Origin of the sequence: Chryseobacterium sediminis, from assembly GCF_008386505.1 — a bacterium.
Taxonomy (GTDB): Bacteria; Bacteroidota; Bacteroidia; order Flavobacteriales; family Weeksellaceae; genus Chryseobacterium; species Chryseobacterium sediminis.
Window position 1 is genome coordinate 689,456 of the sequence record NZ_VUNZ01000001.1, and the last position, 115,343, is coordinate 804,798.

General features: G+C 36.7%; 98 protein-coding genes (1 of these 98 cut by a window edge). 72 read left to right on the forward strand and 26 right to left on the reverse strand.

The window, feature by feature from the left end; translation table 11 throughout:
* Positions 1-438, forward strand: the end of a protein-coding gene (locus FW780_RS03250; RefSeq protein WP_149832176.1) for an MFS transporter. It extends 780 nt beyond the left edge of the window; the window shows 438 of its 1,218 coding nt (coding positions 781-1,218); its start codon lies beyond the left edge, outside the window; it ends in the stop codon at positions 436-438.
* Between the two features lie 115 nt (positions 439-553).
* Here the strand turns inward: FW780_RS03250 and pdeM are convergent, their stop codons facing one another.
* The 6 genes from pdeM to FW780_RS03280 form a co-directional block, all read right to left on the reverse strand.
* On the reverse strand, positions 554-1,198 hold the full coding sequence (gene pdeM / locus FW780_RS03255; RefSeq protein WP_149832177.1) for a ligase-associated DNA damage response endonuclease PdeM: 645 nt from the start codon (positions 1,196-1,198) through the stop codon (positions 554-556).
* 49 nt (positions 1,199-1,247) lie between these two features.
* Positions 1,248-1,850: a 2,3-bisphosphoglycerate-dependent phosphoglycerate mutase gene (locus tag FW780_RS03260; protein ID WP_149832178.1), complete on the reverse strand. Its 603-nt coding sequence runs from the start codon at positions 1,848-1,850 to the stop codon at positions 1,248-1,250.
* A gap of 362 nt (positions 1,851-2,212) precedes the next feature.
* Positions 2,213-4,666, reverse strand: coding sequence for a ligase-associated DNA damage response DEXH box helicase (locus FW780_RS03265; RefSeq protein WP_149832179.1), 2,454 nt, complete (start codon positions 4,664-4,666; stop codon positions 2,213-2,215).
* A gap of 339 nt (positions 4,667-5,005) precedes the next feature.
* Positions 5,006-6,586, reverse strand: a complete 1,581-nt coding sequence (locus FW780_RS03270) for an ATP-dependent DNA ligase (RefSeq protein ID WP_149832180.1) — start codon at positions 6,584-6,586, stop codon at positions 5,006-5,008.
* A complete protein-coding gene (locus tag FW780_RS03275; RefSeq protein WP_149832181.1) occupies positions 6,583-7,605 on the reverse strand; it encodes a ligase-associated DNA damage response exonuclease in 1,023 nt (340 codons plus the stop codon). Before FW780_RS03275 ends, FW780_RS03270 begins: the two co-directional genes overlap by 4 nt.
* A gap of 130 nt (positions 7,606-7,735) precedes the next feature.
* Entirely contained in the window at positions 7,736-9,190 is a 1,455-nt protein-coding gene (locus FW780_RS03280; RefSeq protein WP_149832182.1) for a S41 family peptidase, read from the reverse strand.
* Between the two features lie 197 nt (positions 9,191-9,387).
* On the opposite strand from FW780_RS03280, the gene FW780_RS03285 reads away from it, so the two are divergent.
* From FW780_RS03285 to FW780_RS03295, 3 genes are read left to right on the forward strand one after another with little or no spacing between them, the layout of a single operon-like run.
* A complete protein-coding gene (locus tag FW780_RS03285; RefSeq protein ID WP_149832183.1) occupies positions 9,388-10,176 on the forward strand; it encodes an SDR family oxidoreductase in 789 nt (262 codons plus the stop codon).
* Positions 10,177-10,180: 4 nt separating this feature from the next.
* Entirely contained in the window at positions 10,181-10,582 is a 402-nt protein-coding gene (locus tag FW780_RS03290; RefSeq protein WP_149832184.1) for a GlcG/HbpS family heme-binding protein, read from the forward strand.
* Positions 10,583-10,600: 18 nt separating this feature from the next.
* The gene (locus FW780_RS03295; RefSeq protein WP_149832185.1) at positions 10,601-11,404 is read left to right on the forward strand and encodes a helix-turn-helix domain-containing protein; all 804 of its coding nucleotides are present in this window, start codon (positions 10,601-10,603) and stop codon (positions 11,402-11,404) included.
* A 118-nt stretch (positions 11,405-11,522) separates the two neighbouring features.
* Here FW780_RS03295 and FW780_RS03300 read toward each other — a convergent pair whose 3' ends face one another.
* From FW780_RS03300 to FW780_RS03310, 3 genes are all read right to left on the reverse strand, one after another.
* Entirely contained in the window at positions 11,523-12,590 is a 1,068-nt protein-coding gene (locus FW780_RS03300; RefSeq protein WP_149832186.1) for an SDR family oxidoreductase, read from the reverse strand.
* 86 nt (positions 12,591-12,676) lie between these two features.
* The gene (locus FW780_RS03305; protein ID WP_149832187.1) at positions 12,677-13,261 is read right to left on the reverse strand and encodes a Crp/Fnr family transcriptional regulator; all 585 of its coding nucleotides are present in this window, start codon (positions 13,259-13,261) and stop codon (positions 12,677-12,679) included.
* A 48-nt stretch (positions 13,262-13,309) separates the two neighbouring features.
* Positions 13,310-13,765 (reverse strand): PPC domain-containing DNA-binding protein, encoded by a 456-nt coding sequence (locus FW780_RS03310; RefSeq protein WP_149832188.1) that lies wholly within the window; start codon positions 13,763-13,765, stop codon positions 13,310-13,312.
* Positions 13,766-13,908: 143 nt separating this feature from the next.
* On the opposite strand from FW780_RS03310, the gene FW780_RS03315 reads away from it, so the two are divergent.
* Positions 13,909-14,535: a chloramphenicol acetyltransferase gene (locus tag FW780_RS03315; protein ID WP_149832189.1), complete on the forward strand. Its 627-nt coding sequence runs from the start codon at positions 13,909-13,911 to the stop codon at positions 14,533-14,535.
* A gap of 29 nt (positions 14,536-14,564) precedes the next feature.
* On the opposite strand, the gene FW780_RS03320 is transcribed toward FW780_RS03315, so the two are convergent.
* Entirely contained in the window at positions 14,565-15,158 is a 594-nt protein-coding gene (locus tag FW780_RS03320) for a Crp/Fnr family transcriptional regulator (protein WP_149832190.1), read from the reverse strand.
* A 543-nt stretch (positions 15,159-15,701) separates the two neighbouring features.
* On the opposite strand from FW780_RS03320, the gene FW780_RS03325 reads away from it, so the two are divergent.
* A complete protein-coding gene (locus FW780_RS03325) occupies positions 15,702-16,043 on the forward strand; it encodes a helix-turn-helix transcriptional regulator (protein WP_149832191.1) in 342 nt (113 codons plus the stop codon).
* A gap of 16 nt (positions 16,044-16,059) precedes the next feature.
* Here the strand turns inward: FW780_RS03325 and FW780_RS03330 are convergent, their stop codons facing one another.
* Positions 16,060-16,791, reverse strand: coding sequence for an MBL fold metallo-hydrolase (locus tag FW780_RS03330; RefSeq protein WP_149832192.1), 732 nt, complete (start codon positions 16,789-16,791; stop codon positions 16,060-16,062).
* A 255-nt stretch (positions 16,792-17,046) separates the two neighbouring features.
* On the opposite strand from FW780_RS03330, the gene FW780_RS03335 reads away from it, so the two are divergent.
* Positions 17,047-18,243, forward strand: a complete 1,197-nt coding sequence (locus FW780_RS03335) for an MFS transporter (protein WP_149832193.1) — start codon at positions 17,047-17,049, stop codon at positions 18,241-18,243.
* A 103-nt stretch (positions 18,244-18,346) separates the two neighbouring features.
* On the opposite strand, the gene FW780_RS03340 is transcribed toward FW780_RS03335, so the two are convergent.
* A complete protein-coding gene (locus FW780_RS03340) occupies positions 18,347-18,724 on the reverse strand; it encodes a winged helix-turn-helix transcriptional regulator (protein WP_149832194.1) in 378 nt (125 codons plus the stop codon).
* 153 nt (positions 18,725-18,877) lie between these two features.
* Between FW780_RS03340 and FW780_RS03345 the strand changes: the two genes are divergently transcribed.
* The 9 genes from FW780_RS03345 to FW780_RS03385 all read left to right on the forward strand — a co-directional run bounded on the left by FW780_RS03345 (position 18,878) and on the right by FW780_RS03385 (position 26,543).
* The gene (locus FW780_RS03345) at positions 18,878-19,825 is read left to right on the forward strand and encodes an alpha/beta hydrolase (RefSeq protein WP_241676832.1); all 948 of its coding nucleotides are present in this window, start codon (positions 18,878-18,880) and stop codon (positions 19,823-19,825) included.
* Positions 19,822-20,988, forward strand: a complete 1,167-nt coding sequence (locus FW780_RS03350) for an MFS transporter (protein ID WP_149832195.1) — start codon at positions 19,822-19,824, stop codon at positions 20,986-20,988. Before FW780_RS03345 ends, FW780_RS03350 begins: the two co-directional genes overlap by 4 nt.
* A 74-nt stretch (positions 20,989-21,062) precedes the next feature.
* Positions 21,063-21,764 carry a DsbA family oxidoreductase gene (locus tag FW780_RS03355; RefSeq protein ID WP_149832196.1) on the forward strand — a complete coding sequence of 234 codons (702 nt, stop codon included), beginning with the start codon at positions 21,063-21,065 and terminating at the stop codon, positions 21,762-21,764.
* Positions 21,765-21,878: 114 nt separating this feature from the next.
* Positions 21,879-22,460, forward strand: coding sequence for a 5'-methylthioadenosine/S-adenosylhomocysteine nucleosidase family protein (locus tag FW780_RS03360; RefSeq protein WP_105682345.1), 582 nt, complete (start codon positions 21,879-21,881; stop codon positions 22,458-22,460).
* Between the two features lie 72 nt (positions 22,461-22,532).
* A complete protein-coding gene (locus FW780_RS03365; RefSeq protein WP_149832197.1) occupies positions 22,533-23,327 on the forward strand; it encodes a helix-turn-helix domain-containing protein in 795 nt (264 codons plus the stop codon).
* A gap of 69 nt (positions 23,328-23,396) precedes the next feature.
* A complete protein-coding gene (locus FW780_RS03370) occupies positions 23,397-24,407 on the forward strand; it encodes a S41 family peptidase (protein ID WP_149832198.1) in 1,011 nt (336 codons plus the stop codon).
* Between the two features lie 10 nt (positions 24,408-24,417).
* Complete coding sequence (locus FW780_RS03375; RefSeq protein WP_149832199.1) at positions 24,418-24,939, forward strand: GNAT family N-acetyltransferase; 522 nt, start codon at positions 24,418-24,420, stop codon at positions 24,937-24,939.
* Between the two features lie 53 nt (positions 24,940-24,992).
* The gene (locus FW780_RS03380) at positions 24,993-25,568 is read left to right on the forward strand and encodes a Crp/Fnr family transcriptional regulator (RefSeq protein WP_149832200.1); all 576 of its coding nucleotides are present in this window, start codon (positions 24,993-24,995) and stop codon (positions 25,566-25,568) included.
* Positions 25,569-25,730: 162 nt separating this feature from the next.
* A complete protein-coding gene (locus tag FW780_RS03385; RefSeq protein WP_149832201.1) occupies positions 25,731-26,543 on the forward strand; it encodes an alpha/beta hydrolase in 813 nt (270 codons plus the stop codon).
* Positions 26,544-26,885: 342 nt separating this feature from the next.
* On the opposite strand, the gene FW780_RS03390 is transcribed toward FW780_RS03385, so the two are convergent.
* On the reverse strand, positions 26,886-27,983 hold the full coding sequence (locus FW780_RS03390) for a TauD/TfdA family dioxygenase (protein ID WP_149832202.1): 1,098 nt from the start codon (positions 27,981-27,983) through the stop codon (positions 26,886-26,888).
* A 217-nt stretch (positions 27,984-28,200) separates the two neighbouring features.
* Between FW780_RS03390 and FW780_RS03395 the strand changes: the two genes are divergently transcribed.
* From FW780_RS03395 to FW780_RS03435, 9 genes are read left to right on the forward strand one after another with little or no spacing between them, the layout of a single operon-like run.
* Positions 28,201-29,727: a pyridoxal phosphate-dependent decarboxylase family protein gene (locus tag FW780_RS03395; protein ID WP_149832203.1), complete on the forward strand. Its 1,527-nt coding sequence runs from the start codon at positions 28,201-28,203 to the stop codon at positions 29,725-29,727.
* Positions 29,699-32,107: a GNAT family N-acetyltransferase gene (locus tag FW780_RS03400; RefSeq protein ID WP_149832204.1), complete on the forward strand. Its 2,409-nt coding sequence runs from the start codon at positions 29,699-29,701 to the stop codon at positions 32,105-32,107. Before FW780_RS03395 ends, FW780_RS03400 begins: the two co-directional genes overlap by 29 nt.
* Complete coding sequence (locus tag FW780_RS03405; protein WP_149832205.1) at positions 32,100-33,416, forward strand: lysine N(6)-hydroxylase/L-ornithine N(5)-oxygenase family protein; 1,317 nt, start codon at positions 32,100-32,102, stop codon at positions 33,414-33,416. The genes FW780_RS03400 and FW780_RS03405 overlap by 8 nt, the downstream gene beginning before the upstream one ends.
* Before the next feature lie 7 nt (positions 33,417-33,423).
* Positions 33,424-35,235, forward strand: coding sequence for an IucA/IucC family protein (locus FW780_RS03410; RefSeq protein ID WP_149832206.1), 1,812 nt, complete (start codon positions 33,424-33,426; stop codon positions 35,233-35,235).
* The gene (locus FW780_RS03415) at positions 35,232-36,635 is read left to right on the forward strand and encodes an MATE family efflux transporter (protein WP_149832207.1); all 1,404 of its coding nucleotides are present in this window, start codon (positions 35,232-35,234) and stop codon (positions 36,633-36,635) included. Before FW780_RS03410 ends, FW780_RS03415 begins: the two co-directional genes overlap by 4 nt.
* Position 36,636: 1 nt before the next feature.
* The gene (locus FW780_RS03420; protein ID WP_002979498.1) at positions 36,637-36,882 is read left to right on the forward strand and encodes an acyl carrier protein; all 246 of its coding nucleotides are present in this window, start codon (positions 36,637-36,639) and stop codon (positions 36,880-36,882) included.
* A 4-nt stretch (positions 36,883-36,886) separates the two neighbouring features.
* Positions 36,887-38,275: an AMP-binding protein gene (locus FW780_RS03425; RefSeq protein WP_149832208.1), complete on the forward strand. Its 1,389-nt coding sequence runs from the start codon at positions 36,887-36,889 to the stop codon at positions 38,273-38,275.
* Positions 38,262-40,730, forward strand: a complete 2,469-nt coding sequence (locus tag FW780_RS03430) for a TonB-dependent receptor (RefSeq protein WP_149832209.1) — start codon at positions 38,262-38,264, stop codon at positions 40,728-40,730. The genes FW780_RS03425 and FW780_RS03430 overlap by 14 nt, the downstream gene beginning before the upstream one ends.
* Before the next feature lie 2 nt (positions 40,731-40,732).
* Positions 40,733-41,920, forward strand: a complete 1,188-nt coding sequence (locus FW780_RS03435) for a PepSY-associated TM helix domain-containing protein (RefSeq protein WP_149832210.1) — start codon at positions 40,733-40,735, stop codon at positions 41,918-41,920.
* Positions 41,921-42,350: 430 nt separating this feature from the next.
* Here FW780_RS03435 and FW780_RS03440 read toward each other — a convergent pair whose 3' ends face one another.
* Positions 42,351-43,841 (reverse strand): aminotransferase-like domain-containing protein, encoded by a 1,491-nt coding sequence (locus FW780_RS03440; RefSeq protein WP_149832211.1) that lies wholly within the window; start codon positions 43,839-43,841, stop codon positions 42,351-42,353.
* Positions 43,842-43,907: 66 nt separating this feature from the next.
* Here FW780_RS03440 and FW780_RS03445 point away from each other — a divergent pair, with 66 nt between their 5' ends.
* The 5 genes from FW780_RS03445 to bioA all read left to right on the forward strand — a co-directional run bounded on the left by FW780_RS03445 (position 43,908) and on the right by bioA (position 48,874).
* Positions 43,908-44,531: a hypothetical protein gene (locus FW780_RS03445; RefSeq protein ID WP_149832212.1), complete on the forward strand. Its 624-nt coding sequence runs from the start codon at positions 43,908-43,910 to the stop codon at positions 44,529-44,531.
* Positions 44,524-45,633 carry an aminotransferase class I/II-fold pyridoxal phosphate-dependent enzyme gene (locus FW780_RS03450; RefSeq protein ID WP_149832213.1) on the forward strand — a complete coding sequence of 370 codons (1,110 nt, stop codon included), beginning with the start codon at positions 44,524-44,526 and terminating at the stop codon, positions 45,631-45,633. The genes FW780_RS03445 and FW780_RS03450 overlap by 8 nt, the downstream gene beginning before the upstream one ends.
* 45 nt (positions 45,634-45,678) lie before the next feature.
* Complete coding sequence (gene bioD / locus FW780_RS03455; protein ID WP_149832214.1) at positions 45,679-46,293, forward strand: dethiobiotin synthase; 615 nt, start codon at positions 45,679-45,681, stop codon at positions 46,291-46,293.
* Complete coding sequence (bioB, locus tag FW780_RS03460; protein ID WP_149832215.1) at positions 46,293-47,276, forward strand: biotin synthase BioB; 984 nt, start codon at positions 46,293-46,295, stop codon at positions 47,274-47,276. The genes bioD and bioB overlap by 1 nt, the downstream gene beginning before the upstream one ends.
* A gap of 305 nt (positions 47,277-47,581) precedes the next feature.
* Positions 47,582-48,874, forward strand: coding sequence for an adenosylmethionine--8-amino-7-oxononanoate transaminase (gene bioA / locus FW780_RS03465; RefSeq protein ID WP_149832216.1), 1,293 nt, complete (start codon positions 47,582-47,584; stop codon positions 48,872-48,874).
* Positions 48,875-49,007: 133 nt separating this feature from the next.
* Here bioA and FW780_RS03470 read toward each other — a convergent pair whose 3' ends face one another.
* Positions 49,008-49,322: a winged helix-turn-helix transcriptional regulator gene (locus tag FW780_RS03470; RefSeq protein ID WP_149832217.1), complete on the reverse strand. Its 315-nt coding sequence runs from the start codon at positions 49,320-49,322 to the stop codon at positions 49,008-49,010.
* Positions 49,323-49,414: 92 nt separating this feature from the next.
* Between FW780_RS03470 and FW780_RS03475 the strand changes: the two genes are divergently transcribed.
* Positions 49,415-50,182 (forward strand): MBL fold metallo-hydrolase, encoded by a 768-nt coding sequence (locus tag FW780_RS03475; RefSeq protein WP_149832218.1) that lies wholly within the window; start codon positions 49,415-49,417, stop codon positions 50,180-50,182.
* A 68-nt stretch (positions 50,183-50,250) separates the two neighbouring features.
* Here FW780_RS03475 and FW780_RS03480 read toward each other — a convergent pair whose 3' ends face one another.
* Positions 50,251-51,456, reverse strand: a complete 1,206-nt coding sequence (locus tag FW780_RS03480; RefSeq protein ID WP_241676833.1) for a CynX/NimT family MFS transporter — start codon at positions 51,454-51,456, stop codon at positions 50,251-50,253.
* A gap of 71 nt (positions 51,457-51,527) precedes the next feature.
* Here FW780_RS03480 and FW780_RS03485 point away from each other — a divergent pair, with 71 nt between their 5' ends.
* The 8 genes from FW780_RS03485 (at position 51,528) to FW780_RS03520 (ending at position 62,376) form a co-directional block, all read left to right on the forward strand.
* Entirely contained in the window at positions 51,528-52,310 is a 783-nt protein-coding gene (locus FW780_RS03485; protein WP_149832219.1) for a helix-turn-helix domain-containing protein, read from the forward strand.
* A gap of 579 nt (positions 52,311-52,889) precedes the next feature.
* Complete coding sequence (locus tag FW780_RS03490; RefSeq protein ID WP_149832220.1) at positions 52,890-53,498, forward strand: hypothetical protein; 609 nt, start codon at positions 52,890-52,892, stop codon at positions 53,496-53,498.
* Between the two features lie 85 nt (positions 53,499-53,583).
* A complete protein-coding gene (locus FW780_RS03495) occupies positions 53,584-54,759 on the forward strand; it encodes an MFS transporter (RefSeq protein ID WP_149832221.1) in 1,176 nt (391 codons plus the stop codon).
* Positions 54,760-54,761: 2 nt separating this feature from the next.
* Entirely contained in the window at positions 54,762-55,520 is a 759-nt protein-coding gene (locus tag FW780_RS03500) for a siderophore-interacting protein (RefSeq protein ID WP_149832222.1), read from the forward strand.
* Between the two features lie 45 nt (positions 55,521-55,565).
* A complete protein-coding gene (locus tag FW780_RS03505; RefSeq protein WP_149832223.1) occupies positions 55,566-56,135 on the forward strand; it encodes a Crp/Fnr family transcriptional regulator in 570 nt (189 codons plus the stop codon).
* 122 nt (positions 56,136-56,257) lie between these two features.
* Positions 56,258-56,620, forward strand: a complete 363-nt coding sequence (locus FW780_RS03510) for a hypothetical protein (protein WP_149832224.1) — start codon at positions 56,258-56,260, stop codon at positions 56,618-56,620.
* Between the two features lie 259 nt (positions 56,621-56,879).
* Positions 56,880-61,217: a CusA/CzcA family heavy metal efflux RND transporter gene (locus FW780_RS03515; RefSeq protein WP_149832225.1), complete on the forward strand. Its 4,338-nt coding sequence runs from the start codon at positions 56,880-56,882 to the stop codon at positions 61,215-61,217.
* Positions 61,218-61,224: 7 nt separating this feature from the next.
* Positions 61,225-62,376: an efflux RND transporter periplasmic adaptor subunit gene (locus FW780_RS03520; RefSeq protein WP_149832226.1), complete on the forward strand. Its 1,152-nt coding sequence runs from the start codon at positions 61,225-61,227 to the stop codon at positions 62,374-62,376.
* A gap of 185 nt (positions 62,377-62,561) precedes the next feature.
* On the opposite strand, the gene FW780_RS03525 is transcribed toward FW780_RS03520, so the two are convergent.
* Genes FW780_RS03525 through FW780_RS03535 form a run of 3 tightly spaced genes read right to left on the reverse strand, consistent with a single transcriptional unit; the run spans position 62,562 to position 67,243 of the window.
* Positions 62,562-64,448, reverse strand: a complete 1,887-nt coding sequence (locus tag FW780_RS03525; protein ID WP_149832227.1) for an ATP-binding protein — start codon at positions 64,446-64,448, stop codon at positions 62,562-62,564.
* A 2-nt stretch (positions 64,449-64,450) separates the two neighbouring features.
* Entirely contained in the window at positions 64,451-65,674 is a 1,224-nt protein-coding gene (locus FW780_RS03530; protein ID WP_149832228.1) for an SIR2 family protein, read from the reverse strand.
* A 3-nt stretch (positions 65,675-65,677) separates the two neighbouring features.
* On the reverse strand, positions 65,678-67,243 hold the full coding sequence (locus tag FW780_RS03535; protein ID WP_149832229.1) for an HD domain-containing protein: 1,566 nt from the start codon (positions 67,241-67,243) through the stop codon (positions 65,678-65,680).
* 279 nt (positions 67,244-67,522) lie between these two features.
* Between FW780_RS03535 and FW780_RS03540 the strand changes: the two genes are divergently transcribed.
* Positions 67,523-69,331 (forward strand): hypothetical protein, encoded by a 1,809-nt coding sequence (locus FW780_RS03540; RefSeq protein WP_149832230.1) that lies wholly within the window; start codon positions 67,523-67,525, stop codon positions 69,329-69,331.
* A 375-nt stretch (positions 69,332-69,706) separates the two neighbouring features.
* The gene (locus FW780_RS03545) at positions 69,707-70,651 is read left to right on the forward strand and encodes an aldo/keto reductase (protein WP_149832231.1); all 945 of its coding nucleotides are present in this window, start codon (positions 69,707-69,709) and stop codon (positions 70,649-70,651) included.
* 134 nt (positions 70,652-70,785) lie between these two features.
* Here the strand turns inward: FW780_RS03545 and FW780_RS03550 are convergent, their stop codons facing one another.
* Positions 70,786-72,633, reverse strand: a complete 1,848-nt coding sequence (locus FW780_RS03550) for a chloride channel protein (protein WP_149832232.1) — start codon at positions 72,631-72,633, stop codon at positions 70,786-70,788.
* Positions 72,634-72,806: 173 nt separating this feature from the next.
* On the opposite strand from FW780_RS03550, the gene FW780_RS03555 reads away from it, so the two are divergent.
* The 6 genes from FW780_RS03555 (at position 72,807) to FW780_RS03580 (ending at position 79,433) form a co-directional block, all read left to right on the forward strand.
* On the forward strand, positions 72,807-73,481 hold the full coding sequence (locus tag FW780_RS03555; RefSeq protein WP_149832233.1) for a response regulator transcription factor: 675 nt from the start codon (positions 72,807-72,809) through the stop codon (positions 73,479-73,481).
* 21 nt (positions 73,482-73,502) lie between these two features.
* Positions 73,503-73,862 (forward strand): four helix bundle protein, encoded by a 360-nt coding sequence (locus tag FW780_RS03560; RefSeq protein WP_149832234.1) that lies wholly within the window; start codon positions 73,503-73,505, stop codon positions 73,860-73,862.
* Positions 73,863-73,895: 33 nt separating this feature from the next.
* On the forward strand, positions 73,896-75,182 hold the full coding sequence (locus tag FW780_RS03565) for a sensor histidine kinase (RefSeq protein ID WP_149832235.1): 1,287 nt from the start codon (positions 73,896-73,898) through the stop codon (positions 75,180-75,182).
* 180 nt (positions 75,183-75,362) lie between these two features.
* Entirely contained in the window at positions 75,363-76,118 is a 756-nt protein-coding gene (locus FW780_RS03570; RefSeq protein ID WP_149832236.1) for a COG4705 family protein, read from the forward strand.
* A 51-nt stretch (positions 76,119-76,169) separates the two neighbouring features.
* Positions 76,170-78,590, forward strand: a complete 2,421-nt coding sequence (locus tag FW780_RS03575) for a TonB-dependent receptor domain-containing protein (RefSeq protein WP_149832237.1) — start codon at positions 76,170-76,172, stop codon at positions 78,588-78,590.
* Positions 78,591-78,623: 33 nt separating this feature from the next.
* Positions 78,624-79,433, forward strand: a complete 810-nt coding sequence (locus tag FW780_RS03580; protein WP_149832238.1) for a phosphatase PAP2 family protein — start codon at positions 78,624-78,626, stop codon at positions 79,431-79,433.
* Between the two features lie 37 nt (positions 79,434-79,470).
* Here FW780_RS03580 and FW780_RS03585 read toward each other — a convergent pair whose 3' ends face one another.
* Positions 79,471-80,274 carry an SDR family oxidoreductase gene (locus tag FW780_RS03585; protein ID WP_149832239.1) on the reverse strand — a complete coding sequence of 268 codons (804 nt, stop codon included), beginning with the start codon at positions 80,272-80,274 and terminating at the stop codon, positions 79,471-79,473.
* A 14-nt stretch (positions 80,275-80,288) separates the two neighbouring features.
* Complete coding sequence (locus tag FW780_RS03590; protein WP_149832240.1) at positions 80,289-81,953, reverse strand: FAD-binding dehydrogenase; 1,665 nt, start codon at positions 81,951-81,953, stop codon at positions 80,289-80,291.
* Between the two features lie 147 nt (positions 81,954-82,100).
* Between FW780_RS03590 and FW780_RS03595 the strand changes: the two genes are divergently transcribed.
* The 6 genes from FW780_RS03595 (at position 82,101) to FW780_RS03620 (ending at position 85,787) form a co-directional block, all read left to right on the forward strand.
* Positions 82,101-82,367, forward strand: a complete 267-nt coding sequence (locus FW780_RS03595) for a hypothetical protein (RefSeq protein ID WP_149832241.1) — start codon at positions 82,101-82,103, stop codon at positions 82,365-82,367.
* Between the two features lie 89 nt (positions 82,368-82,456).
* Positions 82,457-82,885 (forward strand): rhodanese-like domain-containing protein, encoded by a 429-nt coding sequence (locus FW780_RS03600; protein ID WP_149832242.1) that lies wholly within the window; start codon positions 82,457-82,459, stop codon positions 82,883-82,885.
* Position 82,886: 1 nt separating this feature from the next.
* Positions 82,887-83,390 carry a TlpA family protein disulfide reductase gene (locus FW780_RS03605; RefSeq protein ID WP_241676834.1) on the forward strand — a complete coding sequence of 168 codons (504 nt, stop codon included), beginning with the start codon at positions 82,887-82,889 and terminating at the stop codon, positions 83,388-83,390.
* 125 nt (positions 83,391-83,515) lie between these two features.
* Positions 83,516-83,923 carry a DoxX family protein gene (locus tag FW780_RS03610; protein ID WP_149832244.1) on the forward strand — a complete coding sequence of 136 codons (408 nt, stop codon included), beginning with the start codon at positions 83,516-83,518 and terminating at the stop codon, positions 83,921-83,923.
* A 99-nt stretch (positions 83,924-84,022) separates the two neighbouring features.
* The gene (locus tag FW780_RS03615; RefSeq protein ID WP_149832245.1) at positions 84,023-85,105 is read left to right on the forward strand and encodes a sensor histidine kinase; all 1,083 of its coding nucleotides are present in this window, start codon (positions 84,023-84,025) and stop codon (positions 85,103-85,105) included.
* On the forward strand, positions 85,086-85,787 hold the full coding sequence (locus FW780_RS03620; protein WP_174774441.1) for a LytR/AlgR family response regulator transcription factor: 702 nt from the start codon (positions 85,086-85,088) through the stop codon (positions 85,785-85,787). Before FW780_RS03615 ends, FW780_RS03620 begins: the two co-directional genes overlap by 20 nt.
* A 275-nt stretch (positions 85,788-86,062) precedes the next feature.
* Here the strand turns inward: FW780_RS03620 and FW780_RS03625 are convergent, their stop codons facing one another.
* On the reverse strand, positions 86,063-86,380 hold the full coding sequence (locus FW780_RS03625) for a DMT family transporter (RefSeq protein ID WP_149832246.1): 318 nt from the start codon (positions 86,378-86,380) through the stop codon (positions 86,063-86,065).
* Between the two features lie 259 nt (positions 86,381-86,639).
* Between FW780_RS03625 and mug the strand changes: the two genes are divergently transcribed.
* On the forward strand, positions 86,640-87,143 hold the full coding sequence (gene mug / locus FW780_RS03630) for a G/U mismatch-specific DNA glycosylase (protein WP_149832247.1): 504 nt from the start codon (positions 86,640-86,642) through the stop codon (positions 87,141-87,143).
* A gap of 3 nt (positions 87,144-87,146) precedes the next feature.
* Here the strand turns inward: mug and FW780_RS03635 are convergent, their stop codons facing one another.
* The 3 genes from FW780_RS03635 to FW780_RS03645 form a co-directional block, all read right to left on the reverse strand.
* On the reverse strand, positions 87,147-87,752 hold the full coding sequence (locus FW780_RS03635) for a DNA-3-methyladenine glycosylase (RefSeq protein ID WP_149832248.1): 606 nt from the start codon (positions 87,750-87,752) through the stop codon (positions 87,147-87,149).
* A 280-nt stretch (positions 87,753-88,032) separates the two neighbouring features.
* A complete protein-coding gene (locus tag FW780_RS03640; RefSeq protein ID WP_149832249.1) occupies positions 88,033-90,204 on the reverse strand; it encodes a S9 family peptidase in 2,172 nt (723 codons plus the stop codon).
* Positions 90,205-90,223: 19 nt separating this feature from the next.
* Positions 90,224-91,612, reverse strand: a complete 1,389-nt coding sequence (locus FW780_RS03645; RefSeq protein ID WP_149832250.1) for an aminopeptidase P family protein — start codon at positions 91,610-91,612, stop codon at positions 90,224-90,226.
* Between the two features lie 177 nt (positions 91,613-91,789).
* Here FW780_RS03645 and FW780_RS03650 point away from each other — a divergent pair, with 177 nt between their 5' ends.
* From FW780_RS03650 to FW780_RS03735, 18 genes are all read left to right on the forward strand, one after another.
* On the forward strand, positions 91,790-92,671 hold the full coding sequence (locus tag FW780_RS03650; protein ID WP_149832251.1) for a helix-turn-helix domain-containing protein: 882 nt from the start codon (positions 91,790-91,792) through the stop codon (positions 92,669-92,671).
* 91 nt (positions 92,672-92,762) lie between these two features.
* Positions 92,763-93,668, forward strand: a complete 906-nt coding sequence (locus FW780_RS03655; RefSeq protein WP_149832252.1) for a dihydrodipicolinate synthase family protein — start codon at positions 92,763-92,765, stop codon at positions 93,666-93,668.
* Positions 93,669-93,684: 16 nt separating this feature from the next.
* Positions 93,685-95,175, forward strand: a complete 1,491-nt coding sequence (locus tag FW780_RS03660; protein ID WP_149832253.1) for an aldehyde dehydrogenase (NADP(+)) — start codon at positions 93,685-93,687, stop codon at positions 95,173-95,175.
* Positions 95,172-96,170 carry a 4-hydroxyproline epimerase gene (locus FW780_RS03665; RefSeq protein WP_149832254.1) on the forward strand — a complete coding sequence of 333 codons (999 nt, stop codon included), beginning with the start codon at positions 95,172-95,174 and terminating at the stop codon, positions 96,168-96,170. Before FW780_RS03660 ends, FW780_RS03665 begins: the two co-directional genes overlap by 4 nt.
* 8 nt (positions 96,171-96,178) lie before the next feature.
* Positions 96,179-97,444, forward strand: a complete 1,266-nt coding sequence (locus FW780_RS03670; protein WP_149832255.1) for an NAD(P)/FAD-dependent oxidoreductase — start codon at positions 96,179-96,181, stop codon at positions 97,442-97,444.
* Between the two features lie 83 nt (positions 97,445-97,527).
* On the forward strand, positions 97,528-99,675 hold the full coding sequence (locus FW780_RS03675; protein ID WP_149832256.1) for a zinc-dependent metalloprotease: 2,148 nt from the start codon (positions 97,528-97,530) through the stop codon (positions 99,673-99,675).
* Positions 99,676-99,865: 190 nt separating this feature from the next.
* Complete coding sequence (locus FW780_RS03680) at positions 99,866-100,357, forward strand: GNAT family N-acetyltransferase (protein ID WP_149832257.1); 492 nt, start codon at positions 99,866-99,868, stop codon at positions 100,355-100,357.
* A gap of 314 nt (positions 100,358-100,671) precedes the next feature.
* Positions 100,672-101,088: an RrF2 family transcriptional regulator gene (locus tag FW780_RS03685; RefSeq protein ID WP_149832258.1), complete on the forward strand. Its 417-nt coding sequence runs from the start codon at positions 100,672-100,674 to the stop codon at positions 101,086-101,088.
* 83 nt (positions 101,089-101,171) lie between these two features.
* Positions 101,172-101,885, forward strand: coding sequence for a phosphoadenylyl-sulfate reductase (locus tag FW780_RS03690; protein WP_149832259.1), 714 nt, complete (start codon positions 101,172-101,174; stop codon positions 101,883-101,885).
* A 12-nt stretch (positions 101,886-101,897) separates the two neighbouring features.
* Positions 101,898-102,806: a sulfate adenylyltransferase subunit CysD gene (cysD, locus tag FW780_RS03695; protein ID WP_149832260.1), complete on the forward strand. Its 909-nt coding sequence runs from the start codon at positions 101,898-101,900 to the stop codon at positions 102,804-102,806.
* Positions 102,807-102,906: 100 nt separating this feature from the next.
* Positions 102,907-104,145 carry a sulfate adenylyltransferase subunit 1 gene (locus FW780_RS03700; protein ID WP_149832261.1) on the forward strand — a complete coding sequence of 413 codons (1,239 nt, stop codon included), beginning with the start codon at positions 102,907-102,909 and terminating at the stop codon, positions 104,143-104,145.
* A 5-nt stretch (positions 104,146-104,150) separates the two neighbouring features.
* A complete protein-coding gene (epsC, locus tag FW780_RS03705) occupies positions 104,151-104,981 on the forward strand; it encodes a serine O-acetyltransferase EpsC (RefSeq protein ID WP_149832262.1) in 831 nt (276 codons plus the stop codon).
* 23 nt (positions 104,982-105,004) lie between these two features.
* Positions 105,005-105,916 (forward strand): cysteine synthase A, encoded by a 912-nt coding sequence (cysK, locus tag FW780_RS03710; protein ID WP_149832263.1) that lies wholly within the window; start codon positions 105,005-105,007, stop codon positions 105,914-105,916.
* A gap of 23 nt (positions 105,917-105,939) precedes the next feature.
* Positions 105,940-106,785: a uroporphyrinogen-III C-methyltransferase gene (gene cobA, locus FW780_RS03715; RefSeq protein ID WP_149832264.1), complete on the forward strand. Its 846-nt coding sequence runs from the start codon at positions 105,940-105,942 to the stop codon at positions 106,783-106,785.
* Positions 106,775-108,487 (forward strand): diflavin oxidoreductase, encoded by a 1,713-nt coding sequence (locus tag FW780_RS03720; protein WP_149832265.1) that lies wholly within the window; start codon positions 106,775-106,777, stop codon positions 108,485-108,487. Before cobA ends, FW780_RS03720 begins: the two co-directional genes overlap by 11 nt.
* A gap of 42 nt (positions 108,488-108,529) precedes the next feature.
* A complete protein-coding gene (cysI, locus tag FW780_RS03725) occupies positions 108,530-110,206 on the forward strand; it encodes an assimilatory sulfite reductase (NADPH) hemoprotein subunit (RefSeq protein WP_149832266.1) in 1,677 nt (558 codons plus the stop codon).
* 367 nt (positions 110,207-110,573) lie between these two features.
* The gene (locus FW780_RS03730; RefSeq protein WP_149832267.1) at positions 110,574-113,450 is read left to right on the forward strand and encodes a TonB-dependent receptor; all 2,877 of its coding nucleotides are present in this window, start codon (positions 110,574-110,576) and stop codon (positions 113,448-113,450) included.
* A 5-nt stretch (positions 113,451-113,455) separates the two neighbouring features.
* The gene (locus FW780_RS03735; protein ID WP_149832268.1) at positions 113,456-114,973 is read left to right on the forward strand and encodes a TSUP family transporter; all 1,518 of its coding nucleotides are present in this window, start codon (positions 113,456-113,458) and stop codon (positions 114,971-114,973) included.
* Positions 114,974-115,343 lie beyond the last annotated feature (370 nt).

The window sequence follows — 115,343 nt, forward strand, 5'->3', positions numbered from 1 at the left end:
CTGCTGATTTACGGGATTGCCATTGCCCTGGGAAATTTAATTGGAGGTAAAGTGGCGAATAAAAACCCTTTGAAAGCACTTCTATGGATGTTTGCGGCTCAGGGACTGGTATTGCTTGCCTTTTATTTTACAGTAAGCAGTCCGGTACTAAGTATTATTACACTTTTCTTTTTAGGAGCATTATCATTTGCTTCTGTTCCGGGACTTCAGCTGTTGGTGGTACAGATTGCAGAAAAAGAACTTCCGGGAACTGAGGATGTAGCATCAGGGATTAATATTGCTGCGTTTAATGTGGGGATTGCGATCGGATCTTATGTGGGAGGAATGATTGTGACTTCATCTTTAGGATTGGTGAGTACGCCATGGATTGGGGCTTTATTTTTGGTGGTTACCGTATTGATTACCTTATACAGTATCCGTTTAAGCAAGAAAAATTAAGGGTTTACTATCTGGTTTATCCCATCCTTGTCAAGGTTTAAAACTTTGACAAGGATGGGATTTTTAGAGATATCATGGAAATCTGCTGGAGCTGAGTAATTACTACTTTGATTTATCAAATCTCATAAATCTCCGCGTCCGTAAATACAAAAAATGTACTTTTCTTAGGCAGGTTTTTGGTATCCAATCCTGTAAATTCACTAAATGCAGGAAGCAATAACTGATTGCTGCTGAGCGCAAAGCAGGGAAGTCTTATATTTTTCACAGCAGAACTCAGCACAATTCCGGGGTGAATATGTCCGGTAATCTGGAATCCGGATTTAGTTGTATCAAAATCGTGAATGAAAGTAATTCCATCTATTTCCAGCCATTCGGATTTGTGATGAAAACATAATTTTTTCTCCAACGATTCAGAGATCCGGTCATGATTTCCTTCAATAAGGTAAAACTGTATATCAGGATACTGGTTTTTCCATGTGCAAAATTCGTCCACATCAGAATTATCTCCGGCATGAAGCAGATCTCCAACTACAATAAATTTTTCAGGATGAAAATATTCAATCAATGCTGATAACCTGTCCAGGTCGCTTTTCATAATATGATTTGCCAATGCAATACCATTTTTACGGAAATGTGCCGTTTTCCCGATGTGAAGATCAGAAAGGATAAGAGCTTTTTCTCTTTCCCAAAAGGCTGCACGCTGATTGGTCAGAATGAAAGTTTTATTTTGTAAAGAAATGCTTTTGGTTGCTATAAACACGTTTTATAGTTGAAAATTTAATGTTTAAAGTTACATTATATTAATTGAATCAGCCAACCTTCCGGCTTACATGAAACTTTTCATCAAAAACATAAGTCAGAGGAAAGCCTGTAGCAATTTCCCTTTCTAAAATTTCTTCAGGAGACAGATGTTCAAGGTACATGATTAATGCGCGGAGACTGTTTCCATGAGCGACGATCAATACATTTTCACCCTTTTTTAACAATGGTCTTATCTGACTTTCAAAATAGGGAATCACTCTGTTGTAGGTGTCTTTAAGACTTTCTCCTCCGGGAGGAACCACATCATAAGATCTGCGCCAGGTATGAACCTGTTCATCACCATATTTCAGAGCGGTTTCTGCTTTATTTAAGCCTTCCAGATTTCCGTAAGAACGTTCGTTTAGGGCTTTGTCTTTAACGATAGGTATATTAGGGTTTCCCAGTTCATTCAGAATGATAGACAGCGTATGTTGCGCCCTGATGAGCGCCGAAGTGAAAGCAATATCTATTCTTTCTCCTTTTAAAGCAAGACCTGCTTTTCTGGCTTCTTCAATACCGGCTTCGGTTATATCAATATCTTTCCACCCTGTAAATCTGTTTTCCAGATTCCAGAGTGACTGTCCGTGACGGACTAAGAACAATTTTTCCATTTTAAATTTTATTTAAACTTCTAAGAAGCTATACTCTAAGTTACGATGATTATTTAAACTTATCAAGAAAATTAACTTAGAATATTAGGCTAAGAATAAGATTAAAATGATAGGTTTTTATTTAATGTTATAAATTTTAGAATCTCGCAAAGGCGCAAATTTTATATTATCTATTTTTATTTAAGGCGCAAGAACATTTCGACTTAGCTCAATGTGAGATTTTCAGCAAGATTAACGTGACTAAATTTTATCGGAGATAAAATCTTTGCGCCTTAAAACGTTATTATTATCAATTTTTTACGTCTTTGTGATAAACAAATATTCATCGGCATATCTGTTCTTACAGAAAACACATTAATTGATTATAAAAGATCACTTATATTAGAGAGCTTCAGCATTCTTTTAATTCTTGCATCAAGCCCTTCACTGGAAAGTGTTTGTCTCAGACTGTCTACTTTTATCGGGAAGCTCAGCGGAGTAAAAGAACGGGAATGTTTCAGAATAATTTCAGACTTTTCAATCCTTTTAAAAGCTTTTACAAGTCTCTGCTCCTGAAGCTGCATGTTAAAAACTTCCGTATAGGCCTGTTTTATTAAAAAGTGACTGGAATCGTGATCTTCCAGCACTTTAAAAATAAGTCCGGCAGAGCTTTGTAAAGATTTGTTAGAACGCTGCTGACCTGCATAGTTTTGAATCACCATTCCTGAAATTACGGCAATATCTCTGAATTTTCTCCTCGCCATTTCAGCTGAATTGATACTTGCAATCACATGGTTCATCAGATTGTCTCTGGTTAAAATCTGTTGAAGATTGTCTTCATTCAAAGGAATTTCTTTATCACTGAACAGCTCAAAACCATAATCATTCATCGCCATAGAAAAGGAAATAGGTGCCAGTTTTGAGATTCGATAAGCAACCAGTGCTGCCATTACTTCATGTACCAGACGGCCTTCAAAAGGATACATAAACAAATGATACCCTTCACGGTTTTTAATCATTTCGACAAGAAATTCATCTTCTTTGGGAATATGTGAATTCTTTTCCTGATTGATCAATAAAGGATGGAGAAATTTCAGTTCTTTTTCTGAAGCTTTAGGGTTTAAGGCATGGGACAGCTTTTCCCTTAAAAAATGTCCCAGATTGGTACTTAAAGGTAGCCTTCCGCCAAGATAACTCGGAACAAGCGCTCTTCCTTTAGCTGCTCTTACATAAACGGTCATGTCTTTGATGATGACAACTTCCAGTGTACGTCCGGCCAGAATAAATTTTTCCTCTTTTTTCAGTTTTGAAATAAAATATTCTTCAATCATCCCGATATAACCCCCGGAAATAAATTTCACCTTTAGCATGGCATCACTTACAATTACTCCCATATTCATCCTGTGGAGCATCGCTATTTTTCTTGATGTGACTTTATAAAGACCATCTTCCATAATAACGATCTTGTGAAATTCTTCATAGCTTTTTAAAACGCTTCCGCCAATAGTAAGAAATTCGAGAATAGCTTTCCATTCTTCATCAAGTATTTCCTGAAAAGCGTAGACTTTTTTAATCCTTTCATAGAGTTCATCAGGATAAAAACCATCGCCAACGGCCAGTGTCATGAGAAACTGAACCAAAACATCGAAGCATAAGACCTGTGGCTCTCTGGGTTCAACGACTTTCTGTTTTACAGCTTCTTTTAAAGCAGAAACTTCAATCAGTTCCAAAGAATGAGTGGGAACACAATAAATTCTTGAGGTTTCAAAAGGGGAGTGCCCGCTGCGTCCTGCTCTTTGAAGGAAACGCGCAACACCTTTGGCAGATCCTACCTGAATAACAGTATCCACAGGTTTAAAATCAATACCTAAATCCAGCGATGATGTGGAAACCACTGCTTTTAATTTTCCGGAGCTTAGATTTTCTTCAATCCAGATTCTCAAATGGGCATCAATGGAACTGTGATGAATCGCGATCTGTCCTGCAAAATCAGGGTGGGCATCTAGTAAAAGCTGATACCACATTTCACTCTGGCTTCTGGTATTTGTAAAAACAATGGTAGATTTTGATTCAAGAATAATCGGAACAACTTTATCTGCGAGTTTGTTTCCAAGGTGTCCTGCCCATGGTAAAATTTCAATTTCGTCCGGAAAAACCGGTAGAATATCTATTTTTTTATGTTCTTTGGCTGTAATTTTGGTCTTTTTGCTCTCATAAGGAATAAGAACATCCATGGCTTCATCCAGATTTCCAATGGTAGCCGTGATTCCCCATATTTTCATCTTTGGAACATATTTTCTAAGCTGGGAAATGGCGAGTTCTACCATGACACCACGCTTTGAACCTAATAATTCATGCCATTCATCAACAGCTACACATTTCATATCCCTGAAAAAGGTTTCATTATTCTTCTGGGCGAGAAGCAAATGGAGACTTTCAGGAGTTACAACGAGGATTTCAGGCATTTTTTTTACCTGCTGTTGTCTTACTTTAGGATCTGTATCTCCGTTTCTTACCCCTACAGCCCAATCGAGCCCGATTTCATCAATGGCTTCCTGCATCGCTTTTGCAATATCTTTGGATAAGGACCGAAGTGGGGTAATCCAGATCATTTTTAAGCCTTTCCTGTATTGTTCAGGATGATTCAAAAAGTCTGAAACCAAAGCTAGAAAGACAGAAAAAGTCTTTCCGAAACCGGTAGGAGCTATTACCATACCGCTGTAGCCGTTTCCAAATTTCTTCCAGGTTTCTATCTGAAATTTAAAAGGAGCAATACCTTTATCGGTCATCCATTGTTGGATGATCTTAAATCCGTTGGTATGTTCAAAAGCTGCCAATTTATATTTTGATTTAGTTTTTAACGCAAAAGGCGCTAAGTGTTTATATTCATTTTAATGTTTTTCGATCGCAAGGGTGTTTCACTAAGCAGAGACTGTATTTTAATTCATGTTTTAAAGGCAATTTCTGCTTTACTATCTTTTTAAAGCCATACTTCTTTTTTTATTTAAACTTTAACGCAAAGACGCTAAGTGTTTACACTCGTTTTAATACTTTTGTTCGCAAGGGCATTTTACTTAGCGAAGGCTATACTTGATTATGGCTGAACGTAGTGCCTTTGCGAACGAAAAAATATTCATAAATAACATGAAACCCTTTGCGGTCATCACGCTAAAATATTATTGTATTAATTTTTTTATTTCTTCCAAATTATCAATTTCATCCACAGTTTTATCTTTCCGCCATCGTACAATTCTCGGAAACCGAAGTGCGACACCGCTTTTGTGACGGTTGCTGAGACCTATTCCCTCAAAAGCAATTTCAAAGACCAGTTCTGCTTTTACAGTCCTCACAGGCCCGAATTTCTCGATAGCATTTTTGGTAACAAACCTGCTTACTTCCATGATTTCCTTATCCGTTAAACCTGAGTAGGCTTTAGCTATGGTAACCAGTGTATCTCCGTTTTTTACCGCAAAAGTGTAATCGGTATAGTAAGCACTTCGTCTGCCGCTTCCTTTCTGGGCATAAATAAGCACTGCATCAATGGTAAACGGATTGATTTTCCACTTCCACCAATCTCCTTTTTTCCGGCCGGAATGGTAGGGAGAGTTCTTTTGTTTTAACATTAATCCTTCACTGTTTACTTCCCTTGAATTTTCCCGAAGCAAATCAAGTTCTTCCCATTTTTCAAAGTCAAGGCTTGGGGAGATGTTGATGTTCTGAGGATTTTCATTTAATAATAATTCTTCGAGTAAAGCTCTTCTTGCGGAGATTGGTTTTTCTCTCAGGTCATTATTTTCAAGTTCTAATAAATCGTAGGCAAAGACTTCTATCGGAATTTCCGACAGCATTTTTCTAGTTAAAGTTTTTCTGTTTAATCTTTTTTGTAATTCGTTAAAATTTAAAACCTTATCATCCTTTACCGCAAGTATTTCTCCATCTATTACAAAGTTGCCTTTCATCGCCTTTACGACTTCTATGATCTCCGGAAACTGTTCCGTAACGAGTTCTTCTCCTCTTGACCAGATAAACACTTCGTCATTCCTACGGATGATCTGCCCGCGTATTCCGTCCCACTTATATTCTACCAGCCATTCATCAGAATTTCCCAGTTCTTCAGGTTTTTTTTCCAAAGGATAGGCAAGACAGAAAGGATAAGGTTTTGAGTTGTCAGGATTCACATTTTCAGCATCAATAAGTTCTTTGAAGGAAACTTCATCCGGCAGCCATTTTCCCATTAGACTATGCATCAGGGCGCTTGATTCCTGACCGGAAAATTTTGTCAGTGCATTGATCAAAGTTTTATCAGACACCCCGATTCTGAAACTTCCGCCAATTAATTTGTTGAAAATCAAACGTTCTGTATAATCCAACCCGTTCCATGAATTCAATACAAATTCTTTTTTTTCAGCATCTGTTTTCCCTTTTAAACTGACAATATCATTCATCCATTCTGATAAGGTACGCTCTATATTTTCTTCAGGAGGCGGAAGAATCAATGATAATGTTTCTCCAAGATCACCTACGGAAGAATAAGACTCCTGAAACAGCCAGTAAGGCAGCTTTGTAATCTCCAGAGCCCATTCTTTCATGTAATTGGTATTGACATTTCTCTTGGGTCTTTTTCCGGTAAACAAAGCGATAAACCATACTTTATCTTCATCGGGAGTACGTTCCAGATAATCAATGATGGCATCAATTTTAGCATTGGTCTTATTGGTCGTTTCCAAAGCGTTGATAAGGTCTGCAAAATGTCTCATGATTCCGGATTTTCTTTGATTTCTTTTTCAGATTCTTCTTCATCTTCTCCAAATAAGGTTTCCACAACATCTGCCCGGACTCCGATTTCATTCAGATATTTTGAAAAAACTTCCGTCTGGCCGTGGGTAACATGTACAATCTCAGCTTCTGTTGCTTTTACAGTTTGTAATAATCCCTTCCAGTCTGCATGGTCACTCATTGCAAAACCTGCATCTGCACTCTGCCATCTTCTGGCACCGCGAACCTGCATCCAGCCGGAACATATTGCAGTAGCAGGATCAGGAATTTTTTTAATGATATTGCTGTCGAGTAAAGCAGGAGGAACAATTACAATTTCATGTTCCATCTCTTTTGGGCGTTCTCTGAAATCTGCAATGGTATAGTCAGGAAGATCAATTCCTACTGTTTCAAAGGCTTCATTGAGTTTTCCGATAGAATAATGAACATATATTTTCCCCAGATCTTCTACCGCCTTCATAATGCGTTGGGCCTTTCCTAAAGAATACCCGATGAATACTGATGTTTTATTATTTTCTTTATTCTTCAGTACCCAGTTTTGTAGTTTTTTATTTAAATCCGGAACTTCCAGCCAATTGTAAATGGGCAGTCCAAAAGTACTTTCTGTAACAAATTCATTACATTTTACCAGCTCAAAAGGAGTACTCAATCCGTCATCCTGAACTTTGTAATCTCCTGAAATAACAGTTACATATCCTTTATATTCAAGTCTGATCTGTGCAGAACCAATAATATGTCCGGCAGGATGAAGAGAAAGTTTTACCCCATTAATGGTCACAATTTCCCCATATTCCATGCTCTGGCATTCAATATCCGTTCCGATTCTTTGATGGAGGATAGGTTTTGTGAAATGGTGGCAAAGGTACTTTTTCATTCCCCAGCGGGCATGATCAGCGTGGCCATGGGTAATGACTGCCATATCTACCGGCCTCCAGGGATCTATATAAAATTTTCCCTGTGGACAGTAAATTCCTTTTTTGGTAAATGTGATTAATTTCAATGGTGTGATTGGTTTTATAGAATAAGCTTCAAAAACTTAACCAATTTACAATAAACTGTTTATTTTTTGTTGATTGAATGTCTGAAAACAGATAAAAAAAGCTGTTTCAATCCGAAACAGCTTTTCTATATTATTTTTCGTTAAGTATGTCACTTACATGATCAATCCATTGATAATCAGGAATTGTTTTGTCGATGAAATAATCGGGCTGAATTCCTTTTCCGTCAATAGCCATATCCGGAATACGGAAGCTTTTCGAGAGTGAATATCCTAGTTTAAATTCATTGCAGGGTGAAGCAACGAAGTACATATTGGAGATATCCAGAACACCGGCAGTTGTTGTTCCGAAAAGTTTCACTTTTTTACTTTGTTTGGCTGCAAGCAAAAATTCTTCTGCTGTACTGCCGTTTCCTTCATTGATGATAATTCCTACATTTTTTGGATACGGTGAAATTTTATCCATTTTATTGATTCCCACAATCTTTCCATCATCCTGCAGGCTTACAAACTTGCCTAAATTTTTGCTTAGTTTGTCATAAGATTTTTTCAGATATTCTCTGTCCTCAGGCGATATTCCGTACTTTTGATAGTTTTCATAAAGGTCCAGCATTCGCTGGTTATTCAGTTTTGTGGAATAAAACTGTGTTCTTACGCTTCTTATAGGATTAGTATAGATATACGGAATGATTTTAGCAAAGCTGTTGTCACTTCCACCGCCATTGTTTCTGATATCAACGATCAGATTTTCAGTACTTTCAATTTTAGATTGGTTGGCGGTGATAACACTGTCTATATCTTTTTTCAAAGCTCCATTAAAGGAAGGAATTCTTAAAAGCAGGGTAGTTTTATTAATTTCTTTTAAAAAGGGCTTTTCTGCTCTCGTTGCTTCAAAGTAAGTCTCAATCCCTTCTTCTTTTTCAAATTTTGGAGAAACTCTTTTTAAGGTAAATTCATTGATTTCAAGATAATTTTTTCCAATAAATCTGATATTGTTTATTTCCTGCCCGGATTTATTTCTTAAATAGTAAGTTCCTTTTGTTTTATCAGCATTAAGGGTTAGTTTTAATTCATAAGGTTTCCAGTTTTCTGCTCCGGATTGGATAATAAACCCCTTATAAACATCACCGATTTTTTTTATTCCTATCGTGTAAGGCTGAACTTCCCAGATTCCTTCAATATCTGAATCTTTTTTAGAAACAACTTCCTTTTTAAATTTTTCAATATCTATTTTTACCGTTTCAGTTTTATTATTTTCGGATGCTACCGGCTGAGACTGAGGCTGCTGATTGTCTTTTTCGATCATATTAATTGAAAAATGACCGGATCTGAAGAATTTAAGCCATTCATAAATGGTCTGAGCGCATTCTAAATCTGTTTTTTTATTTTTGATTTTGTTCAGAAAGTCATTGTTATGCGCCTGATAAGCTGAGATTCCTTTTTTATCAATTACATATTGATATCCGGCGTCATTTTCCTCGAATGTTTTTTTTACCCATTGAAAATTGCTTTCACAATTACAGTTTTGAGCAAAGCTAAAAGAAGATGAGGAGATAAAAATTAAAAAGAGTGTCTTAATTTTAAGCATACATGGTTTTTTAGTTTGAAAGCTACAAATCTAACGATAAATATATTTTTTTATGATTTGAAAAGGGTATTTATTTAGTAAAACCCTCATCTTTTACTAGATTACCTGGACTTTTCAGCAATATAAAATTGAACGCTGCACCAATATTAAGCTTCCTGAAATCTTAGAAATTTGTATCAACATTAAAAAAGAATACAATGAGTAAAACAATTTTAATTACAGGTGCAGCAAGTGGATTCGGAAAGATTGCTGCTTTTGAACTTGCTAAAAAAGGGCATAAGGTAATTGCTACTGCACAGGTCTATCCTCAAATGAGTGATTTAATCCGAGAAGCTAGTGAACAGGGAATTGATCTGACGGTGGATAAACTGGATGTAACCAGCCAAAGAGACATTGATTATATCTTAAAAAAGTATGAAATAGATATTTTAATCAGCAATGCGGGAATCATGGAAGGCGGTCCAATTGCTGAGCAGCCGGTAGATATTATCCGTTCTATGTTTGATGTGAATGTGTTTGGTGCATTGAATCTTGCCCAGGGATTTATCAAAAAGTTTGTTGAAAAGAAGAGCGGTAAGATTGTTTTTACCTCTTCAATGGGAGGGTTATGGACGGTTCCATATGTAGCTGCCTATTGTGCATCAAAACACGCTTTGGAGTCTATTGCTGAAGGGTTAAGAACTGAACTTGCTCCGTTTAATATCAAAATTGCTACCTGCAACCCGGGTGTGTTTGGAACAGGATTTAATGACAGGGGAGTAGATTCTATTTTCCATTGGTATGACCCGAAAATTAACTTCACTCCGGAATCTGCTTTTGATGGAGCTGCAGAATCTTTAGCTCATCAGCTGGATCCACAGTCTATGGCAGAGGTGATTGTGAATGTAGCATTAGATGATGAAAGCCATTTTAGAAATGTACATCCAAAGGAAACTGAAGATTTTGTAAAACAGCTTCAGGCAGATGCATGGACCGCAAAAAGCTAATATTATGGAACTGAATTATAAAACCGCAGAAAAAGCGCTACATGCAGCAAAAGAAAAAGCATTATCCATGAATATTCCTGTAAGTATTGCCGTGGTAGATGCCGGAGGACATTTATTTGGATTGGCAAGACTGGACAGTGTCTATGGAGTGGTTGATTTTGCCATTAAAAAAGCAAAAACAGCAGTCATGTTCGGAGTAAACAGTGATCTGATGGGAGGAATCATTTCAGAAACCGGTATTCACGGCTACGGAATGCTGAACTCCAATGAGGGACTTCTGACTATTGCAGGTGGTGTTATCCTCAAGAATGCAGATGGAGATATCATTGGTGCAATAGGCTCATCAGGCGGAACTCCTGAACAGGATAAAGAAATTGCAGAGGCGGGTGCTTTGGCTATTGCTTAAATTTCAGATATTTGTATTATGGAAAATACTTCGGAGATCATATTTGACAAACTTGTTTATTCATGTGCTTTTGAGTCTTACAGAGGTCATGAAGAATTTATTCCGGACCATTTTCTGGGATTTCAGATCTCCGGAGAAACGCATGCTTTTCATGAACAGGGTAAGACTGTGATCAAAGAAAATACAGTAGTTCTGGTCAGAAAAAATCAACTGATCAGGACTATTAAATATCCTTCAACGCATGAAAAGTATCAGTTTATCTCCATTACGCTTGATGATGAAACGCTGAGACAGTATGCCAATGAAAATAGAATAGCTGTAAATAGTAGTTTTCCAGGAAATCAGCGGTTGTTTTTTGAGCCCAATGATTTTTTTAAGAGCTATTTTACTTCTCTTATTCCTTACATTAATAAAACACAGGAGATTCCACCAAAATTAGCTGTTTTAAAGGTGAAAGAAGCCATAGAACTTCTTTTGCTGAGTAATCCTGATCTTAAAAATCTTCTTTTTGATTTTTCTGAACCTCATAAAATTGACCTTGCCGCATTTATGAACAAAAATTTTATGTTCAATGTATCGGTAGATGCTTTTGCAAGACTTACAGGCCGTAGTTTATCAGGATTTAAGCGGGATTTCAATAAGACATTTAAAATGACACCAAAGCAATGGCTGAAAGAAAAAAGATTAAAGGAAGCGTATTATTTAATTAAAAACAAGGATAAAAAACCTTCAGATATTTATCTTGATCTGGGTTTTGAGAATTTGTCCCATTTTTATTCTTCTTTTAAAAAGAAATTTGGCGTAACGACTACAGAAGTTTAATATAAATCAATAAAAAACACAATTTTTAATATAAGAGTTGCTTAATTGTTGGAAAATGCAAAGACACAAAAAGGATTTTAAAATTTTTCTGTGCCTTTGCATTTTCCGACAATTTCTATTAAGGAATTATATTTTCAGCCCTTAATCTTTCAAAGACATCTGTAAAAGAATCTTCTGTACTCGTATAAGCCGTGAAACCTAGTTTTCTGCTTTTTGACATATCACACATCACTTCCAGAGGTCTTCCCAGATCAAGATCGGTATGCCATGCTGAAGAGAGACGGGCAAGATTTCTTTCTTTCAGATTATATTTTTCTGCAATTGAAGTCCAGATTTCGTGGTCGTTTTCCAGCTCTTTTTCAAGAGGTTTTATCGTACCGTCAAAACCTTCAGCTTCTATACCAAACCAATCTGCCAGCCTTTTCCATAGCCATTTCCATCGGAAAACATCTCCATTAGTAATATTGAATGCCTGGTTCCTTGCTGATTCCGTGGTGGATGCCCAAACCAATTGTTGAGCCAAAACTCTTGCATCTGTTACATCCGAAATGCCATTCCATTGTGCTTCAGACCCCGGCCAGATAAATTTTCGTCCTGTTTCTTTACATATACTGGCATATACACCCAATGTGGTCCCAATATTCATTAGATTTCCAACGGCATATCCAACAACTGTATGTGGTCTGTGAATGCTCCATGTGAAGCCATCTCTTTCGGAAGCTCTGTACACTTCATCTTCCTGTGCATAGTAGAAATTGGGAAGCGGAAGCCTTGGATGTTCTTCTCTGACAGGGGTTTCCGGTAAAACTCCTTTTTTAGCATATGCCTCAAAAGGGCCCAGGTAATGTTTAAGCCCTGTAACCAAAGCGACATGCTTCACTGATTTTTTAGATGATAAAACAGTTAACAAATTTCTCACAAGCATACTATTGACAAGAATATTTTCCTCTTCAGTATCATTACGCATCCAGGTGGTAAAGTAAATATGAGTAGGAGAGATTCCTTCCAATGCTTCAGCAAGATCCTGTTCATTCATCAGGTCTGCTTTAACAGGATGAAGACCCTGGATATTGGAGGTTGGATTCCTGGACAATCCATATGTTGTCCAGCCTTGAGCGATCAGTTCCTCAGCGAGGTTACTCCCTGTAATTCCGGTAGCGCCTACTACCAATGCAATATTTTCCATAAGTATTGTAAAATTTCTTGTACAAAATTATGGGTGATAAGAGGCTTTTATCCTTGATTTGGATCATGTATTCAGGTTGATCTGGATCAAGTGTTGTTTAAAGAATTCTTTTTACGGATTCTGCTTACGGTTTCAGGAGCAAGACCAAGATAAGAGGCAATAAGATTGTGAGGCACTCTTTTGATCATTTCAGGGTTCTTTTGTGCCAGTTGAAGATATTTTTCTTCAGCAGTATAACCGTTGGAAACAATAAGCCTGTAATCTTTTGTAACGAGGCTGTTCTGGTATAAAATTCTAAAATAACGGTCCATTACAGGAATTTCCAACAGCATTTTTTCATAATTTTCCAATGTGATCATCAATACTTCCGTTTCTTCAATAGCATCAATATTCAGGACAGATTTTTCCTGATTGATAAAACTGTTGAAGTCTGAGATCCACCAGCCTTCAAACGCAAACATATTGATGTGTTCATTTCCTTTTTCATCCAAGAAAAAAGACTTTAACAGACCTCTGCTTACAAAAGACAGCGATTTGCAGATATCTCCTTCCTGAAGAAGATATTGTTTTCTACGAAGCTTTTTGAGGGTAAAGAAGGACTGAACCTGACTTTTCTGTTCGTCAGTAATATCAACTTTGTTTTCGATATGGGAAAGCAGGACATCAAACATCAAATAAATATTTTATCAAAAATAGCACTTTCAACTGCAACCGAAGTTTTATTTTTCAAAATCATAGAGGTTGATTCCGGTTTCTTCATTTTTAATTTTTATGACTCTTGTATTTAGCGGATATAAAATAAATTCTGCTGCTCCCTGGATTTTAGCTTCTAAAAGGTGTCCGGCCAGGGCGGAGTAATCTTCTTTTCCTAATGTAATATGAAGATGTAGAGTCAATTTTCCTTCTATTTCAGAGATATTTTCGGAGATATTGGTGACTTCCATCTGTTCTTTAAAGGTTTTGTCAACATATTTTTTGGTGGCTGGATTAAAGAAACGAAGCGTTGCTTCACTCACAGCTCCGATTCCCGTAACTTCTCCTGCCTGAATATTTTGGACATTAATAAAATCCGTTAAAGTTTCTACAATATTGGAATGGTTATTAAGGCTAACCAGATAAATTGAACCTGTTCTTCTTGCGGACCAATTATTTCCTTTATAATTTTGAATCTCCATAATATTAAGATTTAAAGGTATACATACAATAATTATGCTTTGTTCAACCTTAAGTTTAAATATGTTTTGTTTCTGCTGAAATTTCTAAATAGTAAGTCCTTAAAACCGGTAAAAAATACCGAAATTTGCAGAAATAAGAAGTAATGAAGATTGTAGATATAGAGAACTGGAACAGAAAAGAACATTTTGAATTTTTTTCTAACATGGCAAGCCCTTATTTTGGATTTACAACGGAGGTAGACTGTACAAAAGCATATGATACTGCTAAAGAAAAAGGATATTCTTTTTTTGCCTATTATTTCCACAAATCTATGGCCGCGATCAATACCATTGATGAATTAAAACTAAGAATCATTGACGATCAGGTGATACAGTTTGATACAGTGCATGCCGGCAGTACGATCGGAAGACCGGATGGTACTTTCGGGTTTTCATTTACTCCTTTTTCAGAAGATTTTGAAACCTTCAATGCGGCGCTGCAGGAGGAAATAAAAGGAGTACATGAGACTTCGGGGTTAAGATTGAGTAATGAAAGACTGGGAAAAGACCACGTAAGACATACAACCATTCCGTGGAATTCCTTCAGTGCTATACTGCATCCTACAGATTTTAATACCACAGAATCTGTTCCTAAAATTGCTTTTGGTAGATTCAATATCCGCGACGGCAGAAAATATCTTCCGGTTTCTATTGAAGCACATCACGGGCTGGCTGATGGTCTTCATCTTGCCAAATACATGGAAGAATTTCAAAGACAGCTTGATCAGTAGAGGATTGTAAGTCTGAAGAATTCACTTTTTTAATAGTAAATTTTCCGTTTTTCTATTTTCACAATTTGGTCTTTCTCCATTTGCTTTATGGTCCGTATAACAGTTTCTACACATAATCCGGTAAGTGAAGCGAGCTGCTGTCGGGTAAGTGGAATCTGGAAAGAATAAGGTGTTTTATCTTCATGATAACTTTTCAGGTAATCCATCAGCAGTTTCAGTTTAGCAACGGGATTTTGGAAAGAAAGATTATACAGCATGATATATTTATAATACATTCTTTCAGCCAGACATTCGTAAATACTGAGTGAAATTTCTGGGTTATTTTTAATCAGATCCAAAAAATTCTGCTTCGGCATTTTATAAATAACAGAATCTTCTATTGCTACAGCATTCATAGGGTAAGGCCGGTCTACAAACAGCAGAGATTCGCCAAAACTGTGACCGTCTGAGAATATATTCTGAATAAACTCTTTCCCATCCATCGTATAATTATTGAGTTTAATTTTCCCTTTTTCAATCTGGTAATAATGGGAGGGAAACTCTTCTTCATGGAAGATCATTTCGCCTGTCTGATACGTTCTGGTTTCCGCTCCAAAAGAAATTAATAAGCTTTCAATGATCATAGTTGTTATTATTTATAAAAATAAAGGAACACCTATTTTATTGATTTCTTTTATGATGTGGTACCATTCAAATACCACATATATTCATTTTTTTATAGGTGTTTAGCCTGAAAAACATTGACTGAGATCATAAAAAGTAAAGGCAATAACCAGTTACATTTACATCCCACCAAAAATTAATGTACAAAGAAGGGGAAACATACTGATAAAAGCAGTTAAGATATTTTTGCTTAAAATATAACGTGGTATCTATGTGGTACACGGTTTTTATAAAATTTTAATCATTTTTTCTTTCTTTGCCAGTATAAAAATGAAATAAAATTCATAGGTGTGATTTTTTTAACATAATCATTCACTAAATACAAAGTATACCCTATGAATTATTGCATTATATTAATTAAAACCGATAAAATTTTGAATACATAAAAATTATTTTGTTCCCGATATTAAATTAGCAAAACACAGATTGAGCAGAGAAAAAAAGACTTTGTACAGATTCACAAAAGATGTGGTATCTGAAATACGTAGAGATGAGAAAGTATTATGAAAAATAGAAAACCTGAACACAATTTAGAGGATTTGAACCAGAAAATTCTTGTACAAGACGAAATTATGGCTTTAGCCAAAGCAAATTCCCCTCGTCTGCTGAATAAATTCAGACTGGTTTATCCTGATTTTTTTAAAAAGTTATCTGCTATACAGCCCGCCCTTAAAAACTCTGAATTGATCTTTTGTATTTACCTTAAGCTCAATATGACCACGAAGGAAATTGCAACATGTATTTTTGTGACACCCAAAGCGATACAAAACAGAAAAAACAGGATCAGAAAAAAACTCAACATTCCTTCTGAATTTGATATTTATAAATGGTTTAATGAAATTTAAACCATTTTTTTTGTATTTAAATTTCTATTACTGCTTTTTCCAGATCGTGATAGAGAAGAATTTTCCAACGGTTTTCTTTTGCCTCTTTTTCCCATTTAAGACGTAATTCCATTGCTTTTCTGCCATCAAAATCACTTTTATAGGCTACATGATATTTTAAATAGGAGGCCTGTGGAAGGTCATCAGCACCATAGAAAACCGTTTCTCCATTTTCCCTGATCCAGAAAACCTGCATAAAAGGGGTATGTCCGCCCACTACTTCATAGGAGATCTCATCTGTAATCTGTCCCTGATCCTCATTCATCCATGTAATATTAGGTAGTTGAATCAGCTGTTCCAAAATAGTAAAATCAAAAGAAGGATTACCTTTCTTTTCCATGGCAAAATCCAGTTCACGCTTCTGGATATAAATCTGAGCATTCGGAAAAGTGGCTTTAAAACCATCATCTGTAGCGGTTACTGCCCCTTCAATATGGTCTTTATGAAGATGGGACAGCAATAGCTTTGTAATTTGATCAGGATGAATATTTTCTCTTTCCAGAATTTCTGAAATAACAGTTGCTCCGGATTCATTTTTCCAGCCAATTCCTGCATCCAAAAGGATATAATCATTTTCAGTGATGATAAGAAAAGGCTGTACAGACATCTTGATTCCACCTACCTTATCAAAATTTTCTTCTGTTAAAAGAGTGAAGTCTTTAGTTTTGCTTGCTGAGAAATTGCCTTCTTTGAGCGGAATGATTTTCATGGTGCAAATTTCCTTAATATTTCTAACATTCAAAAGGTTTTCCATCGATATATATCATCAATAAAAACAATGATACAGACAGCGTGTTGAAATCATTCTACTTATGGCAGAATCCTATATTATTCATAGAAATGTAAAGGCATAGGACAAATAATTTCTTTTTTTAATGATTATCTTTGATCTCTTAAAAATCTGGCGGATGTATGATGATCTGCCTTCAGATATCTTTCAATTCAAATAAAAACTTTATACGTAATGCAGGAGAGTTCTTCCCATGGTATTTCCCGGACTGTTATCTGGCTAATGGCCATTATTTCCGGACTGGTAGTTGCCAATAATTATTACAATCAGCCTTTACTGGCACTTATTTCAGAAGAGCTGCAGGTTTCTGAGAGTGCAGCAAGTAAAATTTCTGTACTTACTCAGATCGGTTATGCATTGGGATTGTTGCTGATTGTTCCGTTGGGGGATAAGTTTTTCAGGAAGAAATTGATTTTAATAGATCTGTTTCTCGTTTTTGGATCACTTTTATGGATGACTTTTGCTACTCAGCTGTGGATGTTGTATGCTGCCAGTTTACTGATTGGGGCAACATCAGTTATTCCGCAATTGTTTGTGCCTATTGCTGCGGAACTTTCATCAGATAAAGAAAAATCGGGTAATATCGGATTGGTAATGTCTGGACTGTTACTGGGAATTCTTCTTTCCCGTTTTATAGGAGGAATAGTAGGTGAAGTCTGGGGCTGGCGGGCTATGTTTGGAATTGCGGCAGGACTCATGATCCTGGTGTGGCTGGCGGTATATAAAATGCTTCCTGAGCTTTCACCTAATTTTAAAGGGACTTACAAAGAGCTGATGCGTTCGGTTGCCCAGCTTGCCAGAACACAACCTGTTCTTCAGTTGGCATCTTTCCGCGGGGCAATGGCATTTGGGTCTATGTGTGCATTGTTTACAACATTGGTTTTTCATATGGAGAAACCGCCTTTTAATGCCGGATCATCCGTCGTGGGAAGTTTTGGATTAGCAGGAGCTGTAGGAGCTTTGGCGGCCGCAAAAGTGGGAAAACTTCAAAAATATCTTGATATTAACCGGATTATATTCTATTCTTTATTGATTGTTATAGGAAGCTGGGGTTTTACTTATTTTGCCGGAGAAACCTATTGGGGACTTATTGTAGGGGTAATTCTTGTTGACCTTGGTGTACAGTCAAGCCATATTATGAACCAGACCAATTATTTTCTGATTAAATCAAACGCGGTAAACAGGCTGAATACAGTGTATATGGTGTCTTATTTCATTGGGGGATCACTGGGAACCTGGCTGGCTTCCGTTGCATGGCAAAAAGCTCAATGGAGTGGGGTATGTTTTGTAGGAACGGTATTTGGAGTATTAGCTTTGATTGCTCATATCCTGTTTTCAAAAAGGGTAAATAGAGCAAATACCGACATGTAATTGTTTATATTTCTGAGACGTTTAAGACTCTGGATTTTATCTTTGATAAAATCCAGAGTCTTTTATTTTCAAACCTGCCTAATTTCAAAATCTGCAGAATCTCTTATTCTTCAATGGTTTCCTGTGCCATCATCATTTCTCTGTGTTTTCCTCCCCATTCGTCAAGCTGTTTCCAAATCGGGATCAGTTCCCGGGCAATATCTGTAAGTTCATAATCTACTCTTGGAGGAACTTCTGCATAAACAGTTCTTTTTACTAAGCTTTCTTTTTCCAACTCTCTCAACTGTAGGGTAAGCATTCTTTCCGTTATTCCTGAAATAGAGTTTCTAAGTTCGCTGAAACGTAATTTTCCGTCTTTTAGTTTGTTTAAAATAATCAGTTTCCATCGGCCTCCGATTTTACATACAGCATAGCTCAGATCGCATCCTTGTATATACTTTCTGTTGATATTATTTGTTGAATTTTCTTTTAGCTTTCCCATTACTTACAAATTTGTTAGTACCATACATTTAGCTGTATACAATGCAAATGTAAGGTTTGAGATTTAATTTTACACACAGAAAGCAGAAATATGCGGCAGTAAGGAACAATAGCGCTCACGTTCCCTGCAAAAATAATAGTAACTTAAATCAAAATGAAAATGCAGTTAACCTCTAATATCACACAGATTTTAAATCATTTAGAAAAAATAGAACCCTTCAATCCACAGAATTCCTTAGATGGAGCCCGTAAATATCTTGAAACAATGTCTCTTCAGCTTAGTGGTAAAAAAGAACCCGTTACAATGATTGAAGAATTGAATATTCAACAGGAAAACCATCAGACTCCCATCCGGATTTATCGTCCTAACGGAAAGAATGTTCAGAATTCATCGGCTATTATTTATATTCATGGAGGCTGGTTTATAGCCGGAGGATATGAAACCCATGATGCTGTAGTCCGCAAACTGGCTAATAAAACCGGATCTGTGGTTATTTTTATAGATTACCGTCTTGCTCCGGAGCATCCTTTTCCTGCAGGTTTAAACGATTCTCTAAATGGAATAAAATGGGTAATAGAAAATGCAGAATCTTTAGGAATTGATCCTGATAAAATAGGAATTATAGGAGATAGCGCTGGCGGAGCATTGGCCACCGCTGTTTCTACCCAAATAGGAAATCAACTGAAATTTCAGGTATTGATTTATCCTGCAGCCGATAATCAGCTCAATTCAAAATCTTGGAAAACTTATGAAAACGGGCCTGTTCTTAATAAGCAGGGTGGTATTGAAGCATGGGATTGGTACTTGCCCAAAGAAGAAAAAGATAATCCTTTGGCGATTCCGGTCTTAATCAAAGATTTTAAAGAAACTCCGCCTACTTTAGTGATTCTTGCAGAGCATGACCCTTTGATTGATGATGGGAAACAGCTTTCTGAAAATATGAAAAATGCAGGAGTTACACTTACAACAAGTCTCTACAAAGATATGGTCCACGGATTTATGCATATGGGAGAACTTTTGGAAGAAGTACAGTCTGCAGTAGGTGAAATGGCTGCTTTTGCCCATCAAAATTTTAATTCTGCCGGAGAAAAAGTATCATGAAAAAATACGCATATATTGGATGTCTTGGTTTTATAGCCGTTATTACAACAGAATTTGGAGTTATCGGAATTCTCCCGCAGGTGGCAGAACATTATAAAATCAGTATTGACAAAGCAGGATATCTTTTGAGTGCTTTTGCATTAATTATCGCTATTACAGGGCCTTTTATGACTTTGCTTACCTCGGGTTTTGATCGTAAAAAAATAATGCTTACAGCCATTTTCCTGTTTCTGGTTACAGGATTGGTGTCTTCTTTTTCACCTCCTTTCTGGCTGCTGATGCTGGTTAGGATTTTGCCGGCATTTCTACAACCTGTTTATATTGCGACAGCATTATCTGTAGCGGTCTCTCAGGCAGATGACCGGAAGAAAAATGAACTGATGGGAATTGTATTTAACGGTGTAGCCATTGCTATGGTAACCACTGTTCCTTTTGCAACATGGATTGCGGGTCTTTGGTCCTGGGAGTATTCATTTATGATACAGACTGCGGTAAGTCTGATTGCTTTAGCTGTCATTTATTTCCTTCTTCCTCCGATGCCTGTGAAAGAGAAAAAATCGTATGGAAACCAGGTCAGAATCCTGAAGCAGCCTCCATTTATTCTAAGTACACTGACTAACTTTTTCATGATTACCGCATGGTTTTCAACCTACAGCTATTTTGCAGATTATCTGAATAAGGCCAAAGGAATGGATACATCAATGGTAAGCTATATGCTGCTCTTGTTTGGGATTATTGGTGTGATAGCCAATGGAGTTGCCGGAAAAATGCTTAATAGAAATGTGGCAGGTACTACCGCTATTTTTCTTTCGGGAACTATTTTAGTGCCTGTTCTTTTATATTTTTCTGATGGAAATTTATGGGCAACTATTTTAGTAATCGGAGTTTGGGGATTTTTGTATTCACCCAGCTTTCTGAATGCTTCCACTTATATGATCTCCTCTGCACCGGACTCATTGGAATTTGCCAACAGCCTGGCAACCTCATTCGGAAATCTGGGAGTAACGGTGGGAACTACCATAGGAGGATGGGTCATCGTTACAAAAGGAGTAGAATTTATTCCCTGGATAGGTTTCGTTTTCGGACTTCTTGCATTTCTGATGATGATATTAAAAAACAGAGTTGAGAAACAGAGTCAGGTTCTATCCGCTTGTCAGAATTAAATTGTAACAATTTTTGTTACATTAAATAAATTTTAGTAACTTTGTACTATTAATTTGATTTAAAATTAAATACAATGAAAATAGAAATCTGGTCGGACGTAATGTGTCCGTTTTGCTATATCGGAAAAAATAATTTTGAACAGGCTCTAAGCAAGCTGCCTTTCAAGGATGAAGTAGAAGTAGAGTGGAAGAGTTTTCAGCTGGATCCAACTTTAGATCCCAAAAAAACTCAGGATACTATTCAATATTTTAGAGAAAAAAAAGGTGTTCCTGAAGCTCAGGCTACGCAAATGCTGAGTCAGGTTACCCAAATGGGAAAAGGAGCAGGAATTGATTTTGATTTTGGAAAAACTCTGATCACCAATACTTTCAGCGCTCATAAATTGCTTCATTTAGCTAAAAAGCATAACAAATCCAATGAAATGGAAGAAGCTTTGTTTATCGCTCATTTTATTGATGGTAAAAATGTAGGGGATACAGAAGTTTTGGCAGCTATTGCTGAAAATTTGGGGATTGACAAAGAGGAAGCAAGACAGGCCGTTACTACAGATCAATTGGATTATGAAGTGAATCAGGATATTCAGGAAGCAAGAAACAATGGTGTTTCCGGAGTTCCTTTCTTTGTTCTGAATGGTAAATATGCTGTTTCCGGAGCCCAGCCTGTTGAGGCATTTGAAAATGCGCTTCAGCAGACTTATAAAGAAACCGTAAGCCCGTTTAAGGATCTTTCCGGTGGCAGCGGAGCATCCTGTGATGCTGACGGATGCAGTATTTAAGATAATAGAACCCCAAAACATTTATTTGTTTTGGGGTTTTTAATTGAAAATATTAGAAGAAACTCTCGTATCTTTGTAATGCAGTGCCAACCGCTGTATAAATCTAATTTCTCAATGATAAAAATTAACAACGAAACTCACTATTCAATTGATGACACCCTTTTTGTTTTTGCATTAGATTCCGAAGCAGGAACTGTATTTGATGATAAGAATAAATTAATTACAGGCATCGGAAAGGTAAATGCAGCGATAGAATTAACCAAAGAAATTCACACAAGAAAACCTAAACTCATTGTGAATCTGGGTTCTGCGGGAAGTAAAGGATTTCATAAAGGAGAAGTGGTATGCTGTACAAAGTTTATTCAGAGAGATATGGACGTCAGAGGACTTGGATTTAAGCTGTATGAAACTCCGTTATCCGGAGTACCGCCTGTATTGGAATATGGCCTTAAAATGGAAACTTTGCAAGAGGGAATTTGTGGCAGCGGTGACAGTTTTGAAATGAACCATTCTGAAACAGATTACAATATTGTAGATATGGAAGCGTATCCGCTGGCATTGATTGCCCAACAGGAAAATATCCCGTTTCTATGTCTGAAATATATTTCTGATGATGCAGGAAGTGATGCAGCAGACGATTGGAGTGTACAGGTACATTTGGCTTCTGAAGCCTTTAAAAAAATACTGTTTTCATAAATAATATAATCCTGAACAAAGTTTCAGGATTTTGTTTTCTATTTGTATTTTTACTTCCAACCTATCACTATTATGAAAGTTACTTTTTATGAGCCAGTAGATTCTGTGTTGAAAGATTACATCCAAGGATATTATTTTATTGAAAAAGATGATGATCAGGAACCTGTCAAATATCTTACATTTCCAGACAATTACTTTATCGTGTCAGCATGTCAGGATGTATCTGTTACTCAGGATGAAGGATGGGTAGAAATTGCCAGATCTTCATCTGAGAATATAGTGGTTGATTTTGTATTCAGATGTTCTGTTCCTACTGAAATTTTTTATCGGCAGTCGGTTAATGAAGTGACCATTTACTTTAAACCATTGGGCATTTATCATTTTTTTAATGCTGATAAATGGGAGGACCTGGAACAGGAAATTCTTCTTTCTGACCTTACAGAGATTATGAATGCTGTTTTAAAAGAGTCTGACAGGAAAATACAAATTGAAATCCTTGAAAATTATTGTCTTTCCAAATTTAGGCAGAGAGACTTGCATCTGGCTTATACAATATTAAATGATTTTGAAACAGAATTGAGTATTGAAGAAATTGCGGCAAAGAATAAAATCACAAGACAATATGTAAACAAGATATCCCAACGATATCTGGCTAAACCAGCTTCAGAATTCAGGAAAATACAGCGGTTTCGTAAGGTTTTGATTTCAAATAAAAAATCAAGAAATCTTACAGAACTTTCCTATGAAAATCTATTTTATGATCAGTCACATCTTATTAAAGATTTTAAAGAACTCACTAAAATAAGTCCAGGAAAATTCTTTGAAAATGTAGATACTGATAAAAATAATGTCTGGTTATTTATCTGAGTTTCCATTTTTACAATTCATACAAAACTCATTGAAATACATTTGTTGAAATATTAAATCCATATTTCAATGAAAAAAATATATGTTGGGCTTTTCTTTTTTACTTCCTTATTTTCTTATGCCCAGAAAAATGATACATCAACAGTTCTTACTGATATTACAGAAAAAGTAAAAGACTATTATGTTGATAATGAAACCTATAAAAAAGTAAACTCATTATTTCAGAGTGAACTGAAAAAAGGAACTTTTAATGAACTTAACAAAAAGGATTTTGCGGCTCTTCTCACTCAAAAGTTAAGAACGACTATTAAAGACGAACATTTCTTTGTTAAATATCTCGAAAACTACACTCCCGAAAAACAGATGAGTGAGAAAGAAAGGGAGAAATTGAATAATGAACATAACAGTCTTGAGAACTTCGGATTTGAAACGGTTCAAAGGCTTCCGGGTAATATCGGTTATATCAATTTTAAAGGTTTTGCCTCTCCCGAAGCCAGTGAAAAAACGTTAGCTGCTGCTATGAATTTTGTTGCGAATACTCATTCTCTGATTATTGATCTCCGGGAAAACGGAGGAGGAGAAAATGGGATGGTTCTTCTCTTCTGCAGTTATTTTTTTGATCAAAAAACAGATCTTTATACTACCTATTTCCGGCATGATAACAAAAAGGTTTTAAACAGTACCCAGCCTGAGGTTTCAGGACAGAAATATCTTCATAAAAAGATCTATATTCTTACCAGCAAAAAGACTTTTTCGGCAGGAGAAGCGGTGGCTTACTTTTTAAAGCAGTATAAACTTGCTGAAATAATAGGTGAAAAAACAGGAGGAGCAGCCAACCCTGTAGATCCTTTTATCATCCAAAATCAATACTTACTGCTTGTTCCTGCAGGAAAAATAACATCTTTAATAAGCAAAAAAAATTGGGAACATACAGGTGTAACCCCCGATCAGGAAGTGAAAAGTGAAGATGCTTTAAAGACAGCTCACATTAAAATTTTAAAAAATATGGTTACAACAGAAACAAAAACAGAATTAACCATACCCGAAATAAAAAATCTTATTTATAAATTAGAACAATAAAATACCTGTTATGTCATCAATAATCATCAATTCATCCGGTGAAAAGGACCTCGAAATACTTCAGAATATTGGTATACAAACCTTCACGGAAACGTTTGCAGAGGATAATACTGAAGAGGCTATGAAAAAGTATCTGGAAGAAAGTTTTAATACGGAAAAGATAAAATCAGAGCTGAATAATCCTGATTCCTTTTTCTATATTGCCTGGGAAGAAGACAATCCGGTAGGATATCTGAAAGTCAATTCCGGAAAAGCACAGACAGAACTTCAGGATGAAACCAGCCTGGAAATTGAAAGAATCTATGTAAAGAAAAGCCATCACGGGAAAAAAGTAGGTCAGCTTCTTTATAATCAGGCTTTGGAAACGGCTCGGCATCTGAATAAATCTTATGTATGGCTTGGAGTGTGGGAAGAAAATCTGAGAGCTTTGAATTTTTACAAGAAAAATGGATTCGTTGAGTTTGATAAACATATTTTCAGACTGGGAGAAGAGGAGCAGACAGATCTGATGATGAAGAAAATATTGGATTAAAAGCTTTCATTCCACAGATTTTAACAGAGGATGTTTAGGACAAAATACTCAAAATGAACAATTCAGAATTTGTAAGACATATCAATCAGTATTACCCGTTATCTGATGAAACGGTGAAGGCTTTACTCGATATCTGTACTGAAAAGCATTATCATAAAAATGATTTATTACTGGAATCCGGATCAATGGCGAGGTATTATTATTTCATCAAATCCGGGATGATAGGATATTATACAGAAGATGAACAGGGAAATAATATTTATAAAATTTTCTTTGAAGAAAACAGTTTCGTTGCTTCTACGGCTGCCATTATTAAGAATGAGCCCAGTGATTTCACTATCATTGCACTTGAGGACTGCACTGTCATACAATATCCTGCAAAAGCATACCGTGAACTGCTTGAAAAGTATCATGATCTTGCACTTTTTCATATGTATTATTTAGAAAAAAACTGGGTAGTAAAAAAAGAACCTTTAGAAGTCTCTTTAAAATATGAAACAGCAAAAAAACGTTATTTGCAATTGCTTGAAAACAAATCCCTTTACAACAGATTAAAACAACATCATATCGCTTCCTATCTGGGAATTACACCTACTCAGCTTAGCCGGATAAAGAAAGAAATTCATTGATATTTTGAATTCTGAATGAAATAAATTAACAAAAGCGTCAACATATGTTGACGCTTTTCTTTTTTTAATACCACAATTTTGTGCTGTTATCCAATCATTGGTACACAATATGTTTTAAAAAATAAGATACCTCTGATTATCATTAATTAAACATTTTTCAGCATGAAGAAGCTCATCAACATTGTGTTTGTACTGACTGCCTTTATACAGATGTCAGCACAAAAAATTATTCATCAGGAAGTATTCAGTCCGAAAATGAATAAAAAAATCAAAACAGTTATCATTACACCGAATCTTCAGCCTAATACAACGTATCCAACGGTTTATATCCTTCATGGTTTCAGTGGTAATCCGGACAGAATTATTAAGCAGGATATTCCTGATCTGGTACAGAAAGCTCAGGAATATAAAACAATTTATGTTCTTCCGGATGGAAATTACAGTTCATGGTATGTAGACAGTCCCATTGTTAAAGATTCACAATATCAGACTTTCATTGGAAAAGAACTGGTGGAATTCATTGACAAAAATTATCCGGTGAAAGCTGAGAAGAAATCCCGAGGTATTTTGGGATGGAGTATGGGTGGTTATGGTGCAACCAATATCGGAGTTACTTATAATAAAACTTTCGGTATCGTAGGAAGTTCATGCGGAGCACTGGATTTCAATTCATTCGGGGAAGGCTATCAGAAATATATGGTGAATAAAGTTCTGGGACCTCTGGAATCTATTAATCCCAATTTTCTTACCGACAGCAAAGTAAAATTGATGGCCGGAGCAGGACAGCAGTATATTTTCGATTGTGGTACAGAAGATATCCAAATGATCAATATGAACAGAAATTTTCATAAAAAACTGACAGAAATGAAAATTCCGCATCTTTATACAGAATCTTTAGGAGGACACGTTCCTGAATACTGGAGCAGATCACTGTCTGAACAATTGTCTTTATTTGATAGGTTCTTTAAACAGTAATTGTCACAAAGAAGCAGTTTAAACTTTTACATTGATTATTTTTAACCATAAAAGACACAAAAGTTTTTAAATACTTAAATTTTTAGAGCCAATTTTTATTCATAATAAGTACCCCTAAGTTTTGCGAAAATCTTTGATTTTCATCTTAATGTGAGCTTTTCTGCAGCGTTATTTTAAACTTACCTAATTAAACTAAAGTGTTTTAATATAGATGCTTTTGTGACTTTTGTGACTTTTGTGGTTTTATAAAGTTTTTAAAATTTATAAAAAATCCTTTTTAAGCAGTGCTTAAAAAGGATTTACGATTGATTGAATGTTCAAAAATGCTAACTAAGCATTATATTAAAAATGTTTAAAGTTTTTACCCAGATGTTCCTCTATAACAAAGAACGGATCTTCTGTAAGTGTATGTGCTCTCATGTCAATAAGGCTTACTTTACTCATCATACGAAGCATGATTCTTCTCTCACACGGCTGTTCTATACCGTCAATATTTCTTACTCCCGCACGGAATGCCGATCTCCCATGAGCGCATAAATGATTATTGACCAAAATAACATCTCCTGCCTGAGGGGTAAATCCGGAATAAATCAAATGTCTGGCCTCCTCCCAAAACTCATGAAGAGAACTCTGCGCTTCATCAGATTGTCTGATACTGGAATTGAACAACTGTTCAGCAGCATCAAACCTCATAAAAGGAAGGCTTAAATTCCCATACAATACAGAGTCTAATGTTTCTTCCTCAGTATCTCCTGTTTCCAGATTGGCATCTTTTGGAATTTTATAAATACGTTCAAATAGAGGTCTGTAATTTTCTCCAATAGACTCATGAGAACGGATTGAATAAAGAGTAGAAGGAACCTGTTCTTCATTTCTTACATACATAAAGCTTAAATAATCAGCCTGATGTTTCAGAAAAGCATCTTCGGTATGTACATATAAATCTGTTGAAGAACCTGACCCTGTCTGTGTTTCTTTCATTCTTTCATCAGGTATTATGGCATGAATCAATCCTCCGCCTTTACGCTGAGAGTAGTATTGTACAGGCTTTGATGGGAGTGCCCCATGAATCAGCGCACATGCAAAACCATATAAATTGAATTTTGAATAATCCGCAGACTGCCAATTGGGTGGAGTAGTACCTATATCCTCCTGATCTATGTCCATTAATCCGGTAAAGATTAATGCGCCATACTGATTTTTTGAAAAGTCATTCGCAAAATCCGCCGCTATATTTAAAATTCTCTCCGGTAAGAAATAAGACGCCAACTGGTGTACATGCTTTATAAAATCACGGTTTTCATAAGTGTCATACTTTTTCTGCAGATGCACTGCTGCATCTTTTATCATTCTTCTCTCCTCTGAGGTGACTTCTATGACCGTAGGAAGCAGTTTTACCGCTGTTAAACAGTCTTTATCTAAAATTTCTGTAGAATTCATTAAAAAAAATTTGGTGTTAACTAATAATTTTTATCTTTGTTTTTAATTATTCTAAATAACAATAACTGGGTCAAATTTAGTAATAAATAAACAACCACCAAACAAAAACTTAAAAAAAATGACAAAATTAAAAACCTGACATTCAGATACATAAACGCGTACATCTGAATATTAACAACAACTCACTGATTTAAAAAATCACCTTACAAATACTTATATGAACAACAAAATAATATCCCTGGAAGCACTTTCAAATGCAACCTTGCCTCACAATTCGGGGAATTTTGGGAATATTTTTCATCCGGACAATTACGATCACTACCGTAATGCAGTCAACAGCACTTTAGACCTTGTACAGGAATTTTTGTACAGAAACAATAAACCTTTCAGCGGCATTGAAGCACGAGAAATGAAAGGAATGGTACAGCAGATTGATCTTAATCAAAAATTATCTAATTATAATGAGCTACTTGCAGAAGTAGATGATATCTATGTAAAACACGCAACGGCTTTTCACCTTCCTCAATATGTAGCACATCTTAACTGTCCGGTTGTGATTCCGGCATTGGCAGGAGAAATTCTTGTAAGTGCTATCAATTCTTCACAGGATACTTATGATCAGAGTGCCGGAGGAACTTTCATGGAAAGAAAACTGATTGACTGGACTGCTGATCAGATCGGATATAATACAAATGAAAGCGATGGCGTTTTCACAGCAGGGGGCTCACAGAGCAATTTAATGGGATTGGTCATGATGCGTGACTGTTTCTCCCAGAAAAGATACAACCACAATATTAAAATGGATGGTCTGCCGGCAGAGGCAAGCCGCTTCAGAATATTTGTTTCAGATAAATCCCACTTTAGCAACCTGAAAAATGCTTCTATTATGGGACTTGGAGAGAAAAGTATCGTGAAAGTTCCTACAGATGAGCGCTTCCGTATGGACATCTCTCTTTTGAAGAAATATATTAAAAGAGAAGAACAGTTAGGAAATATTCCTATTGGTATTGTAGCTACAGCTGGAACTACAGACTTCGGAAATATAGATCCACTGGAAGATATCGCTAATATTTCGGAACATTACAATATCTGGATGCACGTAGATGCGGCTTATGGCTGTGCTTTGCTATTAAGTGATAAATACCGTGATCTGATTAATGGCATTGAAAGAGCAGACTCTGTAACAATTGATTATCACAAATCATTCTTCCAGCCTATCAGCAGTAGTGCCTTTATTGTTAAAAATAAAAAAGAACTGCTGATCCTTAAACATCATGCTGATTATCTGAATCCTAAAGAGATGGATGAAGAAGAAATTCCGGCCCAGATCAATAAATCCATTACCCAGAGTACCCGTAGGTTTGATGCTTTAAAGCTATGGTTCACCCTGAGAATGATGGGTAGAGAACAGCTTGCAGAGTATACGGACACCGTTATAGATCTTACCAAAGATGCGGCAGCAATGATTACTGAAGATGCAGACTTTGAACTGCTTTCAGATTCAGACTTAAGTGTTCTTGTTTTCAGATATGTAAATCCGGAAATCAGTGATCTGAACGCTCTGAATCAATACATTAAGATGAAACTTTTCTACAGCGGAGAAATCCTTGTAGCCAGCACAAAGGTTGATGGAAATTTCTATCTGAAATTTACCTTCCTGAACCCGATTACCACTACTGAAGACATTCATCAAATTCTTACCACAATCAAAGAACATGGAAAAGACTTTAATTCAGAAAAATAAAACAGGAGAGCAAGCCAGAGAAATTACCTTCAGAATCCTTCTGAATGGAATGTTGAGAGAACTTGGAAACGGAAAATTTTATCAGGGAGTTCCGAAATATGATCTTCTTACGGCAAAAGCCCTTCAGAATAGCAATTATCCGCTGTATATGAGATTTGAAATGAAGAAAAGCGGATTGTTCCTGTTCGCTCCCGTTTCTTATCGCTCCGAAAGTGCTTTTCACGAATATGGATCAGCTTTGTGGGCTGTTGACCATCAGAATCAGACTGTTTTTGAAGTCAATAATGAAAAACTAACTGAGCTGGTTTACAAAGAGTTTTCAGAGACGACTAATGAAAGCGGATTCAAACAATTTGTGGAAAGAATTCACAGCAGCTTAAGAAATCTGGAACTGACTACAGAAGCATGTCTGCAGGATGACCAGCTTTTAACCTATTCTTTTCTGGAATCTGAGCAAATGCTTCCGGCAGGACATAATCTGCATCCTTTCACCAAATCAAGAATGGGATTCTCTGAGGAAGAACAGTTCTTATATGGTCCTGAATTCGGGAAGGGATTCCAATTGGATTATTTCCTGATTCATAAAGACTGTATCACAGAAAAATCTCTTCCGGGAATTTCAGCAAAAGAAATCTTTGAAAAATGGGCATCCATACCGGAAAGTTACGATTTTGAAAACATAAATGATTTTTACATTGTTCCCTGCCATCCGTGGGAAGCACAATATCTGTTGTCAACAGAGGTGTATCCGGAAATGCTTGGGTCTGGGAAAATTATTCACATCGGACCATTGGGAGAAGATTTTTACGCAACATCTTCAATAAGGACGGTATATAATCCTGATTTTATCTGGATGCTAAAGTTCTCTCTGCATGTTTTAATGACAGGCTCTGTGAGAACAAACAGCTTAAAGGATCTCAACAGAGGGTATGCTTCAGCAATCTGGTGGCAGCATGAGAAAGCCTTATTTGAAGAGAATTTCCCGAATTTTAAATTATTGCTGGAACCATCCTCATTAAGTGTTCATTACGAAGGGAAGAATCTAGAGAGTCTGAATATCCTGCTCCGCGAAAACCCTTTTTCAGCTGAAGATAAAGTTATTTTATTAGCAAGGCTTTGTCAGGATGAATCTACAGATGGATTCAATTTTACGACTCATTTCTTTAAAAATGTTGCGAATCAGCTAAGTGTAGATGCCGAAAAAGCAGCTATTATCTGGTTTGAAAAGTATGTGAATCTCTTACTTTCACCACTAAACAGATTGTTCAGTAAATTAGGAATGGCTCCGGAAGTTCATCAGCAAAATCTACTTATTCAGCTGGATAATCAGCTTTTGCCACAGTCAATCTATGTGAGAGACGGACAGGGATATCTTATTAAAGATAGTTTCAAAGAAAAATATCAAAGCCTGATTAAAGATTATCCTGAAGTTGAAGATCTTTTCATTAGAGATGAGCGTCTTCTGGATATTATTTCTCACCATCTTTTGGTAAGTAACCTGAGTGCATTGATCTCTTCAATAGGTAAAACAGGTCTGGCGAAAGAAAGAAAACTGATCCATATTCTGTACAGAGAATTTGAAAATCTTCATGAGTCTGAACCTTCATCTTTAACAGAGTATGCTTTAAATCAAAGATATTGGGCGGTAAAATCAAACCTACAGTCGGCAGTGTCTGATGTAGACGGTGGTGTGAATGCTTCTTCAATTTCTTATGCTAAAGTTCCGAACCTTCTTCATAAACATTTCTTCTCAGATCAGTTAATTAATCCGCAGGGAACAGAAGTTTTCTTTAAAAGGTATTTCGAGAAGGAAGATGTGACCATGAGTATGCGTCCCATAGATCTTGAAAATGACCTTGAAATGCTTCATGAATGGTTTAATCGTGAACATGCTGTAAAAATATGGCAGATGAACTGGCCTATTGATGAACTTGAGACTTATTACAGACTCATGCTTCCAAGTGACGAAGCGCACAGTTATATTATCGCAGGTAACAATGAACCTTCTTGTAATATAGAGGTCTATTGGGCATGCAGAGATATTGTAGGAGATTATTACGAAGTGCTGCCTACGGATTACGGAACACACCAGTTCATAGCGCCTACTGATCCTAAAAAGAAATTTGTATCTCCATCCACACAATCTATGGTTGATTATGTTTTCGCACAGCCACAGGTAGGAAAAATGGTAGGAGAAGGGTCTGTAGACTCTCTTGCTTCTATGATGAATAAGGCCCATGTAGGCTTTAAAGTAGACAAAGTAATTGAAATGCCTCATAAAAAAGCCAATCTGAACTTCTGTTACAGAGAATGGTACTGGGAAAAATTCCCACAGAATAAAGAGGTACAAATCACCACAAACATCACAAAAAATGACTAACGAAGCCGTATACAATGTAATAGGCATAGGTATAGGCCCTTTTAATCTGGGACTTGCCGCATTATCCAATCCGATTCCGGAACTGAAGACCCTTTTTCTTGATCAGAGAGATGGTTTCGACTGGCACCCGGGGTTAATGATTGACCATGTAACCCTGCAGACACCATTTTTATGTGACTGTGTATCCATGGCAGATCCTACCAATCCTTTGAGTCTTTTGAATTATCTGAAGGAAACCGGAAGGCTGTACAAATTCTTTATCCGTGAAAGTTTCTTTATTCCAAGAAAAGAGTATAACCGTTACTGCCAATGGGTTATTGAACAGCTTCCGCAGTGCCGTTTTTCAACGCAGGTAGTAGATATTACTTATGAAGAGGGTTTATATCATGTAACCACAGTTCATACAAAGACAAAAGAAACGACTGTTTTTAAAACGGAAAGACTGATTTTAGGAACAGGAACACAGCCTCATATTCCTTCTTTTATTCCGAAAGACGATTCACGAATTATTCATACAAGTTCTTATTTGTATAGAAAAGAGGAACTTTTATCGGAAGGTAAAAAAATTGCCATTATTGGTTCAGGTCAGAGTGCTGCAGAGGTATTTTATGACCTTCTTCAGAGCAGAAATGAAAAAACTCAGCTGGGTTGGTATTCCCGTCCGGACAGATTTTTCCCTATGGAATATTCTAAATTAACATTGGAGCTTACATCTCCGGATTATATTGAATATTTTTATAACAGAAGTGAGCCGGCAAGGAAAACTATTTTAAGCAAACAACAAGCTCAGTTTAAAGGGATCAATTACGATCTGATCAATGATATCTATGATTTTATTTACGATCTGAATATTGACAATGCTGACCCTAATCTTAAAATTATTCCGAACAGCCAGCTGAATACCGTAGACAACAGCAATCCGGACTTCATCAACCTTGAGTTCACACAGCTGGAACAGGAAGTGCCTTATGATCAGGAAGCCGATTATGTGATTCTTGGAACCGGATACCGTTATCATGAACCTGCATTCTTAAAGAATATTCAGTCAAGAATTAAAAGAGATTCCAGTGGATTGTTTGATGTCAACAGGAATTATTCAATAGATCAGAACGGAGGCGAGATCTATGTTCTCCATGCTGAAGTACATACCCACAGCTATATTTCTACCGATCTGGGAATGGCGGCTTACCGTAATTCTTACATCATTAATGATATTCTGGGAAGAGAGCATTATAAAATTGAAAAGAAAATTGCTTTCCAGGACTTTGATGTAGAAAAATATGCTGATTTACCAACTGCCAAAATTTAATTAAAAAATGAACACCAACTTAAAAAATACAGTAAGCCAGGAAAACTGGAATCAGGCTAACAGAAACTTAATGGCCAAAACTATCGCAGAACTGATGCACGAAGAGCTTCTAAAACCTGTGGTAACTTCTGAAGATAAAGACGGATATACTGTTTTCAAACTTGAAACAGGATTTGAAAATATTGCCTACAGCTTCCGTGGGCAAGAGAGAATGATGGATTACTGGCATATTGATAAAGACAGCATTACAAAAACTGAAAACGGAGAAGATCTTTCTTCAGTAGATGTAGCGGCTTTCTTTCTGGAAATGCAGTCTGTATTTGATTTAGATCCTTACACCATTGCAAGATATACGGAAGAATTACTGCATACCTTGTATTGTGATGCTTTAATTTTATCTAATGGAGTAATGTCTTCAAAAGATCTTGCTGATGCAGATTATCAGACGGTAGAGCATAATATGACCGGACATCCGTGGGTTATTGTAAACAAAAGCCGATTAGGTTTTTCTCCACGGGATCTTAAAACATTTGCTCCTGAAGCAGATGAGAATTTAAAAGTAATCTGGCTGGCTTCTCATAAAAGCAGATCGGCATTCCAATCTTTGGAACATATTAACAGAGAAGAGTTTTACCGTTCCGAAATAGGAGACCTTTTGTATAATGATTTTCAGCAGCAGCTATTGAGCCAAGGGAAAATTGTTGAAGATTATCACTTTATCCCTGTACATCCGTGGCAGTGGGAGCATAAGCTTCAGATTCATTTTGCAGGAGATATTGCTTCCGGACTTTTAATTCAGCTGGGAGAGGGAAGTGATACCTACAGTCCACAACAGAGTATCCGTACTTTATTCAATGTAGATCATCCTAAGAAAAGATATTTAAAGACAGCTGTTTCTATTCTGAGTACGGGTAATATCAGAGGATTATCTCCTAAACAGATGAAAATTGCTCCAGCAATTACAGATTGGGTAAAAGGACTAATAAAAGATGATGCTTACCTGGAAAATAAAGAAACTATTTTCTTAGGGGAAGAAGCTGCCATCACTTATTTGCACCCACAGTACGGAGCTATTGCCAGTGTGCCTTATCAATATAATGAATTCCTTGGAGCATTATGGAGAGAAAGTGCTGAAAACTACCTGAAAGAGGACGAACAAATGGTAACCATGGCTTCTTTACTTTATGTAGATGAAAGCGGAGTTCCATTAGTTCAGGCATTTGCAGAAAAAGCAGGTGTGAGTATCAAAGAATGGATTAAAAGCTATCTTGATGCTTATCTTACCCCTTTATTGCATATTTATTACACGCATTCATTATGTGTAACGCCACACGGAGAAAACATTATGGTTGTTTTGAAAAACGGAGTTCCACAGAGAATCGTGATCAAAGATTTTGTGGATGATATCGTTTTAACAACAGAAGCAAGAGAAAAACTTCCTGCACACCTTGCAGACGGCTTGATCCAGTCTTCCAATAAAGAAAATATCCCGTTGTTTATTTTACTTGGAGTTTTTGATGCATTCTTCAGGTATCTTTCAAATGCTCTGCATACCTATTCTGATTTTAAAGAAGAAAAATTCTGGGAATTGGTTCACAACTGTGTAGAAAATTATAAAGCTGAGAATACCCATCTTCAGGAACGATATGAAAAATATGACCTGTATGTTCCTGCATTCAAAAGATTTTATATCAACAGTCTGCGTCTGAAAAATAATGGTTACAGTGAAAATAAAGCCTTCGCGATTCCAAGAAAAGACGGAGCATTGCCTAATCCTCTGTATCAGATTGCCAATAAAAATTCAGTAGCAGCAGTATGAGGAAATTCCTGCAGATATTAAAAGAAGGAGCGGTTTTTGCCTATGGAGCCATTGCCGGGAAAAAAGTTGAACTGACTTCCGGAAGCATCAACCGCTCCATCTTTAGCCTTGCCATTCCCATGGTAATGGAACTTGTGATGGAATCCGTTTTTGTGAGTGTCAATCTGTTGATTATTGCAAAATTAGGAGACAAAGTTCTGGGTCTTGTGGGAATTACAGACAACTACATCAATTTTGCTTATGCCATCGCAGTAGGACTTGGTATTGCAGCAGCTACACTTATTGCAAGAAGAGCCGGTGAAAAGGATAAAGAAGGAATGGGTAGAACCGCTCAGTATATTATCCTGCTTGCCCTGTTTTTTGCTTTGCTTATTGGCGGAATTTCCAGCTTTTTTGCTACAGAAATTGTTGATTTCCTGGGAGTCAATGCCAATATTGTAACTGATGGAGTCTCTTTCTCAAGGCTGGTTTTTTTGAGCATAGGACTTGTCATTCTCCGTCTTTCGGTGAACGGTTTGTTCAGGGGAGCGGGTGATGCTGATATTGCGATGAAATCACTTTGGATCTGTCATATTTCCAATATCATCTTTGCAGTGATCCTTGTTTTCGGATTAGGAGCTATTCCTGCTTTCGGATTAATGGGATTGGCATATGCTACGGTTTTATCGAGAACATTAGGCGTTTTATACCAGGCTTTCATATTGGCTACAGGAAAAACGAGCATCAGCATCAGAGTTCCTTTCCATGTTGATATCCCATTACTGCAGAAGATTCTGAAAATAGCCTTCGGAGGATTGGTTCAGTATATCATTCCAACATCCAGCTGGCTGATTATGGTGAAGATCATCTCTACTTTCGGAACCACAGCTCTTGCAGGATACATTATTGCTCAGCGTATTGCTTCCGTAGCAACAATGCCTGCCTGGGGAATAGGAAATGCAGCAGGCGTTCTTACAGGACAGAATCTGGGTGCCGGAGAGCCGGAACGCGCAGAAAAAACAGTCTGGAGAGCGGGAACAATCAACATGACTTATCTGGTGATTGTAGCCTTATTCTGGCAGATTGCTGCTGAGTATGTGGTGAAATTTTTCACTACAGAACCTGAAGTTGCAAGATATGCAGTACAGTATATCCATGTGGTATCTATGGCTTATCTGTTATTGGGATTCACAATGGTGATCAGCCGTGCTTTGAATGCGGCCGGAAACATTCTGCAGGTTACACTGCTTTATATCGTGATGTTTTATGTCATTCAGCTTCCTATGGCTTATCTGCTAGGGGTAAGACTTCATTGGGAACTGACAGGAATATTTACCGCTATCGTTTCTTCGGAAATTGTATTGGCCGTACTATTCCTAATGATTTTTAGAAATGGAAAATGGAAAACTATAAAAATTTAAAATGAACACTACAGAAGAATTTTATGAAATTATCGCCTCTGCCATCGCAATAAAAAAAGAATTGGTAGATGAAAAACTAACCTATCAGGAAATCCCGGAGTGGGATTCTATGTCTCACCTTCTTATCGTAGAAGCGCTTGAACAGTTTTATCAGATCAAATTTGATTTTAATGATATTCTGGAGATGGGAACCGTCGGAAAGATTCGAGAAAAAATGAAAAAATACGATGTATTCGTAGAAAACTAAGTATATGAAAATTTTAGAAAATGTAATTGCCAATAAGAACTTGGGGTTTACAGATGCTTCCACCGGTACAACAATACCGGTGGGAACGCTGTACCGGTCTTTAGGCTTAAACCCGGTAGAAAAAGGGCTGCTCTTTTTGTACAATGACAATCAGCTGTCCAGTGTTGAGGTACTTCTCAATTTTTACGGAACAGCGCACACTATTGCAGTACTGGGACAGAAACTGCATGAGGAATTCAAAGAACGTATCGAGGCTGAATACCGTCCTAAATACATCTTTGATCCACAAAGAGAGGAAATTGATGGATACAGCCTGAAAGAATTCTCAGACAATATCAAAATCTTCGCAAAGAACGATTATAAGAGTGAAATTACCATTCATCCTGAGATCAAGATTCTTTTGAGTACTTCAGGGACAACGGGCGTTCCGAAGCTTGTAAAACTATCTGATGAAAGCCTTTATCAGAATGCGTTGAGCATCCTTCAATACATGCCTGTTCAGGAATCCGATGTGGTTCCTTTAAACGTTCCTATCAACTTCGTATATGGATTCTCTATTTTCACCACGAACTGTATGCGTGCAGGAAGAATTGTCTGTACAGATAAGGATATTATGCAGAAAGCATTCTGGGACGAAATGGAGGAGTATGGCTACAGTACTTTAGGAGGAGTGCCTTTTCTTTATGAGAACCTGAACAGAATAGGATTTTTCAGAAAAGATTCTCCAAGCCTGAGATATTTTACCCATACCGGAGGGGTGATTAACGCTGAATTGAGAAAAACAATTTTCTCCTATTGTCATGAATTTAAAAAAGAATTCTTTGCGCAATACGGACAAACGGAAGCAGGAGGAAGAATGGCTTACCTTACAACCGAAGGATTGCTGGAAGAAGAAACCTCTATTGGAACTCCCGTACACAACGGAAGTTTCAGAATTGATCCTGAAACGGATGAGCTTTTATTTTCGCACGTGAGTATTTTTGGAGGGTATGCCAATAAACTGGAAGATCTTACGACATATGAGCAGCCTTCTGTACTCCATACCGGAGATACCGCCAGAAAAGGGGAGAACGGAATTTATTATATCACAGGAAGGATAAAGCGTATCATGAAGCTTTTCGGAATACGCCTTAATCTGGATGAGGTAGAATTTATTCTTAAAAATGAAATGCAGGGCAATACCTTCGTATGTCTGAATGCCAATGATAAAAAAATCGTTGTGCTGTATGACAATCCGGATATTGATCCTCAGATCATCACCGAAACCATTAAAAACAAACTGCGTATCAACCCACAATATGTACGCGTAGAACTTATAGAATCATTCCCATTATCACAAAACGGTAAAATAAACTATCCCCTGTTACAAAACTTACAGCATGAAAACATCTAAAACCCTTATATTACTTCTTGGTCTTGCTTTATCTTCAAACTCGCTTTCTGCACAACAGGGCGACAGAATTCATGGCAAGATCATGCTGTCTGAAAAGTCGCCGGTAAAAAATGCAATTTTAAGACTTGTCAACACGTCTTATCAGGCAAAAACAAATAATTTAGGAGAATATTACTTTGAAAATGTGCCACCTGGAGAATATACGCTTCAGGTGGTTTTAAATGACATTGAGCTGATGAGAGAGCAAATCTACATTCAGAAAGATGTCCACGAAATTCCTGCGATCTATGCCCCGTTACACAATAATGTGATTGAGGGAATTACAGTATACGCAGTAAGCAGAAATAAATTTTTGGATAAGGACAGTACTTCAGTAGCGAAAATGCCCCTGAAAGTTCTTGAAAATCCGCAGGCTTATACAAGCATCAACCAACAGATTATGAAAGAACAGCTTACTTACGATATCTCGGAAGTATTGAAAAATGTTCCGGGTATGGTAAAAATGCAGGGAAGTCCGGGAAGAGGTTCCGGTGACGGAAGTTTTTACTACAGCCTCAGAGGTTTTCCGACCAAAGTATCTATGGTAGACGGTGTTCCGGCAAATACCAATGGTGAGATAGATCCTGCTGACATTGAACGTCTGGAAGTAATCAAAGGACCTTCAGGAACTTTATACGGAGGTGCGGTAACTTCCTTTGGAGGTCTTATTAATGCGGTGACCAAAAAACCAAAAGATTATTTCGGTGGTGAGGCTTCTTATCTTATGGGAAGCTACAATCTGAACCGTGTAACCGCTGATGTTTACGGCCCGATTACAGAATCCCGAAATATGTTATTCCGTTTGAATGCCGCTTATCAGTATCAGAATGGTTTCAGAGATTCTGAATTCAGAAAATCATTCTTTGTGGCACCTACGATAAGTTATCAGGTTAATGACAGACTTAAGTTCAATTTAGGAGCGCAGATTTACAATTATGAAGGAACCAATACTCCGATTATTTTCCTTCCGAGAACAAGACCTTATTTCGCTCATAATCCGGATGAACTTGGATTCGACTGGAAAAGATCTTACTCCAATAATGATATGACCTTAAAAGCTCCGTCTATCAATGTAAAAGCTGAAGCAGTTTACAAAATTGCAGATAAATGGACTTCACAAACCTTACTTTCAAGAAACTTCAGAAAAACAGAAGGTCTGTACCAATATCAGTTCATCAGAGGAAATACAAGTGATGCGATACTGGAACGTAATGTACAGTGGCAGAATTCAGAAGCCTCTTCTACAAGTGTTCAGCAGAACTTCAACGGAGAATTTAACATCGGTAAAATTAAAAACAAAGTATTGATTGGGTTAGATTATCTCAATCAGACCATCAACAATAACCATTCCCCGATTGTGGTATATGATTATATTGATGGTACAAATCCTTCAGGGCCAGTGGTAGCACCAGTAACAGGAATATATGGTAACATATCCAAAGATCTGGCGCTGCAAAAAATTCAGGCTTTTACCCAGGCAGCAATGCAGGCAGGTAAATCTCCATTGGTACGAAATACCACAGCATCCAATCTTTATGGAGCTTATATCTCAAATGTAACCCATATTACCGACCGTTTGACTACTTTGATCAGTTTGCGTATGGACCACTATGAAAGTAAAGGTCAGCTTAATTTGAATGACAACAAACGAGCAGGAGAATTCAAACAAACAGCATGGTCCCCAAAAGTAGGTGTTGTCTATCAAATTCTTAAAGATCAGCTATCTGCTTATGGTAACTATATGAATGGCTTCAGTTATACAGCGCCTGTTACACAGCAATTGGCTGATTACAGCGGAGATATGAAACCACAAATGGCAAACCAGTGGGAAGTAGGAATCAAAGGAAACCTTTGGAGAAACAAGGTTAACTTTACCGTTTCATATTATGACATTCTTGTAGACAATATCCAGAGAGGAACCGGAGTGATCCGCGACGGAAAAGAATACAATATTGTAGTTCAGGATGGGACACAGAGAAGTAAAGGAATTGAAATTGAAACCATTATGAATCCTGTTCAGGGATTAAATATTATGGCCGGATACGCCTACAACCACAGCAGATATGAAAAAGCAGATCCAGCTGTAGATGGCCGTCGTCCGGAATCTGCAGGTCCAGCGAATGTATTCAACTCATGGATCAGTTATATTCTTCCTATCAGAGGGCTGCAGGGACTTGGAGTTGGTTTCGGAGTAAACCGTGTAGGAAAACAACTTACGGGAAATAAAACCGTTACCGGACAGTTTGCATTCCCGGCTTATACTTTAGTGAATGCTTCCATTTCCCTTGAAAAAGAAAGATACAGATTAGGATTTAAAATGAACAATCTGGGTAATGTGCAATATTTTGCAGGGCAGGGAGTTGTAGTAGCACAGATGCCTCGTAATTTTGTTGCTGAGGTTAGCTTTAAATTTTAAGAATGAAATTAAAGTTTAGAAAAATTGCATATCAGTTACATCTATGGCTCGGACTAACGTCCGGGCTTATAGTTGTTATCATGGCCGCTACAGGATGTATTCTGGCTTTTGAAGAAGAATTAAAACACATTGTTCACCCCAACAGATATTTCGTTGAAAATATCGGAAGAAAGAAACTTTCATTATCTGAACTTACGGAAAAAGCAGAAAAAGCACTTCCTGAAGGTTTGAAAGTCAAAAGAGTGGTAATGCCTTCCGATCCCTCACGAACCTATGTCTTCCGCACGCTGAAAATGGATGACGAAGCATGGACGTATTGGGGAACTTATCTTTATTATTACCGAATTTATGTAGATCCTTATACCGGGAAAGTACAGGAAGTAGAAGATGCCAAAAAAGATTTCTTTGAAATTGTGCTGGATCTTCACAGAAGACTTTTGCTGGGAGAAAAAATAGGAAAAACAATTACTGGTTATTCCACATTGGTACTTGCGATCATTCTTTTTTCAGGACTTGTGATATGGTATCCCCGTAAAATGAGCAAAAGCATGCTGAAAGGAATGTTTTTCATTAAAATATCGGCCAACTGGAAGAGAATTAATTATGACGTTCATAATGTACTGGGTTTCTATTCTGTGATTCCTTTACTTTTGATCTCGTATTCTGCATTGATATGGAGTTTTGAAGATGTAGACAAATGGGTAAAGAACACGCTGAACGGAAATACTCCCACAGAAAAGAAAGCCAAAAGCACTATTCCTTCCGAAGAATTTTCAAACAGGAATAACATTCTCAATCTGATTGGAAATACTATGAACAAAGAACTGAAAGATAAAAAATCAGCGCTTATCAATTTTCCAAGATCAGAAGAGGGAACGTATTATGCTGAACTTACCTATGATGGTAGACAGTATAGAAATGAACAGTTTAATTTTGATCAGTATTCAGGAGAAATTTTAAAATCTCAATCTTATAAAAACAAAAATATCGGATATGGAACCGCATTAAGAGAAAGAAATTATGATCTTCACACCGGAAGTATTTTAGGAATGACCAGCAGAATTATCTATTTTCTGGCTGCTATCATCGCAACATCACTTCCAATCACTGGTTTTATCATCTATTTAAACAGAAAAAAGAAGAAACCAAAACATAAGAAAAACAAAATAATTTATCCTTCTCATCATTAATAAAGAAAAGAGATTATCTCAAAAGTTAATGATTTGACTTTTGTCATTCTGACGAAGGAAGAATCTCATTCATAATTCAGGTTAAGAGATTCTTCACTACATTCCATTTCGTTCAGAATGACACCTTGAAATAACCTCTTTACTTGTATATGATTCCAAAGTAAAAATATCCAGTATCAATTTTATCAGAGATAAAATCCTCGCGCCTTAAAATAAGGTCTTTTTGATCTCATTTGCGCCTTTGCGATTCCCAACTACAATACTCTTTGGTAAAGTGTTTTCTGGTAATCGCAAAGGCGCAAAGTTTTTTAATCTTCTGTTTTATTAGGCGCAAGAACATTTCAGCTTTGCTCAATATTAGATTTTCAGCAAGCGATACACTGTAATTTTCTCATAAATATCTACCTGGAAATCTGTATAATTTCCCTAATCATCCAATCAAGCCCTTCACATTTTTTGAAAACACCTCAATTCCTTGGTTCATCTCTTCAACATTCAAATCCCCGAATCCCAAACGCATCGCGGTAAGCCCTTTATTCTGATACAAAAGCGTTTTGGGAATAAAAAGGTTATCCTTAGCACAATTTCTGCTCAACTGCATCAGATTTAGGGGAATATTCCATTCTAGCCAAACGGCAAGACCTCCGGAAGGCTTTTGAAAAGTAATGAAATCACCCAGATTTTCTTCCAGGAGCAGGGCAAAATAATCACGTCTTTCCTGATAAACTTTTAAAGATTTTTTCAGATAACGGTTGATTTCTCCTTCTGCAATCATCTCTCCAAGCGCCCTTTCCATCAGAATATCACCTTGCCGATCAATAATTCCCAGATATTTACGCATTTCCGTCATAAGATTTTCCGGCGCAACAATAAACCCGGTTCTGAATCCCGGAGCCAAAGACTTTCCAAAAGAACCAATATAGATAACCATTCCATTGGTATCAGCACTGGCCAGCGGAAGAATAGGACTTTTATCATAATGAAACTCATAATCATAATCATCTTCCAAAATAATAAATCCATACTCATTGGCCAATTCCAGTAATTCAAATCTTCTTTGCGCACTCAAAGCAACCGTAGTAGGATAGTGATGATGCGGAGTAAGGTAAAGCATCCGTATCTTCTGTTTTTTACAGGCTTCTCGTACACTTTCTACCATAATTCCTTCTTCATCAATCGGAATAGAAACAATATCAACACCCGCTTTCATAAAGATCATATTGACGGAAAAATAACTCAAAGCTCCCACCAATACAGTATCACCGGCGGAAAGAAGGATTTCGGAAACAATATAGATACTCATTTCCGTACTTCTGGTAATGAGCAGATTATTTTTGGAAATAGGAAGTCCGCGGGAAAGATTCAGATATTGAGATAAATGTTCTTTAAAAAACTCACTTCCGTCATGATTATAATGTCCCAAAGCTTTCTGATTTGATTTACGCTTCAAAATAGAACTGTAAAACCTTGAATGCTGTCCAATTTGCGTTAAACGGATATCCGGCACGCCATCATTAAAAACATATTCACAGTCAGAATGCTCAAAAGGATTGTCTAAAATATTAGAGGTTTTGAATGGAAAACCAGTCGTTATCGGATAGTTTTGAAGGTTATTTTGCTCAAAATCGTTCACTTTTACAGGTTTTTCCTGATCTTTTCCGATAACAAATGTTCCTTTATTCGGGAAACTCTCCGTCCAGCCTTGAGCCGACAATTCATCATACACAGCCACTGCTGTATTCCTGTGAATTTCCAGCATTTCACTGAAAGTTCTGGTTCCCGGAAGTTTCGTTCCAAAAGGTAAAACCCCTCTCTGAATCGCATTGATCAGCTGATTGGCAATCTGCAAATAGATAGAAGTCTCTGATTTTCTATCAATCTTTATAAAACTTTCATAAGGAATCTTAACCGGACTATCCATAATATCAAAACTGGCACCACGTAACCATCCGGCAATATACTACTTTTGACATCAAAATAAAAATCTATGGAATTTCATCATCTGTTAAAAAAAATTGTACAGGAAGGAAACATCCACGCCAAATGGCTGAATACACTTTCTTTTATGGAAAACGCCGGTGCAAGAAAAATTTCAAAGTGTGAACATCCGACACTGGTTTCTCAGATCCAGCTGAAACATGCTGCTGAAGAACACCGCCACGCTTATTATCTGAAAAAACAGATCGGGAAAATAGACCCTGAATTATGCAAAACTTATGAAAGTTCCGAGCTTTTGGCGCCAATAGCAACAAGCCAGTATCTTCATTCATTAGATATCAAAGCCTGCCGTTATCTTCAGAAAGCATTCAATCTGAATAAAACAGACCTGAAATATGCAGCGTATCTTTTTGTAACCTATGCTATTGAAGTGCGTGCTGATGAACTTTATCCGGTCTATCAACAGGCTCTTACCGAAGCTTCTTCTAAAATTATGGTAAAATCTATTATCCTTGAAGAAGAAGGTCATCTGGAAGAAATGATCAATCAGCTCAACGAATTTTCTCCAGACTGGAAAGAACATGCAGATCATGTTTTAACGATAGAAAAAGAACTGCATGAAGAGTGGATTAACGCTATTACTCAGGAAGTCGCTCAGTTAGATTATGCTTAATAATACCTTTCGTTTTCAGGAATCTCTTGACAAAAGAAAAGAGGAAGGAACTTTAAGACGTTTGCGGCCTCAATCTGATGGAATTGACTTTTATTCCAATGATTATCTGGGCTTTGCAAAAAGTAAAGAACTTCAGCATTTACTATTGCAAAAGATTACCAATAATCCTCAATTGCTTTCAGGAAGTACAGGTTCAAGGCTTATCAGCGGAAACAGTGATATTGCGGTTTCTGTAGAAAATTATATTGCTCAGAAGCATCAGTTTGAATCGGCATTGCTTTTCCCGTCCGGTTATAATGCAAATCTGGCCTTATTTTCAACACTTCCCAGTCGTCATGATGTTGTCATTGTAGATGAACAGATTCATCGGTCGGTACATGATGCCTGCAAATTATCGAATGCAAAAAAACTGAAATTCAAGCACAATGACATTGAAGATCTTGAAAGCATTTTAAAAAGGCAGCAGGGGCATTGTTATATTGCCATAGAAAGTCTCTATTCGATGGAGGGAGATTTTGCTCCTATTCAGGAAATTGCTGAGCTTGCCAATCAGTATAAAGCTTCTCTGATTGTTGATGAAGCCCACGCATTTGGAGTGTTTGGATATGGATTGATTGAAAGATATCAATTACAACATCAGGTTTCAGCAGCAGTTGTTACCTATGGAAAAGCACTCGGAGCCCATGGAGCGACAATTCTATGTAATGAAACAGAGAAATCTTACCTGATCAATTTTGCAGGCCCGTTCATTTATAGCACTTCAGCTCAGGATTTCCAGTGGATGAGTATACAAACAGGATATGAATTTTTAGATCAAAACCCTGGGCTGGCAGGAGAACTTCAGGACAATATTAAAATTTTCCGAAGCCAAAATCTAGAATCTCCATCTGCAGAAAAAAGCCCTGTTCAGGCTATTATAATTCCAGACAACCAAAAACTGAAACAATTACAGGATACATTATCTGAGAATGGATTTCTAACCTACGCAATATACAGTCCCACAGTAAAAGAAGAGAGTGAACGACTGCGGATTTGCCTTCACAGCTTTAATACAAAAAAGGAAATTATAAAACTGACAGGAATTATTAAAGAATTTGTTTAAAACAAAAAATAAGCTTTCAAACCCCGCAACACGAATCCCGAAAACATGAAATTATTTATAACAGGAATAGGAACCGAAATAGGAAAAACAGTTTGTTCAGCTGTTTTGGTTCAACATTTTAAAACAGAATACTGGAAACCTATACAATCAGGTGATCTGCATTACACAGACAGCCATAAAATTGAAGCATGGACAGACTATACAATCTGCCATCCGGAAACCCACCGTTTACAGCTGGCCGCATCACCACATCAATCGGCAAGGGAAGAAAATATCACCATAAATCTAAATGATTTTCAACTCCCTGAAACGGAAAATCCATTGATTGTAGAAGGAGCAGGAGGTATTATGGTCCCAATATCAGATACTACATTCATGATAGACTTGATTGAAGAATTAAATCTTCCAGCTGCATTGGTAGTTAGAAATTATTTGGGATGCATCAATCACAGCTTACTGTCAATCATAGCATTACAACAGAGAGAGATACAGTTAGACTATCTGATTCTTAACGGAGACTTCCCTGAAGATACAGAAAGAGTGATCTGCAGTTTTATCGATAAAGAAACAAAAATTATAAAGATTCCTGAAATCAGCAATACTGACAAAGAATCTATAAAACATGCTGCAAAGCAATTAACAATAACAAAAATAGGATAATGGATACTAAAACAACATTAAGAAACAACTGGACTAAAGAAGAAATAGAGGAAATTTATCATTTACCTCTGATGGAACTTATTTATAAAGCAGCAACTGTACACCGTGAATGGCATGATCCTTCTGAAGTACAGATTTCAACACTATTATCTATCAAAACCGGTGGATGCCCTGAAGACTGTTCATATTGCGGGCAGGCAGCGCGTTATCACACCAACATCAAAGTACAGGCATTATTGCCAACTGAAACTGTAATTGCCCATGCTCAGAAAGCAAAAGATTCTGGATCGTCAAGATTCTGTATGGCTGCAGCATGGCGTGAAGTTCGTAACAATCGTGATTTTGACAGGGTAATTGATATGGTAAAAGGGGTAAATGATCTTGGACTGGAAGTTTGCTGCACATTGGGTATGCTTACAGAAGAACAGGCTATTAGACTTCAGGAAGCAGGATTATATGCCTACAATCACAACCTTGATACGTCTGAACAATATTATGAAGAGATTATCTCAACAAGAACATTTGACAACAGAATTAATACGATCAACAACGTAAGAAAAGCAGGAATTACCGTATGTTCCGGAGGAATTATCGGACTTGGTGAAACCCATAGAGACAGAATTTCAATGCTTCTGACGTTGGCAACAATGCCAAAGCATCCGGAATCCATTCCTATCAATGCATTAGCAAGAGTGGCGGGAACTCCATTAGAGGATAATGAAAAAGTAGATACCTGGGAAATGGTAAGAATGATTGCCACCGCAAGAATTGTAATGCCTTCTTCCATGGTAAGATTAAGTGCCGGCCGTATAGAAATGTCAGAAACAGAACAGGCATGGTGCTTCATGGCAGGAGCCAATTCCATTTTCACAGGAGAAAGAGAAACACTATTGGTAACACCAAATCCTGGAGTTTCTGAAGATATGCAGATGCTGCAGACATTGGGACTGAAACCTATGATGAAAAAAGAAACATGTTGCTAAACAATTATAAATGATAAAATAATGAGTGATGAGCTGGGTTATTAGTATTATCGTTTTTATCATAACATTGATAGCTGATTTTATCAATAATAATGTTTGTATTTAACGCTAAGATTTGCAAAGAAATATTGATTAACTGTAAAAATATTTCGCTCGCAAAGGCATTCTATTCAGCAAGGTAAAATGTTTCTTATTGCTTAGTGAAACGCCTTTGTGAACTTAAAAAGCAACAAATTAAAAAACTTAGCGATCATAGCGTTAAAATTTAAACAATTCATCACTCATTATTATTTTCACATGAATATATGAATACTATAACAGAACAAGCAAGCCTGCAACAAAGAGATAAAGCTGTCAACTGGCATCCTTACACACAGATGAAAACAGCTGACGATATTATTCCCATTGTAAAAGGAAAAGGAATTTACCTGTATGATACTGAAGGAAAAAAATACCTGGATGTAGTTTCATCATGGTGGGTTACGCTGCACGGGCATTCTCATCCTTATATTGCCCAGCGTGTTTTTGAGCAGCTGAATACACTGGAACAAGTTATTTTTGCCGGTTTCACGCATGAGCCTGCCGTACAGCTTTCAGAGAATTTGCTGAAACTTCTGCCCGCTAATCAGGAAAAGGTTTTTTATTCCGATAATGGTTCTACAGCAGTAGAGGTGGCTTTAAAAATGTGTATTCAATATGCGTACAATCAGGAAAAAAAGAAAACGAAGATTTTAGCTTTTAAAAATGCTTATCACGGAGACACCTTCGGGGCGATGTCTGTAAGTGAAAAAAGTTTCTGGACAAGACCTTTTGAAAGCATGCTGTTTGAAGTTGTATTTATTGATACTCCCAATGCTGAAAACCTGGAAAGCCTACAGGCACAGATTAAAGAATTGGCTGATGAAACAGCCTGTTTTATCTATGAACCATTAGTACAGGGTGCGGCGGGAATGTTGATGTATAATGCTGAAGACCTTAACCAGCTGATGAAATTCTGCAGAGAAGAAGGCATTCTTATGGTTCAGGACGAAGTTTTTACAGGATTTGGAAGGACAGGTAAGCTTTTCGCTGCTGATTACCTTACAGAAAAGCCAGATATTATGTGTTTTTCAAAGGGCTTAACAGGAGGAACTATGCCCATGGGAATCACCACATGTTCCAATGAAATTTACAACGCTTTTCTTTCGGATGACCGTTATAAAACCTTATTTCACGGACATTCCTTTACAGCCAATCCTTTAGCCTGTTCTGCAGCTCTGGCCAGTATGGAACTGCTATTGACAAATGAAACTCAAATGAATATCAACCGCATCACTCATCAACATTCAGAGTTTGCAAAAGCACTTGCTTTTCATCCTCATGTAGAAAAGGTTCGTCAGATCGGGACTATTTTAGCTTTCGATTTTAAAACCGGGAATGGTACTTCTTATTTCAATGCAATAGGGAAGAAGCTTTACAATGAATTCTTACAGAGAGGGATTATCATGAGGCCGTTGGGAAATGTAATCTATCTGGTTCCGCCATATTGTATTACTTCCGAAGAATTGGATTTTGTATATCAGAATATTATGGAAGTTTTGGATCAGTTTAGAGATTAGGCAGATCCCTTCAAGTAATAATTTTTTAATTTTTTTAGCCTTATAGATTTCTAAAATTTATAAGGTTTTTATGTTTGATCATTTATAGGATTGTTATTAGTTTTTATACCATTAAAATATTAAATAAATAGTATTAACTCAATTCATTTCCCCACAGATGTAATTCAGAAAGAATAGGACCTAGTTTTTGACCTTTTGGGGTCAATTTGTAATAGACTTCCGGCGGAAAATTGTAGACTTCAATCCGCTCAATAATGAGATCTTCTTCAAGCTGTTTCAGTTGTTCAGCAAGAACTTTCTTGGAAACCCTTGGCATACTTCTCCAAAGTTCCACAAAACGCACTTTATCTTCCTCAAAAAGATTGTGTAGAATCAATGGTTTCCATTTTCCTGAAAGGATATTCAGGCTTCGTCTCAATCCACAGTTTTTAAACTCTTCAAAATTCATAAGTCAATAGAATATTTATGGTTAACCTTTTGGTAACCTTCGATTGTTTTACCCCAATCAGGCAATAGCTTTGCTGTACAAACTTAGTCAAAATGAAATTACAATTATGGCGCAATGCAACATTGCTTTTGAATATTGATGGAATTTCCATCCTCGTAGATCCAATGCTTGGAGAGAAAGGATCTCTCGGCAAATTCCCAATGGTTGATAACGAATTACTGAATCCTCTGGTAGACCTGCCTTTTGGTAAAGAAGAATTAAATCAAAAACTTAAAAATGTAGATGCTGTGGCTGTTACCCATCTTCATCCTGATCATTGGGATACTACTGCCATCGAACTTCTTGATAAAAATATTCCGATCATCTGTTCATCTCTCATTTCGGAACAAATTGCAGAATATGGCTTTACAGATATTATTGCTCTTAATGACAGCGTTCAATGGAGAAATATTGAAATCACTACAACCAAAGGCCAGCATGGAACCGGAGAAATTGGAGAAAAAAGGGGAATAGTGAATGGTTTCGTTTTTAAAACAGAAAATAAATCTGTTTATATTGCAGGAGACAGCATCTGGTATAACGAAATTGCACAGGAAATTGAAAAGCATCAGCCACAACACATCATTGTTGCCGGAGGAGCCGCTACTTTTTTAGTAGGAGATCCTATTATTATGACCAGTGAAGATATTATAAAAGTCTGCGAATACGCTCCGGAAGCTACTGTTTGGGTAACTCATCTGGAATCCGTAAGTCATTGTAAGGAAGACCGGAAATTCATCCAGGAAAAGATCAATGAAAATAGATTGGAAAAAAGATGTTTTATTCTTAATGATGGAGAAGAAGTTGAGCTGCATTTTTAATCTTTGAGTATAAAATAAATAAAGGATAGAACCGAAATTCTATCCTTTTATTATATCAACAATTAGTTTTAATCTTCTACACATTTATTTCTTGCGGCCTTCATTCCAAAATACAACATCAGCAATACCGCAAAACTTAATAAATAAAATGAGCTGTTCCAGGAAATATCCCAATCATGAAGTTTTCCAAACAACGGGGGGCCAAATGCAGCAATCAGATATCCGACAGATTGAGCCATTCCTGATATTTTAACAGCGTTGATACTGCTTTTCGTTCTCGTAGAAAAAAACAGGATAGACAAACTGAAAGACAATCCGTTAGAAATTCCTATGATCACAGCATTCACATAAATCCACTGAGATTTCAGGAACACAAACATCATAGTACTTCCAAACATTAAAGCGCATATAAAAAGAATCATCAGTCTCTGATCTTTCATCTTACTGGCAATAATCGGGCAGCAGAATGTCACAGGAATCATTGTAATCTGAATCACAAAGAAAACCCATCCTGAACTTTCCCCCTGCATATGAAAATCTGCAAGAAATGAAGGCAGCCAGGCCACCAGACAATAATAAAACAAAGACTGCAGTCCCATGAAAATACTGATATTCCATGCCTGAGCAGATTTGAACATATTAAAATCAGAAGTACTGAGTGCTGTTTTCGGCAGATTTGGATTTCTTTTATTAAAAATAAATTCCAGTGCTAAAACAAGGAAACCTAATGCAGCAATAACCAGCCAGATTCCTAAAGAACCTTTCCACCCAAAGCCTGTCAGTTCCCCGATTTTTACACTAAATCCAGACGCCAGAGCCGCAGTAAGATTCATAGATACGGCAAAAATCCCTGTCATAAGACCAATCTGCTTCGGGAAATTATTTTTAACATATCCCGGAGTGACCACATTTCCAATACATATCCCTAAACCAATGAATACTGAACCTAAAAACAACAGCCAAAGAGAACCTGTGATTCTTAAAAATAATCCAAAACTTAAAATAATCAGGGAATACATCAGAAGTTTACTGATTCCGAACTTATTAGAAAATTTACTGACCAATACAGAGCAGGCTGCAAACATAAACAGAGGAATAGAGGTAAGCAGGCTCACCTGAAAATTATCCAGTTTCAATGCATCTCTTACTTCACCCAATACAGGAGCTACCGCCACAATCGGAGAACGGAGATTACTGGAAATTAATATAACTACCAGAACGTTAATGAGTAATAAAACATACGAAGCATTCTTTTTTACTTCATTCTTCATCATAATAAAAACTTTTCTGCAAAATTAATATAGTAAATTTGTTTAATTTTGCCAAAGTTTTAACCTAAAACGACATGAACGCTAATGACAGTATAAAAATAGACGATCTGAAGAAACCTTATTTTGTATGGTTTGAAGAAAACTGGGTTCATGATGACATTCTTCACCATCACCAGAAAGGCCAGTTGGTATACGTGGAAAGTGGTTTTCAGTACATCACCATTGAAGAAAAAATCTATCTTCTCCCACAAAATCATGCCGTATGGATTCCCCCAAAAGCCATTCATAAAACAAATTCTCATTCCGAAAAGATCAAACTGATGATCATGTTTGCTGATATCAGTACAAAAAATCCCTTTTATCATGAGGTCAATGTGTTTTCTGTTCCTCCGGTTTTAAAAGAAATGATAAAATATGCGGAAAAGTGGTCTAAACAAATGACATCAGATCATGATGAAAACCTATTTCTGAAGGCCCTGTTCAACGAACTTCCTCGATTTGTGGAGCACTCATTAACGCTTCATATCAGTCTTCCAAAAGATCAGCGCCTTACAAAAGTCATTGAGCATCTGCATGATCACTATCGGGATGAAATTAAGATGGAAGATCTCAGCGATAACGCCCTTTTGTCTTTCCGTACACTAGAACGTATTTTCAAAAAAGAAACCGGGCTCACCTTAAGTAAATACCAGCAGATGCTTCGTATCATCAAAAGTCTGGAGTTTCTGAGTGCCGGTCATCTTACCATTTCAGAAACAGCTTATGAAGTAGGGTACAAGAGTGTACAGGCCTATACCAGAAGTTTTCTATCTGTGATGCAGTTCAGACCCACAGATTTTATTAAAACTACTCAATAGCCGTTTAAAGCACCTACAGGGGCGGTCGAAATATAGAGAAAAAGAGATTTATTGACATCTTAAAACTTTGAGTATTCCTTTATAGAAAAGCAATAGGCTGGTTTGAAAAAGGATATAATTCACATTTTGCCTCATTTTCCACTTCAACAGTCAATATTCGATTATGATATTACATAAAATAAAAAGGTCTCCAGGAATGGAGACCTTAAAAAAACACAAATGATGAAAAAAAATTATTTCGATTCACAAATATAAGCAAAAATCATGGTATGCAAAACATCATAAGCTCATTTTTTTTAAAAATTATTTATTTTAAGTAAAAACAATTATTCTCTAAATGATTTTAATTTTCTTTAGAATTCCGGAATTCTTTCCACAAAAACGTATCCTGTTAAATATAATTCGCATTCTGATGAATTGTATGCCGTTTTTTAGCCAAAACAGTTAAATTCCAAAAAGTGAATTATTATAAAAATAAAGCTTCTTCAAGGCAATAATAAAACACATGTTTAACGTTTTTATGACTCTACTCATAAAAATCTATATATTTTTTGCAGTAATTTTTCTGAAACATATTGTATGAGTCCCAAAAAATTCAAAGGAGTTCCCAAACAAAAATTCGGAGGTTTTCATGATACGGAAACCAGAAAGTTATTTGAACCAGACGTGATGTCGCTGAAATTTGAAACTTTAAAAGAGAGATTTTTCTCAGTCAATAAATGGCAAAGCTATTCCGGAGAGACCTTTGCCGCATTTAACCTTTATGATTGCAGTGCCCAGCCTGTAGATCGTGAACCACAGAAAGGAGATTTTATCAGAATTGATATTCCGGGACCGGGAGAACCTGAAGCAAAAGGATACGATTGGATAGAAATTACAGATATCTGTTTCTATGAGAACAGTTTTGCTGAAAGTATAACAATGACCTGCAGGCCATCCAGAAATCCGGAAAATAAAAAAAAACGTCATATTGCTCATTTTTACAGTTCCGGAGCAAGCTCTACCTTTATGATCTCAAAAAGTCCGGCCCATTTAAAAGCCGCCGTATACGGACGAAATGAAAGACCTAATTTAAACGCTAAATTACTTGATGCCATCAGGAATCTTGTTATTGCTGCAGGCGGAATGATGGGAGCTGCTAAAATACAATGGAAGCAGCTTACCGATGGTTTTTTGGATTTTGAGTAAACCTTCTCTGCCTTTTTTGATCTAGATCAAAGTTTAGTATTTGTTGTACCAGGACCTTTGCACCTGAATATTTTAAACAAAATTTATGAGTACAACATTAGAAAAAGGGCAGACTATTAATTTCTATCAGGCAACCGCTCCCATTATCATTTCGGTATTTGGAGTTTACCTTACGATAGGGATTGCTTTGGGAGTACTTCCCGGATTTGTCCAGAACACTTTAGGTTTTGACAGCATTATCGTGGGACTTGTTATTGGTCTTCAGTCATTGTCAACACTTTTAACCCGTGCTTATTCAGGGAAAATTACAGATACCAGAGGAGCCAAGAAAAGTAAAATGTCCGGAGTAGTATTAGCTGTTATAGCCGGGATTATTTATGTACTTGCAGTATTATTTCAAGCTTATCCGCTACTGGCACTTGTCTTTCTTTTAATAGCCCGAATAATCCATGGTGTTGGCGAAAGCTTTCTGGTTACCGGAGCATTGACGTGGGGAATAGGGCTCGCAGGACACTCCAGTTCAGGGAAAGTGATGACGTGGAACGGGATTGCCATGTATGCGGGAATTGCAATCGGGGCTCCTGTCAGTATCTGGCTGAGTAAAGAATACAATATGCTGCCAGCTTTTATCCTTATAGCCTTACTTCCGCTTGTAAGCTGGCTTTCCACGGCAAAACTACCTTCTATTCCTGTAGATAAAGATCATGTGCGAACACCTTTCTACAAGGTAATCGGTGCAATATCAGGCCAAGGACTGAGTCTTGCTTTTTCATCTATGGCTTTTGGGTGTATCGCTTCTTTTATTGCTTTATTTTTCTCACAAAAGAATTGGGGTGATGCTTCACTTGCTTTTATGGTTTTCGGAATATGTTACGTTCTTACCCGCATTTTCTTTGCTTCATTTCCTGATAAATACGGAGGTTTTAAGATTGCTTTGATCTCTCTGATCATCGAAGTGGCAGGGCAGCTGCTGATCTGGACATCTGCTTCCAAAACATTAGCCATTATCGGATGTGGATTGACCGGAGTTGGATTTTCATTGGTCTTTCCGGCTTTGGGAGTTCTTGCCATTCAAAAAGTAAAACCACAAATGAGAGGAACAGCATTGGGAGCCTATGTTGCTTTTGTTGATCTTTCATTAGGACTAGCAGGACCTATTGCCGGGCTGATTGCAGGTTGGTTTGATTATCAGACCGTTTACCTTTTCGGGGGGATAAGCTGTGTGGTGTCTATGATTATTCTACTCTATAATAAAAAATAAAAATGGAAAATTCTATAATTACTCAGGCAGAGAAAACGAAAAAAATACGTTCTGCCTTTATCGTTAAAAATAAACAGTACCTCACTCCGCATCTTATCCGTGTGGTATTTGAAATTCGTGAAAATCAAGTTGAGCTGCTTGCTAATGTACGCTCCGGATCTAATAATAAAATCTTTATTCCAGCTGAAGAGGGAAACTCTCCTTTAGTCAGAACATATACCAACAGAAAAATTGATCTGGAAAAACGGGAATTAAGTATAGATTTCGTTGCTCATGGTGATAACGGACCTGCTTCTGCCTGGGCATTACAAGCGATTTCCGGTGATTCATTGGAAATAGGGATGAAAGAAAGTACAAGGCCTTTAGTTCCTGATGCTGATTTTTATCTGCTGGCAGGAGATGCAACAGCATTACCTGTCATTTGTGCTATTGCGGAGCAGTTTCCACCTTATGTATCAGCAAAGATATTATTAGAGGTGGCAGGCAAAGAGGATGAGCTTATTCTGTGTTCTGCAGCAGATATTTCAGTTGAGTGGCTTCACAATCCTCATCCGGAAGAAGGAAGCCAGCTAGCAGAAGCTGTAAAATCTGTTCAGTTTCCACCCGGAGTTTTGAAAGAATATGTATATATCGCTGCGGAATATGCAACAGTACATGAACTTCGTACTTATTTTAAAACAACCCTGCAATGGGATCCCCATGGTTTATATATCTGCTCGTACTGGAAAGCCGGACAGGCAGAAAATATCCGGACAGTTTAGATAAAAATAGTAAGCAAAAACCTTTTTATCACTACTTTTGCTTACATGCAGGAACTTTTAGCTTCATATATTAAAAACAGAATATCGGTAACGGATGAAGAATTGAATACCATTCTTTCTTATTTCAGACTTGTTCAATTAAAAAAGAATGAGACGCTCCTTACCAACGGACAGCACAGCCAACGTACATTTTTTGTTGTAAACGGTTGTCTCCGTATATTTTTCATCAATGAAGAAGGGCAGGATTCTACGCGATATTTTGCATTTGAAAATCAGTTTGCAACAGCATTAACCAGTTTTATTACTTCTGAACCCTCTGACGAATTTATTCAGGCCGTGGAGGATTCAGAAGTATATTACATTAGCCATGAAAGTTTTTACCATCTTCTGGATATTATTCCGCAATGGGAAAAATTTTACAGGATATATCTGGAAACAGCTTATGTAAGCAATACGAAGAGACTGATGTCTTTCCTTGTTCAGGATGCCCTTGAAAAGTACCGTCAGCTGTTGAATGAAAATCCTGTTGTGGTGCGAAGACTCTCTAACAAAATGGTAGCTTCCTATCTTAATATCTCACAGGAGACTCTGAGCAGACTGAAGTCAAGGCTCTGATTTTTGTTTGATAAACCTAACATTATTACAAAGAACTTTAAACCATTTTTAATCTGATAAAATTATCAAAAAATTAATACTGGAGCCTGTTTAGGAAAAATTTAAGCCTTATATTTGCACTCATGTTAAAATGGTTTTCCATATTATGTTCAATGATGTATGTGCTGGCTACCACCAATGCGGGGGAAGTACTTAAAGTACCTATGTTTGTAGAGCATTTTATGGAATATCACGGAAGCTTATCAGAGTTTGTTATGGAACATTATGATAACCACAAGCAGGATTCTGACTGGGATACTGATCAGAAACTACCGTTTATCAATCCACCCATCGTATTGACTGTACATGCCCAGCTTCCGGAATTGGCTTTTGAAATAAAAAAACCTAAAGAAATTACTGTTTCCAGGAAAAGCAGTATCTACAAGGAAAAAGATTTTTCCAATCATTATCTTTCTCAGATTTTCCAGCCTCCACGGCTTTCTTAATTCATTTTATACTGACATTGCTTTAGTTTAAGGCAGTCCATTTATTATTACATCAATTTAACCCATCGTGCATTATAACTTTGTTTATGATGTCTTTATTGAACTTTGCTTACATTTTTAAGATGATAAGTTTAAAGTAAAATGTATGATTATCAGGTAGATATTTACACTTACTGGTGTGAGATCTTCTGTAATTGTACAAATAAAGACTTCAGCAGCTTTGTAAGGCATTCCGGGTTATCAATTAATCGTTTTTTCCATGTTAAATAAAATTATTGAGTTTTCTGTAAAGAATAAACTCATCATTGCTCTGTTTACAGTGGGGCTTGTTCTTTTTGGAGTCTATGAAACCACCAAACTACCCATAGATGCTCAGCCGGATATCACCAATAATCAGGTGCAGATTATTACTACGGCTCCTTCTTATGGTGCAGCAGATATAGAACGTCTTGTTACATTTCCTATTGAGCAGGCTACCAGTAACATCAGCGGAATTAAGGAACTTAGAAGTTTCTCACGTTTCGGACTTTCGTTAGTAACGGTAGTTTTTGATGACAATACGGATGTCTACTGGGCACGCCAGCAGGTTCAGGAGCGTTTACAGCTTGTTCAGGACAATATTCCGGCCGGAATCGGTAAACCGGAACTGGGACCTATTTCCACAGGATTAGGTGAAATTTTCCAATATGTTGTAAGAGCCAAAAAAGGGTATGAAAATATCTATGATGAAACTGAACTCAGAACCATTCAGGATTGGGTGGTCAGAAGACAGCTTCTGGGAACTAAAGGAGTGGCTGATGTCAGCAGTTTCGGTGGAAAACTGAAACAATATGAAATTGCCATTAATCCTAATAAACTTCAGGCATTCAATATTAATATTAACGATGTTTTTGGTGCTTTGGAGAAAAACAATCAAAATACCGGAGGTGCTTATATTGAGAAGAAAGAAACGGTTCTTTTTATTCGCAGTGAAGGGCTTCTGGGAAGTACAGAAGATATCGGAAGTATTCAGGTGGCAGAAACTAAAGAAGGAATTCCGGTACATATTAAAGATGTTGCTTCCGTAAAGATCGGTTATGCGACAAGGTACGGTGCTATGACCTACAATGATACGGGAGAAGTATCCGGAGCTATTGTACTGATGCTGAAAGGGGAAAATGCCAATGTCGTAATTGGAAATATTAAAGAAAGACTGGAAAAAATACAGGAATCACTACCTGAAGGTGTTGTTATTGAACCTTTCCTTGACCGTGCTAAAATGGTAAACAACACCATCAGTACAGTAAAAACAAACCTGATGGAAGGTGCTTTGATTGTTGTTTTCATTCTGGTTTTGTTCTTAGGAAACTTCAGAGCTGGATTACTGGTAGCTTCTGTGATTCCTTTGGCAATGCTTTTCGCCATTATCATGATGAATATTTTTGGCGTAGGAGGAAATCTGATGAGTCTTGGAGCCCTTGATTTCGGACTTATTGTAGACGGAGCCGTCATCATCGTAGAAGCGGTACTGCATCAGCTGGCCCACAAAAAGCATTTCGGAAAAGACAATATGCTCAGTAAAAAGGAAATGGATGATCAGGTTTCCGGTTCTGCTGCTAAAATGGTTAACAGTGCAGTTTTCGGACAGATCATCATCTTAATTGTATATCTTCCGATTTTTACGCTTCAGGGAATTGAAGGTAAAATGTTTAAGCCAATGGCTCAGACGGTTGCTTTTGCCTTAATTGGTGCATTCATTCTTTCCCTTACTTATATTCCTATGATGAGTTCTCTGGTACTGAGCAGAAAAAAGAAAGAAAAAGAAAATATTTCAGACCGGGTAATGAGCAAAGTAGAAACAGGCCACCAGAAATTCCTGATAAAAGCTCTTAAATATAGAAAAACCATTATCCTTGGAGTATTGGCTCTGTTTGCTGGTGCTGTTTTTACTCTTTCCAGAATGGGTGGAGAATTTATCCCGTCTTTGGAAGAAGGTGATTTTGCGGTGGAAATGAGAATCCTTCAGGGAAGCAATATCAACGAAACCAAAAAAGCAACCACTCAGGCAGCCAATATCCTTTTAACCCAATTTCCTGAAATACAGAAAGTGGTAATGAAAATTGGTAGTGCAGAAATTCCTACGGAGCCGATGCCTATGGATTCCGGAGATATGATCATAGTCTTAAAACCTAAAAAGGAATGGACTTCTGCAAAAACATTTCCTGAACTTTCTGATAAAATGAGCAAAGCACTAAGTGTTATTCCGGGATTAACAACCAGTTTTCAGTTTCCGGTACAAATGCGTTTCAATGAGCTGATGACCGGAGCAAGACAGGATGTGGTATGCAAAATTTATGGGGAAGATCTGGACAGCCTCGCTGCCTATGCAAAGAAAATGGGAAGTATTATCAATACGGTAAAAGGGGCTCAGGATCTTTATATAGAACCCGTTGTGGGCGCTCCGCAGGTTATTATTGATTATAACCGTTCAGAACTGTCCCGTTATAATATTTCTGTAGCAGATATCAACAGGGTTATCAATATGGCTTTTGCCGGACAGACGGCAGGTGCTTTATATGAAGGAGAGAAGAAGTTTGACATTGTTGTCCGAATGGATAATGAACATAAAAAAGACATCACAAGTATTCAGAATCTTTTGGTTCCTACAGCCTCAGGAGAGCAGATTCCTTTATCACAGCTGGCAAAAGTAGAGCTTAAAAACAGCCCGAACCAGATTCAGAGAGAAGATACCAAAAGAAGAATTATTGTAGGGTTTAACGTAAGAGGAAGAGATGTTCAGAGTATTGTTGAAGAACTTCAGCAAAAGACAGGTAAAAACCTAAAGCTGTCACCTGGATATACGGTTTCTTATGGAGGAGCTTTTGAAAATTTAAATGAAGCCAAAGCAAGACTCGGAATTGCCGTTCCTATTTCATTAGTAATGATCTTTCTGTTATTATTCTTTGCGTTCGGTTCTGTAAAACACAGCTTACTCATCTATACTGCCATTCCATTGTCTGCAATAGGAGGTGTTTATTTTCTGGCGTTGAGAGGAATGCCTTTCAGTATCAGTGCAGGGGTAGGGTTCATTGCTTTATTCGGAGTTGCCGTACTTAATGGAATTGTTTTGATATCAGAGTTTAACAGGTTGAAAAAGAACGGAATAGCTAACGTCAACAGAATTGTACTGATAGGTACAAAAATCAGACTTCGTCCGGTTTTAATGACAGCTTTTGTTGCTTCTTTAGGATTTCTTCCTATGGCCATCAGTAACGGTGCCGGAGCAGAAGTACAGAGACCTCTGGCGACCGTTGTAATTGGAGGTTTGATGCTCGCTACACTTTTAACCCTTTTTGTACTTCCTATTCTCTATGTTTTATTTGAAAATATTAATAAAGATAAAATGAAATTCTCTAAAAAATTCAACTATAAAAAATTGTCTGTCTTCTTACTGCTTATCTCCTTTGGAAGCTTTCAGGCTCAGGAAAACATTACTTATGATCAGGCCTTGGAAAAAGCTTATCAACAAAATGGAACCCTTAAAAATTCAAAATTAATATCAGATTATCAGGAAAAAATGAAAGCCAGCTATCTGGATATTCCACAGCTGGAAGTTACAGGAGGATTTGGACAAATTCAAGGAGAAGAAACGGATAATTCTTTTGGAATTTCTCAAAGATTCAGTTTTCCTACGGTTTATTCAAAAAGAAAACAAATGCTGGATGCAGAATGGTCTGCCAGTATCATCAATCAGAATCTCACCAAAACCCAGCTTACCAAAGAGGTTACAGACGTTTTCTACAGAATATTGGTGCTTCAGGAGAAGAAAAAAGTGCTGGAATATATCAGCCAGATGTACAATAATTTTGCTGATAAGGCCGGATTAAGATTAAAAAAGGGAGAAGCCAATATTTTGGAAGAATCAACCGCTGAAATCCAGAAAGAACAGGTAAAAGTACAACTGAATACTCTTGAAAATGATCTGAATATGGCAAAAATTCAGCTTCAGGTATTACTTCAGTCCGAAACTCCTTATCAGCCGGTTGCTGAAAAACCGATAATGAATATTGGCCTTCAGATTTCTGAAGAAATGGTAAAACAACATCCTGAACTTCAGTATCTGCAGCAACAAATTAAAGTAGGAGAGGCCGAAGTACAGCTGGAGAAAAGCAAACTTCTTCCGGATCTTCTCGTTGGATACACCAATCAGAGTATGAAAAACATTAATAACAACCGTTTCAATTCGGTTCAGGTGGGTGTAGGAATTCCATTGTTTACAAAGGGGCAAAGAGCTTTAGCTAAGGCAGCACAGGCAAAAATTGCAATCTCTGAAAATCAATACCAGCGAAAAGAAATAGAGCTTAAAAACAGATTGAGACAACAGCTGAATAATTATATAAACCAACAGAAAATCATTGAAAATTATCAACAAAAACAACTTCCAAAATCTGAAACTATTTTAAAAACAGCACAGAAACAAATGGAAGTAGGAGAAATTGATTATCTGGATTGGGTAATATTGGTGAACCAAGCCGTAAAAACCAAAGCAGACTATATTGATCAGCTGGAAAAACTGAATCAGATCAGTGCCGAACTTAATTTCTTAATTTCAAAATAACAACGTCATGCATTTCAAGAATATATCAATATACAGCCTTGCTTTAATCCTTACTTTATCTTCATGTTCAGGAAAAAAAGAGGAAGAAAAAACGGTTTACGAAAACACAAAATTTACCAAAAACAATGAAAATTCGGTTCATCTTACGGAAAAACAGATTCAGTCTATAGGAATTACCATTACATCCATTCAGAACAGAAATATGGAAAAGCTGGTAAGGCTGAACGGAAAAGCAGAAATTGCACCTTCTCATATCAGTTCGGTTTCCAGTATCATGGGCGGACATATCAAGTCAATTAACGTAATTAATGGAAGCCATTTCAATAAAGGGCAGGTTCTTGCAGTTGTAGAAGATCCACAGTTTATACAGCTTCAGCAGGATTATTTGGTGACAAAAGCACAACTGGAAGCCGCAAGACTGAACTTTAACCGCCAAAAAGATCTTAATACAAGTAAAGCCAGCAGTGATAAGACGATGCAGACCGCTCAGGCAGATTATGCTACCCTGAATGCTACTTTAAGAGGCCTTGAAGAAAAGCTGAGAATCATAGGAATCAATGCCAAAGGTTTACATACCGGGAATATCAGAAGTAAGATCAATATTTACGCTCCGTTTGCCGGTTTTGTAAGCAAAATTCTGGTGAACAACGGGCAATACATCAATCCGGCGGATACCTTATTTGAACTGATTAACCCGTCCGGATTACTTTTGGAATTAAAAGTTTTTGAAAATGATGTAAATGATGTGAAAGCGGGTCAGGAAATTGTAGTATACAACAATCAGAATCCGGATGTAAAATCCAACGCCAGAATTGTCAGTATAGTTCCAAGTATTGAAAACGGGGGATCTGCAACTGCAATTGCTAAGTTGTCTTCTTCAAATTCTGAATTTGTAAAAGGAATGTATATCAATGCTGAAGTCAATATCAGCAGCCGGTACACACAGGGGCTTCCCAACGAAGCAGTAGTTTCTTTTGAAAATAAAAATTATGTTTTTGAAGACCTCGGAAAATCGAATTATAAAATGATTCCGGTTGTGACAGGAATTTCTGATGATCAGTTTACAGAGATTCTAAAAGCAGATGTTTTAAAGGGTAAGAAAATTGTGCAGAAAGGAGCTTACAGTCTTCTGATGATGCTTAAAAACAAAGCAGAATAAGCTTTTAAATACATATCATACAATTAAAAGACCAGTCCTCCGGCTGATCTTTTAATTTTTTAGAAGCTTCACACTGTACATTTTGCTTTCTGAAAAAATTCTTTAAGATTGAATCAGTTTTAGTAACTATGCAAAATTCTTTTCAGAAATTATCTAATACTTTTTTGAAATATAATTGTAGAACATCATCTCCATTTACTTGTTAAAACTATCGTTTCATTGTGTGGCTTATGCTCATCAGGAATTTTATCTATTTTTATAACTACGGGAAGATCCGCAGATAAGCCAGCAAGAATACATCCACCTTGTGGCAAAATAGAAAGACTGTCAAATGATATTTTGTCTAGATAAGATACTGTTCTTCCAATTGCTTCAATGTCTTTATTATTGATTAAACGATGAAGTAAATAATTATGCAATTGCGATATTATTGTATCCGAAATATCATAGGGTCTTTGACTTGCAATAGTTAGAAATACTCCAAACTTTCTTCCTTCTTTTATTATTTCCTCAAAAGTTTCAAGTCTATAATCTTTCCATGTTTCACTTTCACGAATTGAATTTCTAGAAAGAATATTATGAGCTTCATCAACAATAATATTTAGATACTTTTCCCTTGTTAAATTATTTCTTTTGTAATATTCATAATAATACTTACAAATGACTAAAGGAATAATTTTTTTCATTTCCACATTAACATCATTCAGATTAATAACAATTAATGGCTTTTTATTTGTTATTATTTTGTCATCATTTATCACAGCAAATACTTTTGTAATCTCGCTAAACTTTGATTCTAATCTATTATAAAGTGGTCCGATGTGCTCTTTAGAATAATAACCTTTCGTTATAACGTCAAAATAGTTTATTATGATTTGTAATCTTATTTTTACAAAAGCAGTTAATTTCGTAAAGTCAATTTGGATTAATGTTATAATATCTTTAAGACGTTGAATAAATTCTGTAGGATTATCTTTATTTGATATGTTTTCTAATATATAATTTCCAAAATCTATCTTTAGACCGCTTTTCAACCTATTTCTTATATCAAGAATATTTGGAAATAAACCCGTAATGCTATTAAGTCTAAAAAGCTCATCAATAAAATATATATGAAAATCTTTATCCAAAGATTTTGATCCCTGGGTTAGAATAGTTGCAATTACATTATATATTAATGCTTTAATTCCCAATTCTGTCCTTGTATTATCAACTAAGGTTTTTTTGAATAAAGAACTATTGAGGAATGGCTTTTGAGTTTGATCGGTTGCCTTTAGTAATATAGACCAAAATGTTAAATCATTAATCTCGGATTCAGGTATGGGAAAACGGTCACCATCTGTTTTTGAAGTTGATAAGAAAAATCTATTTTTAAGTTCTTTTTCAAGAATAATATTATCACTATCATTGTTAATCGCATATTCTCCATTAAAATCAATTAGTATAAATTTCGCATTATCTATAAATTTTTTAGAGTCTTTATACTTTTTAAATAATTCAAAATATATTTTAGATAATGTATACGACTTGCCACTTCCTGTATTCCCAAAAATACCAATATGGCTTGCAAATAGTTTGTCAACACCTATTTCAATATTAGTATTGGTTTCATTTAACAAATAGCCCAGTCTAATTTTATCATCATCTTCTTTCGCAAAACTATGTATACAATTAAATTCTTTATCATCAAGCAAAAAACAGTCATTGTCAATTAAAGGTAATTCTTTCAAGCCTTGACGGAAAACATTGTTTTCAATAAAACCAACTAGAATCACACTTAAAAAACGTTTAATTTTGTTTCTTTGATCAATGTAATTATTATTTTCAAGATCTTTATCTTCTGAAATAAATTCTCCCTCAATCTTACCAATAATTTCATTGAACCCTTTTGCAATTTTTACATATGATCCTACAGATACATTTTTAATAATTCTACCTTTGAAAAGTAAATGAGGAGCATTCTTATTTTTATTGACTCTTATAAGTATATTTTTCCCTTTTATTTCACTAACAGAACCTATTTTTAAAACTGACTCAGCAGTAAAATTGTTATTCGTAATTTCGTTCTCCATTCTTATTCAGTTTTTTCAGTATTGATTATATTCTGAATTATTATAGGTTTTTCATTTTTACTACTTTCACCAATATGTTCAGCAATAGATAAAAATATCTCATTAGCAATCTTTTTAAAATCAAATCCGACAAAATCAGTGTATAAATTTTTATATTTTAGATTCGGAAAAAATCCATCTATTTGCTTTTTACTACCTTCACTATAATTAAAAACTATAATAAGTAAAGTAGGATTTGAATTTAATGCCCTATATGTTATTTGCCTGATATGTTCGTCAGCAAATGAAAATCCTGCTACAAATAAAACTGAATTTTCCCTTTCTAGAATATTAGAAAACATTCTGATTTGCTCATAATATTCCAATCGTAATGTAGTATTTTCAAATTTTTCTTTTGTAGGATTTATCATTACTAATTTATCATAAATTGTATAAAATTTATCCAAATTTTCATGAGTCTCTTCAATATCGATTTTTTTTTCCGCTTCTTTCTTTAGTTCATTATAATCTTTTAATATAATTTCAGTTTTGCCATCAACATCCATTTCTTTTATTAAAGAAATTAAAAGTTGCTCAGGAAAGCAAATCTCATTTAAATCATTCAAAGCAATTAAATTTGGGTCATACTTAATTTTCGTATCATTGCTTTTATCCCAAGTTACAGAACCGTGAAGTTTAAACAAATTAAATACTGGAAGTTCCGATCTAATACTATATTGTGAGCTATTTTTGTAAAATGACTTTTGGTAGTTGGCTGTATTGAAACTCTTATTAAACTTTCCATTAAATCCATCATTAAACTCTAATCCTAATTTATCTAGATTTATATCAAGAAAAATATCCATATTAGTTGTAAATATATTTACTTCTTTTGGCAATAGTTTATTTCTTCTTTTTAAAAGTAAAATATTAAGAGTCTGCAATAATGTTATATAAATTTCATTTGTTGCAATAAAATCATTCTGTTTGTCTTCACTTAAAGTAAATTTATCATCTATCAATTTTAAATTTCCTCTAATACATTTATCAAAATACCAATATTTAATTGAGGTATCTAAAACCTTAAACCAATATTTATTCCTGTTATTTTGGAAATCTCGATCCAATGAGGTAAGTAAATCTTCTATATTTCCAAGTGTTTCAAGATAATTTCTAGAAGCTCCTGAACCTATCAAAAAATTGAAATGGCTACTCTCTATAATCTTTAAAATTTTCTCATTTTCCATAAATTAATTTTCAATATCAATTAATCCGTGTTCGATAAATTTCCCCCTTACGACTTCTTCAATTTCAGATAACTCATTTTCCATTTTACCTTTTCTATTTACGTAAATCCTTTTAATAAAAGTATTCGTTTGATTTAAAAATTTCATCTCATCAGTAATACTATCCCAGTTTTGTGTAATTAATTTTCCTTTTTTATCAATTACCACTGATTTAGTTTTAATTTCCCTTTTGCTATTGTAAAACCCTTTTAAACCAATATTGCTACAGTAGTTTTCTTGTATAAATATACCCTCACTATTTAGTTCAGATTTAATAATTTTTAATTTAGATTCATCGAATTTCTTTGTATCAAATTTTAGAAAATCAGCAACGTTTTCTCTCTTTTCATAACATCGTTTCCATAACTTCCTATTCAATAAATCGTTTAAAACATTTTCACAATTAGTGCAATGGTTTTCTTGTAAAATATTTCTTAGAGTAACGTTAAAAAAGTATTCATCACTATTTTCACAATAGAAATTTTCATAATCAACAAATTCTTGTATGTCCTCCAACACGTTTATGTTTAAATCACCAAATATAAAATCAAGCATTGAATTCGTAGCAGAATTAGTTTTATGAAAGTAAACCTGATTGTATAGATGATTTCTGGATTGTATAAACCTTATAACAGAATCTAAGCCGCTCATCTTTATACCTAATGTATATCGATCTTTTGCGTTGATTGGTAACAGAGATGTCAATATTCTGCTTTGATCAAAAAAGCCATATTTTACTCCTGAATAAAAACTATCTCTATATAAATAGTCCATCCTATCAGCATCAAAGGGAAAACTTGCGATAATAGAATTAAAATAATCTGAAAAATTACCATCACCAATCATGATCTCATAATCTGGTAGAAAATCAGGTTCAATCATTTTTAAGATATTGTCGATGCTTATTTCTTCTACAATTAATATTGATTCTTTTGTTAAGCTTTTATATAGTTTTAATGTTTTGATCAGACTAATAATAAAAACGCATGATACTAATTCATGATTAATATTTTTATCTAGTCCTTTCTTTTCAATATAGACTTTAAACAAGTCAATATATTTTCCAAAAAAATCAGGGTTAGATTTTAAAATTTTCATTAATCCTTCTCCCGTTGTTGTAAAATCATCAAACTTATGAGAAGTTGGACCATGCCCGACATCGTGTAATAGAGCTGCCAATCTTAATTCCTGTAGACGAACAAGTAAAATTTTATTATTTCTTTCAAAATCATATACAGATTTTGCTTCAATGTAATCATTATTCTCAGGATCTCTTTCGCTTTTTACCCTTGCTATTTTAACATTCTCATTAGAATTATGAAAAATAACTTCAGCAAGATGCATTACCCCAAGTGAATGCTCAAACCTACTATGATTTGCTCCAGGAAATACATAGTTAAGTAATGTATTTTGTTTTACTTTTCTTAATCTGCCAAAAATTCTTTGATTAATAATATACTCCTCAATTTCAGTAATTTGTATTAATCCGTGGATGGGATCTAGTATTTTTCCGGTCTTAATTAAATTCATTATTTTTTATGAAATTTAGTGAATAAGTTTTTTTTTACCTTACGGTTATCCGTAAGAAAAGCATGAATCTTTACTTATAAATGCTATAAGGCAACATAGTATTATTGAATTATCAGTAACAAATCCGCAAAACTGATTCAAAATATGACATTTGACATGTTTTTCGTTTTATAAAATATTATTTAATGCATAATTCATTTTAAAATAATACATTTAGGAAGTGAATAGTTTTGAAAGGATTTTTTAGATGAATAAGAAAAGAACTTTTATCGAAAATTTATGACAAAAAAACCTTTGCACAATTTCCATATTCCGGTAATGGGACTGGCTTACACTATAGACAGCCCAATCCGTGTTGCACAATATGGAATTTCTTCTGTGATCTCTATCATTGATGATGAAATCCTTGAAAAGATGAAAAACTTTTATAACAAAAAGTTTAATCTTGACTACTTTGGAATCTCAACAAAAACAGATGATTACAGGGCAAGAAGAGTTACTGCCTATCTGGATATGGTGGATGATATTGTGAATGAAAAATTTGAATCTTTCAAACAGGAAATCAGCAAAAACAAAGAGGCTTTAAAGGACTTCATGGCCATACTTCCGAATACTTCGGATCTTAAAGAAAGTCTTCAGAATCTTATTAATCAAAAAGATAACTGGAGTTCCAATATTAAAAACTTCATAGAATCCAACCTAAAACCCGGAAGTATTGATGTCAATATCATGACGAAAGTAGATAAAGACAATTATCAGAACAACGAACAGCTTCCGGTAATGTACAATGATGCCCATGCTTCACTGCGTGGATTTGCCAAAAGTAAACTGTCATCATCAATGGTTCTTTCTGCAGGAATGAATCCTCGTCTGTACAGCTATATGGAAGAGTTTGAAGACTTTTTCCCGGATGAAAACGGAAAGATCAAAAAGAAGATCATTCTTAAAGTAAGCGACTTCCGTTCTGCAATGATCCAGGGAAATTTTCTGGCTAAAAAAGGATTGTGGGTTTCAGAATACCGAATAGAATCCGGACTGAACTGCGGAGGCCATGCCTTTGCAACCGAAGGACTGCTTCTTGGGCCTATCATGGAAGAATTTAAGCAGAAAAAAAATGAGCTGATACAGTCGGCACATACTTTAATGACAGCTGCTTTGGAACAAAAAGGGAAACCTGTAGTTTCAGAACCTTTAGAAATGAAAATTACCGTTCAGGGGGGAGTGGGAACTTCTGAAGAACATGAGTTTCTGCTGGCTCATTACAATGTAGACAGTGTAGGATGGGGGTCTCCGTTTTTACTGGTACCTGAAGCCACTTCTGTAGATAGAGAAACCAGGAATCTGCTTGTAAAATCAAAAGAACAGGATTTGTATCTGAGCCATATTTCGCCTTTGGGAGTACCTTTCAATACGGTAAAAGGAACTTCTAATGAACTATTGAAGTATGAGAAAGAAGCTAAAGGCAAATATGGAAGTTCTTGTCCCAAAAAGCTTCTGGCATTAAGCAAAGAATTCTCACCGGAAGGAACCTGCACCGCTTCTAAAAAGTATCAGGATATCAAACTGAAAGAGCTGTATGCTGATCAGGAAACCTTAACAGAAAAAGAGTTTGATACAAGAAAATCCCAAATTACCGATAAAGCCTGTCTGTGTGTAGGACTTGTGAATGCGGCATATATGGAACAGAATCTTGAAATCAAAGGAGAAAAGCAAGGTGTTGTCATATGTCCCGGACCCAATATTGCTTTTTTTGATAAAGAAGTTTCACTTTCTGAAATGGTAAAACATATTTATGGAAACACCAATATTCTTTCTCATACCCAACGCCCGAATATGTTTATCAACGAACTGAAAATGTATGTTGACTACCTGAGAAAGGAAATTACAGAATCATCAGTACAGATTACCCATTCCCAAACAAAAAAATGGAATGCTTTCAAGAAAAATATACTTGAAGGAATAGAATATTATCATGATCTTTTTAAAGGATCATCATTCTTCAGCAACGGATTATCAACCATCAACCTACAATTACAGGAATATAAACTTCAGCTTACTGCTATTGAAGTTCCGCAGGTTGAAAAATAACCGTATTTTTTAATTGATAGATAATAAAAACAGCTTTCAACGCGGAGGCTGTTTTTGTTTTTTTGAGCAATTCTGTTGGAAAAACGCTAAGGCGCTAAGATTTATAATATTACTATATAATTTAAGGCGCTAGAACATTTCGACTTCGCTCAATATTAGATTTTCAGCAAACGTATGTCTAATTTTTGCAGTACACAATTTTATCGGAGATAAAATCCTTGCGCCTTAGCGTTTTCCCAAAAAAAAATATTAGTCAAAAAAACTGTGTAAACATCAGCATTTCCATTTATAATAACTATAACGGGAATGGCTATTTTGAATATTCATCAGGTTTAATATTCCTTACCTTAGAGGTCACTTAGTAAAATTATTTTTATGGAAAAAAGAAAGATTAAAAACACCGATTTAACGATTGCGCCAATCAATTTCGGAGGTAATGTTTTTGGATGGACGCTGGATGAAAAACAGTCTTTTGATATATTGGACCGCTTTACAGAAGCAGGATTCAATTTTGTAGATACTGCGGATACCTATTCATGGTGGGTAAACGGGAAAGGCGGACAGTCTGAAGAGATTATTGGAAAGTGGATGAAAAGCCGTGCTAACCGTAATGATATCGTTTTGGCAACCAAAGTAGGTTCAGAAACGAAAGAACACGGCTATGATATCAGCAAAAAGCATATTTTACAATCAGTAGATGAATCTTTGAAGAGGCTTCAGACGGATCATATTGATTTATATTATACTCATTTTGATGATAATATCACTCCGGTAGAAGAAACGCTTTCGGCTTATGATGAGATCATTAAATCTGGAAAAGTTCGTTATATTGCGGCCTCCAATTTATCACCGGAACGTTTGAAAGCATCTTTTGAAGCTGCTGAAAAGAATAATCTTCCTAAATACGTTGCTTTACAGCCTCACTATAACCTGATGGAAAGGGAGGGTTTTGAAACAAATTATGCTCCTTTGGCAGAGCAGTTTGATTTAAGTGTATTCCCGTATTGGTCTCTGGCAGCTGGTTTCTTAACAGGTAAATACCGTGATGAAGCAGATCTTGCAAAAAGTGCGAGAGGTGAGGGCGTAAGAAAGTATTTAAATCCTAAAGGTCTTGAAGTGTTAAAAGCACTGGATCAGGTAAGTGCAAAACATAATACCACCCAGGGAACGGTTTCTCTGGCATGGCTGTTATCTAATCCTCTGATCACAGCACCTATTGTAAGTGCTACGAGTGCCTCACAGCTTGAAACGGTATTCAATGCACCAAAACTTATTCTGGATCAGGAAGATATTGATCTGCTGAATAACGCAAGCAACTAATTTTTGAACTTTCATTATAGACTAAAATTTAATCCGTTCATTGCTGAACGGATTTTTTTATTTTGACAATGTAAACCACCCCGTCAAAAATTCTTTGAATTTTAGTTTTTCGATTGTGATTATTCAGCTACTAATTAATCAGAATATTCCTTCAAAAGCTGTCTGTAACTCATCAGGATCGAGGATTTTGAAATAAAGCCTATAAAATCATTATTCTCACTCACTACCGGAAGATTCCATACCCCTGTATCATCAAAAGTCTGAAGAATATCCAGAGGTTTATTGTCACGGTGAAGTATCGCTGGTGGAGTTTTCATAATCTGAATAACAAGCTGGGAAGCATCCATTTCTTTGTTAAAAAGATAAGGTCTTATATCATCCAGAGTAAGGATTCCTTTTAGCTTTCTGTTTTCATCTACAACCGCAAAAATATTCTTGTCTCCATTCTTTACCATTTCAAACAGCTCAGTAACAGAAGCATTTTCATTAATAGTCTGAGAATACTGATCAATAAAATCTTCCGTTCTCAAAGCAAAAAGAAGGTTTTTATCATGCTTATTCGTCAATATTTTTCCTTCATCTGCCAAAGATTTCAGTTCCGGAGAAATAGGAGAGAACCATTTGGCAATAAGGTAAGACATTACAGATACAATCATAAGAGGGATAAACAGATCATATCCGAAACTGGATTCAGCAATCAGAAATATTGCAGTAAGCGGAGCATAGAGTACGCCGCTCATTGCTCCGGCCATTCCTACCAGAACAAGGTTGGTTACCGGAACATCTGTAAAACCTATATGCTGACAAACCAAAGCAAATAAGTACCCTAACGTTCCTCCTGCAAAAAGGGACGGAGCAAAATTACCTCCGTTTCCACCGCTGAATATGGTAAAAGAAGTGGCAAATGCCTTTAAAAGCAATACCAGAATTAAAAATACAATAATCGTCCAGTCTCCGATCTCAAAATATCTGAAAAAGCTGTTTTCAATAATAGAATGGGTATTCCCGTTGGTAAATGCTTTCACGGTTTCATATCCTTCTCCGAATAAAGGAGGAAAAAGAACACACAATAATGACAATACAGCGCCACCAAACATTGCTTTACGCATTCTGGAAAGCTGAAGCCCCTTTATAAAATGTTCTACTTTTTGAGAAATAATCACAAAATAACGGGCGTACAAGCCTGTTACAAGCCCTAAAATAAGGTAATAAGGAACATTTTTATAATTAAATGCCTCTCTTGTATAAAACCTAAAAAGAACATCTTCCTGAAGCAAAATCCTCGACAAAAGGCTTCCACAAACCGCCGCCACAACCAGTGGAATAAAGTCTGTAAAAACCACTCCCGTCAGGAGAATTTCAAAGGCAAACATAATCCCGGCAATAGGTGCATTGAATGCAGATGCAATACCAGCCGTAGCACCCGCAGCAAGTAATAATGTACGCTCTTTGTAACTTAATCTGTAAGTCTGCGCATAGTTTGAACCAATAGCAGCTCCGGTAACTGCGATAGGACTTTCCAGTCCGGCTGAACCTCCCAATCCTACAGTAACAGCACTTTGTATCACCTGGGAATACATTTTAACGGAAGCCACGATACTGGAATTCTGTGCAATTTCATAAAGAATAGCCCCGATACCTTTACGGTCCTGTCCTTTGAACAACGTCAGAACGATCATTGTAGTCAAAACAATTCCTAAAAAGGGAAAAACAATATAGAATAGGATCTGATATTCAAAGTGAACTTTAGTGGTAATGAAATTGTGGATATTGTGTACCAGCGTTTTCAGAATAACTCCTGCAAGACCCGCCGTACAGCCTACCAGAATTCCGGAAAGAACCAGAAACTGGTTTCGGCTCAGTCTGTTGTTCAGCCAATGCAGAATAAGTTCATAACTGCGTGCTTTTTCTAATCCGTATTTTTGGAAATCTCTTTTAAATTTAAGGAAGCTCAGGTACTTTTTTTTGTTGTGAATTTTCACCTTAGAAACATTTTATGCTGTCATCAGATTGATACAGCTCCGTAAATTTATGAAATATATCACAAAAAACATCCTTTTGAAGATTTACTCTTGTTCTGTGATTTCAATTTTTGTAATTTATATTCCAATTTAAAATTCAAAATTTCTTCAAAATTTAATAATAGCTTTATGGCATGAAAATCCTAATTGTTGAAGATGAAACAGCTCTTACTCAAAGTATTTCCGAATATCTGTCCGGAGAGAATTATCTCTGTGAAGCGGCAAGTACATTCAGTGAGGCTATGAGCAAAATAGAAACATTTGATTATGACTGCATTTTACTGGACATTATGCTTCCGGACGGAAACGGTCTGAAAATACTTGAAGAATTAAAAAAACAGCAGAAACAGGATGGAGTTATTATTATCTCTGCCAAAAATGCTCTGGATGATAAAATTGAAGGTCTGAAATTGGGTGCAGATGATTATCTCACCAAACCATTTCATCTCTCTGAGCTTATGGCAAGGGTATATTCTATTATCAGGAGAAAGCAGTTCAGCAGTTCCAATGTGGTAAAACAAAATGAATTACAGATTGATTTGCTGGCTAAAACAGTTGCCGTAAACAATGAAGCGATTTCATTAACCAAAAAAGAATTTGACCTCTTAATTTATTTTATCGGTAACAAAAATAAAGTCATCTCCAAAAGTACACTGGCAGAACATCTTTCCGGAGACCTCGCAGATATGCTTGATAATCATGATTTTGTATACGCTCACGTAAAAAACCTTAAGAAAAAACTGTATGACGCCGGATGTGAACATTATCTGAAAACGGTATATGGAACGGGGTATAAGTGGGAAAGCTAGAATAATTATGAATGATGAATTATGAGTGAAAAGAAAAATGTGTTGAAAGATAAAAGTTTTAGTTTTGCAATAAGGATTATTAATCTTTATAAATATCTCTCAGGCAGCAGGAATGAATATGTTCTGAGTAAACACTTATTAAGAAGCGGAACAGCAGTAGGAGCTTTAATAAGAGAATCACAGAATGCAGAAAGTAAAGCAGATTTTATTCATAAACTCGCTATTGCTCAAAAAGAATGTGATGAATCTATTTATTGGATTGAACTTTTATATCATACAGAGTATTTATCATCCAATGAATATGAAAGTATTCACAATGAATCTATTGAAATATTAAAGATAATCCGAAGCATCATCATTACATCAAAAAATAATTCATAACTCATAATTTATAATTCATAATTCATAATTATCTTGAAACCTCTACTAACCAAAACCACCAAACCCTTTCTTATCTATGTACTTATTGTACTGATGATAAGTATTCCTGTGTATTATTTTGTGGTAGACACAATCTGGAAAAGTGAACTGGATGAGCACAATCAGATTATCGTAGAGAAGACAGCTTATGAGTTCAACCAGTTAAAGTTGTCCGAAGAGGAATTAGACAAAAGCCTTTCGTTATGGAATCACATCCAGCCTGAAACGAATATTGAGAAAATTTCAACTCAACAAATAAAACGGGATACAGTTTATACTTATGAAAAACATTTACCCTTTATTTCGGAACAAAAAAAGGAACGGTACAGATGTCTGAAAAAGGTTGTTTATCTGCAAAACAAACCCTATCTTTTTACCATACAGACTAATATTGAAGAATCACATGAAACAATAGCTATAATTGCAATGATTACCATATTTTTCTTTGTAATTATTGTTTTAGGGCTTTTATATCTCAACAGAAAGCTTTCTTCATCTGTCTGGAAACCGTTCAGAGATACATTGGATCAACTGAAAAATTTTAATCTCAACAGTCAGAATACCATACAATTTCCGGCTTCTGATACCACAGAATTTGAAGAACTTAATCAGTCTCTTTATAAACTGATGGAGCGTAATATTTCTACTTATAAAACCCAGAAAGAATTTACAGAAAATGCTTCCCATGAGCTGCAGACTCCGTTGGCCATCATTAAAAATAAACTTGATCTTTTACTTCAGGATCAGAATCTTACTGAAAAGCAGTACAGCATTGCTGAAGATATGAACAAGGCTCTTACAAGAAGCTCACGCATCAATAAAAACCTCTTGCTGCTTGCTAAAATTGATAATAACCAGTTTGAAAGTTCAGAGATTGTTTTGTTTGACCATTTGCTTCAACAAAGTATTGATACCCTAGGAGAACATTTTGAACAAAAAAATATTTCTGTTCAGGAGGAGATCTCAGGCAATGTACAAGTGAGTGGAAACAGTATTCTGACGGAAATACTGATCAACAATCTCATCATCAATGCAATCCGTCATACAGCTCCCGGAGGTTCTATTTCTATACAATTGACAGATTCTTTTTTTGAAGTTTCCAACTCGGGAACTGAAAAGCTGAATACGGATTTCTTGTTCAAAAGATTTTCAAAACTTTCAACAGATAACAGCGGAAGCGGGCTGGGACTTTCTATCATCCAGGAAATCTGCAGGTTTCATCATTGGACGATCAGCTATCGGTTTGAAAACAATCACCACATTTTCACTGTTAAATTATAGTTAAAAAAAATCACGGCTCCGGCAATTCAAAATTTCTTCTAAATCGGTTTGCACCTTTGTATTGAAAACATACTGAGGCAGATATTTTATTTGTAAATGACTGAGAAAACAAGTTGTCATTCACAGCAACTATCTGGTTTTCTAAATCAATGCCATTTGTGGCATCTAAAACAAAGCAAAATGAGAGCAGCAAACAAAGTAGCAGCCGTTACACTTCTTTTCTGGCTTATGAAAATTGTAGCCACTACATTGGGGGAAACCTTGGGAGATTTTATTTCTATGACCCTTAATCTGGGATATGTTGTGGGAATTTTGGTTACTCTGGTGTTTTTCATCCTCATATTATCAGTACAGCTTCGTGTAAAAAAATATATTCCGGCAGTCTACTGGATCGTGATTATCGGAACAACAACTTTAGGAACGGAAATCTCGGATTTCATCGACCGTACTTTAAAAGCAGGATATCTGGCAGGAAGTATGATATTGCTTTTAGGCCTTTTAACTTCTCTGTTTTTTTGGTACAGAAAATATGGAAACCTCGAAGTTTATCCGATTTTTGAAAGAAATAAAGAATTCTATTACTGGACGGCCATCTTATTTTCTAATAGTTTGGGAACTGCTTTTGGGGATTTTCTGAGTGATAATCTAGGACTCGGATATATGACCGGAGCTTTGATTACAGGGCTGATCATATTAGTAGTAGTGGCACTTCATTATTTTACGAAAATCAATCATGTTGCTCTTTTCTGGATTGCTTTTGTATTTACCAGACCGTTTGGTGCTACCTTCGGAGATCTTTTGACAAAGCCTTTAGCTAAAGGAGGCCTGGATCTTGGAACTCTCAATGCTTCCCTGATATCTCTTTCACTGATGGTTTTGATGATCATTATTTCACAAAGAAAACACAGGAGGGAATTACCCTTTCAAAACGAATAATTACTATTTCTCCTTATAACAAACTTTTTAAAGAAAATAAAGACTAGCAGAATGAATAAAACAGCCTTGTTATTTTTCCCAGCATGTATGGTACTCTCTTCTCTTGTTTCGGCGCAGACAGCTTCTGTGACGGCTTCAGGAAGAATCATCAACAAAGATAAAACAGCAATACCTTACGCCCATATTATTTTAAAAAAGGAAAAAGACAGCACTTTTACAGCCGGAACTATTACCAACGAGGAAGGACGATTTTCTATTACAGGTATAAAACCCGATCACTATCTTCTGGAAACCTTCATCACCGGTTACGATACGTACACACAGCCAGTTTTCATAGGAAGTCTCTCAGAGTTTCTGGAAATCCCCGCTATTGAACTTACTCAGAAACAGGAAAATGAAACTAAAATAGAAGCCATCACTATTACAGCATCTAAAAAGAATGAGATTGACAGTCGACTTGATAAAAAAACATATTCCGTAGCAGACAATATCAGCCAAAGTGGCGGATCAGTATTACAAAGCATGCAGAACCTTCCCGGAATTACTGTACAGGATGGTAAAGTGCAGCTAAGAGGGAATGATAAAGTAACGGTGCTTATTGACGGTAAACAGACTGCTCTCACAGGGTTTGGAAGCCAGACAGGACTGGATAATATTCCGGCTTCTGCTATTGATAAAATTGAAATCATCAACAATCCTTCATCAAAATATGATGCTAACGGAAATGCGGGAATCATCAATATTATCATGAAAAAAAACAAACAGAACGGATGGAACGGAAAAGCAGGTTTTACAACGGGATTAGGTTCACTTTGGGTAAGAAAAGAAAATCTTCCCACAATAAGACCGCAGTATACATTAACGCCTAAAATAAACCCCTCACTGTCTCTCAATTACAGAAAAAATAAGGTAAATATATTTTTGCAGGCCGATAATTTATATACTGAAACACTTAATAAAAATGAATTTGTAACCCGTACTTATGATAATGGAACCGTTATTAATTCTCAGCTGAAAAGAAACAGAAATACAAATTTCTTTACTACTAAAGCAGGAATAGACTGGAATATTGATCCGCAAAATACAGTAACCATTTCAGGGATGTATGGAAGCGAAAAAATTATCGACAGAGGAGACCAGCCGTTTTTCAATGGTGATATGTCCCAGCGTCTTCGTCTGTGGCAGTTTTTGGAAGATGAACTGAAAACAACTGTGATGGGTACCGCTTCATATCAGCATAAATTCAAAGATGCCGGACATGTGTTGAATGTAGGGTTCAATTATACTTTCCACAGGGAGGATGAAAAATATTTCTATGATAATACGCTTCCTTCTTCCACAGGAACTGATGCTTTCAAATTATTATCTGATGAACAGGTGTATGATTTCAACGTAGATTATGTAAAGCCTTTAAAATACGGACGAATAGAAACCGGAATTAAATTGAGAAACAGAAGTATTCCTACCAATATGAATTTTATTCCCGGTGTCAACTCTGTGCTGGATGCTTCTGCTGGAGGAAAAGCCGATTATAAAGAATTTATTCCTGCGGTGTACGGAAATTACGTTTTTGAAAATGAAAAATGGGAAGCAGAATTGGGTCTCAGACTGGAATATGTAAAAATTCAATATGATGTAAATCCTAACCATCCAACATATAAAAGTGATGGATACAATTATACACAGCCATTCCCAAATTTCAGACTTGCTTATAAACTTGATGACCGTAATAAGCTCTCCGTATTTTATAACAGAAGGGTAGACCGTCCTAATGAGGTTGATATCCGGATTTTTCCAAAATATGATGATGCAGAGATCATTAAGGTAGGAAATCCGGCACTGAGGCCACAGTTTACAAATTCTATTGAATTGGGATATAAACACAATTGGGGTAACGGATACCTATATTCTGCATTATACCATCGTTTCGCTGCCGGAACTATCACAAGAATTTCAAGTATTGTCCCGAACAGCACTCTTATTTATGCCATATTCCAGAATGCCGGAAAAAGCTATAATACAGGTTTGGAAACAATATGGAATCAAAAGATATCGGATGTATATTCATTTAATGTTAACGGAAATCTGTACCGTAATCAGATCAATGCATTTACCGTACAAAATCTGTATCCGGAACCCAATACTTTCTCGGCAGACCAGCAGACTGCCATTTCAGGGAATGTCAAGATGAATAACGTTTTTCATTTTTCAAAGGGATTGGATATGCAGTTTACACTGGTTTATCTGGCGCCGGATATTATTCCGCAGGGAAGAATAAAATCAAGGTTCTCAATGGATGCAGGAGTGAAAAAAGCCATTCAGAAAGGGAAGGGGGAATTGTTTTTAAATGCCTCAGATTTACTCAATACAATGGTAATCAGAAAATCAGTTCAAGGCAGCGGATTCGCTTATACCAGCAATGATTATTATGAGACCCAGGTGATCCGACTAGGGTACAGCTATAAATTTTAATACAGAATTGAATAATTATAAATGTGATTTAGGATGAAAAAACATGTTCAAAAAACACTGATGTATATCTTGATTTTGAGTTCAGCTTTGAACAGAGTCAATGCTCAGAATACGAATGACACCATTGAAGTTCAGAAACCTGTACAAGATAGTAGTATCACTCAGGAAATTCAAAAAAACAAACTGAATTATAAAAGCCTGATTATTCCTACAGCATTCATTGCCTATGGAGTAGCAGGTTTGACAATGAATAATCTTAAGCAGCTTAATATCTCCACAAAAGTTGAAATCAACGAACACCAGCCTACGCAAATAAAACTGGATAATTATACCCAATATGCCCCGGCAGTTATAGTATATGGGCTGAATGCAGCAGGAATAAAAGGGAAACATAATCTGAGAGACCGTACTATCATTTATGCATCTTCACAATTGATTGCGGCAGCCTTTACAATGCCTTTAAAGTATCTTGTAAAAGAAGAAAGACCAGACAGATCCAATACTTTGTCTTTTCCTTCAGGGCATGCTGCAACAGCTTTTTCTTCAGCACAGTTTATGTTCAGGGAATACAAAGACAGCAATTTCTGGCTCAGTATTTCTGGATATCCGTTCGCTATTTTCACTGGAGTATATAGAATGCTGAATGATAAGCACTGGCTGGGTGACGTTGTGGCAGGAGCCGGTTTTGGAATTCTTTCTACAGAATTAGCTTACTGGCTTTTTCCAAAAATTGATAATTTATTACGCGGAAAAAATAAAGTTAAAAATTCGCTGTCATCTACTATGGTGATGCCTTTTTATCAGAATAAAATTGTAGGAATAGGGTTGGTAAAAACTTTTTAGTGTAAAAGCACGATTCACTATTGAATGGTGCTTTTATTTATACCACTTTCGCTTTACGGACTATTTTTGCCAATAGATTGGGAAAGAATCTCTTCAGGTAAACTGCCATTACTTCTTTACCGCCTATGGCTTTTTGTTTTTTCTGTTTTTCAATGGCATAGAGCATTTTTTCCGCAAAAACAGCTGCAGGCATTCCGTTTTTCGTGGCATCGTCCATTGTCCCTTGTGACGATCCGTCTCCGGTGACCGCATTAATAGAAATATCGGTCTGTATAAAACCCGGACAAATGATCGTAATCCTGATATTATGGCTGAATAATTCTGCCCGCAAAGCATCGAAAAAACCATGTAAAGCATGTTTTGCTCCGGCATATCCACTTCGCATAGGCGCACCGAATATTCCCATAAGGCTCGATACAACAGCAATCTGTCCTCCTTTATTTCTGATCATATAAGGCACCGTTGCTTTAGTAAGGGCCACCGTTCCGATATAATCAATATCTATAAGTTGCTTATCCACTTCAATATCTGTGTCCATTGCTAAAGAACGTTGAGACAGTCCGGCATTGTTGATCAGAATATCAATCTTCCCAAACTGTTCTGCTGCTTTCTCTGCAATGGCAGGCATTTCTTTATAATTTTTCAGGTCTAAAGGAATCACCGCATACCGATCTGTACTCAAGCCGGCTTTTTCAGCCACTAAATGCAGTTGCTCTTCATTTCTGGATGAAAGGATGATTTTAGCATTGCTGTTCTTTGCCAGATTTTTTACCAAAGCTTCCCCAATACCTGATGATGCTCCGGTAACCCAAATTACCTTATGATCAAAATAACTGCTCATACTTGTACTATTATTTATTTTTTGAGTCCCGCAATATATTTTCCGGCTTTCATCCCTGAAAAGATACAACCTCCCAGGAATGTCCCTTCCAGCGCTCGGTAACCATGCATTCCGCCACCGCCAAAACCCGCCACTTCTCCGGCAGCATACAGTCCTTCAATAATACTGTCATCATCTTTTAATACCTGACCATTCAGATTGGTTTTTATCCCTCCTAAAGTTTTTCGGGTTAAAATATTGAGTCGTACAGCAATCAAAGGTCCGTTTTCAGGAGCTAAAATTTTATGCGGAGCAGCTACACGCCCAAGTTTATCCCCTAAATAATTTCGGGTATTTCTTAGATAATTGACCTGAGTATCTTTTGAAAATTTATTGTCTAATTCTCTGTCACGGGCTTCAATTTGAGATTTTATTTTATCATAATTCAGCAGCCTGTTTCCCGCCAGTTCATTCATCCTGTTCACTAAATCTTCCAGATTATCTGATACAATAAAGTCTTTACCATGTTCTTTAAAAGCTTCTACCGGTCCGGGAGCCTTTTTACCGAAAATCCTTTTCAGAAAAAGAATGTAGTCCTTATTCGTAATATCCGGATTCTGTTCCGAACCCGAAAGAGCAAATTCTTTTTTAATAATTTTCTGAGTGAGAATAAACCAGGAATATGAAAACCCTGTTTCCTGTATATATTGTAAAGTTCCCAAGGTATCAAATCCCGGAAGAAAGGGAGCAGGAAGCCGTTTGCCTTTAGCATCAAACCATAAGGAAGAAGGTCCGGGCAATATGCGGATTCCGTGGTTGGGCCAGATGGGATTCCAGTTTTGCAAACCTTCTGTATAGTGCCACATTCTGTCACGGTTGATAATATGAGCGCCTGTATTTTCTGCGATACCAATCATTTTGCCATCTACATAAGCAGGAACCCCACAGACCATATTCTCCGGTGCTTTGCCAAGTCTTTCGGGCCAGTTTTTTCTTACCAGCTCATGATTGGCACCAATTCCTCCGGAAGCTATGATAATGTTCGGAGCGGAATATTCAAATGTTGAGATAACAGTTCTGCTAGTCTCAGCACCTCTTTCCTTAATATCATTTTCAAGAATATCTCCTTTAAGACCTTTTATTTTTCCATTTTCTGCCAGCAATTCTGTTACTCTGTGCCTGAATTTCATTTGCAGCAATCCTTTTTCCTGAGCTTTGTATGCTTTTTCTACGAAAGGTTTTACGACACCTGTACCGGTTCCCCAACTTACATGAAAACGAGGCACCGAATTTCCATGCCCTGTTGCTGAACCATCACCGCGTTCTGCCCAGCCAACCATAAACATAAGTTTGATACCCAATTTGGAAATGTATTCATACTTTTCACCGGAAGCAAATTTCAGATAAGCTTCTGCCCATTGACGGGGCCAGTAGTCTTCCGGACGGTCAAAACCAGCCGTTCCTTTCCAGTCCTGAAGCGCCAGTTCATAAGAATCTTTGATTCCCATTTTCCTTTGCTGAGGCGAATTAATCAGAAACAGACCTCCGAAAGACCAGAATGCCTGTCCTCCCATATTCTGCTCAGTTTCCTGATCCAAAAGCAGTACTTTTTTCCCGGCATTGGTTATCTCCATAGCAGCAGTAAGCCCTGCCAGTCCGCTCCCTATGATGATGGCATCTGGCTGGAATGTTTCTTCCATTTTTTAGGTATTTTTATTGAATGATACTTACCATAAATGTATTAAATATTTAAAACCAAAAGAATAGAATCTGGGAAAATATTCAACATTTAAATTTAATAATTAAAAAAAAACTTAATATTTTTATTCTTTATACAGAATAAAAAAATGAAAGAAAACCATCAATATCAAGCATTTGCTGTTTTAAAAGACGGAACGCGTCAGCCTATTGAAGCAGAATCAATTATTATCCAGCTGGAAGAGGAGGAAATTGAAATTCCTCTGGTATCGTTACATCCTGTTTTTCATGGAAAACTAACTCTCGTTACGGGATCAGCCATTCAGGGCAGAGAGAATGACAGGGAGAGAGGCACTCAATTCATCATAGAGCCCGGAGCTTCTAATGTAATTCATATCACTCCAAAAAAAATCTGATTTTCACAAAATTGACTATGGATACTAATTTTCCTGAAGCCAGTACAGAACCTCAATAAAACATTTTTATCTTTGTGAAAAATAGAAGTATGAAGTATTTGTTTATCATTGCCTGTTTTGTCTGTTCCATTTTCAGTCAGGCACAGCAAAAACAGGATCCATGGAAAGACAGCCAGCTGATGGATCCGGCGTTACTGGCTTCCAGAATCGAAAAGCACAAAACAAAAGATCTGGTAATCATTTCGGTAGGCCCTGAAGCCATCATCAAAGGTTCTGTAGATATAGGACCAACGCGTGAGCCTGAAAATCTGGAAAAACTGAGAAACTATCTTAAAGATATTCCGAAGAACAGAGAAATTGTAATCTACTGCGGATGCTGTCCTTTTGTAAAGTGTCCTAATATTCGTCCTGCTTTTACATTACTCATGGAAATGGGCTTTAAAAATGCGAAGCTTTTAAACCTTCCTAAAAACATCAAAACAGACTGGCTAGATAAAAACTATCCAACAAATGATTAATATGAAGACTGGTTTTATCCTATTATTTTTAATAATTTTCTCAGGATCTGTTGCTGCCCAAAGTACAATAGAAGTAGGGAAGAAAGCTCCTGAAATTACAATGGCCAAGGCAGACGGAACTTCATTCACCCTTTCAACATTAAAAGGAAAAGTGGTTCTGATAGATTTCTGGGCAACCTGGTGCGCTCCCTGCGTAGAGGAACAGCCTGAGCTGAAAACATTGTACGATACGTATTCTGAACAGGTAAAAAACAATACATTTGAAATTCTGGGGGTTTCTTTAGATAAAAATAAAGACAGCTGGCAGAAAGCAATTGATAGGTTTACAATCAAATGGATACAGGTAAGTGATCTGAAATTCTGGAAAAGTCCTGTAGCCAAACTTTACGAAATTGATGAACTGCCTTTTAATGTCATCATTGACGGACAGGGAACAATTTTAGCTAAAAACCTCCATGGTAAAGATCTGGAAGAGTTTTTAAAGAAAACTTTAAGTCAGAATTAAGAATATAACATCTTAACAGATATGAAAGAGCAGTAATTTATGGACTGCTCTTTTTTTATATACGCTACAAAGCAATTGATATACAGGATAAAACAATCCTTTCTTTTGTTTTATAGCTTTGAGGTATGAAACAAAGTGTCTTCCTTCGCCTGGGGCTGTCTGTGATATTGCTGATGCACAGTGTAATTTCCATTTTTAGTGGAGATGTTAATAATTTTGGGCATCTTTATTTGGACAGTATAGGATTCAGTCCCTTTGGAATTTATATTGCATGGGCAGTAAAGCTCACTCATCTTTTCTCAGTGCCTTTACTTTGGTTTGACCGATATATAAAGCCGGTGGCTATCGGGAATATTCTCATTTTTGTTTTTGGAATCTATTTCGTTCATTGGCAAAATGGCTGGTTTGTAGTGGGGGGCGGAACCAATGGAATTGAGTTCAATGTCTTACTGATCTTCAGTTTTCTGAGTCTTATGTATCCTGAAATTTATTTAAAAAAGCAGAACAACTTCTCCCATGAAAAAGATATTTAAGGTTTCTGAAAATCCGTAGTTTGTAGATCATTACCTTCATTTGGTCGACTTATATTTCTATATTTGATTGAACAAATAGTATTTTGTACACTTAAAATTATGATCAACCTGAAACCATACAAAAGATCTAAATGGCAGATTCATTTGCTTTTTTGGATATTGTATTATATCCTTGAAGTTTACCTTGACTTTTACTGGTCCAGGTATCAGTTTCCGGATTTTAAATGGTCACTAAGACTTCAGAATACTTTGATTCTGGAGCTGGGCTATCTTTTGATCAAAATACCGCTTGGCTATGCTTTGCTGTATGTATTTGAAAAGACTCATATTAAGGCTGTTTTCAAATACTTTCTCTATATTTTTATCATGATCACTGCTGTTTTGGGGCATCGTTTTTTAACGCATTACATCATTTATCCTTATATTTATGGAGTTACGGAAACTGTGGATGGAAAATATCCGTCAGAGTTTATCAATGGTTATGTGGCATTTAATTCTTTTATGGATCTGATTTTTATGGTGGGTCTGATTTTCGGGGTTGAAATTACCCGACAGAAAAATCTTCTGAAAGAACAGATCTCCCGATTAAAGTCTGAAAAGCTGGATCAGGAACTCAATATGCTGAAAGCACAGATCAATCCGCATTTTCTGTTCAATACCCTCAATAATATCTACGGAATGGCTCTGAAAAAAGCTGATGAGACTCCTGATGTTATTCTTCAGCTTTCCAAGATAATGCGGTATAATATCTATGAAGCTGCAGAAAAAAATATCTCCATTGCCAAGGATATTGAAAACATTAAGGATTTCATACAGATTCAGAAAATCCGGCATTGCCATCTTACTATCAACTTTACGGAAAATATTGATCATCCTTCTCAGGAAATATCACCGCTGATTTTAATACAGTTTGTTGAGAACGCCTTTAAACATGGGGTTTCTGAAAGTTTAGGAGAATCATTTATTACTATAGATATCCGGTTGAAAAACGGAATTCTTACTTATTTCGTAGAAAACTCCAAAGAAGAAAAGCCTCATACATATTCCACAAAAATAGGTCAGAAAAACATCCGGAGACAGCTTGAACTGCTTTATCCTCAACACACCCTTTATGTGGAAAATAAAAGTGACCGCTATATTGTAACATTAACCATAGATTTCCATGATACATCCAACCTCTAAAATATACAACTGCATTATTGTAGAAGATGAACCTATTGCAGCAGAAATTCTGGAAAGCTTTATTTCCAGAGATCAGGAACTGAATCTTGTAGGAAAATGTTCCGATGCCGTATATGCCAGCAGTCTTTTAAGCATTCATGAGGTGGATCTAATGTTCCTGGACCTCCATCTTCCCGTTGTAAAAGGTTTTGATTTCCTGAGAAAAATAAAAAATCCTCCATTCGTTATTGTTACCACGGCTTATCATCAGTATGCCGTAGAAGGCTATGAACTGGATATTGCGGATTATCTGATGAAACCTATTCCGTATGAGCGTTTTCTGACTGCTGTCGGGAAGTTCAAACATTTAATGGAGGCGGAGGATGCTTTACTGGAAGTCGCAGAACGTGATTATATCTTCATTAATAGCGGGAAAAAACAGGTTAAAATTATTCTGCAGGATATTTTCTTTATCGAGAGTTTAAGAGAATACATTCATATTCATACCAAAGCAGAGACTTTCACTTTTAAAATGCCTATCAGTAAAATAGAGGAGATTTTAAATCCTAAAATGTTTACCCGCATTCATAAATCCTACATTATATCCAAATCAAAAATTGAAGTCAAATCTGCAAATGTTATCCAGATTAATGGAAAAAAACTTCCTGTAGGAAGGACATATAAGCCTTTGTTGAAACTTTAATATTGAGAATAAAATTATTTAAAATCACCAGATTTTCAGCCTTTTCATTTAAAAATCCAGCAAAATTAAAAGGTTTGTAGATGCTGAATCTCTGTTGATAGATCTTTTTTCCGAGATTCTGTTTATTTATTCAAATTTACTTTATGAAAAAATAAAAAAATATTAAGTCTGGAAATGAATGGGATTTAGTTTATTATTCAAATGTTGAGTAATGTTTTGGCTTAATGATTAATGATAATCTTAAGCCAATTTCTTTTTTACGGCTCTATTTTATGTTAAAATATTTTGAGTCCAACTATTCCTACAACAATCAGTAGTGCAGAAAGTAATCGTAAAATACTTGCTGAATCCTGAAAAAACAGAATCCCAACCAATAAAGTTCCTACCGCACCAATTCCCGTCCATACCGCATAGGCTGTTCCAATAGGAATGCTTTTCTGAGCGAACCAAAGAAATCCGCCGCTAACGGACATACATATGATCGAAAATATGATCCAGCTCCATTTATTATTTTCCGGCTGTTGAGATAATTTAAGCCCCAAAGGCCATCCAATTTCAAAAATTCCTGCGATAATTAATGCAATCCAGTTCATACTATTTATTTTTAAGATGCTTTGCTATTTTTGGTAAAAGAGTACAATTAAAATGAACGTTTTACCATAACCAATTTCATATAATTTATCCAACAAAATTACTGCTATCACTTCGTATTCAGTATTATAAACTGAGTGACACCGCAAAAAATAGAGATAAAACGTATTTTAAAGAAGATGAAACGTCCCACATCTTTAGAATAAAATTTATCTTTGAATAGCACAAATATCAATACCTTTAAGTCCTTTTATTATTCTTATGCTGACAGATATTATTTCAACCCATCTTAGTGTTATTTTTTGCGGAATTAATCCCGGATTAAAATCATCAGATGACGGACATCATTTTTCTGGAAGGAGTAACCGTTTTTGGAAAGTCCTTCACCAGTCGGGGTTTACCCCTTATGAAATTGAAGCAGTGAATGATACTTCTATTCTTGATTTCGGATTGGGGCTCACAACTGCTGTCGCAAGAGCCACTTCCCGTGCTGACGAACTTTCAAAAGAAGAGTTTGATGATGCTTTAGATACTTTTAAAGCAAAAATAACAGAATATCAGCCTCAATATGTGGCTTTTCTCGGCAAAGCAGCTTACAAAGCTTTTTCAAAGAAGAAAGAAATTCTTTGGGGACTGCAGCCAGAAGATTTCTGTGGAGCAAAAGTTTGGGTTTTACCCAATACCAGTGGGCTGAACCGTGGATTTTCTCTAGAAGATCTGGTGGCCTACTATAAGGAGTTTTATCATTCTGTTCATTCATCCTGACGGTTATGCTTTGTTAGGCTTGCTTACATATTTGTTTCCTTTTACAAAAAAACGCCAGGGCAGAAGAGCATCTTCCTGAGCATAAGCAACACCGATGCGAGGTCCCGTAACAATTTCTTCCGAAGTATAGACAATACCATGATCTTCAATCCAGATTTCATTTTCCGTTAAATCCTTTTTGTTCAATGAGCGGTCAATTCCCAATGCTTTGGCAGCAGATCCCGGACCAGCAGAAATAGCAGGTTTAGAAGCCGGCATCTTTCTCCTCAATTCTATGATGTCTATACCGATCAAAGGTTCAACAGCTCTCACCAAAACAGCGTGTGGGTCATCTTCCACAGAAGTTACCACATTAAAAAGATGATGAATGCCGTAACATAGATATACATAAGAAACCCCGCCATGACTGTATAAGGTTTCTGTACGGTCTGTACGTCTGCCTCCATATGCATGGGATGCTTTATCCTTAACTCCGAAATAAGCTTCTGTTTCTACAATAATTCCGGCAGTTACATCACCATTAATATCTGTAAAAAGAACTTTTCCCAAAAGATCCTGAGCGAGAAAAAGGACATCCTGGTTGGAATAATAGGAGTGTGGTAGTTTCATGAAAGATGTTAGAAATTATTCATTCAAATTTAATGATAAACTTATAAAAATGGAAGAATCTGATAAGAAAGCAGAAAAGGTACCACAAAAAATCACATTTCATAAATTAGTGATTAATTTGGCACATCCATTGTTGCTTTTCATTTAACATCATTTTACACCACTATAAAAATTTATAGGTTTTGACACTTATTTTCCCTGGATTACTCCGGGGAATTTTTATTTAATCCTGAAACAAAAGAAAAGTCCCACATTACTGTGAGACTCGTTATAAATGATCTTATCTTGCTCCCGGAGGACAGTGTTCTTTTAAATATTTGGTAAACAGAGTAGCAAGGTGCAGTGATGTTCCTTCTCCTTCATCAATAGAGTGGGTTCGGTTAGGATAAGACATCAGCTGAAACTGTTTGTTGTATTTTACCAGTTCGTTGACGTATACTTCCGTATTCTGATAATGTACATTATCATCACCTGTTCCGTGAACCAGTAAAAGATTTCCTTTTAGATTTTTAGCATAAGCCAGCGGAGAGCCATTCACAAAGTCTTCTCTGTTCTCCTGTGGAAGTCCCATATATCTTTCCTGATAGATATTGTCATAGAACAGCTGATTGGCTACCGGAGCAATAGCAATCCCTGTTTGGTAAATATCAGGATATTGTCCCAAAAGGTTTAAGGTAGAAGAACCACCGCCGCTCCAGCCCCATACGGCAACCCTTGAGGTATCAGCATAGGGCCATTTTGCAAATAAAGCTTTGGCTCCCATTGCCTGATCACGGATATTGAGCTGTCCTATCTTACGATAAACAGATTTTCTCCATTCACGACCTCTTGGAGCAGGAGTTCCACGGTTTTCAAGAGAAACATACAGATAGCCGTCTTGCGCCATATCTCCAACATATAAATCATTCCATCCTGTATAGAAACTGTCTGTTACTGTTTGCATTGCAGGTTCCCCGTACACTGTGAAAACAATCGGATATTTCTTATTAGGATCAAAATTTTTAGGCTTTACTACCCATCCGTCCAATGTAACACCATCCTGTGTTGTAATCTGGAAAAACTCTGCTTTAGACTTTGTAGGATCTGCTTTTGCCGTTCTTTTGGCAGCAACCAGTTCTTTATGCTCCGGAAGTGATACTACAGAACCCATTGAAATGGCATTGACACTGTTATTCGTAAACATGGCAATCTTTCCATTGGGTGATATTGTATATTTATTAGAACCTGTATAAGTTTCAGGAGTTACTTTTTGTGCTTTTCCTCCTTTCATACTTACTTTGTACAAGTACTTTTGAGTTGCATTATTGGGAGAAGCCGAAAAATAGATCTGTTTGTTCTGAACATCAAAGAACTCAGGTTTTATCACATCGAAGGCATCTTTTGTAATCAATGTTTCCTTACCGCTCATATCTATTTTATAAATATGTCTCCATCCGTCTTTTTCAGAAAGCCAAAGGAATTCTTTTCCATTCTCTATCCAGTCCCAGCCGCTTGGGTCATTATCGTTCCAACGGGATTTGATGTCAATCCATGCAGCATCTGTTTCTGTATAAATAGTTTTACTGTTACCGGAACTGGCATCTGCCACAATAATTTTACTTTGATTCTGCTTTCGGTTCAATTGCTGGAGAATAACAGATTTAGAATCCAGTACCCATTCCATTCTCGGAATATAATTTTGTATTTCATCTCCTGCAATATCTGCTTTCTTTGTAGATTTTGAGGCAAGATCATAAAACCAGATGCTGCAGCCTGAAGGATTTTCGCCTACTTTCGGATATTCTACAGGAACTGTGAATGAATACAGGCTGTCTGTATTATTGATCATCAGGAAGTTTTTCGTACCTCTTGCATCCAGTTTCCAATACGCAATTTTGTTGCCGTCCGGTGACCATCGGAAACCATCCTGAGTTCCGAATTCCTCTTCATAAACCCAGTCAAAAGTACCGTTGATCATTCCGTCTGTACCATCTGAAGTGATCTTGGTGAGCTGATTATTTGAAAGATCTTCAACATAAATATTATGCTTAGACACATACGCTACTTTTTTCCCATCCGGAGAATACTTTGCAAACATCAGTGATGAAGAGGGCAAGCCTTTTCCAAGCTGGGTAAGCTTTTTAGTATTTTTGTCGAAAATCCAGTAATCTCCACGGGTATTGTCTCTCCATACTTTTCTGGTGTTGGCAAAGAGTAATAAACTTTTGTCATCTGGAGACACCTGAAAGCTTTGTACCTGTAATGCTTCAGAGCTTCCCGCCGGAATCAGTTCATTGCTGTTTAAAAGAGTCTGGTCTTTTCCGGGATGCAGTACATCAACAATTTCAACTCCTTTTTTAGTAAATGAATAATAGGCATTTCCATCCGGAGTCCACTGTGTTTTTTGTGCAGCCAATGGCGACAGACACAGGAAGTATAATGCAATAACGGTTAGTTTTTTTATGTTCTTCATAGATAGTATTTGATTAAGCTTAATGTTCAGCTCTGTAATTTTCAATTTCTTCAACTGTTTTGATCAATCCGTTCCCAAGAAGTCTGTATCCGTCATCTGTAATCAGGAAATCATCTTCCACGCGGATTCCTCCGAAGTTTCGGTATTCATTAACTATATCATAATTAATAAAATCTGCATTTTTATTTTCAGCCTGCCAGATATCAATCAGTTCCGGAATCATATAAATACCGGGTTCAACCGTTACTACAAATCCGGATTCAAGGGCTTTTCCTAAGCGTAACGATTTAAGTCCGAAGGTTTTGGTATCTTTTGGCTCTTCTTCGGTATAGCCGATATATTGTTCTCCAAGATCTTCCATATCATGTACATCAAGTCCCATCATATGTCCCAATCCGCACTGGAAAAATAGGGTATGGGCATGGTTTTTCACCGCTTCTTCAGGGTTTCCTTTCATCAATCCGAGATCTATAAGACCTTCTACCAGATGCTGAGAGGCTTTCAGATGAATATCCTTGAATCTTACTCCAGGTTTCAGAAGCTGCTGGGCATTGTTGAAAGCATTCAGAACTACTTCATACATTTCCTTCTGTTTTGTACTAAAAGTCTTGCTCACAGGAAACGTTCTGGTAAGGTCTCCTGCATATCCCATCGCTGTTTCCGCTCCGGAGTCATTAAGGAAAAGATCCCCTTCTTTCAGCGTATTGAGACGATAGTGGTTATGCAGAATTCCTCCGTTTATGGTTACGATCGGAGGATAAGACATCTGACATTCTTTATTGGCAGCCAGATATTGAATCGCATTTGCAATTTCATATTCTTTAATTCCCGGTTTTGCTATTCGCATTGCCAATAAATGCATTTCATTGGATACATTCACTGCCTGTTCTATCTGTGCTATTTCCTGAGATTCTTTGATAGACCGCTGTTTTACAATGGCTTTAATCATCTCTGCAGAAGGCTGTAATGCCGCTATTTTGATACCAAGCAGATCAGCAAGCAAAATTTTATTGGAAGACTGATATGGAGGAAGATAATGTACTTTTCTACCGGCAGTCTGTGCTTTTAGAATATATTGAGAAAGTGCTGCATAGGGCATAGTTTCCTGTACTCCGGATTTCAGACTTTTCTCTTTGAGTGTTTCCTGTCTGCCCATCCATACGATGTCGTCTATACTTAATTCATCTCCGAAAACAATGGTCTTATTCTCATCAATATCAATAATGGCAGCAATACGGGGTTCCTGAATTCCGAAATAATATAAATACGTACTGTCCTGACGGAAATAATAAGGATTGTGTTCAAAATTCACAGGATTCTCTATATTTCCCAGAAACAATAAAATTCCGCTGGCTACATTACCTTGTAACACAGCTCTTCTATCTTGATAGGTTTGTGTTGAAAACATATATTATGAATACTTTTTAATTTAAAGCTTTAAAGTTACGATTTTGTACTATTGACCGCTCTTTATTTACTAAAATAAAGAAGAATGTAAAGTTTGGATTTTAATATGATATTCAGTGTTCATATTTTGCTTAAATTCGGTCATATTTTAACCATTAGCACATAAAATATTGATTCCATGAAGAGCCTCCAGTTTTCAGTTCCTGCTGATACCAATAAAAGCATCCGCATCCAGGAAGATATAATGCCCAATTTCTATCCTTACTTCCATCGCCATACGGAAACCCAGATCATGTGGATTCTTAAAGGACATGGGACACTGGCCATAGAACAGAACCTCTTTCATTTTGAGGCGGGTGACATTTTCTATCTGGGCGCCAATCAATCGCATGTTTTCAGAGGTAATTTTGATAAAGATGAAAAGCAAAAAGTTCATTCCATTTCTATATTTTTTGATCCTTACAAAAAGATCGCTGCTTTTTTCGACTTACCGGAATTTGGGGAACTTAAAAATTTTATTACCCATTCAGAAGTAGGGTTTCAGGTCGCTCCTAAGCTAAAAATAAATATCGGAGAAAACATTGCCGCATTACAAAAAACTGAAGGAGTAGAGCAGATCATAGATTTCATCAGGATTTTAAACCATCTTATGCAAAACAGGCATCTGCATATTCCTTTATCTTCAGAAAAGAATCTTCCTAATCATATTTCAGACTATGATCAAAGAATTATCGATGCCCAGATCTTTATTAAAAAGAATTTTGCCCAAACCAAACTTACCCTTGACAGTATTGCCCGGGAAGCCTGCATGACCCCTCAGGCATTCTGCAGGTCTTTTAAAAAACGGACCAGAATCACTTATATTCAATATCTTAATGAACTCCGTGTGCAAAGAGCCTGCAGGCTATTGACCTCCAGTAATATGTATAGTATTTCCTCCGTTGCTTTTAATAGTGGTTTCAACAGCCTTACAAATTTTAACCGCGTTTTCAAGTCCATTATGAAATATTCACCTAAAGAATACCTTAAGCATTATAAAGAGGCCACCATAGACCAATAAAAGCAACCTGTTAAAATATGGTTAGTATCTATTAAAATATTAACATTTATCGTTTTAAAATTCACCTAGTTTTGAATAAATATTATTTGATATGAGTACAAAACTAAACTGGGAAGGAATTTATCCTGCTGTATTAACTCCTTTTACGAAAGAAGGTGAGATCGACTTTGAAATGTTTGCTCTCAATACGGAAGCCCAGATTAAAGCAGGTGTTCACGGAATTATTCTTGCAGGAACATTGGGTGAAGCCAGCGCTTTGGAAACTGAAGAAAAATTTGAGCTGCTGAAATATGCAAAACAGATCACACAGGGAAGAATTCCTGTCATTCTTAACCTTTCCGAAAATACAACCAAAAATGCAATACACTTTGCGCAAAAAGCTAAAGAATCAGGTGCTGATGGGCTTATGCTGCTTCCTCCTATGCGGTATAAAGCAGACAGCCGTGAAGTGATAGAATATTTTAAAGCAGTAGCTTCCGCTACGGACCTTCCCATCCTTATCTATAATAATCCGGTTGATTACGGAATTTATGTAACCCTTGAAATGTTTGAGGAGCTTATTGAATACCCAACCATTCAGGCTGTTAAAGAATCTACAAGGGATCTTGCCAATGTAACCAGAATGATTAACCGTTTTGGAAAAAGAATCAAAATTCTTGGCGGGGTAGATACCATTTGCTTGGAAACCCTGATGCTTGGGGCAGATGGGCTTGTAGCAGGACTAGTAGATGCTTTTCCCAATGAAACAATGGCAATGTACAACTATGTTAGAACAGGTGAATATGACAAAGCTATAGCAATCTACAGATGGTTTATGCCATTGCTGGAACTGGATATCCATCCAAAACTTATTCAGTATATCAAGTTAGCTGCTACAGCGGAAGGGATTAGCAGTCCTTATGTGAGAGCGCCACGTCTGGAACTATATGGTGAAGAAGCCGAAAAAATCAAAAAGATTATTGAAGAAGGTATAGCCAACCGCCCGATATTAGATTAACATCAGAACTAAAACTATGATCGAAGAAACATCAAAAGAAAATATTGATAAGAGAGTTCAAATGGCTGCTGAAGCCTATCAGTTTCTGAAGAATACCACTGTAAAAGAACGAGCAGCCTTTATGAACACAATTGCTGATCAAATTGAAGCATTGGGAGAAGAACTTTTGCAAACGGCTCATGCTGAAACATCATTACCTATTGCCAGACTTACCGGTGAAAAAGCAAGAACGGTAGGACAATGGAGAAGTTATGCAAAAGCAGTAGCCAAAGGAATATATACAGAACCCCGAATTGATCTTGCCCAACCTGACAAGCAAAAAGGAGACCTCAGAAAATACAATGTAGGTATAGGACCTGTAGTGGTTTTCGGGGCGAGTAATTTTCCGTTTGCTTTTTCTACAGCAGGTGGTGATACGGCAAGTGCTATTGGAGCCGGATGTCCTGTTATTGTGAAAGCGCATCCGGCACATCCTAAGACCTCTCAACTCATGGCTGATGCTATAACAGCTGCAGTGAAAGAATCCGGATGGCCTGAAGGAATTTTTAGCCACATTACCGGAACATCCCATGATATCGGGGGGTATTTGGTTCAGCATCAAGAGATCAGAGCCGTTGCATTTACCGGCTCATTTATTGGAGGAAAAGCTTTGTTTGACATGGCGAACCACCGTGAAAACCCCATTCCCGTTTTTGCAGAAATGGGCAGCATCAATCCGATATTTGCCCTGCCGGATTTGCTTGAAAACAGAGCAGAAGCATTCGCTAAAGAATATCTTTTTTCCTTAACATTGGGAGTAGGGCAATTCTGCACCAATCCGGGAGTATGTATTGCTCTTAAAGGAGAATCTCTGGACCGTTTTATCATTACCCTGAAAAATGAAATTCACGAAGTTGTTCCCGCAAAAATGCTTCACAAAGGAATCTATGAAAGCTTTGAAAAACATAAAACTATTGCAGCAGGGCAGCCTGAAGTAGATATTATTGCAACAGCAGATACAGAAATTGATGAGTGGCAGGGACGTGCTATGGTGATAGAAACCAGCGCTAAAAACTTCATGAAAAATCCTGTGCTGAGTGAAGAGGTTTTCGGACCATTTGGGATCATTGTAACTTGTGAAACCTCTGATGAGATGATGGAAATTGCCCAACAACTGAAAGGACAGCTAACAATTACCCTTGCAGCTACCAACGAAGATGTTCGGAATCATCTGATACTGATGAATGTTCTGAAAGATAAATGCGGAAGGTTACTCTTCAACGGAATGCCTACAGGAGTGGAAGTTGTTTATGCCATGCAGCATGGAGGTCCTTTTCCTTCCACTACTGATTCCCGTTTTACTTCCGTAGGTCCGGATGCTGTTAAAAGGTTTATCCGTCCTATTTCTTTCCAAAACTGGCCGGATGAATTTTTACCCGAAGAGCTTAAGAATGAAAATCCACTGCATATCAGCAGAATAGTAGATGGAGAAGTTAATTCAGGATCATTAAAATTACAGACAACATGAACAGAACATTTTTTTGTATAGATTCACACACCTGTGGCTGCCCTGTACGTCTTGTTGCAGGAGGAGGCCCTATTTTAAAGGGAAAATCCATGATGGAACGCCGGCTTCATTTTATGAAAGAATATGACTGGATCCGGAAAGGCCTCATGTTTGAACCCCGGGGTCATGATATGATGAGTGGAAGTATTCTGTATCCGCCTATTGATGAAGAAAATGATATCGGAGTATTATATATTGAAACCAGCGGATGTCTCCCCATGTGCGGACACGGCACGATAGGAACAGTAACCATTGCGATAGAAGAAGGTTTGGTTTTTCCTAAAATTCCCGGAAAATTACGCCTCGAAACACCGGCAGGACTTATTCTCATTGATTATGTACAGGAAGGAAAAAAAGTAACGTCTGTAAAACTGACCAACGTAAAATCCTTTCTGTATGCTGAAAATCTGGAAGTTGAATGTCCGGATATCGGAGTAATAAAAGCTGATGTAGCGTATGGCGGGAACTTCTACGCTATTATAGACCCTCAGGAAAATTTCAGAGATATTTCTGATTTTACAGCCAGCCAGCTTATTCATTATGGAAAAATCATCAGAAAATTACTCAATGAAAAATATCAATTTATTCATCCTGAAAATGAACATATTACCGGATTGAGTCATATTCAATGGACAGGTAACCCCACAGATCCTAAAGCAAGTGGCCGAAATGCTGTTTTAGTGGGAGAGAATGCTCTGGACCGTTCACCATGCGGAACAGGTACTTCTGCAAGAATGGCGCAATGGTATGCTAAAGGAAAATTAAAAGAAGGGGAAGAATTTATCCATGAAAGCTATATCGGATCCCAATTTATCGGGAGAATTGAAGGAACGGATACTGTTGGCGGAAAACCGGCAATTATCCCGTCAGTAGAAGGCTGGGCAAGAATTACCGGATATAATCACATTATTATTGATGATGAAGATCCTTATTGGCAGGGATTTCAGGTTATGTAAACAAACATATGACACAGAATAAAGGAAAAGCACTCATTATGGGTGCAGGAATAGCAGGTTTAAGCTCCGCCTATTACCTTTTAGAGAAAGGCTGGAGTGTAGAAATTCTGGAACAGAATGATCTTTCCAACAATTGTTCTTATGGCAATGCAGGAATGATCGTACCCAGTCATTTTACTCCGTTAGCGGCACCGGGTGTTGTGGCACAGGGAATCCGCTGGATGTTTGATAGCAAAAGTCCGTTTTATGTAAAGCCTTCATTGAATGCTGATTTGTTTTCCTGGGGAATAAAATTCTTAAAGCATTCTAATCAGAAACATGTAGACCGTTCGGCATCAGCCATCAGAGATCTTAATCTGGCGAGCAGCGCCCTCTATAATGAGATTGCGGCAAAAGAAGAATTTAATTTCGAGCTTAAGCAAAACGGTATTCTGATGCTTTACAAAACCGAAAAAGTAAGAGAAGAAGAAACAGAACTTGCCCATAAAGCAATCAGTTTAGGATTATCTGTTGATATTCTGGATCAAAAAGGGATTCAGGGACTTGAGCCTAATATCCGGATGGATGTCATAGGAGGGATCAATTACAAATGTGACGGCCATATGAATCCTATGAAACTGATGAAGCAAATGATCTCTTATCTTAAAAATAACGGTGTCGTTTTTCATACCCATCACAAAGTAACCGGGTTTGAAACTTCAGAAAGAATGATTAAAGCCGTCATTGCCAATAGTAAAAAGTTTACCGCAGACTGTTTCGTCATGACCGGAGGTTCATTTCTCCCTGAACTGGCTCAGAAGGCAGGAATTAAAATTCAGTTAATGCCAGGAAAAGGATATTCATTCATGCATACCCCTGAAAATCCGGTCAATACCATGAATCATGCTGCTTTATTACTGGAAGCAAGAGTAGCTGTCACTCCTATGAATGGGCAGATCCGCTTTGGTGGAACGATGGAACTGGCTTCCCATCATGATAAAATTAATATGAAAAGAGTAGAAGGTATCGTCCGGTCTATCCCTCAATATTTGCCTGACTTTCAGATGCATTACAAAAAAGAATCTGAAATCTGGTTTGGTTACAGACCTTGTGCGCCGGATGGACTGCCTTATCTGGGACAATCTTCCCAATTGAAAAACCTGATTATCGCAGGCGGCGGCGGTATGATGGGGCTAAGTTTAGGACCTATTTTTGGAAAAACCGTTTCAGAACTTGCCAATGACCAAAAGCCAAGTGTTGACATCAATATATTCAACCCTGAAAGATTTAATTAAAAAACATCACATAACACACACAAAATTAAGCCTAAAACAATTTGATTATTCAAATAATTTATTAACAACCAAATCCAAAATTTATGAAAAAATTTAAATTACTACTACTTGTTTCCCTATTTCCAATAATAGGTTTTGCTCAAGAAAACAGACCTCATGAGTGTAAAGCAGATGAAATGATGAAAAGACATTTTGAACTGCACCCTGAATCTAAGGCTGAATATGAAAATTTTGAAAAATTCACCAAAGATTTTGTAAAAAAAATGGAATCAAACAAAACTCCATTGAATAAAAGGGTCAACGCTCCCACCTACATCATCCCTGTGGTTTTTCATGTGTATGGAGAATCTCAGAGTAATGTAAAAGTAAATTACCAAAAAGTAGTTGACTTGCTGCAACAAATTAACTTAAATTTCAATGGAATTAATACTGATTCAAATACTGTGGATCCTGACTTCCAATCTATCAGAGGAGCATTAAGCATTGAATTTCGATTAGCTAAAATTGATCCAACCGGAAAAGCAACAAGCGGAGTGGTATTTCACCCTTTCAAAGGCGGATATGGCAATGGAGGCGGATATGATGCACAAATTGGCGCAGATGCCTGGGATAATACAAAGTATATGAATGTGTATATCCAAAATGATCTATATGCCAATAAGGATTTATATCAATCAGGAGTTGCTTGGTATCCGGATTCATACATGACTTCAGTAAATACTGCCAGAGTTGTTTATAATGGACGTTATATATTTAATGCTGCAGGAACAGTGGCTTCAAACGAGTTTTCTGATACATTTACTCACGAATTCGGGCATTGGTTAAATCTTCAACATACATTTAATGTTCTTTGTTCAACTGCGAACCCTGGTAATGATGGTGATGGAGTTGCTGACACCCCTGTAGAAAATAATTCTAATGGATTAGGATGTGCAGCTGGCACCAATTGTTTTGGACAAAAAGTAAATGTTGAAAACTATATGGGATATAATGGTTCTTCCGGTTGTTATAAAATGTTTACCAATGGACAAGTTAACAGAATGTTAGCCGCATTAAACCATCCTTCACGAATGAATTTATGGCAGCCTGCCAACTTAGCAGCAACCGGTGTTGCCAATACTCCGCCTAGATTAACTCTTAGCAACAGTACATTTACTGAAAATCTAGACAATAATGGTAAAGTATCATTAGATGGAACAGTAGCATCTGCCCCTACATCAACCATTACCCTAAACGGAGCAACATTTGCCGTATCGAATGGAACAACTCTTATTGCAGGAACACATTTCACTTCTTCATTACCGGCAGGACTAACAGCAATTATAGCAGTTACAAGCCCTACTACTGCTACACTTACCATAAATGGTGCGGCAACCAGTCATCCTAAAAGCCAGGTTCTGAATTCATCAATTACATTCCTTAATCCAGCTATAACAGGAGGTGCAACGTCATTAGGATCCACAACAGCTTTAGCATTAACTTTTTCTTATAAAGATCCTTATAAAATAGTTACCGGAACTCCTCTGGAAAGTTATGCCAATCCAACACCAACAGCAGTAACTACCAACTCCGGAGCAACTTGGAAATATTTTATCATTAACCCGGAGCTTAGTGATGATGCAGGGTATGGTGCTTGGTACTATGGAGCAAATCAATTAAAATTGGAAACCTATTGGAAAGGATTAGTATGTGGGGCAGGGACAAGAAATATTAGTTTAATTCCGTCTTGCACCACAATAAGTAATGCAAATAATATAGGTTATCCAACTGGTACTCCCGGACAACTTGACGTGTACACCCCTACATACACTACCTGGTCTGGCCAAACCGCTTATGTTGGTTTTAGAAACCAATTTGAAGGCTACAATATTAATGGCTACTTCAAACTGATTGTGGGAGCCAATGGTTCAAATTATTCTGTAACAGAGTTTGGATATAATACACAACCATATGGCAGTATTACAACACCTTGTGCATTATCATTATCCACTGCAAACGTTGATACAACAAACTCAGAAACATCCATCTATCCAAATCCAGTTTCTGATGTATTGAATATTAAAACAAAAGGGAAAATTACATCAATTTCTGTTTACGACATGTTTGGAAGAAAAATGAATGCTAAAGTTATTGGTGATAAGGTTGATGTTAAACACTTTCTAAGCGGAACTTATTTAATTGATATTGAAACTTCTTTAGGGAAATCTTCCCAAAAATTCATTAAAAAATAGAATCAAACTCAAAGCAGTTATAGATTAGTTTAAAACTCTTTAAATAACAAAACACTTTTCTCAGAAATATGAATAATAGTTTAGTATTCATATGCAGTTGATTGGGCTTAATATTTAAGCCCAATTTTTTTATTATATAGGTTCAGTTCATGGTTTATTTATGTACTTTTATTCTGTAATTACAATTCCAATGCATTATAAAAACGAAAGGATTATCATCCGTGAATTTACACCCGAAGAATTTTTATTGTTTTCCACTCTTTTTGAAAATAAGAATGTTACCCGCTATTTGCCTTACAAAACTCCTGAAGAGTATAAGGAAATGTTTGATAAAGCAGTGGCAGATTATGAAGCAGGACCATTCAGCAGATGGGGAATATTTGACATTCATAATAACGATTTTGTGGGAATGTGTCTGGCAAGAATTTTCCTTGATAACCCTGAACAGCTGGAAATAGGGTATACTTTGGGCGAAAATTATTGGGGAAAAGGACTGGGAACTGAGGTTTGTAAAGCCCTTGTTGATTATTGTTCATCCTTAAATCATCAGAAAGATATTGTTGCGGTAACCGATCTTGATAATATTGGATCTCAAAAAGTTCTTCTGAACAACAACTTTAAAAGAATTGAAAATCTGGAACGGAAGGATGGTGAACTGGCTTACTTTATATTACAGAAATAGTAAACATATCCTGATATTGAAAACCGGAGGACGAGCAATTCCCCTTCTCTGGAGGGGTGGCGAAAATTCAAAGAATTTTTGACGGGGTGGTTTGCCAAACTATTTCACCATAAAAAATTTGAACTTTATGGTTTATTTAGCAATTAATAAAAAAAGACTTTTAAGCTTAAATGATCTTCTCAACGGCATATCTGTAACTTAAAATCAATGTAAGTATTTTTAATCTTTTGTGACTTTTGTGGTTAAGATATAATCAAAGTCTTCCACAGAAAACATTTCATTTATCAGATAATTTATCATAACTTGCAGAAATTATGATGTCAAAACGTTGCAAATATGCGCTTAAAGCAATGGTCAGATTAGCAAGGAATTATAACCAGGGCTTTCTGTCAACCTCCATTATTGCACAAGATGAGAACATCCCCAAAAAATTTCTGGAACAAATTCTCCTTGAACTTAAAAGAGCCAAACTTGTCAACAGTAAGCAAGGTAAAGTAGGAGGGTATTATTTGTTAAAATCACCCGATGAAGTTTCATTAGCAGATATTTACCGAATTTTTGATGGTCCAATTGCTCTGACTCCGTGTGTGTCTTTAAATTTTTATGAAGCATGTGATGATTGTGTAGACGAAGCAGTCTGTTATTTGAGAAAAGAACTTATGATCGTTCGTGAAAAGACGAGAAAGAGTATGATGGAGGCCACTCTGACTAAGTTTATCCACAAAGATTAAATTTTTTTTCATTTAAATTCTACTATTTTGATAGGAGTTATAGAATTTTATATATATTTGCAAGACTTAAATCTCAATTCAAAATGGAAAACAGTCTGAAAACTGAATACGAAAATCTTGTAAGAGAGGCTTCTGAAGCTTCTTTTCAAACTAATGGGCTGCAACTGCTGACTGAAAAATTTCCGGATAAAGTCATCTTTTCAACCAGTTTCAGCTATGAAGATCAGGTTATCACTCATCTGATAAAAGATTTAAATATTGAAATATTTACCCTGGATACCGGAAGACTTTTTGAACAAACCTACGAAACCTGGACTTCAACGAAAGCTTTCTTCAAAAAGAATATTAAAGCATACTATCCGGATACAGAAGAACTCAGAGAATTTGTCACAGAAAACGGTCCAGATTCATTTTACCAATCAGTAGAAAAAAGGAAAGCATGCTGTACCATCCGTAAGGTACATCCTTTGAAAAAAGCACTGGAAGGTTACGAAGTATGGATCACAGGGCTCAGATCTGAACATTCTGCCAACAGACAGAATATACCCCAGCTGGAGTGGGATCCGGATAATAAAATCATAAAATATCATCCTATTCTTCACTGGACTTCTGAGCAAGTGACAGACTATGTGAAAGACCATCATTTACCATACAATCACCTTCACAAAAAAGGATTTGTAAGCATAGGATGCGAACCCTGTACCAGAGCAATCAAAGAAGGAGAAGATTTCAGAGCCGGCCGATGGTGGTGGGAAGATGCTAACAAAAAAGAGTGCGGTCTGCATATTCATCAATAAAAAAAGAAAAACATGTCAATACAGCAATTAAATTATTTAGATCAGCTAGAAGCCGAATCTATATACATATTAAGAGAAGTAGCAGGTCAGTTTGAACGTCCGGCCTTATTATTCAGTGGAGGGAAAGACAGTATTGTACTGGCTCATCTGGCAAGAAAAGCATTCTTCCATGGGAAAATCCCATTTACATTTGTGCATGTAGACACTGGTCATAACTTTCCGGAAGTATTGGATTTCCGTGATCAATTGGTAAAACAGTTAGATGTTAACCTTATAGTCCGAAAAGTTGAAGACACCATAAAAAGTAAAAGATTAACTGAGGCTAAAGGTAAATTCCCAAGCAGAAACTGGCTGCAAACCTATACGCTTCTTGATACCATTGAAGAATTTGAATTTGATGCCTGTATCGGAGGAGCCCGCAGAGATGAAGAGAAAGCACGCGCCAAGGAAAGAATATTTTCAGTACGTGATGAATTCGGACAATGGGATCCCAAACTTCAGCGTCCGGAGCTGTGGAATATTTTTAACGGAAAAATCCACAAAGGAGAAAACGTGAGGGTTTTCCCTATCAGCAACTGGACAGAACTTGACATCTGGAATTATATCCGAAGAGAAAAAATAGCACTGCCTTCTATCTATTTCTCGCATGAAAGGGAAGTGATAGATTTTAATGGCCAATGGCTTGCCAATTCTTCACATGTTTTTCTTGAACCTGAAGACATTATCACTACCAAAAAAATACGTTACCGTACTGTAGGAGACATGACCTGTACCGCAGCTGTAGAATCTAACGCTGTTACAATAGATGCCGTAATCGAAGAAATTGTAGCCACCAGAATTTCAGAACGTGGAGAAACCAGAATTGACGACAGAGTGACAGAAGCGGCAATGGAAGACAGAAAAAAAGGAGGCTATTTTTAATCACTGATAAAAGATAATTGATCAATGATTACATAAAGTATTTCATCAATTATCATTCATAATTTATCATTTATCATTTATCATTTATAATTACAATCGGATGGATATATTAAGATTTATAACAGCAGGAAGCGTAGATGACGGCAAAAGTACCCTTATCGGCAGACTGCTTTACGATAGCAAAAGTATTTTGCAGGACCAGTTGGAAGTCCTTGAAAAACATTCAAAAAACAAAAATGAAGACGGGGTAGACCTTGCTCTTCTAACAGACGGATTGCGTGCAGAAAGAGAACAGGGCATCACCATTGATGTTGCTTACCGTTATTTTTCAACCGCAAAAAGAAAATTTATTATAGCAGATGCGCCCGGCCATGTACAATATACCCGTAACATGATTACAGGAGCCTCTAATTCTGATCTCATGGTTATCCTTATTGATGCAAGAAAAGGAGTGATTGAACAAACCAGAAGACATTCCATCATCGCATCTTTATTACAACTGAAGAAAGTTGCTGTAGCCATTAACAAAATGGATATGGTAGATTATTCGGAAGAAGTTTTTGAGAATATAAAAGCAGAATATGCAAAAATTGCAGATAATCTGGGATTACATGATGTAAGTTACTTTCCAATCTCTGCATTAAAAGGAGATAATATTGTTTCAAAATCTTACAGAACAGCTTGGTACGAAGGAAACTCCCTTCTGGAATATCTTGAAGAAGTAACCCTGAATGAAGAAAAAAATAACGGAAGCCGTTTTCAGGTTCAGTATGTGATTCGTCCTCAGACAGAGGAACTGCACGATTACAGAGGATATGCCGGACAAATATTAAGTGGAAAATTCACAAAAGGAGATAAAATCCAAATTCTTCCGGCAAATCTTACGACTGAAATCACTAAGATTGAGATCAATGGGATTGAAAAAGATGAAGCATTTGAAGGACAGCCTGCTGTGATTCACCTGGCTCATGATGTAGACATCAGCAGAGGAGATATTTTTGCTACCGAAGAACAGATTCCTGCCGTTGAAAAAGACCTTGAAATTCTGTTATGCTGGCTTGATCAGAAACCGTTACAACCAGGGAATAAATATCTTCTTCAACAGAACAGCAGGCTCGTGAAAGCAGTTGTTAAAGAGGTAGATTACAAAATCAATGTCAATACCCTTGTCAGAGAACAGGCAGAGGGAGAAATTAAACTGAATGAAATTGTAAAAGTTACCCTGCGAACAGCACAACCTCTTGTCTTTGACAGCTTTACCCATAATAAAACAACGGGTTCTGCCATTTTGGTGGATGAAACGTCCAATTCAACGGTAGCAGCCTGTATAATTCAATAGAAAACATGGCAATTTCCGAACACTTAATTGAAAGAATTCATCAGACCAAAAAAAATAGCATTCATGGATTCTTTGATAAAATAAAGACAAAAAGATGGGTTAAGGATCTGTATGAAACACTTTTCCTTCCTCAGAATGACAATACTGAAGATCAGCTTGCAAGAAATTTTGAAGCACTGAGGGAAACTCTTTCTGAGCAGATCAATACCGTAACAGGAGATCAGGACGGTACTGAAACACAGGTTAATCAGTTTTTTGAAACACTACCTGACCTTTATGATCAGCTGGTACTGGATGCAAAATCTATTGTGGAATTTGATCCCGCCGCCGATTCTCTGGAAGAAGTATATCTGGCATATCCCGGCTTTTTTGCCACGTATGTCTATCGTATTTCACACCAGCTTTGGAGTCAGAAAGTGAAAATTTTACCGCGTGTCATTTCAGAGTATGCCCACAGTAAAACCGGAATTGATATTCACCCGGGAGCCACCATCGGAAAGTCTTTTTTCATTGATCACGGAACAGGAATTGTGATTGGAGAGACAACGATCATCGGAAATAACGTTAAAATCTATCAGGGAGTAACCCTCGGAGCGTTGAATGTTTCCAAAGAAAAAGCCCATCAGAAAAGACATCCCAATATTGAAGATGATGTCATAATCTATTCGGGAGCAACGATTCTGGGAGGTGAAACCACAATAGGCAGAGAAAGCATTATCGGAGGAAATGTCTGGATAACACAGGATGTTCCCGCCAATTCTCTGGTCTACCACAAAAGCGAAATAAAAATAAAGGATAATACTTCTTTACCGGAATCATTAACCTTTGTGATTTAAAAAAACAAAAAAAGTAAATTGATATGAGATTTCAGAACACATTAGAAACGATTGGAAATACTCCCGTCGTAAAAATCAATACATTATTCAATACAGATCATGAGATCTGGATTAAACTTGAAAAAAGCAACCCTGGTGGAAGCATTAAAGACAGAATTGCACTAGCAATGATTGAAGATGCAGAAGCAAAAGGATTATTAAATAAAGATAGCACCATTATAGAACCTACCAGCGGAAATACAGGAATAGGTCTGGCTTTGGTAGCTGCCGTAAAAGGTTACAAACTGATTCTTGTAATGCCTGACAGCATGAGTATCGAACGCCGTAAAATTATGGAAGCTTATGGTGCCGAATTTGTGCTTACTCCAAGAGAAAAAGGGATGAAAGGTGCCATTGAAAAAGCTAATGAACTGGCTCAGGACACCCCTAATTCATGGATTCCAAAACAGTTTGATAATCCTGCCAACGTAAAAGTACATGTGGAAACCACTGCTCAAGAAATTTTAAAAGACTTCCCGGACGGACTGGATTACATCATCACAGGAGTAGGAACCGGAGGACACATCACCGGAATTGCAAAAGCAGTAAAGGAAAAATATCCAAACGTAAAGGTATTTGCCGTAGAACCGGAATTATCACCTGTTTTAAGCGGAGGAAGTCCGGCACCACATCCATTACAGGGACTGGGAGCAGGATTTGTTCCTTCTATTCTGGATATTACTCTTCTTGACGGAGTCATCACAGTAGGAAAGGAAGAAGCTTATGAATATGCTCTTAATGCTGCTAAAAAAGAAGGTCTTTTTGTCGGAGTTTCCACAGGAGCCGCTTTAGCAGCCATCGCAAAACAGTTACCTGAAATACAACCTAACGCTAAAATCCTGACGATCAATTACGATACCGGAGAAAGGTATCTGTCTGTAGAAGGACTCTTCTAAATCCTTAACTAACACCTACTTCAATGAAAACAAATATAAAATCACCAAAGGTTTACCTTATCGGTGCAGGGCCTGGCAATCCTGAACTCATCACTGTAAAAGCTGTAAAAGCGATCGAAAAAGCAGACGTTATCCTATGCGACCGCCTTGTAAGTCCAGAAATTCTGGAAACATACGTTAATGAAAATACAGAAATCATCTATGTAGGCAAAGAATGCAGCAAAAATGCTTCCACCCCTCAGTCTCATATAAATACATTGATGGTGGAATATGCCCGCCAGAATAAAACCATTGTAAGACTGAAAGGAGGAGATGTTTCCATATTCTCCAATATTCTGGATGAGCTACAGGCTTTAAAGCAAAATCATATTCCTTACGAAATTATTCCGGGGATTACAGCGGCTTTGGGAGCGGCAGCATTTGCAGGTATGCCTTTAACCGCAAGAGGATATTCTACCTCAGTGCGTTTTCTGACGTATTATAAATCAGAGATCGTAAGTGAAGAATATTGGAAAGAGCTTGCTTTAACCAATGATACCCTTGTTTTCTATATGTCCAAAGGAAATCTTACCCCTCTTGTGGAAAAACTGAAACAGCTTGAGATTTCAGGTGATAAAAAAATTGCAGTCATTGAACAGGCGACAACGCCTTTCCAAAAGGTGTACATCTCATCATTTGATGATTTTAATGAAAAATTCGGAGATAAAAACTTTGCCTCACCTTCATTGGTTGTTGTTGGTAAAATTGTCAACCTTCACGAAGAATTTTCATGGCTGGAAAATGCCGAACAGGAAGGTCTTTACTTTAAATCAGTAGAAAACGGAAGTCTAATCCCTACACCTCAAAATTTCTTTGAATATGCTGTCTGAAACTAAATTAAATGTATTAAAACAAATATCCGGAGATCTATCCAGAGATGAAGCCATATGGGCAAGCGGATATCTGGCCGGTATTGCCGGAGGATCATCATTGACTGCCGTACTGCCGCCTCAAGAAACGAATAGTATTACGCAGAATGTTGTAAAGAAAATAACGCTGGCCTACGGAACAGAAACCGGAAACAGTAAAAAACTCGCTACAGCTTTGGCAGGTATAGTCAAGAAAAAAGGACTTCAAGTAAAACTGGCAGACCTTTCTCAATACAAACCAAAAGATTTGGCTAAAGAAGAATTCTTTTTCGTCGTAATCAGTACTCAGGGAGAAGGGGAACCACCTGCTCTTGCCAAAAAATTCTACGATTATATTCATGAAAATGAAATCAATCTTAGCGGACTTAAATTCGGAGTGCTGGCTTTAGGAGACACCAGCTATCCACAATTCTGTAAAACAGGAGAAGAGGTAGATGCCCGTTTTGAAATATTGGGAGCCCAACGCATTATTCCATTAAAGAAATGTGATATTGATTATGAGCAGGAAGCTTCTCATTGGATTGAACATGTATTTGAAACCGTCAGTAAAAATAATGATCAGAGTACAAAAAACATTTCCACTCCAAAGGTTTCTACCGGAAGAAAGAAATTTCAGGGAAAAGTATCAGCAATCATCAATCTGAACGATATTACTTCTGAAAAAGAAACCTATCATATTGAAATTGAAACAGAAGAAGCACTCACTTATCAACCCGGTGCGGCTTTAGGCGTTATCCCTTTCAATTCAAAATCTGTAGTGGATGAAATTATTACTCTGACAGGAATTGATCCGCAAAAACAGATAGAAACAACAAAAGTTACAGACACAGCTGAAGAACTGTTACACAAACATCTTAACATCAGCTATCTGCTTAAATCTGTTGTTGCTCAATATGCAAAAATAACAGCACATTCCATCCCGGAAGTTAGATTAAGTCTTCTTGATCTGCTTAGGATTTACCCGGTAAAAAATGCTGATGAATTTGAAGAAATCATTCAGATATTAACCGCTCAGGCTCCTCGTCTGTATTCAATTTCTTCCTCTGTAGAAGCTCATGGTGATACCGAAATTCATATTACCGTTGCCAGATCAGAATTCTTCATTGACCATCAGAAACATAATGGATTGTGCAGTGGTTTTCTAAGTGAATTTAAAGAAGGAGAAGATGTTGAATTTTACATTCAGGATGCAGGACACTTTAAACTGCCGGAAGCTGATAAAGATATTATTATGATCGGGCCGGGAACAGGTATAGCCCCTTTCAGATCATTCCTTTGGGAGCGTGATGCCACTGGGGCAGAAGGAAGAAACTGGCTGTTTTTCGGGGACAGAAATTTTGTATCTGATTTCCTTTATCAGGCAGAGCTTCAGGATTTTATTAAAACAGGAAGCCTCACTCATTTAGATCTTGCTTTTTCAAGAGATACAGCTGAAAAAATATATGTTCAGCATAGATTGGAACAAAAAGCTCAGGAAGTATTTTACTGGCTTGAAGGAGGAGCTTCTGTATATGTATGCGGAGCTAAAGAACCGATGGCTCGTGACGTAGAACAGACACTTCTCACCATCATTCAGAATGAAGGAAAAAGAAGCAAAGAAGATGCAGCCCTTTATCTGGAAGAAATGGAGCTAAGCGGCAGATATGCCAAAGATGTTTATTAAATGAGATAAAGAAATACTCGTAAAAAATTAAAGGAAACAATTATGAACAATGATAAAGAAAACCTTTCACCGGTAGAAAGGATTAAAACCAGCAGTAACGGGCTTAGGGGATCTTTAAAAGAAAGTCTCGCTGATCCTATTACTGGAGCCATCAGGGAAGATGATCAGACGCTGATCAAATTTCACGGAATGTACCAGCAGGACGACAGAGACCGAAGGGAAGAACGTGTCTCCAAAAAACTGGAATGGCTGTATTCCTACATGATCAGATTAAGACTTCCTGGTGGTTTTTTAACTCCGGAACAATGGGTAGGGTTAAATGAAACAGCAGAAGATCATTCTACGGGAACCATTAAAGTAACAACAAGACAGACGATTCAGCTGCATGGCATTTTAAAATCTCATTTAAGACCTACCATTCAGAGTTTCAATCTACAGCATCTGGATTCCATTGCAGCCTGTGGAGATGTCAACAGAAATGTAACCTGTACAGCCAATCCCTCGGAATCACCATTACAGCAGGAAGCTTACGAATTAGCTGGTAAAATCAGCGAAATGTGTCTTCCAAAAACAAAATCCTATTATGATATCTGGATTGATGATGAACTTCTGGTAGACCGAAAAGCAGAAGAAGATCCTTTGTATCAGGACAGATATCTTCCCAGAAAACTGAAAATAGGAATTGCCGTTCCGCCCAATAATGATGTGGATGTATTCATCAATGATATTGCCTTAATCGCTATTATCGAAAACAATCAAATTGTTGGTTATAATATTGCTGCAGGAGGAGGACTGGGAGCCACTCACGGAAACGAAGCAACATACGCACGTCTTGCCTCTATCCTTGGATTTGTGGACACTGAAGAAAAAGTATTAAAAGCCGTCTATGAAATCATCACGGTTCAAAGAGACTTTGGAAACAGAAGCGATCGAAAATTATCAAGATTAAAATACACAATTGATAAACTTGGTATCGATCAGTACAGAAAAGAAGTAGAAAAAAGAACGGGATTCAGCTTTGAACCTGCAAGAGAATTTAAGTTTGAACAGAGAAAAGACCGTTACGGATGGATTCAAAATCATGAAGGAAAATGGTTTTATACCGTATTTGTAGAACACGGAAGAATTCTTAATACAGCAGAATATCCTTTAAAATCAGGATTGCTAAAAATTGCACAGACGGGTAAAGCCAATTTCCGTTTTACCTGTAACCAGAATCTGATTCTTGCTGATATTGATGAAAAAGATAAAGCTCAAATTGAAGATATTTTAAAAGAACACGGAATTTCAGAGTATACCAACGGAGCAAGTGCCTTACGTAAAAATTCCGTTGCCTGCGTAGCTTTAAACACCTGTTCTCTGGCTTTAGCGGAAGCTCAGCGCTATCTTCCTTCTCTGGTCACCAAAATAGAACCTATCCTGGAAAAATATGGTCTTTTGGAAGAAGATATTACCATCCGTATGACCGGCTGTCCTAACGGCTGCGGAAGATCTCCTAATGCTGAAATTGGATTTGTAGGGACAGCCTATGGAAAATATAACCTTCACATCGGAGGAGACCGCTTAGGAATGCGATTGAATACAAAATTTAAAGAAAATATTGGTGAAGAAGAGATTCTTACCACTTTGGATGAGCTTTTCGGAATGTATGTACAGCAAAGGCTTACAGAAGAAACATTTGGTGATTTTTCATACCGTTACTTACACACCTTAAATTAATTATATGGCTAATTTTCATTATGATCTGAAAAAAAACAAAAACAATCAACCTCTTCATTTAGGGAGACGAATGTGTATGTGTTGCTGATTCTCAAACAACAATCCATATAAAGCTGTTTCAACTTTTTGAACTTCTATGAAAAGTTAATACTACATCCTGTCATTGCGAACCAAAGGTAAAGCAATCTCAGCAGTTATATTAACGGCTTAAACCACCCCGTCAAAAATTCTTTGACTTTTCGACACCCCTCCAAAAGAGGGGAATTCTAAGCCCTTCAATTGTAATACGAAACAATATTGAAGATTTTCATCATTAAAGATAAAAAGTTCAGACAGCTTCATTCTCAACCTAAAAAATGAAGAAAAAATGAAAAACAAAAAGCAGGGGAAAATTCTACCTAAAGCAGGCATTATTGCATTTACATTTCTATTTTTTAACCTGTCAAAAGCACAGCAGCAGCTTATAGAGCTTAGCGGAAGCATCAAAAATACAGGTACACATAAAGCTCTCGACTCTGTAAAAGTACAGATCGAAAACACACAGGATACCGCACTGACGGATCAATTGGGTAACTTTAAAATAAGAACGAGAGTTACCATTCCATTTAGAGTGGTTATTCAGAAAGATGGGTTCACCAGCCAAACTGTTGAGATTCTTTCTCCTTCCAACAAAATAACAATAGGTCTTAATCCACAGAATACGATTATTGATGATGTGGTGATTTCAGCCTCCAGAGTTCCGGAAAAAATATTAAGATCACCCATTGCCATTGAAAAAATTGATATTAAAACCATCAGGGAAAGTCCGGCAGCTTCGTTTTATGAAACATTGGAAAATGTAAAAGGGCTGCAGCTTTTAACATCAAGTCTCACCTTAAAAATCCCTAATTCAAGAGGTTTTAACTCACCAAATAATTTCCGTTTCATGCAGTTGGTAGACGGGGTAGATGTACAGTCGGCAACATTGGGTGTTCCATTGGGAAATGCAATAGGTCCTACAGAACTGGATATCCAGTCGATGGAAGTCACTCCGGGAGCTGCTTCAGCTTTATACGGAATGAATGCCATTAACGGACTGGCGAGTTTACAGACCAAAGATCCGTTTACCTCTGAAGGAATAAGCGTTTATTTCCGTGGCGGAGTTAATCATGTAGACAATGTAAATCACAAAATAAGTTCACTTGGAGAAAGTGCTATCCGCTTTGCAAAAGTGATTAATAAAAACTTTGCCGTAAAAGTAAATGCCTCTTATTTCAGTGGAACCGACTGGATTTCAAATAATTTAACAGATCAGAATCCCGGATCTATGGTTACAGCCAATCCTAATTTTGCGCTGGCTAATAATCCGGCCGAAGATCTCTGGAATAAATACGGTGATGAAAGAAACAACCGTGTTGCGGTAAAAGTGGATTACAATGGAAAACCTACCACATTCAACGTTTCCAGAACAGGATATCTTGAAAAAGATCTGGTGAGTCCTGATGTGAAGAATATTAAGTTTGATGCAGGATTATACTATCGTTTTGGGGATCAGTGGAGAACATCTTATGTGTATCGTTATGGTTTACTGGACGGAACTTTCCAAAGAGGAAATAAAATCCGGTTGCAGAATGCCACCGTTCAGAACCATAAAGTAGAACTGACAGGAAGGGAATTAACATTCAGAGCTTATGTATCCATAGAAAACACAGGAGATTCTTATAACCTGAAGCCTTTGGCAGATAATCTGGATTTAACGAATCTTTCCAATACCAACTGGAAGAATATATTTCAAACGGCTCTTCAGAATAATCTGAATGCAGGAACCAATCTTAATGATGCTTTCATCTTAGCCCGACAGGAAGCTGATAAAAACAGGGCTGTACCAGGAACTGCAGCTTTTGAACAATTAAAAAATACCATTATCGGCATCAATAACTGGGATTCAGCGAATGCAGGAATTGCAGGCGCTCCGGCAACGGGAGGGGCAAAACTTGAACAGAAATCCAGATTTTATCAAGGTGAACTTACCTATGATTTCAGCAGGTTTGTAAAAATATTCAACCTTCTGGCCGGTGTAGATTACCGTTTGTACAGCATTACTCCGGATGGAAATAATTTTGTTGATTTTAACCGTCCCGTAAGTGAAAGAAATATTCCTTTAGCTAATGGTACATTTGGGAAGGATGTTATTTATCAGAAATATGGAGCTTTTGCACAGATTACCAAACTTTTCTTTGATGATAAATTAAAAATCAATGCCGCTTTACGTATTGACAGAAATCCTGAATTTGAAGCCAAATTAAATCCGAGAATTAGTGTGGTTTATTCTCCGGTTAAAGAGCATAATTTCAGAGCTTCATTCCAGAACGGATATCGTTTTCCATCCTTATTTGAAGCCCTTTCGTTCGTCAATAACGGGAACGTAAGAAGAGTGGGAGGTCTTTCAAAAGTAAATGATGGATTGGGTTATCTTGAAAATTCCTATACACTGGCTTCCATTGATAAATTTACCTCAGCAGTGAATGCAGATGTGGATGCAGGAAAAACTCAAAGCCAGGCCGCTCAGGATAATAAACAGCTTTTAACGGTAGCCAATCTGCAAAAACTGCAACCGGAAAAAATCAATTCATTTGAAGTAGGGTATAAGTCTACTTTTTTCAATAATAAACTGGTGCTGGACTGGGATTTCTATTATAATATCTATGAAGGTTTCCTGGGACAGGTAGAAGTGGCAGTACCTAAAAACAGTCAGGTAGGAAGCAATACAGCCGTTCTTGCAATGCTTGACCGAAGCAAACAGGACCGATACAGAGTATATACCAATAGCAACAGTACTTACAAAAGCTATGGAACGTCTTTAGGTATTCGGTATAATATTACAGGAAATTATAATGTTAACACCAATGTTTCATATAATGATCTTGCGTCCAATAATACTTCGGATCTGTTTATCACTGCATTTAACACTCCAAAATGGATGGTGAATGTAAGTGTAGGAAACAGAGAAATTGTTAAAAACATCGGATTTACTCTTGTAGCAAGGTGGCAGAGCGGCTTTACATGGGAAAGTCCTTTAGCATCGGGAGCAATTCCTGCTTATTATACGATTGATGCACAGGCAACATGGAAACTTCCTGAAATCCGGGCGAATATTAAAATTGGGGCGACCAATTTGCTGAACAGACGTTATTTTCAGTATGCAGCAGGTCCTGAAATCGGAGGACTGTATTATCTCGCTTTTACTTATGACTTAAAACTGTAATCAGGATGAGCAATTCTTTATATCCCATATTTTTAAAACTTGAAAACCTATCACTGCTGATCATAGGCGGCGGCAAGGTTGCTCTTGAAAAGCTGGAGTCCATACTAGGAAACTCTCCGGAGACTTCCATCAAATTGGTAGCGAAAGAAATTATTCCTGAAGTCAAAGCTTTAGAACATCAGTATTCTAATCTCACACTGCATGAAAGGTCTTATGATGATCATGATTTTAATGATGCTGATATTGCCGTTATTGCCGTAAATAATATTGAATTGGCAAGCGAAATCAGAGAAAAGGCCCAACGAAAAAATGTATTGGTGAACATTGCAGATAAACCGGATCTCTGTGATTTTTATTTAGGTTCCATTGTCAAAAAAGGAAACCTTAAAATTGCCATTTCAACCAACGGAAAATCTCCGACTATTGCCAAAAGATTAAGAGAAACCTTTTCGGAAGCAATTCCTGACGAAATGGATCATGTTCTGGACAATATGCATCATATCCGTAATAAACTGACAGGAGATTTCAATTATAAAGTGAAAGAACTCAACAAAATTACCACAGAATATCTGTCTGACGGAAAAGTTTCTTCAAAACCGGATATGGAAATTGAAAAACTGATCAATATTACCAAAACAGCCCAGAGAAAAGCCAATATTTATCTGGCAATTATAGGCGTTTTGCTTCTTTTCGGATTATTTGGTCTTGTAGTATATCAGTTTAATCTTTCCGGTGATATTCAGTATTTTCTGAACAAAGACGGTCATATTTTCTATTGGATGCTGTTTGCCGGTTTTATGGCAGAAATTGTGGCCGGATCTATGGGAATGGGCTATGGAGTGATATGTACCACCATCCTTTTATTACTGAATGTTCCACCTCCGGTTGTAAGCGCCAGTATTCACTCTGCAGAATCATTTACCACAGCAGCCGGAAGTTTCAGTCATTATAAACTGGGAAATGTCAATAAAAAAATGGTTTGGGTATTGTTTCCGCTGGCTATTGTAGGTTCTGTTATAGGAGCATTAACGCTTTCTCATTATGGGGAACATTATGCTCATATTGTAAAGCCTATTATTGCCTGCTACACCCTTTATCTTGGGATTAACATCTTAAAAAATGCATTCAAAGATAAAAGAACAGGGCAAAGCAAAACCAAACGGAGAACCAATCTCAGAATATTAGGATTGGCCGGAGGTTTCATTGATTCTTTTGCTGGAGGAGGATGGGGGCCGTTAGTAACCGGAACGCTGATCAAAGAAGGAAGAATTCCCCGTTATGTCGTAGGAAGCTCCACTGTTGCCAAGTTTTTACTGACGGTAACCAGTGCGATCACATTCATATTTACCATAGGAATCCATCACTGGAATATTGTTTTGGGACTTTTATTGGGTGGTGTTTTTACGGCTCCGTTTTCGGCGATGCTTACGGCAAAGCTTCCAACGAAGAAAATGTTTGTGGTGGTAGGATTTGTAGTTATTGTGATGAGCCTTATTACAATAACAAAATCAGTTTTATCATAGAAAAACAAACATACAATTGAAAGGGAAAGTATATTTTTTTAACGCAAAGGATTTAAATTATTAATTACAAATTTAAGAAGACAAAGACAGGAATCAATGCATTGATTCTTTCTAAGCGAACGCATGGCCGCGTAGCTTAATCAGCGACTTTGTCGCACCTTTGCTCACTTTAATAAAAAGGTATGAATCTTTAAACTTTGCGTTTTTACCAGGCCTCATTATAAATATTTTTTAACGCAAAGATTTTAATGTTTTACTTTATTTTGAGGTATCAAAGGGGGAAAAATTAATCATTACTCATTTTTAGTAAAAATCTGAAACCATTAAAACTTTGCGTTTTTTTAACAAAAAAACAGCTCCCAAAAAGAGA

Bases quoted from the DNA above. Each gene is read 5' to 3' on its own strand.
- FW780_RS03260 (WP_149832178.1), bottom strand. From the start codon at position 1,850: ATGGAAAAATTGTTCTTAGTCCGTCACGGACAGTCACTCTGGAATCTG.
- FW780_RS03270 (WP_149832180.1), bottom strand. From the start codon at position 6,586: ATGAGACATTTTGCAGACCTTATCAACGCTTTGGAAACGACCAATAAG.
- FW780_RS03280 (WP_149832182.1), bottom strand. From the start codon at position 9,190: ATGCTTAAAATTAAGACACTCTTTTTAATTTTTATCTCCTCATCTTCT.
- FW780_RS03285 (WP_149832183.1), top strand. From the start codon at position 9,388: ATGAGTAAAACAATTTTAATTACAGGTGCAGCAAGTGGATTCGGAAAG.
- FW780_RS03290 (WP_149832184.1), top strand. From the start codon at position 10,181: ATGGAACTGAATTATAAAACCGCAGAAAAAGCGCTACATGCAGCAAAA.
- FW780_RS03295 (WP_149832185.1), top strand. From the start codon at position 10,601: ATGGAAAATACTTCGGAGATCATATTTGACAAACTTGTTTATTCATGT.
- FW780_RS03300 (WP_149832186.1), bottom strand. From the start codon at position 12,590: ATGGAAAATATTGCATTGGTAGTAGGCGCTACCGGAATTACAGGGAGT.
- FW780_RS03305 (WP_149832187.1), bottom strand. From the start codon at position 13,261: ATGTTTGATGTCCTGCTTTCCCATATCGAAAACAAAGTTGATATTACT.
- FW780_RS03310 (WP_149832188.1), bottom strand. From the start codon at position 13,765: ATGGAGATTCAAAATTATAAAGGAAATAATTGGTCCGCAAGAAGAACA.
- FW780_RS03315 (WP_149832189.1), top strand. From the start codon at position 13,909: ATGAAGATTGTAGATATAGAGAACTGGAACAGAAAAGAACATTTTGAA.
- FW780_RS03320 (WP_149832190.1), bottom strand. From the start codon at position 15,158: ATGATCATTGAAAGCTTATTAATTTCTTTTGGAGCGGAAACCAGAACG.
- FW780_RS03325 (WP_149832191.1), top strand. From the start codon at position 15,702: ATGAAAAATAGAAAACCTGAACACAATTTAGAGGATTTGAACCAGAAA.
- FW780_RS03330 (WP_149832192.1), bottom strand. From the start codon at position 16,791: ATGAAAATCATTCCGCTCAAAGAAGGCAATTTCTCAGCAAGCAAAACT.
- FW780_RS03335 (WP_149832193.1), top strand. From the start codon at position 17,047: ATGCAGGAGAGTTCTTCCCATGGTATTTCCCGGACTGTTATCTGGCTA.
- FW780_RS03340 (WP_149832194.1), bottom strand. From the start codon at position 18,724: ATGGGAAAGCTAAAAGAAAATTCAACAAATAATATCAACAGAAAGTAT.
- FW780_RS03345 (WP_241676832.1), top strand. From the start codon at position 18,878: ATGAAAATGCAGTTAACCTCTAATATCACACAGATTTTAAATCATTTA.
- FW780_RS03350 (WP_149832195.1), top strand. From the start codon at position 19,822: ATGAAAAAATACGCATATATTGGATGTCTTGGTTTTATAGCCGTTATT.
- FW780_RS03355 (WP_149832196.1), top strand. From the start codon at position 21,063: ATGAAAATAGAAATCTGGTCGGACGTAATGTGTCCGTTTTGCTATATC.
- FW780_RS03360 (WP_105682345.1), top strand. From the start codon at position 21,879: ATGATAAAAATTAACAACGAAACTCACTATTCAATTGATGACACCCTT.
- FW780_RS03365 (WP_149832197.1), top strand. From the start codon at position 22,533: ATGAAAGTTACTTTTTATGAGCCAGTAGATTCTGTGTTGAAAGATTAC.
- FW780_RS03370 (WP_149832198.1), top strand. From the start codon at position 23,397: ATGAAAAAAATATATGTTGGGCTTTTCTTTTTTACTTCCTTATTTTCT.
- FW780_RS03375 (WP_149832199.1), top strand. From the start codon at position 24,418: ATGTCATCAATAATCATCAATTCATCCGGTGAAAAGGACCTCGAAATA.
- FW780_RS03380 (WP_149832200.1), top strand. From the start codon at position 24,993: ATGAACAATTCAGAATTTGTAAGACATATCAATCAGTATTACCCGTTA.
- FW780_RS03385 (WP_149832201.1), top strand. From the start codon at position 25,731: ATGAAGAAGCTCATCAACATTGTGTTTGTACTGACTGCCTTTATACAG.
- FW780_RS03390 (WP_149832202.1), bottom strand. From the start codon at position 27,983: ATGAATTCTACAGAAATTTTAGATAAAGACTGTTTAACAGCGGTAAAA.
- FW780_RS03395 (WP_149832203.1), top strand. From the start codon at position 28,201: ATGAACAACAAAATAATATCCCTGGAAGCACTTTCAAATGCAACCTTG.
- FW780_RS03400 (WP_149832204.1), top strand. From the start codon at position 29,699: ATGGAAAAGACTTTAATTCAGAAAAATAAAACAGGAGAGCAAGCCAGA.
- FW780_RS03405 (WP_149832205.1), top strand. From the start codon at position 32,100: ATGACTAACGAAGCCGTATACAATGTAATAGGCATAGGTATAGGCCCT.
- FW780_RS03410 (WP_149832206.1), top strand. From the start codon at position 33,424: ATGAACACCAACTTAAAAAATACAGTAAGCCAGGAAAACTGGAATCAG.
- FW780_RS03415 (WP_149832207.1), top strand. From the start codon at position 35,232: ATGAGGAAATTCCTGCAGATATTAAAAGAAGGAGCGGTTTTTGCCTAT.
- FW780_RS03420 (WP_002979498.1), top strand. From the start codon at position 36,637: ATGAACACTACAGAAGAATTTTATGAAATTATCGCCTCTGCCATCGCA.
- FW780_RS03425 (WP_149832208.1), top strand. From the start codon at position 36,887: ATGAAAATTTTAGAAAATGTAATTGCCAATAAGAACTTGGGGTTTACA.
- FW780_RS03430 (WP_149832209.1), top strand. From the start codon at position 38,262: ATGAAAACATCTAAAACCCTTATATTACTTCTTGGTCTTGCTTTATCT.
- FW780_RS03435 (WP_149832210.1), top strand. From the start codon at position 40,733: ATGAAATTAAAGTTTAGAAAAATTGCATATCAGTTACATCTATGGCTC.
- FW780_RS03440 (WP_149832211.1), bottom strand. From the start codon at position 43,841: ATGGATAGTCCGGTTAAGATTCCTTATGAAAGTTTTATAAAGATTGAT.
- FW780_RS03445 (WP_149832212.1), top strand. From the start codon at position 43,908: ATGGAATTTCATCATCTGTTAAAAAAAATTGTACAGGAAGGAAACATC.
- FW780_RS03450 (WP_149832213.1), top strand. From the start codon at position 44,524: ATGCTTAATAATACCTTTCGTTTTCAGGAATCTCTTGACAAAAGAAAA.
- bioD (WP_149832214.1), top strand. From the start codon at position 45,679: ATGAAATTATTTATAACAGGAATAGGAACCGAAATAGGAAAAACAGTT.
- bioB (WP_149832215.1), top strand. From the start codon at position 46,293: ATGGATACTAAAACAACATTAAGAAACAACTGGACTAAAGAAGAAATA.
- bioA (WP_149832216.1), top strand. From the start codon at position 47,582: ATGAATACTATAACAGAACAAGCAAGCCTGCAACAAAGAGATAAAGCT.
- FW780_RS03470 (WP_149832217.1), bottom strand. From the start codon at position 49,322: ATGAATTTTGAAGAGTTTAAAAACTGTGGATTGAGACGAAGCCTGAAT.
- FW780_RS03475 (WP_149832218.1), top strand. From the start codon at position 49,415: ATGAAATTACAATTATGGCGCAATGCAACATTGCTTTTGAATATTGAT.
- FW780_RS03480 (WP_241676833.1), bottom strand. From the start codon at position 51,456: ATGATGAAGAATGAAGTAAAAAAGAATGCTTCGTATGTTTTATTACTC.
- FW780_RS03485 (WP_149832219.1), top strand. From the start codon at position 51,528: ATGAACGCTAATGACAGTATAAAAATAGACGATCTGAAGAAACCTTAT.
- FW780_RS03490 (WP_149832220.1), top strand. From the start codon at position 52,890: ATGAGTCCCAAAAAATTCAAAGGAGTTCCCAAACAAAAATTCGGAGGT.
- FW780_RS03495 (WP_149832221.1), top strand. From the start codon at position 53,584: ATGAGTACAACATTAGAAAAAGGGCAGACTATTAATTTCTATCAGGCA.
- FW780_RS03500 (WP_149832222.1), top strand. From the start codon at position 54,762: ATGGAAAATTCTATAATTACTCAGGCAGAGAAAACGAAAAAAATACGT.
- FW780_RS03505 (WP_149832223.1), top strand. From the start codon at position 55,566: ATGCAGGAACTTTTAGCTTCATATATTAAAAACAGAATATCGGTAACG.
- FW780_RS03510 (WP_149832224.1), top strand. From the start codon at position 56,258: ATGTTAAAATGGTTTTCCATATTATGTTCAATGATGTATGTGCTGGCT.
- FW780_RS03515 (WP_149832225.1), top strand. From the start codon at position 56,880: ATGTTAAATAAAATTATTGAGTTTTCTGTAAAGAATAAACTCATCATT.
- FW780_RS03520 (WP_149832226.1), top strand. From the start codon at position 61,225: ATGCATTTCAAGAATATATCAATATACAGCCTTGCTTTAATCCTTACT.
- FW780_RS03525 (WP_149832227.1), bottom strand. From the start codon at position 64,448: ATGGAGAACGAAATTACGAATAACAATTTTACTGCTGAGTCAGTTTTA.
- FW780_RS03530 (WP_149832228.1), bottom strand. From the start codon at position 65,674: ATGGAAAATGAGAAAATTTTAAAGATTATAGAGAGTAGCCATTTCAAT.
- FW780_RS03535 (WP_149832229.1), bottom strand. From the start codon at position 67,243: ATGAATTTAATTAAGACCGGAAAAATACTAGATCCCATCCACGGATTA.
- FW780_RS03540 (WP_149832230.1), top strand. From the start codon at position 67,523: ATGACAAAAAAACCTTTGCACAATTTCCATATTCCGGTAATGGGACTG.
- FW780_RS03545 (WP_149832231.1), top strand. From the start codon at position 69,707: ATGGAAAAAAGAAAGATTAAAAACACCGATTTAACGATTGCGCCAATC.
- FW780_RS03555 (WP_149832233.1), top strand. From the start codon at position 72,807: ATGAAAATCCTAATTGTTGAAGATGAAACAGCTCTTACTCAAAGTATT.
- FW780_RS03560 (WP_149832234.1), top strand. From the start codon at position 73,503: ATGAGTGAAAAGAAAAATGTGTTGAAAGATAAAAGTTTTAGTTTTGCA.
- FW780_RS03570 (WP_149832236.1), top strand. From the start codon at position 75,363: ATGAGAGCAGCAAACAAAGTAGCAGCCGTTACACTTCTTTTCTGGCTT.
- FW780_RS03575 (WP_149832237.1), top strand. From the start codon at position 76,170: ATGAATAAAACAGCCTTGTTATTTTTCCCAGCATGTATGGTACTCTCT.
- FW780_RS03580 (WP_149832238.1), top strand. From the start codon at position 78,624: ATGAAAAAACATGTTCAAAAAACACTGATGTATATCTTGATTTTGAGT.
- FW780_RS03585 (WP_149832239.1), bottom strand. From the start codon at position 80,274: ATGAGCAGTTATTTTGATCATAAGGTAATTTGGGTTACCGGAGCATCA.
- FW780_RS03590 (WP_149832240.1), bottom strand. From the start codon at position 81,953: ATGGAAGAAACATTCCAGCCAGATGCCATCATCATAGGGAGCGGACTG.
- FW780_RS03595 (WP_149832241.1), top strand. From the start codon at position 82,101: ATGAAAGAAAACCATCAATATCAAGCATTTGCTGTTTTAAAAGACGGA.
- FW780_RS03600 (WP_149832242.1), top strand. From the start codon at position 82,457: ATGAAGTATTTGTTTATCATTGCCTGTTTTGTCTGTTCCATTTTCAGT.
- FW780_RS03605 (WP_241676834.1), top strand. From the start codon at position 82,887: ATGAAGACTGGTTTTATCCTATTATTTTTAATAATTTTCTCAGGATCT.
- FW780_RS03610 (WP_149832244.1), top strand. From the start codon at position 83,516: ATGAAACAAAGTGTCTTCCTTCGCCTGGGGCTGTCTGTGATATTGCTG.
- FW780_RS03615 (WP_149832245.1), top strand. From the start codon at position 84,023: ATGATCAACCTGAAACCATACAAAAGATCTAAATGGCAGATTCATTTG.
- FW780_RS03620 (WP_174774441.1), top strand. From the start codon at position 85,086: ATGATACATCCAACCTCTAAAATATACAACTGCATTATTGTAGAAGAT.
- FW780_RS03625 (WP_149832246.1), bottom strand. From the start codon at position 86,380: ATGAACTGGATTGCATTAATTATCGCAGGAATTTTTGAAATTGGATGG.
- mug (WP_149832247.1), top strand. From the start codon at position 86,640: ATGCTGACAGATATTATTTCAACCCATCTTAGTGTTATTTTTTGCGGA.
- FW780_RS03635 (WP_149832248.1), bottom strand. From the start codon at position 87,752: ATGAAACTACCACACTCCTATTATTCCAACCAGGATGTCCTTTTTCTC.
- FW780_RS03640 (WP_149832249.1), bottom strand. From the start codon at position 90,204: ATGAAGAACATAAAAAAACTAACCGTTATTGCATTATACTTCCTGTGT.
- FW780_RS03645 (WP_149832250.1), bottom strand. From the start codon at position 91,612: ATGTTTTCAACACAAACCTATCAAGATAGAAGAGCTGTGTTACAAGGT.
- FW780_RS03650 (WP_149832251.1), top strand. From the start codon at position 91,790: ATGAAGAGCCTCCAGTTTTCAGTTCCTGCTGATACCAATAAAAGCATC.
- FW780_RS03655 (WP_149832252.1), top strand. From the start codon at position 92,763: ATGAGTACAAAACTAAACTGGGAAGGAATTTATCCTGCTGTATTAACT.
- FW780_RS03660 (WP_149832253.1), top strand. From the start codon at position 93,685: ATGATCGAAGAAACATCAAAAGAAAATATTGATAAGAGAGTTCAAATG.
- FW780_RS03665 (WP_149832254.1), top strand. From the start codon at position 95,172: ATGAACAGAACATTTTTTTGTATAGATTCACACACCTGTGGCTGCCCT.
- FW780_RS03670 (WP_149832255.1), top strand. From the start codon at position 96,179: ATGACACAGAATAAAGGAAAAGCACTCATTATGGGTGCAGGAATAGCA.
- FW780_RS03675 (WP_149832256.1), top strand. From the start codon at position 97,528: ATGAAAAAATTTAAATTACTACTACTTGTTTCCCTATTTCCAATAATA.
- FW780_RS03680 (WP_149832257.1), top strand. From the start codon at position 99,866: ATGCATTATAAAAACGAAAGGATTATCATCCGTGAATTTACACCCGAA.
- FW780_RS03685 (WP_149832258.1), top strand. From the start codon at position 100,672: ATGATGTCAAAACGTTGCAAATATGCGCTTAAAGCAATGGTCAGATTA.
- FW780_RS03690 (WP_149832259.1), top strand. From the start codon at position 101,172: ATGGAAAACAGTCTGAAAACTGAATACGAAAATCTTGTAAGAGAGGCT.
- cysD (WP_149832260.1), top strand. From the start codon at position 101,898: ATGTCAATACAGCAATTAAATTATTTAGATCAGCTAGAAGCCGAATCT.
- FW780_RS03700 (WP_149832261.1), top strand. From the start codon at position 102,907: ATGGATATATTAAGATTTATAACAGCAGGAAGCGTAGATGACGGCAAA.
- epsC (WP_149832262.1), top strand. From the start codon at position 104,151: ATGGCAATTTCCGAACACTTAATTGAAAGAATTCATCAGACCAAAAAA.
- cysK (WP_149832263.1), top strand. From the start codon at position 105,005: ATGAGATTTCAGAACACATTAGAAACGATTGGAAATACTCCCGTCGTA.
- cobA (WP_149832264.1), top strand. From the start codon at position 105,940: ATGAAAACAAATATAAAATCACCAAAGGTTTACCTTATCGGTGCAGGG.
- FW780_RS03720 (WP_149832265.1), top strand. From the start codon at position 106,775: ATGCTGTCTGAAACTAAATTAAATGTATTAAAACAAATATCCGGAGAT.
- cysI (WP_149832266.1), top strand. From the start codon at position 108,530: ATGAACAATGATAAAGAAAACCTTTCACCGGTAGAAAGGATTAAAACC.
- FW780_RS03730 (WP_149832267.1), top strand. From the start codon at position 110,574: ATGAAAAACAAAAAGCAGGGGAAAATTCTACCTAAAGCAGGCATTATT.
- FW780_RS03735 (WP_149832268.1), top strand. From the start codon at position 113,456: ATGAGCAATTCTTTATATCCCATATTTTTAAAACTTGAAAACCTATCA.